Source organism: Flavobacterium undicola, from assembly GCF_009909155.2.
In the GTDB taxonomy this organism is placed as follows: domain Bacteria; phylum Bacteroidota; class Bacteroidia; order Flavobacteriales; family Flavobacteriaceae; genus Flavobacterium; species Flavobacterium undicola.
Map to the genome: position 1 here is coordinate 57672 of NZ_JAAAPM020000004.1, position 115343 is coordinate 173014.

Genomic DNA, 115343 nt, shown 5'->3' on the forward strand with positions numbered 1-115343 from the left:
TCTGGCTGGGAATTTCCAGCATGTGTAAGAGGTGTATCTCGAAATCGTTTTTCCGCGCTATTTGTGCTGCGGCTTTCAGGGCATTTTCAGCTTGTCTGGAGAAATCGGTAGGGACTAAAATACGTTTCATAGGTTTTGGTTTTTTTGGGTAAGGTTGGGATGTTTTTATTATTCAAATAAAGGTAAGGAATAATTTTACAGCAATCAATTATTTTTAGTTTATAAAAATAAACACTATATTTGTGCCGTTATTTATTAAAATCTAGATAATGAGGGGACTAAATGTCCCCTCTTTTTATAAAAAATATGACATTTAAAGAGAAAGTAAATACGTTATTGGTGGAGGCTCTTGAAGAAAAGCCTACGCTTTTTTTGATTGATTTGACTATTAATGATGCATTTAAAGTTATGGTAACTTTAGATGATGATAATGGTGTAATTTTGCAGGACTGTATTGATATTAGTCGGGCAATTGAGAATAATCTGGATAGAGAAGAGCAAGATTATTCTTTAGAAGTAGCTTCAGTAGGCGTAGGGTCGCCGTTAAAAATGGTTCGTCAGTATAAGAAAAATATTGGTAGAACCTTGATTGTGACTACAAATGCTGAAAAAATTGAAGCTGAATTAGTTGATGCTAATGAAGATTTTATAATTTTGTCTTGGGAAGCAAGAGAGCCTAAAAAAGTAGGAAAAGGAAAAGAAACAGTACAGAAAGAACAACAAATACCTTATACAGAAATCAAAGAGGCGGTTGTTACAGTAACATTTTAATTTAAAGAATTCGCATGGAAAATTTAGCATTAATCGATTCATTTTCAGAGTTTAAGGATGATAAACTTATTGATCGTGTAACGCTTATGGCAATTTTAGAAGATGTATTTAGAAATGCATTGAAGAAAAAATACGGTTCAGATGATAATTTCGATATCATTATCAATCCTGATAAGGGAGATATGGAAATTTGGAGAAGGAGAGTAATTGTTGCTGACGAAGATTTAGATTTCGAAAATGAAGAGATTACTTTGACCGAGGCTAGAAAAATCGAAGCAGATTTTGAAATTGGAGAAGAAGTTTCTGAAGAAGTAAAATTGATTGATTTAGGAAGAAGAGCTATTTTGGCATTGCGTCAAAATTTGATTTCTAAAATACATGAACACGATAATACAAATCTTTATAAGCAATTTAAAGATTTAATAGGCGACATTTACACCGCCGAAGTACACCACGTAAGACCAAGAGTTGTTATTTTAGTGGATGATGAAGGGAATGAAATTGTTTTGCCAAAAGAAAAACAAATCCCATCTGATTTCTTCCGTAAAGGGGATAATGTTCGTGGAATTATAGAAAGCGTTGAATTAAAAGGAAATAAACCTCAAATTATTATGTCTAGAACTTCTGAGAAGTTTTTAGAGAAATTATTTGAACAAGAAATTCCAGAGGTTTTTGACGGTTTGATAATGATTAAAAAAGTAGTGAGAATTCCGGGTGAAAAAGCAAAAGTAGCTGTGGATTCTTATGATGACAGAATTGATCCGGTAGGAGCTTGTGTGGGGATGAAAGGTTCTCGTATTCACGGAATTGTACGTGAGTTAGGTAATGAAAATATTGATGTTATTAATTATACTAATAATATTCAATTGTTTATTACAAGAGCATTGAGTCCGGCAAAGGTATCTTCGATTAAAATCAATGAAGAGACTAAAAGAGCTGAAGTGTTTTTGAAATTAGAAGAGGTTTCAAAAGCTATTGGTAGAGGAGGACACAACATTAAATTAGCTGGTTTGTTAACTGGTTATGAATTAGATGTTATTAGAGAAGGCGATGTTGCCGGAGCTACTGCAGATGAGGATGATGTTGAATTAACAGAGTTTTCAGATGAAATTGAAGAGTGGATCATAGAAGAATTTGCAAAAATTGGATTGGATACTGCAAAAAGTATTTTGAAACATGATGTAGAAGATTTAGTAAGAAGAACAGATTTAGAAGAGGAAACAATTCTGGATGTAATGAAAATATTGAAAGAAGAGTTCGATAGTTAGTTCTATACTTCTAATAACACAACGAAATAGGTAATAATAAAAAGGTTATATGTCTGAAGAGAGAGTAATAAGAATAAACAAAGTTTTAAGGGAATTGAATATTTCTTTGGAAAGAGCTGTGGATTATCTTAAAGATAAGGGGATTGCGATAGAGTCAAATCCAAACACAAAAATTTCTGATGATGTATACAATGTCTTGTGCGGTCAATTTGCGGGTGACAAAGGGAAAAAAGAGGCTTCAAAAGAAGTTGGCGAAGAGAAAAGAAAAGAGAAAGAAGCTTTACGTATAGAGCGTGATAGAGAGGCGGAAGATAAGCGTAAGCAAGACGAAGAATTACAAAGACAACAACAGGAAGTAATTAAGGCAAGAGCCGTAATTTCAGGACCTGTTCAAGTTGGTAAAATCGATTTAAATCCTGCAAAACCTGCTGCTCCTCCTGTAGTTGAAGTGAAAGTAGTTGCTCCTAAACCTGAAGTTGTTGAAGAGAAACCGGCTGCTAAAATTAGTACTCCAGAGAAAATCGAATCAGATAAAAAAGAAGACAAACCTATTGTTGCCGAAGTTAGCAAGCCTGTTGTTGAGAATATAGCGCCTAAAAAAGAAGTTAAAAAAGAACAAGAGCCAGTTGCTGCTGCTCCTTCTCCAGTTAAAAAAGAAGAAGTAAAAGAAGTAGCTAAGGCTGATAAAGAGGTTGCGAAAACTGAAGAAGCGCCAGCTGAAGAGGCTATTGCAACGCAGTATCAAAAACTTTCTGGAGCTAAATTAACTGGACAGACTATTGATTTATCACAATTCAATAAGCCTAAAAAGAAAAAAGAAGATCCTAAAATTACTCCTAATAAGCCAGGTGCACCTGGAGCTGCAGGAGCTAATGCAAATAAAAATAAGCGTAAGAGAATTGCTCCTAAACCAGGAACACCTAATACGCCAACTACACCTAGACCTCCGGGAACTCCAAATCCTAATAAGATAACACCTAATGCAGGTGGTGGTGGATTTAATGCCAATAGAGGTGCCAGACCTGGATTTGTAAAAGGAAATCGTCCTGCTATTGTTGCTAAAGTTGAGCCAACAGAAGAGGAAGTAAAAAATCAAATTAGAGAGACTTTAGAAAAACTTCAAGGTAAAAAAGGAGGAAAATCTAAGGCTGCTAAATATAGAAGAGATAAAAGAGATACCCACCGTCAAAAATCTGACGATGAGCAAAGAGCTTTAGACGAAGGAAGTAAAACTATTAAAGTTACTGAGTTTGTTACTGTAGGTGAAATTGCAATCATGATGGATGTGCAAATTAACAAGGTGATTGGAACTTGTATGTCACTTGGTATCATGGTTACTCAAAACCAACGTTTGGATGCGGAAACATTAACTATTGTTGCAGATGAATTTGGTTTTGATGTTGAGTTTATTACAGTAGATATCGAAGAAGCTATCGAGATAGTAGAAGACAAAGAAGAAGACTTAGTAAACAGAGCACCTATTGTTACAGTAATGGGTCACGTCGATCACGGTAAGACCTCTTTACTGGATTATATCCGTAAAGAAAATGTTATCGCTGGTGAGTCAGGAGGAATTACACAGCACATTGGTGCTTATGGAGTAACTCTGGACAATGGTCAAAAAATTGCTTTCTTAGATACACCAGGTCACGAGGCGTTTACCGCGATGCGTGCACGTGGAGCTCAAGTTACCGATATTGCAATTATTGTAATTGCTGCCGATGATGATATCATGCCACAAACTAAAGAGGCTATTTCTCATGCGCAAGCAGCTGGTGTGCCAATTATATTTGCCATCAATAAAGTAGATAAGCCAAATGCTAATCCTGAAAAAATTAAGGAGCGTTTAGCAGGTATGAATTTATTAGTAGAAGACTGGGGTGGAAAAATCCAATCTCATGATATCTCTGCTAAAAAAGGAACAGGTGTTAAAGAGCTTTTGGAAAAAGTTTTATTAGAAGCAGAAATTTTAGATTTGAAATCAAATCCAAATAAAGCAGCTCAAGGTACTGTTGTAGAAGCATTCTTAGATAAAGGAAAAGGATATGTTTCGACTATCTTAGTACAACACGGAACATTAAAAATTGGAGATTACTTATTAGCAGGTAAGCATCATGGTAAAATTAAAGCCATGCATGATGAACGTGGTAATGTTGTTACTGTTGCAGGTCCTTCAACGCCAGTATCTATTTTAGGTCTGGACGGTGCAGCTACTGCAGGGGATAAATTCAATGTGTTTGAAGACGAAAAAGAAGCAAAACAAATTGCTGCTAAACGTTCTCAATTAATGCGTGAACAATCTGTACGTACACAACGTCATATTACATTAGATGAAATTGGTCGTCGTATTGCATTAGGTCAGTTTAAAGAATTGAACGTAATCCTTAAAGGAGATGTGGATGGTTCTGTGGAAGCATTATCTGATTCGTTTTCTAAATTGTCTACTGAAGAAATTCAAATTAATATTATCCATAAAGGCGTTGGAGCGATTACTGAAACTGATGTTATGTTGGCTTCTGCTTCTGATGCGATTATTATCGGATTTAACGTTCGTCCTGCTGGAAATGCAAGACAACTTGCTGATAAAGAAGAAATCGATATCCGTTACTACTCAATTATCTATGCGGCAATTGACGACTTGAAAGATGCAATGGAAGGAATGCTTGCTCCAGAAATGAAAGAGGAAGTATTAGGAACTGCTGAAATTAGAGAGTTATTCAAAATTTCTAAAGTGGGTACTATTGCCGGATGTATGGTTATGGATGGTAAAATTACCAGAAATGGTAAAATCAGAATCATTAGAGATGGTGTAGTAATTCATGAAGGTGAGTTAATTGCATTGAAACGTTTCAAAGACGATGTAAGAGAAGTTGCTAAAGGTTACGATTGTGGTATCCAAGTAAAAGGATTTAATGACATTGAAGAAAGAGATGTTATTGAAGCTTACCATGAAGTAGCAATCAAGAAAAAATTGAAATAGTATTTCAACTATATTTTTATAAGAAAATCCCGAGCAATCGGGATTTTTTGTATTTTAGTTATATATAAATAATTTATGGAAAGAATTTTTGTTTATTTGAGCCTCTTTTTGGTTTTGATGTTAAATGCTCAAAATAAAAAGTTTCATTTTATAACCCTTAATAATGAAAATAATAAGGAAATTGAAACTGATTTCTATGTTGATAAAATTTATGATGCGAGACAGTTTAACCAAAATATCGGTTCTGCACAAAAATCTATTGCTAATTTAAACGTGCAAATAAATTTCGAAAATTCATTAGTAGATGAATTTGGTTCGTTTTTGTCAAAGGTTTATCCAAAGAAAGATAATAAGAGATCCATTTCAATTAGAATTAATGATGTTTATTTGATTGAGTCAACTTCATCAAATAAAGAAACGGGCTATGCAACAGTTGTTTTCGATGTAATTGAAAAAATTGAAAATAAAGATTTTATAGTTGGCTCCTATTCTTCAACTATTGAAAGTTCTGGTTATGATGTGACTTCTAAACATGCTGAAAGATTGATTTCGGCTATAAAAAAATGTTTTGATGATTACAGTTTGGCAAATAGTAAATTTAGTAGCCCTATTGAATTTAATCCTCTAGTTGTAATTGGGACTAAGAATGTTCAGGGGCCTATTAAGAAAGGTATTTATTTAAGTTATACAGATGTTCTTAATGGGAATTCGCTAAATGTTGATAATTATACAATTACTAAATATCAGGAGGGTAATTGCTTGTTGAATAATCATACAGGAAGGGTGGAAAATTGTTATTATGGCTTTAGTGATGGTAAGTCTTTTTATTTGAATGCTTCTAGGTACTCTACGGTGAAATACTATTTGAGAACAGAAATTTTAGGAGATAATTATTATATAGATGAAGTGAATTATCATTCAACTGATTTTTCTTTTCTGAAATCACAAGGTATTTCTGCTTTGGTGTTGTTTCCTGATTTGAATGCTAATACTGTTCCTTTAGTGATAAATAGGTTTAATGGAGCTCCTGTTCTTTTGACTAATAAATATATGGTTGATTTATTGACTTCGGATAAAGAGTTGTTGAAAGAGTATAAAAAGACCTCTAGAGGAGTTTTAGATAAAAAGAAGTTTTATAAGCAATATTATAAATATGATTAAAAGCTTTTATGTGTATTCTATGTTTATTGATGCTGGTATTTAGAATTAATTGAGTGTTTGTTAAAAGGAATATTTTTCAGAATGTTTTTTAATGTGGTTTTGTAAGTTTTTAAAATGGAGAAAAACCGATGAGTCAAAACAAGTTTAATTTGCGACTTTTTAGGCGATTTAGCCAATAAAAAAAGAGCCTAATAAAGGATAAAATCACTTTATTAGGCTCTTTTTTTTATAACAAATAGTGTTAAAATTTTATTTTTTAGGTTTTATTAAAAAAGCATTTTCATAGACTTTTTTAATTTCGACCAAATTTCTTTCGGCTTCAATTCGGCTTTTAAAATTTCCTATCCAAACTTTGTAATTCGGTGTATTGAATACGATGGTTTCGTCTAAATCGGCAAAATTTTGTTTGCAGTCGCTTAAGGTCTTTTTCGCTTTTTCGCTGACACCGCTGAAGACTTGGATTTTATATCGCTCATTTACAGCTATTGAGCTGTTAATCTTTCTTTTTTCGTTTAGTAGTTGTTCGAATTTAGGATTTTGCTGAATGTTAATTTTTGCTTCCTGAGCTGATAATTTTAGGCTTAAAATACTTAGATAGGCAATGTAAAAAATGCGGTTTTGAATAGTTAAAATTCTCATAACGTGAAGATTTTTAAGTAAAATTACTAATTATATACTTAATGTGAAATAAAAAACTTATTTAGAATAGATATAAATTGTTGATTGGGTTGTTTTAAGGTTTTGAGAATAGTTCTTAAGTCGTATTTTTGTGGCTGTTTAAAATAAAGGGACATTTTTTATATGAAATTGTTGTATAAAAAACTGTGCCAATTTTTAGTAGATAATCATTATACTTTATGAAAAAGGTGGGTAACCATAATTCGAACTCAAGGAAAGTGTTTTTATGTTTAGCAATGATGCTAAGTTTTTCCTTCTCTTCATTTGCGCAAGATGCTGCTCCTGCAGCTGCAACCGAGGCTGCTCCGGCAGCTGCTACAGCTGGTGGTGATCCAGTAAAAGGTAAGGCGCTTTTTAATTCTAATTGTGCTGCGTGTCATAAGCTTGATGCTAAGTCAACAGGTCCTGCACTTAGAGGAGTTGCTGAGAAGCATGACATGGCTTGGATCTATAAATGGGTTCATAATAGCTCTGAAGTGATTAAATCAGGAGATGCTGCTGCTGTTAAATTATTTGAAGAAAATAATAAATCAGTAATGACTGCTTTTCCTCAGTTAGCTGAGGCTGATATTGATAATATTATAGCTTATACTTCTGAAGTAAAAGCTGAACCAGCAGCTGCGGCTGGTGGTGCTGCTACTCCTCCTGGAACTAATGTTGAAGGTGGAAGTTCTAATAATGTAATTTTAGGAGTTCTTGCTTTAGTTTTAGTGGTTTTAGTAGTGATGTTGTTTATGGTAAACAATGTCTTGACGAAAGTTGCTAAAGCAAATGGTATTGAAGTTGCTCCTAAAGCTGCTCGTACTCCAATCTGGAAAGCTTTTGTTAAAAATCAATTTTTAGTATTGGTTTCTTCTATCTTCTTATTATTAGCTAGTGGGTATTTTGTTTACGGCTTTTTAATGCAAGTAGGTGTTGATCAAAATTACCAACCTATACAGCCTATTCACTATTCTCATAAAATTCACGCTGGTGATAATGAGATTAACTGTAAATACTGTCACTCTGCAGCCAGAGTAAGTAAAAATGCAGGTATTCCTTCTTTGAATGTTTGTATGAACTGTCATAAAAACATTTCTGAAGTTGCTGAGACTACAGCTACTCCTGAGTACAGCAAAGCATTTTATGATGCGCAAATCCAAAAATTATACGATGCCGTTGGTTGGGATAAAGCAACTCAATCTTATACAGGAAAACAACAACCTGTTAAATGGGTTCGCATCCACAATCTGCCTGATTTTGTTTATTTCAATCACTCTCAACACGTAACTGTTGCAGGTATTGAATGTCAAACATGTCACGGTCCTGTTGAAACTTATGAAATTCAAAAACAATTTGCTCCATTAACTATGGGTTGGTGTATTAACTGCCACAGAAAAACTGAAGTTAAAATGGAAGGAAATGGGTATTACACTAAAATACACGAAGAACTTTCTAAGAAATACGGTGTGGAGAAATTGACTGAAGCACAAATGGGAGGTTTAGAATGTGGAAAATGCCACTATTAATCAAATTATTAAGATTTTAATATATATATATACAATGTCATCAAACAAAAAATACTGGAAAAGTGTTGAGGAACTAGAAAATGGTTCTATTGTTGAGGCGCTTAGAAATAACGAGTTTGTTGAAGAGATTCCTACGGATGAATTTTTAGGGAATGCTGATGCGATGTCATCTTCTTCAACTTCAAGACGTGATTTTCTAAAGTACGTTGGGTTTAGTACTGCAGCAGCTACACTTGCAGCATGCGAAGGACCTGTGAACAAGTCGATTCCTTATGTATTACAACCAGAGCAAATCATTCCTGGAGTAGCAGATTATTATGCAACTTCTGTTTTTGATGGTTTTGATTTTGCAAATCTACTTGTTAAAACACGTGAAGGGCGTCCTATTAAAATAGATAATAATACTATTTCGGGAGCTAAATTTGCTGCAAATGCTAGAATTCATGCCTCTATATTGTCATTGTATGATAATATGCGTTTAAAAGCGCCTAAAGATGGTGGAAAAGATTCTAACTGGTCAGCTGTAAATTCGAAAATTAAATCAAGTATTGCTGAAGCGAAAGCTAAAGGTGGTCAAGTGGTTTTCTTAACGAATACATTAGCAAGTCCTTCAACAGAAAAATTAATTGCTGATTTTATTGGTGTAAATCCAAATGCAAAACATGTAATTTATGATGCTGTTTCTTCATCTGAAGCTTTAGATGCTTTTGAAGCTGTTTATGGCGAAAGAGCTTTAGTGGATTATGATTTTGCAAAAGCTTCACTTATTGTTTCTGTAGGAGCTGACTTCTTAGGAGACTGGCAAGGTGGAGGATATGATGCTGGATATGCACAAGGAAGAATTCCGAAAAACGGAAAAATGTCTCGTCATTTCCAATTAGAAGCTAACATGACTTTGTCTGGTGCTGCTGCTGATAAGCGTTTGCCGATGTCGGTTGCTAATCAAAAACAAGCATTAGTACATATATATAATGTAATTACAGGTTCAGCAGTTGCTGTAAATCTGGCACCTGAATTTAAAGCAGAAGTTACTAAAGCGGCTCAGCAATTAAAAGCTGCTGGTTCTAAAGGACTTTTGGTTTCAGGTATCCAAGATAAAAACGCACAATTATTAGTATTAGCAATTAACCAAGTTTTGGCTAGTGAAGCTTTTACTACTGTAGGTGTTAGAGAAATAAGAAAAGGTTCTGATGCAAAAGTAGCTCAGTTAATTAATGACATGAAAGCAGGTAGCGTTCATACTTTAATTATGAGTGGAGTGAATCCAGTTTATACTTTGGCCGATTCAGCTTCTTTTGTTGAAGGTCTTAAAAAAGTAAAAACTTCTGTTGCTTTATCTTTGAAAGAAGATGAAACTGCAGCTATCTCAACTATTGCTGCTCCAGTACCTCATTACTTAGAGGCTTGGGGAGATTTAGTTTTAACTAAAGGAACTTATAGTTTAACACAACCAACGATTCGTCCATTATTTGATACAAAACAATTTCAAGATGTTTTGATGTCTATCAATGGTCTTACTGGAACTTACTATGATTATTTAAAAGCATATTCTTCATCATTTATTGCAGGTTCTACTTGGAATAAAGTTTTACATGATGGAGTATTTGTTGGAGCTCCTGCTGCTTTATCTGGTGGTGCTGCTGATTATACTGCTGCTGCTTCTGCATTGGCTAAGTCAAAATCAGCTAGTGGATTAGAGTTAGTTTTGTATACTAAAACAGGTATGGGAGACGGGCAACAAGCAAACAACCCATGGTTGCAAGAGTTTCCAGATCCAATTACAAGAGTATCTTGGGATAACTATGTTACTGTTTCGGGAGCTGATGCCAAGAAATTGGAACTGTCAAATGAAATTGTTGCTAATGGTGGTTTAAATGGTAGCTATGTTACTATTACAACTGCTGATGGAGCTAAATTAGAAAACGTTCCGGTAATTGTTCAGCCAGGTCAGGCAGTTGGTACTGTTGGTTTAGCTTTAGGTTATGGTCGTAAAGCGGCTTTAAAAGAAGAAATGCAAGTAGGTTTAAACGCTTACACATTATATAAAGGTTTTAACGATGTTCAATCAGTAACATTAGTTAATGCTGGTGGAGAACATGAGTTTGCTTGTGTTCAAGGTCAGAAAACCTTAATGGGTAGAGGAGATATCATTAAAGAAACTTCTTTAGAAATCTTTAATACTAAGGATTCTGCAATTTGGAACGAAACTCCAAAAGTATCTTTGAATCATAAAGAAGTTGAAGCAACTACTGTTGATTTATGGGAATCTTTTGATCGTTCTGTAGGGCACCACTTTAACCTTTCTATCGATTTAAATGCTTGTACAGGTTGTGGAGCTTGTGTGATTGCTTGTCATGCAGAAAACAATGTACCGGTTGTTGGTAAGACTGAAGTTAGAAGAAGTCGTGATATGCACTGGTTGCGTATTGATAGATATTATTCTTCTGAAGAAACTTTTGCAGGAGATAATGAAAGAAAAGAAAATATTGCAGGTTTATCTAGCTCACTTTCTACATTCAATGAAATGGAGAAAGCATCAGATAACCCACAAGTTTCTTTCCAACCAGTAATGTGTCAACACTGTAATCACGCACCTTGTGAAACAGTTTGTCCAGTTGCTGCAACTTCTCACGGTCGTCAAGGTCAAAATCATATGGCTTATAACAGATGTGTTGGTACTCGTTACTGTGCTAATAACTGTCCTTATAAAGTACGTCGTTTCAACTGGTTCTTATACAATAAGAACAGTGAATTTGATTATCATATGAATGATGATTTAGGACGTATGGTATTGAATCCAGATGTTAACGTTCGTTCTCGTGGGGTAATGGAAAAATGTTCTATGTGTATCCAAATGACACAAGCAACAATTTTAAATGCTAAGAGAGAAGGAAGAGAAGTGGTTGACGGTGAGTTCCAAACAGCTTGTTCTGCAGCTTGTTCTAGTGGAGCAATGATTTTTGGTGATGTTAATGATAAAGCTAGTAAAGTAGCAAAATTAGCTTCAGACGAAAGATCTTATCACTTATTAGAGCATGTGGGAACAAAACCAAATGTGGTTTATCACGTAAAAGTTAGAAATACTTAGAAATAAATTTAAAATCAATATAAAGGAATATGTCTCATATATACGACTCTAGTATTAGAAAGCCTTTAGTTATAGGTGATAAAACTTATCATGATGTAACAGTAGATGTGGCAGCGCCTGTCGAAGGTTTGGCTAATAAACATTGGTGGATTGTTTTTACAATCGCCTTAACAGCCTTCCTTTGGGGGATAGGATGTATAGTTTATACAGTATCTACAGGTATTGGAACATGGGGATTAAATAAAACAGTTGGTTGGGCTTGGGATATCACAAACTTCGTTTGGTGGGTAGGTATTGGTCACGCTGGAACTTTGATTTCTGCGGTATTATTGTTATTCCGTCAAAGATGGAGAATGGCGATTAACCGTTCAGCAGAAGCAATGACAATTTTCTCAGTTATACAAGCAGGTTTGTTCCCAATTATTCACATGGGACGTCCATGGTTGGCTTACTGGGTATTACCTATACCAAACCAATTTGGATCTCTATGGGTTAACTTTAACTCGCCATTGCTTTGGGACGTATTTGCAATCTCTACTTATTTATCAGTATCGTTAGTTTTCTGGTGGACTGGTTTATTGCCTGACTTTGCAATGCTTAGAGATAGAGCGATTACTCCATTTAATAAAAGAGTATATTCTATCTTGAGTTTTGGATGGAGCGGTAGAGTAAAAGATTGGCAACGTTTTGAAGAAGTATCTTTGGTACTTGCTGGTTTAGCAACTCCTCTTGTACTTTCTGTACACACGATTGTATCTATGGACTTTGCTACTTCTGTAATTCCAGGATGGCATACTACAATTTTCCCTCCTTACTTCGTTGCTGGAGCGGTTTTCTCTGGATTTGCTATGGTGAACACCTTACTTATTATCATGAGAAAAGTATCTAATCTAGAAGCTTATATTACTTTACAACATATCGAGTTGATGAATCTTATCATTATGATTACAGGTTCTATCGTAGGTGTGGCTTATATTACTGAGTTGTTTATCGCTTGGTATTCAGGAGTAGAGTATGAGCAATATGCATTCTTGAACAGAGCTACTGGACCTTACTGGTGGGCATATTGGTCAATGATGACTTGTAACGTATTCTCTCCACAGTTTATGTGGTTTAAGAAATTAAGAACTAGTATCATGTTTTCTTTCATTATTTCTATTGTTGTAAACATAGGAATGTGGTTCGAGAGATTCGTAATTATTGTAACTTCTCTTCATAGAGATTACTTACCATCTTCTTGGACAATGTTCTCTCCAACATTTGTTGATATTGGAATTTTCATCGGAACAATAGGTTTCTTCTTTGTATTGTTTTTATTGTATTCAAGAACTTTCCCTGTAATTGCGCAGGCAGAGGTTAAAACAATTTTAAAAGCAACAGGAGATAATTACATAAGAGAAAGAGCAGCAAATAAAGATTCACACCATGAGTAGTAGTAAAGTAATATACGCCATTTATAATGACGATGATGTATTGATGAATGCGGTTAAGAAAACCAGAGCAGCTCATCATCATATTGAAGATGTTTTTACTCCATTCCCAGTACACGGTTTGGATAAAGCTATGGGAATAGCACCATCAAGATTAGCAATTTGTGCCTTTTTGTATGGATGTGTTGGTATCTCTTTTGCAACTTTCATGATGAGTTATATTATGATTCATGACTGGCCTCAAGATATTGGAGGAAAACCAAGTTTCAGTTATATCCAAAATATGCCGGCTTTTGTGCCTATTATGTTTGAGATGACTGTATTCTTTGCAGCCCACTTAATGGTTATTACTTTTTATATGAGAAGTAGATTATGGCCTTTTAAAGAAGCTGAGAATCCAGATGTTAGAACTACTGATGATCATTTCTTAATGGAAGTAGCTATCAACGATAATGAAGAAGAATTGGTTTCTTTTTTCAAAAATACAGGTGCTGTAGAAGTTAAAGTAATAGAAAAGAATTAATTTAGATATGAAAAGGGTATATAAAATAACACTATTGTTAGGCATAACTATTTTAGTAGCTTCATGTCATAATGATAAAGCGCCGAATTATCAGTATTTTCCAAATATGTATGAGTCAGTAGGCTATGAAACTTATTCAGAGTCTAAAGCTTTTGCTAACGGAAGAGAAGGTCAATTGCCTGCTCCAGGTAGTATTAACAGAGGTTTTGAACCTTATGAATATGAAAATTCTACTGCTGGATATGAATTGGCTAAAGCCAATTTAAAGTCACCACTTGATTCATTAGATAGAAATTCTGGTAAAGGAAAAGAACTTTTCGAAATCTATTGTATTAGTTGTCATGGTGCAGCTGGTAATGGTAAAGGAAAATTAGTTGAGAGAGAAAAATTTCTTGGAGTTCCTAGTTATGCGGATAGAGATATCACTGAAGGAAGTATTTTTCACGTTGAGACGTATGGTTTAAATGCAATGGGTTCTCATGCAAATCAATTAAGTAAACACGAGCGTTGGTTAATTGCTGACTATGTGCTTAAACTTAAAAGCCAATTATAATTGTTGAACAAACTGATCGTAATAGATATGTATACATTTTCAAGTAAATTAAAAACTTTTTCTATCATCTTAATGGCCGTTGGTATATTAGGAATAGGGTATGGTTTTTTAAACGCACCTAAAGATATTCATGAAGTTGAGAATATCCTTGCCGCAGAATCTCACGGTGGACATGGTGAAGCACATCATGAAGAAGCTAAAGCTGCTGAAGGAGCTCATGCTAAAGCGGAACATGCAACTGCAGAAGAAGTTAAAGAAGCTGCTGAGCATGAAGAGCATTTAACTCATGTTTTGCACCAATTACAAAATAAGCCATGGGCAGCTTTATATGTTGCTTGTATTTTCTTTATGCTTATTTCTATGGGAACTTTAGCTTTTTATGCTATTCAACAAGTTGCTGTAGCTGGATGGTCTCCAGTTTTATTTAGAGTTATGCAAGGTATAACAGCTTATTTGCCTGTTGGTTCTGCTATATTCTTTATAATATTAATTTTATGTGGTCTTCATTTTAATCATTTGTTTACTTGGTTGGTCGAAGGTGTAACTGACCCTACAAGCGCTAACTATGATAAAATGATTGCTGGTAAATCAGGTTATTTAAACTTCGGATTTTGGATTGTTAGAGCTGCTATTTTCTTGATTGGATGGAACTTATACCGTCATTATTCAAGAAAAAACTGTTTAGCTCAAGATGAATCTAATGATAATACATTCTATAAAAAGAACTTTAAATTATCAGCTGGTTTCTTAGTATTCTTCATCGTTTCTGAGTCTATTATGTCTTGGGACTGGATTATGTCAATCGATCCACACTGGTTCTCTACATTATTTGGATGGTATGTATTTGCAAGTTTCTTTGTAAGTGGTATTACTTTGATTGCTATGGTAACTGTTTATTTAAAATCAAGAGGTTACTTAGAGCATGTGAATACAAGTCATATCCATGATTTAGCTAAATTCATGTTTGGTATCAGTATCTTCTGGACTTACTTATGGTTTTCTCAATTTATGTTAATCTGGTATGCAGATATTCCTGAAGAGATTACTTATTTTATTACTAGAATTCAATTATACAACCTTCCTTTCTTTGGAGCTGTTGTTATGAACTTTGTATTTCCTTTATTGATTCTTGTCAATACTGATTTCAAAAGAATTACTTGGGTAATTGTTATGGCAGGTATCGTTATTTTAGCAGGTCATTATATTGATTTCTTTAATATGATTATGCCTGGTACAGTTGGCGATCAATGGTTTATTGGTGTTCCTGAAATCTCGTCCGTTCTTTTCTTCCTTGGGTTGTTTATTTTTACTGTATTTACAGCATTAACTAAAGTTCCTTTATTAGCAAAAAGAAATCCTTATATCGAAGAAAGTAAACATTTTCATTATTAATTTTTAAAGAGATAAACAGATGACAAGTTTGTTGGTAATTATAGTTTTAGTTTTATTAGCTGTTGCTTTATGGCAATTGACTAAAATATTCGACCTTACTCAAGTGGGTTCTTCTTCAGATAGTTCTCAAGTAGCTAATGATAAAGACAATAATATTCAAGGATATTTAATGTTTGGTTTTTTAGCATTCTTATATGTTTTTACTATATATGGTTTGCTTACTTGGGGAGATATGCCACTACATACTCCAGCTTCAGAACATGGAGTAGAAGTAGATAGATTGATGAATATTACTTGGATTTTAATTTTTGCTGTTCAGGCAATTACTCAACTTTTATTGCATTATTTTGCTTTTAAATACAAAGGTAAAAAAGATCAAAAAGCCTTGTATTTTGCTGATAACAATAAGTTAGAAGCTTTATGGAGTATTATTCCTGCGGTTACATTAGCTGGTTTAATTCTTTATGGATTATATGCTTGGACTAACATTATGTTTATTGATGAGGACGAGGATACTATTGTAATTGAGTTGTATGCTCAACAGTTTAAATGGACTGCTAGATTAGCTGGAGAAGATAATGTATTAGGTAAAGCTAATGTTCGTTATATTGAAGGTGTAAATACTTTAGGAGTTGATTTGTCAGATAAAAATGCACAAGATGATATTGTAGTTTCAGAATTACACATACCAAAAGGAAAAAAAGTACACTTTAAGTTGCGTTCTCAGGACGTTTTACACTCAGCATATATGCCTCATTTTAGAGCACAAATGAACTGTGTTCCAGGTATGGTTACTGAATTTGCTTTTGTTCCTACTTATACAACATCAGAGTATAGAGAATTACCATACATGATTGAAAAAGTAGCTCATATTAATGAGTTAAGAGCTAAGAAAAGTGTTGAGTTAGTTGCTAAAGGTCAACCTGGTTTAGATCCTTACACTTTTGATTATTTGTTGCTTTGTAATAAAATTTGTGGAGCTTCTCACTACAACATGCAAATGAAAATTGTTGTTGATACACCGGAAGATTACAAAAAATGGTTAGCAGATAAAACTACCTTAGTTAAAGAAGTGAAAGCTTCATTAGAAAAACCTGCTGATGACGTATCAGGAGAGGCTAAAGGGAATGATACAGTAGCGGCTACTAAAGAAGTTGCTATTAAATAATTATTAAGAAAATTTAAAGTATAATATATGTCAGCAGAAGGTCACGATCACGCTCACGATCACGAACACGAACACCACCATAAAGATACATTCGTTACTAAATACATTTTTAGTATTGATCATAAAATGATCGCTAAACAATACCTTATTACAGGTATTATTATGGGGGTTATTGGTATTAGTATGTCTTTGCTTTTTAGAATGCAATTAGCTTGGCCAGAAGAATCTTTTAAAATATTCAATATTTTATTAGGTGATAAATTTGCTCCTGATGGTGTGATGGCTAATGATGTTTATCTTGCCTTAGTTACAATACATGGTACCATCATGGTATTCTTTGTGTTGACAGCTGGTTTGAGTGGTACTTTTAGTAATCTACTTATTCCGCTTCAAATTGGTGCCCGAGATATGGCGTCTGGATTTATGAATATGATTTCTTACTGGTTGTTTTTCTTATCAGCCGTAATTATGTTAAGTTCATTATTTGTAGAAGCTGGTCCTGCATCAGCGGGTTGGACAATTTATCCACCTTTAAGTGCTTTACCTCAAGCAATTCCAGGTTCTGGTGCGGGTATGACACTTTGGTTAGTTTCAATGGCTATCTTTATTGCATCTTCTTTAATGGGATCTTTAAATTATATTGTTACTGTAATTAACTTGAGAACAAAAGGGATGTCTATGACCAGACTTCCTCTTACAATCTGGACATTTTTTGTTACTGCTGTTATTGGGGTAATTTCTTTCCCAGTATTGTTATCTGCAGCTTTGTTGTTAATTTTTGATAGAAGTTTTGGTACTTCATTCTTCTTGTCAGATATTTATATTGCTGGTGAAGTTTTACATTACCAAGGTGGATCTCCAGTTTTATTTGAACACTTATTTTGGTTCTTAGGACACCCTGAGGTTTATATTGTAATCTTACCTGCGATGGGTCTAGTATCTGAAATTTTGGCTACAAACTCTCGTAAACCAATCTTTGGTTACAGAGCGATGATTATGTCAGTTCTTGCAATTGCATTTTTATCTACAATTGTTTGGGGTCACCACATGTTTATTTCAGGTATGAATCCTTTCTTAGGATCGGTATTTACATTTACTACTCTATTGATTGCAATTCCATCTGCTGTAAAAGCGTTCAACTGGATTACAACTTTATGGAAAGGTAATTTGCAATTAAATCCTGCTATGTTGTTCTCTATCGGAATGGTTTCAACTTTCATCACTGGAGGTTTAACAGGAATCATTTTAGGAGATAGTACTTTAGATATTAACGTTCACGATACTTACTTTGTAATTGCTCACTTTCACTTAGTAATGGGTATCTCTGCACTTTACGGAATGTTTGCTGGTATTTACCACTGGTTCCCTAAAATGTACGGAAGAATGTTGAATAAAAACTTAGGTTATATTCACTTTTGGGTAACAGCGGTTTGTGCTTATGGAGTTTTCTTCCCAATGCACTTTATTGGATTAGCTGGTTTACCAAGACGTTATTATACAAATACAAACTTCCCATTATTTGACGATTTGCAAAATGTGAACGTATTGATTACAACATTTGCATTAGTTGGTGGAGCTTTCCAATTGGTTTTCTTGTACAACTTCTTTAGTAGTATTTTCTACGGTAAGAAAGCAGTACAAAACCCATGGAGATCTACTACATTAGAATGGACTACTCCTGTAGAGCATATGCACGGAAACTGGCCTGGTGAAATTCCTGAAGTACACCGTTGGGCTTACGATTACAGTAATCCAGAACACGAAGAGGATTTTGTTCCTCAAACGGTTCCAATGAAACCAGGTGAATCAGTTTTACACCACTAAAATATTTTATAAAGACTGTCTGAAAAGACAGTCTTTATTGTTTTATATAAAATTCCAAATTCCAAAAAGGTTCAGTCTTTTTGGAATTTGGAATTTTTTATTTGGGATTTAACTGTTTTACAAACTGATTACTTTGTCTATCTTTGTTACATGAATGAAAATTTAGACCCAACAAACAAAGGATACAATCCTGATGAACTTGATCTTGAAAAACGATTAAGACCTCTTTCTTTTGATGATTTTGCAGGACAAGATCAGGTTTTAGAAAATCTTAAAGTTTTTGTTGCTGCAGCTAATCAACGTAATGAAGCCTTAGATCATACTTTGTTTCATGGGCCTCCGGGACTTGGAAAAACAACATTGGCTAATATTTTGGCTAATGAGTTAGAAGTGGGTATCAAGATAACTTCTGGGCCAGTGCTTGATAAACCAGGAGATTTAGCTGGTTTGTTGACTAATCTTGAAGAAAGAGATGTTTTGTTCATTGACGAAATTCATCGTTTGAGTCCTATAGTTGAAGAATATTTGTATTCGGCTATGGAGGATTTTAAGATTGATATCATGATTGAATCAGGGCCAAACGCAAGAACGGTTCAGATTAATTTAAATCCGTTTACTTTAATTGGTGCTACAACCCGTTCAGGACTTTTAACAGCACCTATGCGTGCCCGTTTTGGAATTTCTTCTAGGTTGCAATATTATACTGTTGAATTGTTGACTACTATTGTACAACGAAGCGCTTCTATTTTAAAAATGCCAATTAGTATGGAAGCTGCTATAGAAATTGCTGGTAGAAGCAGAGGAACACCAAGGATTGCAAACGCTTTGTTGCGAAGAGTACGCGATTTTGCCCAAATAAAAGGCAATGGAACTATTGATATTGAAATTTCGAAATATGCCTTAAAAGCGCTTAATGTAGATGCTCATGGTTTGGACGAAATGGATAATAAAATTCTGATTACCATAATTGATAAATTCAAAGGGGGGCCTGTAGGATTGAGTACTTTGGCAACTGCTGTTTCCGAAAGTAGTGAAACCATAGAGGAAGTTTACGAACCTTTTTTAATTCAGGAAGGTTTTATTATGCGTACTCCACGAGGACGTGAAGTTACCGATAAAGCTTATAAGCATTTAGGTAAAATTAGAACGAATATTCAAGGAGGACTTTTTTAAAGAGAAGCTGGAAGTAGGAAGTTAGAAGTAGAGGGATGGAGACTGAAGTTTTTAAGAGATTTTCTTAATTGTATTTTACTTCCAACTTCCATCTCCTAGCTTCCCACTTCCCACAATAAATATAAACGTATGAGTTTTAAATTCGAAAAATTAATTATCTGGCAGAAATCTATGGATTTTGGAGAAGAGATTAATACAATTATTAAAGAATTTCCAAAGCATGAAATGTATAATCTTTCTTCTCAAATATTAAGAGCATCGGATTCTGTGGCTTTAAATATTTCTGAAGGGGCTATAGAACAGTCTAATGCTGAATTCAATAGGTTTTTAGGTTATTCTGTCCGATTGTTGGCTGAAGTTGTTACTTGTTTGTACAAGGCAAAAAGAAGAGGCTACATTAGTAACGAAGTTTTTGATAAATTATATAATGATTCGTTTGATTTGATGAACATGACTATTGCTTTTAAAGCTAAATTGAAATAATAATGGCTTCTTCTAACTTCCAACTTCAAGCTTCCCGCTATACCTCATTCATTAAATCCGAAGCCAAACGCCTCGGATTTTTATCTTGTGGTATATCTAAAGCTGGTTTTTTGGAAGAAGAAGCACCTCGGTTAGAAAATTGGTTGAATAAAAACCATAACGGTCAGATGGCCTATATGGAGAATAATTTTGACAAACGCCTTAACCCAACTCTACTCGTAGATGATGCTAAGAGTGTCGTGTCGCTTTTACTTAATTATTACCCCGAAAAAGAACAGATTGTAGACTCGTATAAGATTTCGAAATATGCCTATGGTAAAGATTATCATTTTGTCATTAAAGAAAAATTAAAAGAATTGCTTTTTTCGATTCAAGAAACTATTGGAGAGGTTTCGGGTCGTGTTTTTGTGGATTCTGCACCTGTTTTGGATAAAGCCTGGGCTGCCAAAGGCGGTTTAGGTTGGATAGGGAAAAACAGTAATCTATTGACTCAAAAAGTAGGTTCTTTTTATTTTATAGCTGAATTAATTATTGATTTGGACTTAGAATATGATAATGCTACGACTGATCATTGTGGAAGCTGCACGGCTTGTATCGATGCTTGCCCTACACAAGCTATTGTTGCTCCTTATGTTGTTGATGGAAGTAAATGTATTTCTTATTTTACCATTGAGCTGAAGGAAAATATTCCTATGGAAATGAAAGGACATTTTGATGATTGGGTATTTGGATGTGATACCTGTCAGGATGTTTGTCCTTGGAATAGATTTTCTAAAAGTCATAATGAACCATTGTTTAATCCTAATCCTGCTTTGCTTTCGATGACTAAAAAAGATTGGGAAGAAATGACAGAAGAAACGTTTAAAATAGTTTTTAAAGATTCGCCTGTTAAAAGAACTAAGTTTCAAGGATTAAACAGAAATGTTAATTTTTTGAAGGAATGATAAATTTATGGCCTAAATTTTAAATTGTTTAGTGGCTGTTTTTTGGTGATTTTTTTTTATATTTATAGTTCTTAAAAATTCTCAATATGACTGTAAATCAAATATTAAGCACGAAAGGGAATAATGTGTATTCAATTATTTCGACTATTAGCGTTTATGATGCTATTAAGGTAATGGGAGAAAAAAACGTTGGGGCAATCCTCATTATTGAAGATGACCAACTAAAAGGAATTCTGTCTGAGAGGGATTATGCTCGAAAAATTGTTCTTAAGAATAAATCTTCAAAGAGCACTTTAGTACACGAAATAATGGTAAGTAATGTAATTACTGTTACGCCAACAGATGATTTGGATAATTGTATGGAATTGATGATTTCAAAAAGGATTAGACATTTACCTGTTGTGGAAGACAATAAAGTCATTGGACTTATTTCTATTGGGGATGTTGTAAAATCAATTATTGAAAAACAAAAAGAAACAATTCAATTGCTGGATTCTTATATCAATGGGACTCAATCTTAGTTTTTGATTTTAAATATAAAAGATATCTTCTGGCCGCAATTTTTTGCGGCTTTTTTTATGAAATTAATTGTTGGATTTTTATAAAAGAATTATGAAAATGTTAACTTTTTAAGTTAAGACTTCTATCTTTGTATATAAGATAAAACTGCTATTACTGTTGTTGGTTTCCTGGAATAGGAGATTGGTAAAAGCAATTTTAAACAAAAAAACTTTTATAAAAAAATTAGATGATTGCACACTTACAAGGAAAGTTAGTTGAAAAATCGCCAACACAAATTGTTATTGATTGTGGTGGAGTGGGTTATGATGTTCATATTTCATTACACACTTATTCATTACTTCCTAATTCTGATTTTATAAAAGTATTTACCTATCTTCAAATAAAGGAAGATGCGCATACATTATTTGGTTTTATTGAGAAATCAGAAAGAGAAATTTTCAAATTACTGATTTCGGTTTCAGGTATTGGGGCAGGAATTGCAAGAACTATGTTGTCATCACTGGATCCTAAACAAATCACTAATGCTATTGCATCAGGAGATGTGGGAACCGTTCAGTCTATTAAAGGGATAGGGAGTAAAACGGCACAAAGAGTAATTTTGGATCTTAAAGATAAAGTATTAAAGTTGTACGATTTAGATGAAGTTTCTATGTCGCAAAGCAATACAAATAGAGATGAAGCGTTATCTGCTTTAGAAGTTTTAGGATTTGTTAGAAAAGCTTCAGAAAAGGTTATAGAGAAAATTATAAAAGAGGATCCAGATGCATCTGTAGAATCTATTATCAAACAAGCATTAAAAAGCTTATAAAGGCACAGTAAAAACCAATTGTATGCATAAAATCTGTATTTTTTTGGCGGTTTTATTATGTGGTTTTGTATCACTAGCTCAGGTAAATCAACCAGTTCAAGATACAACAAAAAGAGAGTATTCATTAGGGAAAGTCCAAATAAAAGACCCTAAGAGTATTCTTTCGGCATATACCTATGACCCAAAAACAGACAGATATATTTATACTAGTTCTGTTAATGGATTTTCAATTAAGTATCCTCTTATTTTGACTCCTAGAGAATATGAAAACTTAGTTTTGAAAGAATCGATGAAAGATTATTTCAAAAAGAAGTCAGATGCAATTGATGGAAAAAAAGAAGGAAGTGAAGCCAATAAAAAGGATTTGTTGCCTAGGTACTATGTGAAATCAGGTTTATTTGAATCTATTTTTGGAAGTAACACCATTGACGTAAAACCTACGGGTTCTGTTGAAATGGATATGGGAGTACGATATACAAAACAAGACAATCCTTCGTTTTCTCCAAGAAACAGATCAAATCTTTCTTTTGACTTTGACCAGCGAATTAGCATGAGCTTGATGGGGAAAGTAGGAACTAGATTGAATGTAAATGCTAATTATGATACACAATCTACTTTTGCTTTTCAGAATTTACTAAAGTTAGATTATACACCAACAGAAGACGATATTATCCAGAAAATTGAAGTTGGAAATGTGAGCATGCCTCTTAATAGTTCTTTAATTAGGGGAGCGCAGAGTTTGTTTGGGGTTAAGGCACAATTGCAATTTGGTAAAACGACAGTTACGGGTGTTTTTTCTGAACAAAAGTCGCAAACAAAAACAGTTGTTTCTCAAGGTGGTGGAACCATACAGAATTATGATATTTATGCATTAGATTACGATAATGATAGACATTTTTTTCTATCTCAGTATTTTAGAAATAGATATGATACAGCATTAAAAAACTATCCTTTTATAGATAGTAGGGTCCAAATAACCCGATTAGAAGTTTGGGTTACTAATAAACAAACCAGATTGAATACTACTTCTAATAATCTTAGAAACGTTATTGCTCTCCAGGATTTAGGAGAAGCGCAGTTGACAGGATTACCGGATAATGAAGTGGTAGTTTTAGATCCTTCCACAGGAATGTTTAATAATCCGGCAGATTCTCCAACCGATAATTCGAATAATAAATATAATCCTGCCCAAATTCAATCGGGTAATGGATTATTGAATTCAAATATTCGTGAAATTGCAACGGCAAATTCTGGTTTTAATAGTTCGGTGAGTGAAGGACAGGATTATTCGAAACTTGAGAATGCTCGAAAATTAACAACTAATGAGTATACTTACCATCCGCAATTAGGGTATATCTCTTTACAACAAAGATTGTCAAATGATGAGATTTTGGCGGTAGCTTATGAATATACAATTGGAGACCAGGTGTATCAAGTAGGGGAATTTGGGAATGATGGTGTCGATGCAACTCTTGTTACAGGTACACCACAATCAACTCAGGCAGTTGTTACACAGAGTTTGATTTTGAAAATGCTGAAAAGTAATTTAACCAATGTCAAAAATCCAGTTTGGAACTTGATGATGAAAAATATTTATCAAATTCCAGGTGCTTATCAAGTAAAACAGGAAGATTTTAGATTTAATATTCTTTATACTGATCCGTCACCTTTAAATTATATTTCTCCGGTAACAGGAAGTACATTTCCGCCAAGTCCATCACCAGAAAATAAAGTTGCAGAAACACCATTGTTGAATGTTTTTAACTTAGATAAATTAAATTATAATAATGATCGTCAAACAGGTGGGGATGGATTTTTTGATTTCGTTCCCGGTTTAACGGTAGATTCTCAAAATGGGCGTATCATTTTTACCACAAAAGAACCTTTTGGGGAATTACTTTTTAATAAGTTAAATGATCCTAATAATTCTAAAGATTATGACGATCCGGCAAATTATAATGATAATCAAAGGAAATATGTTTTTAGGAGTATGTATCGCAATACTCAGTCGGGAGCATTGCAAGACAGTGATAAGAATAAGTTTTTACTAAGAGGAAAATACAAATCGTCTGCTGGTGATGGAATCCCAATTGGGGCTTACAATGTGCCTCAAGGTTCGGTTGTGGTTACTGCTGGAGGTAGAGTTCTAGTTGAGGGAGTAGATTATAGTGTGAATTATCAATTAGGACGTGTTCAAATTTTAGACCCTTCATTGCAGGCTTCTAATACTCCGATTAATGTTTCTCTCGAAAATAATTCCATTTTTGGTCAACAAACCAGAAGATTTATGGGGGTAAATGTTGAGCATAAATTTTCGGATAATTTTACTTTAGGAGGTACCTTTTTAAAAATGACTGAAAAGCCATTTACTCAAAAATCCAGTTATGGACAAGAATCGGTAAATAATACTATTTTTGGATTCAATACCAATTTCTCTACTGAGGTTCCGTTTTTTACAAGATTGGTAAATATGCTTCCTAATATTGATACCGATGTTCCGTCGAATTTATCGGTAAGAGGGGAAATTGCATTTTTAAAACCGGATACTCCTAAAGCAGATCAATTTGAAGGAGAATCAACACTTTATGTTGATGATTTTGAAGGTTCGCAATCTACTATCGATATGCGTTCGGCCTATGCTTGGAGTTTGGCATCAACGCCTGAAGAGAATACTCGCAGTACTTATAATTTTAATGCGAAAGCCAATGATTTGACTTATGGTCATAAAAGAGCAAAATTAGCATGGTACACTATTGATCCTATCTTTTATGTTCAAAAACCATCTGGGATATCTAATGATGATATTTCGTTAAACTCAACCAGAAGAATTTATAGTGAAGAGTTGTATCCGTTAACCGATATAGCGCAAGGACAAACACAAGTAATCAATACTTTGGATTTGACTTATTTGCCGTCAGAAAGAGGGCCGTATAATAATAATTCTAATTTTGGTTTAACTCCAAAAGATAATTTTGGGGGTATTATGCGTTCGCTGAGCTCAACTAATTTCGAACAAGGAAATGTGGAGTACATTCAGTTTTGGGTTTTAGATCCTTATGTGGGTAATGGAAAATCACAAGCTACTAATACGGGTAAAGTTTATTTTAACTTAGGAGAAATCTCCGAAGACATATTGAAGGATGGTAGAAAGCAATATGAGAATGGACTAGGGCCAGATCAAGTAAAGGTAAATCCACAACCAATTTGGGGAGATGTTCCTGCTTCGCAATCCTTAATATATGCTTTTGATGCAGACGCAAACAATAGAAAGAATCAAGATGTTGGATTGGATGGTTTGACAAATAATGCTGAAGCTACTATTTATAATAATTTTGCTTCTGAACCGGATCCAGCTGCCGATGATTATACTTACTATCTTAATACTTCGGGAGGAGTAAAAGAGCGTTACAAAAATTATAATGGCGTAGATGGTAACTCGGCTGTTGATATAAATGATCCTAATCGAGGCGCTTCGACTGTTCCAGATGTGGAAGACATAAATAGAGATAATACGATGAATACAATCAATGCTTATTATGAATATAGCATTGACATGAAGCCTGGTATGCTAGTGGGGCAAAATTACGTAACCGATGTCAGAGAAACTCAAGCGACTTTGCCAAATGGGGAAGTGACTAGTGCAAGATGGATTCAGTTTAAAATTCCGGTTTCGTCACCTGAAAACACGATTGGTAATATTTCTGACTTTAGATCTATTCGTTTTATGCGAATGTTTATGACAGGTTTTGATGATGAAGTAACATTGCGTTTTGGAGCTTTAGATTTGGTACGAGGCGAATGGAGAAGATATACGAGTACCTTAGATCCTAATGATACTAACGTTGCCGATGATAATACAGAATTGGATGTTACAGCGGTTAACGTTCAAGAAAACAACACAAAATGTCCAGTGAATTATGTTACTCCTCCAGGGGTGCAAAGAGAACAGTTGTATAATAATAATACTTTGATTAATCAAAATGAGCAATCCTTGTCATTAAGAGTAGCGGGTGATGGTTTAGAGATTGATGATGCTAGAGCGGTTTTTAAAAATGTAAGTGTAGACATGCGTCAGTTTAAAAAACTGAAAATGTTTTTACACGCCGAATCTTTGAAAGGGCAAATTCCATTGGAAGACAATCAGATGGTTGGGTTTATACGTTTTGGTAATGATTTTACTCAAAATTTCTATCAAATTGAGATTCCTCTAAAGGTAACAAAAACTACAGATGGTAATTGTAAATATACTCCCGAAGAAGTTTGGCCTGAAGCCAATGAAATAGATTTAGCATTGTCTTTGTTAACCAAGTTAAAAATTAAAGCTATGGCAATAGATGCCAGTACGCTGCCATTGGATGGAGTTTATTATTTAGATGATGATACAACTATTCCGGGAGATCCAGATGGACGTGATGGCGATAGTAAATTAAGATTGGGTATTAAAGGAAATCCTAATTTCGGGATGGTGCGTACTTTGATGGTCGGAATTAAGAGTAATGAACCACATCAAGACCTGAAAGGAGAGGTTTGGTTCAATGAGCTTCGTTTAGCTGATATGGATAATCATGGTGGTATGGCTGCGGTGTTAAATGTAGATGCTAATTTTGCTGATTTTGCAACAGTTTCTGCAACTGGAAAAATGAGTACAGTAGGATTTGGTACTATTGAACAAGGTCCAAATGAAAGAAGCAGAGAAGATATTCAACAATATAATATTGTGACCAATTTGAATTTAGGGAAATTGTTGCCTAATAAATGGGGGATTAATTTACCTTTTAACTACAGCGTAGGCGAAGAAACTATTAAGCCGGAATACGATCCATTTAATCAGGATATTAAATTAAAGCAGCTTTTAAGTGAAACGGATGATGCTGATGTAAGAGCTAATTTGAAAAACAGAGCAATAGACTATACTAAGCGTACTAGTGTTAATTTTATTGGAGTAAGAAAGCAAAGAGGAGCTGAGCAAAAACCACATATTTATGATCCTGAGAATTTTACTTTTTCACAATCGTTTAATAAAGTAGAGCGCCATGATTATGAAATTGAAGACTATCTTGATCAGCAAGCCAGTACTTCGGTTGATTATGCTTATACTTTTGATTCTAAAGCAGTAGAGCCTTTCAATAAAACGAAATTCATGAAGAAAAGTACTTATTGGAAGTTATTGAGCGATTTTAATTTTAATTATTTACCTTCTAATGTTACTTTTAATACTAATATTAATAGACAATACAATCGTCAACAGTATAGACAGGTAGATAATGTTCCTGGACTTGAATTGAATCCATTGTACCGAAGAAATTTTGGTTTTAATTACAACTATGGTTTTAATTATAATTTGACTAAATCGTTGAAATTTAGTTATGCTGCTTCAACGAGCAACATTGTTAAGAATTATTTGGATCAAGATGACCAGCCTATAGCTGATTTCTCCATTTGGGATAGCTATTGGGATATTGGTGATCCAAATCGACATACACAGCAAATTATTTTAAATTACGATATTCCTATTAATAAGATTCCGCTGTTTAGTTTTGTAAAAGCGAATTATTCTTATACAGGTGATTATAGTTGGCAGAAATCAGCAAATGCTTTGTCTGAAATAGAAGTAGGTGGCTCGGCTTACAATTTAGGAAATACGGTTCAAAATGCTCGTACCAATACTTTGAACACTACTTTTAATATGGACATGTTGTATAAGTATTTAGGTTTGTCCAAAAAACCAAAAGTAGCAGCCAGAACTCCAGCTGTTGCCCCAAAACCAGGACAAAAAATTACTAATGTTGCTCCAAAACCGCAAGCACAAGGCAATGAATTTGTAGATGGATTGATGGGAGTTTTGACTAGTGTTAAGAATATTCAAATTAATTATTCGGAAAATAGTGGTACATTATTACCGGGATATACGCCGAGTATTGGATTCTTAGGTTCGTCCAGACCTTCATTAGGATTTATCTTTGGAAGTCAGGATGATGTAAGATATGAAGCTGCTAAAAATGGTTGGTTGACCAACTATCAGGAGTTTAATCAAAACTATACACAGGTGAGTAATAAAGTATTAAGAGCTACTGCTAATGTCGATTTGTTTCCTGATTTGAAAATCGATTTGACAATGGACAGATCACTTTCTTCAAATTATTCTGAGCAATTCGATGTGTCTGCTGATGGGACTTATAATTCGCGTTCTCCTTATAATTATGGAATGTTTTCTATTTCTACGGTGTTAATCAAGACTGCTTTCTCTCAAAGTGATGAGAATGCTTCGGCTGCATTTGATGATTTTAGAACAAATAGACTTTTGGTAGCAAACCGATTGGCAACAGATCATTATGGAGCTGTAGTACCACGTTATGATGCTTCAACTCTTCCAGCGGAAAATCCGAGTCTCCCGGAAACAGATTTAGCAAATCCTAATAACCCGGAGCGAAAAAGAATTATTTCGAATAATGGATATCCGATTGGATTTGGAAAAAACAATCAATCTGTTTTATTACCGGCATTTGTAGCGGCTTATACAGGAGTCGATGCTTCGGGTGTTTCTACCGGGATTTTTAGAAGTTTTCCAATTCCTAACTGGACAGTAAAATACAATGGTTTGATGCGTTACGGTTTGTTTAAAAAGAATTTCAAGCGGTTTTCTTTGCAACATAGCTATAGAGCGTCTTATACTATTAATCAATACCGATCTAATTTTGATTATGATAAAGACCCATCAGGAAAGGATGATAGTGGCAATTTTTACAATAAAACAATTATGTCTAATGTGAATTTAGTGGAGCAATTTAGTCCTCTTGTTCGAATGGATTTTGAATTGAAAAACTCACTAAAAGTGCTTACTGAAATTAAAAAAGACCGCGCTTTGTCGATGAGTTTTGATAATAATTTATTAACCGAAGTAAAAGGAATTGAATACATAGTAGGTTTAGGATATCGTTTTAAGAATGTTGTTTTTTCTTCAAGACTGGCTGATAATCCTACTGGAGTTATTAAAGGAGATATCAATGTGAAAGCCGATTTGTCGTATAGAAACAATCAAACCATAGTGCGTTATTTAGATTATGATAACAACCAATTAGCAGGGGGGCAAAATTTATGGTCTTTGAAATTAACGGCTGATTATTCATTTAGTAAAAACCTAACGGCTATTTTCTATTACGATCATTCATTCTCTAAAGCAGTGATATCGACTTCGTTTCCTATAACTAATATTCGATCCGGATTTACACTTCGATACAATTTTGGGAATTAATTTCTTGAATCTCGATAAGATTTAATTCGAAGATTGTTACATTTGCCAAAAAAAACAATTATCATATATCAATTACTATTATTATGAGTATACCAGCAAGTTTAAAGTACACTAAAGATCATGAATGGGTAAGTTTAGAAGGAGATATTGCAACAGTAGGAATTACACATTTTGCTCAAAAAGAGTTGGGTGATATTGTCTATGTTGAAGTGGAAACTTTAGATCAAACACTTGAAAAAGATGAAGTTTTTGGTACTGTTGAAGCAGTAAAAACAGTATCTGATTTGTTTCTTCCTTTGTCAGGAGAAATTGTTGAATTCAATACTGGATTAGAAGATGCTCCAGAATTAGTAAATTCAGATCCTTATGGTGCTGGATGGATGATAAAAATTAAAGTTTCAGATTTAGCTGAATTCGATACTTTATTAACTGCTGAAGGCTATAAAGAACTTATAGGTGCTTAAGAAAATTTGTTTAGGTGCTGCTTTGTCTTGGACAGGAATTATTTTGTATTTGTGTTTAATTAAGGCAAGTAATCTTCCCAGTGTCGATATTATCTACCTTGATAAATTCGTTCACGCTTTTTTTCATTTTGTTTTTAGTCTATTGTGGTTTTTAGTACTTCGATTTTATTATAAAAATCAAAGTAGTACGAGGCTTTTGGGGATTGTTTTTTTTATCTCTCTCTCTTTTGGGATTACAATAGAACTATTTCAGACATTTTTTACTATTTCAAGAAATGGAGATGTAATAGATGTTTTATCTAATACAACGGGTGCTTTGTTAGCAATTTTAATTCTTACACTTTTAGATAAGAAAAGGCTTTTTGTATAAAAACTAAATAAAGAATCCTGCTAAGGCGGGATTTTTTTATTGTTTATTTTAAACATATGTATCCCAGAATTTTTTAGCCCTGATGGAAGCGGCATACTTTAATACCAGGGTTTGGTATTAAAGATATAGCGGACAGCAGGAATAGCTACTGATAATAATTAACAATACATTAATAGCCAAAACTAATTTTGGAATGGTGTTTTGTTAGTTTTTAATTTCTAAATTTGCATAGTGTTTAAGGAATTAAAGACTTTATATTTATAAATTTTAAATAAAAAAAATATGGCATTAGCAATAACAGACGCTACTTTTGAAGAAGTAGTTTTGAAATCAGATAAACCAGTTATGGTAGATTTTTGGGCAGCATGGTGTGGACCTTGTAGAATGGTTGGGCCAATCATTGACGAATTGAGTACTGAATACGACGGAAAAGTGGTAGTTGGGAAAGTTGATGTTGATGCAAACCAAGAATTTGCTGCAAAATACGGAGTGAGAAACATACCTACAGTATTGGTTTTTCATAACGGAGAAGTCGTAGGAAAACAAGTAGGAGTTGCTCCGAAACAAACTTACGCAGATAGTTTAGACGCTTTGTTGTAATCGTAAGATTATGATTTATATGAGAAAAAGGTTTGGCGAAAGTCAAGCCTTTTTTTCTATAATTAATTCAAACCCGACAGTTTTTTAAAAGCGGTCGGGTTTTTCTTTTTTGTTATCTTTGAGAGATGAAGATTGAATCGCAAATAGGGAAAATTTCCAGTTTTCAGCATCTGGAGTTGTTAGCAAACCAAGTGGTGGAAGGTTTTATTTCGGGCATGCATAAAAGTCCGTTTCATGGTTTTTCGGCAGAGTTTGCTGAACATAAGGTGTATAATGCAGGTGAAAGCACCAAACATATCGATTGGAAACTGTTTGCCAAAACAGATCGATTGTACACCAAGCAATTTGAAGAAGAAACCAACTTGCGTTGTCATATTATTATCGATAATTCTTCGTCGATGCATTATCCGAAATTAAATGGGAATCAGGATTTTTATGAAAACAAAATAGGATTTTCTGTTTTGGCTTCAGCCGTTTTGATGAATCTTTTAAAGAAACAACGTGATGCAGTAGGGCTAAGTGTGTTTTCGGATACTTATGAATACTACGCGCCCGAAAAAGGCAGTGATCGTCATCATAGAATGGTATTAAACGCTCTGGAGAATTTATTAAAAGAACCAGTTGTTAGTAAAACTACCGATACGATTACTTTTTTACATCAGATAGCCGAGAAGATTCACCGTCGTTCGATGATTATTTTGTTTACTGATATGTTTCAAACTGGAGAAGAGGAGCGTTTGTTGAATGCTTTGCAACATTTAAAATACAATAAACATAAAGTGGTTTTGTTTCATGTAGTAGATGGAAAAACGGAACTTAATTTTGACTTTGATAATGCCCCACGGAAATTTATTGATGTAGAAACTAAGGAAGAAATAGTTGTTTTTGCTGATAATGTCAAGGAAGAATATGAAAAACAGGCTTCTTTATACTTTAAAAAGTTAGCTTTAAGTTGTGCTCAAAACAAAATCAAGTACGTTCCGGTAAGTGTTAGGGAAAATTTCGAAAAAATAGTGTTGACTTATTTGGTTGAAAAACAAAACTTTGGCTAGATAGTAGAAAAATATATTATTATTTTTAATAAAAACACTTGTGTAAACAGAAATCTATTGTATCTTTGCCACCGCAATAAAGCAGAGGTTTGGTAGTTCAGTTGGTTAGAATACATGCCTGTCACGCATGGGGTCGCGGGTTCGAGTCCCGTCCAGACCGCTAATATTGGGAAAGCCTTTCGTAACTGAAAGGCTTTTTTTTCCACTATACGGTATATAAAGCTAGTTGTGTTGTTTGGTTAGCATTTGTAACGCTAACCGCGGTTTAGTAGTTAGACCAATGAAAAGCTTTTCACTTAAATGTGAATGGCTTTTTTGATTTAAGAGCTATTTTAAATAAGATTTATTTTTTTGTTTTAAGGCTTGTTTTTAAAGAAAATTATATTGTATATTTGCACTCGCAATAAAGCAGAGGTTTGGTAGTTCAGTTGGTTAGAATACATGCCTGTCACGCATGGGGTCGCGGGTTCGAGTCCCGTCCAGACCGCAAATTTGCAAGAAGCCTTTCTTAACGGAAAGGCTTTTTTTATTCTATAATACCTGTTATCTCGTTTCAAGAACGGATAGATTTTGCAGAAAGCCTTTTTTTATTGCATAAATTTTGTTTTAGCTAAAGAGAAGCTCTTTATACTCCCAAACAATAGAAATAAATATGCCTAAGTAAATTACACAAAGCATAAATTGAATAAAACTGGAGGCTAAAATACCTAAAACTGATCCAGTTGCAGCTTTTAATGCTTGCTCTACATTTTTAGTATCAAAAAATAATTCACCAACTAATGCCCCTACAAACGGACCAATTATAAAACCGAATGGAATTGGAGCCAACAAACCAATAATAAGCCCAATATTTGTTCCCCAAATTCCAGCTTTACTGCCCCCAAATCGCTGAGTTCCTTTTGCTGGTAAAATATAATTGGCAATAGAAAAAACAATAACCACTAACAATATCATTCCTAAAACCCAATAATTAACTGGAATTACACTTGTAATATAAAGCATAACTATTCCTAACCAGCACAAACTAATACCAGGCAACACAGGCAGAAAACTACCTAGAATCCCAATAAACATACACACTAACCCAAGTATCAGAAGTAAAATATCCATAAATTAATTTTGAAAAAATAATTTACAGAAAGTTAGGAAGATTATTTATTTTCCAAAGCATCTCAAAAAAATAATTGTATTTTTATAAAATATTAGTCTAATTCAAAAACAAAGCCTTGAAGTACTATTACTTTTTTTTAGTTTTCACCTTATTTAATTCCTGTCAATACTTCGAAAAGCAAGTGCCGTCAGAAAAAGAATTATTGCAAAAGGAATTGAAAGCGATTAACTGGAAAGAGGTTGACGAATATCCTTCGTTCGTAGATTGTGATAAATTAGAAGAGAAAACACAGCGTCAACAATGCTTTTTTGATTATTTAACCCAGCTCATACAGGAAAAATTACGTGTAGATACGCTTTCGGCTTTGTATCCTGAACTCGATACAATTGAAGTCAAAGTGACTGTTTTTCCTAACTCTAAAATGCAATTCGAACCGCAATTCCCTAAAGATTCGGTTGCTTATGACACCATTAAAATCGACAGTATACTTCACGCCCGATTGGTAAATTTTCCAAAAGTAAATCCAGCTATCAAACAAGGAATTCCTGTAAAAACCCAATTTATTCTTCCTGTAATTATTAAAGTGGAGTAAAATGCCTTTTACATTCTCACATCCAGCTATTATTCTTCCTTTTTTAAAAAACAAGAGTGTATCGTCAACTGCTTTGATAGTAGGGTCTATGTCGCCTGATTTAGAATATTTTTTTCGAATGAAAATTCAAAGTGAAATCGGTCATACTTTTTTAGGAATATTTTTGATTGATTTCCCTTTAGGGTTTATTATCATGATATTGTTTCATGAAATTATAAAAAAACCTTTAATAGAAAATACTCCTGAATTTTTTCAAAAAAGGTTGAGTGGGTTAAAAGAGTTAAATTGGATTGAACACTTAAAGAATAATTTTATTACGGTATTAATTTCATTCTTTTTAGGTGCTGTCTCTCATGTTTTTTGGGATTCTATGACGCATTGGAATGGGTATTTAGTAAATCATTTTCCTTTTTTTAATATAGAAATATACAGTATTCCATTATATAAAATAATTCAACATTTAAGTTCTATAATTGGGATTGGGGTGATTTCTATTTATTTTATTAAAATGCCTATTGAGAAGACGAACATAAAGAAAATCGATTTCAATTATTGGTGTTTAATTCTGTTGTTTTCAATAGTGTTTGTTGTAGTTCGTTTCTATTTTGGAACCGAATTCAATAAGATAGGTAATGCAATTGTAAGTGTTATTTCGTCAACAATTATAGCTGCCTCATTAGTTGGAGCTCTTTTTAGAAATCGAAAAGTAGTTTAAAACCTCCTTCCTTTCCATTCGTATTTCCCAAACGCAGCATACAAAGCCACACTTACACTGAAAAAAGGATAAAACAAACTGCTTAATATCAAATAGCGTATTTTGTTTTTTGTTAAAAATCGATTCGTTCTATAAATCAAAATGCTATCAATAATAAATTTTGAAAGGAATAACAAAAAGATATGTAGAAAAAGAATAAAACCCATAACCCATAACCCATAACTCAAAACAGAAACCAAATTCCCTGTAAAAACAATTAATCCTAATGCTTTCCCAAAACTACTTTGGTACGAAGTGGTCTTCGAAGCCCAGCGAACTCTTTGATAAAACAGAGCTTTCCAGTTGTCAACTGGTTTTGTGGAGACAATAGTATTTTCTGATTTTAAATAATGTACTTTTTTGGGAAATCTTGCGATGGCTTTTTGTAACAGAAAAACATCATCGCCACTGGCAATAGTATTGTTTCCTTCAAAACCATTGAGTTCTTTAAATAGTGATTTGGTATAAGCCAAATTCGCGCCATTACACATAAAAGCTTTTCCTATTCCAAAACTGCCAATGGTGGCTCCTTGTAAGCTAGCCAAATCCAGTTGCTGAAAATGGTATAAAAACGAATTGTTACATTCGTAAGTAACCGCCCCAGCAATCATAGAAACTTCATGCGTTTGAATGTAATTGTCTAAGGTTAAAAGCCAGTTTTCAGGAACTAAGCAATCGGCATCGGTAGTAATAATCCATGCGGTTTTCACTAAAGGAATAGCGGTTGTAATGGCATCTTTTTTGGGAGAATTCGAAACTCTAATATTGTCGATTATTGATATTTGGAATTTGGAATTTCTGTTTTGGAATTTCTCATCAGAATCATCATCAACCAAAATCACTTCAAATAAATCCGTTGGATAATTCATTTTCGAAATGCTTTCTAAAAGTAAGGGCAAATTTTCGGCTTCATTTCGAAAAGGAATTACAATTGTAAAGGTAGTTTTTGGCTTTAGGCCAATAGCATCGTAGTTTTTTACTTTTGTAAAACCATAAATTAAAAGCAAAATAGTTGCAAAATAAATGGATAATATGAAGAGTAGAAAAAGCATTATGCGATTCCTTTGGATTTGAAATTCAATACATAATAACTGCCAATTACCACCGGAAGCACCACATTAAGAAACCACATCAAAGTAGAAATAAAAATCACAATCCATTCGTTTATACCTAAAATTCCAAAGAAATAAACCGCAACACTCCCTTTGACAGCGAAGTCTAAAAGCTGAAAACTAGGCAAAGCAGAAGCTAAAAAATAGACACTTGAAATTGCTGCAATGAGGGTTAGGTAAGGTAAATCAACATTAAAGGCGAGAAACAAGAAATAGTATTGATGTGAGAAAACAATATAGCGACAAATCCCAAGGAAAATATTGCGTTGGTGAATGCTTTTTGGAATTTCATTAATCTTATGGATTAATTTTTCTATCGAATACCCTTTAATCGTTAGTTTTTTTATCGAAAAAAGCAAAGCCAAACCACTAATTAAAATCCCAAAAAGAATCAAAACGGCGTTTGATGTAATAATATTAAACTCCGCATTGAAATACAACAAACCAAAAAAACCAAAAATAATAGTCAAAATCATTTGGATTCCGTTGCAAATTAAGTTTAGTAAAATTACCTTTTTTGTGTCTGATTTATTGAAAAACAGGGCTTTTCCAGCATATTCGCCTACACCGTTTGGAGTAAATATTCCAGCGGTTAAAGCGGCAAGTACTTGTTGGGTTGCTTGGGCTACTGTGATTTTATGAATGTATTGCGCCAGATTTTGCCATTTTAAGATTTCGAAATAACGGTTTAAAACACTCAAAAACAAAATAAAACTGATTCCTGAAACCGACTGATTTTTTTGGAACAAAACAATAAATTTTTGCCAATCCAGTTTATCGTTATTCGCCAGCTGATCGTAAATAAAATAAAAGGCACCAGCTACAATCAAAATTTTGATTAGAAGTATGAGGAATTGTTTAGTTTTGTGAGGAATTGAAATCATGCTGCAAAGTAAAGGAAACTATTGCGAAAAAGCTATTTCACAAAGATTCACAAAGGAAGCATAAAGACACGCAGAGAAATTAAAAAACTTTGCGAATCTCTGTGGTAACTTGGCGGTACTTTGTGTAACCCAAACAAAAAATCACTTGACAAAAGAACGCATCATATTAGGGATTGACCCGGGAACAACCATAATGGGTTTTGGTTTGATACGTGTTATCAATAAAAAAATGGAGTTCGTTCAGCTTAACGAATTGCAATTGTCTAAATACGATAATCATTACCAAAAACTGAAAATCATTTTTGAACGTACTATTGAACTAATCGAGACCCATCACCCTGACGAAATTGCCATTGAAGCACCTTTTTTTGGTAAAAATGTTCAGTCGATGTTAAAGTTAGGTCGCGCACAAGGTGTGGCTATGGCGGCAGGACTTTCAAGAGATATTCCTATTACCGAATACGAACCCAAAAAAATAAAAATGGCAATTACCGGAAACGGAAATGCCAGTAAAGAACAAGTTGCTAAAATGCTGCAACAGCTTTTAGGTTTGAAGGAACTACCTAAAAACCTCGATTCCACAGATGGTTTGGCGGCTGCAGTTTGTCATTTTTTTAATTCTGGAAAAGTGGTGGCAGGGAAAGGTTATTCGGGTTGGGATGCTTTTGTGAAACAGAATGAAGAAAGAGTCAAGAAATAGTGGTCAGTGGTCAGGTTTTTAGTGATCAGTTGTGTTGGTGTTGAAAGTAATCAGATTTTTAGTGATCAGTTTATCTGCTGAATACTAAAAACCTGAACACTGAATACTAATTAGAGGAATATAGAGTTCAATTTTAAAAAGTATATATGAGATTTCAAGATTTGTTAGCTTATAAAAAAATCATTTGCTTTGGCAATGAAGATTTTTGAAATAACACAGAAATTCCCAAAGGAAGAAACCTATTCATTAACAGATCAAATTAGACGTTCTTCAAGAAGCGTTCCTGTTACTATTGCAGAAGCGTATAGAAAGAGAATTTATCCTAGACATTTTCACAGTAAATTGACCGATTCTGACAGCGAAAATTCAGAAACACAAGTTTGGTTAGAGTTTGCATTTGCTTGTAAATATATATCCGAGACAATTTATCAAGAGCTTACTTCGGAAAGCTTAGAAATTGGAAAACTAATTAATTATATGATATTAAATCCAGAGAAATTTGGAGTAAAAAAAGAGTAAAAATGTAGTGGTCATTCATCAGATTTTTAGTGGTCAGTTATCCTGAATACTAAAAAACTGAAAACTGAATACTTTTCAAGACTGATTACTAAAAAACTGAACACTGAATACTAATCTATGAGCGGCATATATATTCATATCCCTTTTTGCAAGCAAGCTTGCCATTATTGCGATTTTCATTTTTCGACTTCAATGAAGAAGAAAGATGAGATGGTTTTGGCTTTGGCAAAAGAAATTCAGTTGCGCAAAAATGAGTTTGAGAATGAAGTTATCGAAACCATTTATTTTGGAGGAGGAACACCCTCGGTATTGCAGATTGCAGATTTAAGATTTCTGATTGAAACAGTTTATGCAAATTATAAAGTTGTCGAAAACCCAGAAATTACGCTTGAAGCTAATCCAGATGATTTATCTAAAGAACGAATTATTGAATTATCGAAAACTCCAATAAACCGTCTGTCCATCGGAATTCAATCTTTCTTTGAAGATGATTTGAAAATGATGAATCGCGCACACAATTCGGCGGAAGCCAAAAAATGTCTGGAAGTAGCGACAAAATATTTTGATAATATTTCGCTGGATTTGATTTATGGTGTTCCTGGAATGAGCAACGAAAAATGGAAACAAAATATAGAAACCGCTTTGAGTTTTGGGATTCCGCATATTTCGAGTTATGCCTTGACGGTAGAACCTAAAACAGCCTTGAATAAATTGATTCAAACGGGGAAAATTGCAGAACCAAAAGATGAGGTGGCTTCAGCACATTTTATGATTTTGGTCGAGACACTCGAATCCAACGGATTTGTTCATTATGAGTTGTCGAATTTTGGCAAACCAGATTACTTTTCTAAAAACAATTCGGCTTATTGGTTGGGTAAAAAATACATCGGAATTGGGCCTTCGGCACACAGTTATGATGGGATTTCCAGAAGTTGGAATGTGGCTAACAATGCACTTTATTTGAAATCCATTCAGGAAAACAAACTTCCGAATGAAACTGAAATTCTTTCCATTGCTGATCGCTACAATGAATATATTATGACGGGTTTGCGAACTATTTGGGGCGTTTCGTTGGATAGAATTCAAGCTGAATTTGGACAAGATTATTTGGATTATTTATTAAAACAAGCAGATAAATTCTTAAACGATGATTTGCTTTTTGTTGAAAATAATATCCTAAAACCAACTAAAAAAGGAAAGTTTTTGACGGATGGAATTGCGAGTGATTTGTTTTATTTAAATTTGGAATAATTTAACCACTAAGAACACAAAGAAGGCATAATGGCCACAAAGCTTTGTGTACTTAGCGTTAAGCTTAGTGCTCTTTGTGTTTAAAAACTATGAAAGCAAAAATCAACAACTTTTTTATATAAAATATGATTATCGTTTCTACAGATAAAACCAAATTTGACATTCCTTTTATCCATAATTTTCTAAAGGATATCTATTGGTCAGCACCCAGAACTATTGAAGAAGTACAAATTTGTATTGCAAATTCCTTTTGTTTTGGAATCTATCTTGATGACAAGCAAATTGGTTTTGCACGTGTTATTACAGATTATGTGGTTTTTGCGTATTTGATGGATGTTTTTATTGACGAAAAGTATAGAGGAAATGGTTATTCGTCTATTCTGATTGACGCCATGATGAACGAGCCAGAATTAAAAGAGATTAAAATTTGGAGATTAGCCACGACAGATGCTCATTTTTTATATCAAAAATTTGGATTCAATTCGTTGGCACACCCAGAGAAATTAATGGAAAAAATAGTGATATGAACTTAGAAACTTTTTATGAATATTGCCTTTCTAAAAAAGGAGTGACAGAACATTTTCCTTTTGATGAGGATACTTTGGTTTTTAAAGTAGGAGGTAAAATCTTTGCTTTATCGTCATTAAAACAATGGGAATTAGGAACTCCATCTGTTAATTTAAAGTGCAATCCTGATTTAGCAAAAGAATGGAGAGCACAATTTGAAGCTGTTCAACCTGGTTTTCACATGAATAAAAACCATTGGAATACGGTTGCTATCAATTCAGAAGTTTCTGATTCGTTTTTGAAAGAGATGATGGATCATTCTTATGGTTTGGTTTTTAGTAGTTTAACTAAGGTAAATCAAAAAAGTATATTAGATTTAGATTAGCTTTTTTGTAGATTTTAAAACCCAGTTATTCCTTTTATAGTAATTTACTTGGTGTTTTATTAGAGTAAGAAACAAAAGTGTACAAAATTTGTTTTTTAAAATTTAATTCCTCACATTTGTAATGTAAACGTTTACATTTATCAAATTGTCAAATTTAAAGTCAGTAGCAGAACATTCTAAGGTTTCCATAGCCACAGTATCTAGGGTAATTAATAATGACCCAAAGGTAAGTAAAGAAACTATGCTCAAAGTTCAAGCGTCCATAGCAGCTTTAGAATACAAGCCAAATCGTGTAGCGCAAAGATTAAGAAGTACCAGCAAAAAAACAAAATTATTAGGTTTGATTATTCCAGATATTCAAAATCCTTTTTTTGTTGATGTAGTTAGAGGTGTTGAGGATTATGCTTATCAGCATAATTTTGCGGTTATGATTGGTAATTTTGGTCAGGACGAGAAAAAAGAAAAACTATACTTAGACATTCTTCAGTCTGAAAATATTGATGGTTTGATAGTTGCTCCTATTCATGGAAAAGATAAGGGAATTGAAAATTTAGTTAAAAAGAATATTCCTGTTGTTTGTATTGATAGAGGATTGACAGAGATTGATGTTGATGTTGTGAAAGTGGATAATGAGCAAGGAGCTTTTAATGCGATTGATCATTTGTTAAGTATAGGTCATAGAAAAATTGCATTTATTTCAGGTAATTTTAAAATTCCAACATATATAGAGCGTTTAGCGGGTTACAAAAGAGCCTTAAGTGACTACGGAGTTGCTTATAATGCCCATTTAGTTTTTGCAAAAGACACCGATTATAAGAGTGGATTTGAAATTGCAAATAAAATTTTAGATTTAAAGGAGAGGCCAACAGCCATTTTCTCAGGAAATAATCTATTAACATTAGGAGCTCTTGAAGCGATACATTCAAGAAATATTAAGATTCCAGAAGAGATTTCGATTATTGGTTTCGATGATATGCCATGGTCTATTTCGTTAAATCCGCCATTGAGTGCTGTTCGTCAACCGGGTTTTGATATGGGTAGAAAAGCAGCAGAGATGTTGTATGAAAGGATTCAAAATCCAAATAGTAAAAAAGAAAAAGTTATTTTAAAAACAGAATTAATATTGAGGAAATCAACTGCTCGAATAGAATAGTTTTTTTTATTTCAAAAAATGTAAACGTTTACATTTTTTGAAATAAAAGATGTTGAAGGTTATTTTGCTGTATTATAGTGTTTTATGTTAAAAGGAAAAGAATGAAAGAAATTGTAATTTTAAATCCAAATCGTGTTGTTTTCGGGGAGGGAAGCATGCAGCGGTTTGTTAGTGATTTTATAGAAAAAGGATTTAAGCGAATGTTTTTGGTAACAATTGCAGAGCTTAGAAGTACTTTGACTCCTTTTTTAGAAGAATTGAAATCACAAGGAATTGCAATTGTTACTGATGAATCTATAGTGAGTGAACCTACATTTGATGATTTCAATACCATTTTGGGAAAAGCAATTGCTTTTAATGCGGATAGTGTTGTAGGTATTGGAGGAGGAAGCGTGTTAGATGTAGCTAAGTTAGTTGCAGCTCAGCTAAAAAATTCACAGACCTTAGATGAAATAAAAGGAATTGGGAATCTTAAAGAGCGAAAAACCTATGTAGCTTGTATACCAACAACTTCCGGAACAGGAAGTGAGGTTTCTCCAAATGCTATTTTTGTAAATAATCAAGGAGAAAAAGTAGGGATTATAAGTCCGTTTTTAGTTCCTGATGCTGCTTATATTGATCCCGTTTTGACAGTATCTTTGCCTAGAAATATTACAGCTGCAACAGGAATTGATGCTTTGACACATTGTTTAGAAGCATATACCAATAAATTTGCGCATCCTTTTGTGGATTTGTATGCTTTAGAAGGGGTTCGCATTATTGCAAAATACTTAAAAAGAGCTTGCGATGATGGAACTGATTTAGAAGCCAGAAGTCAAGTGGCTTTAGGAAGTATGTATGGAGGTATGTGTCTTGGTCCGGTTAATACGGCCGCAGTTCATGCTTTATCTTATCCTTTAGGTGTAGAATATCATATCCCGCACGGATTGTCAAATGCGTTGTTGTTGCCTTCTGTAATGGAGTACAATATCGAAGCTAATGCCAGTAAATATGAACGAATAGCGGAAGTTTTAGGGGCAGAGAAGAAAAACAGCTCTAGAGAAACAGCCTTAGAAGGAGTGAAAATCATGAAACAATTGATTGACGATTGTGGTTTGCCAACTGGCTTAGGTCAGGCAGGTGTGAAAGAGGAATCTATCGCTAAATTAGCAGAAGAAGCTATTAAAGTACAACGATTATTGAAAAATAATATTAGAGAAATTGCTGTTAGTGATGCAGTTGCTATTTATAAATCAGCTTTTTAGTAAAATAAAATGAAGAATATAAAAAAATATAGTGGAGTTGTAGTGCCAATGGTAACGCCTTTGCGCGCTGATTTGAGTATTGATTTAGATGCTGTAACCGTCTTGGTTAATCATTTAATTGAGGGTGGTTGTCATCCTTTTGTACTAGGAACTACTGGAGAATCAAGCTCTATTTCTTTCGAAAGTAAATTAGCCTTGGTTAAAAAAACAGTAGAAGTAGCTAAAGGAAAAGCCACGATTTATGCTGGGATTTCCGGGAATTGTTTCCAAGAATCTTTAGATCAAACTAAAGTTTACACTGATTTAGGAGTTGATGTTCTTGTTGCTCACGTTCCTTATTATTATCCGTTAAGCCAAAATCATATTTTAAATTATTTTAACCAATTAGCATCGGCAGTTTCGTTGCCATTGATTGTTTATAATATGCCAATGACAACCAATATGTCTATTGATTTAGAAATAGTTGATGCTTTGAGTAAGCACCCAAATATCGTTGGTTATAAAGAATCTGAAAGAGGCGAAGAACGCATGGCAAAAGCAATCGGACTTTGGAAAAACCGTGAAGATTTCTCTTATTTATTAGGTTGGGCAGTTAAATCCTATGAAGGAATGTTGCTGGGAGCTGATGGATTAGTGCCAAGTACTGGAAACTTAACACCGCAATTGTATAGCACGATTTACGAAAGTGTTTTGGCAGGAAATAATGAAGCTGCGCAAAAAGCACAGGAAAAAAGTGATGCCATTTCTAAGGTGTATCAGGAAAATCAAATAGTGACTAATGCCATACCAATACTCAAAACGATGTTAGCACATTACAATCTTTGTAAGAATGAAGTATTGTTGCCAATGTTAAAAGTCAATACGATCAATGAGCAAGAAATTCAAGCAAAAATAACTGAATTTGGAAACGATTTAAAAAGCTTAAACACAATTTAATAATGGGGAATAGAAAGCCAATATTAGGGATAACGATGGGAGATCCCGCAAGTATAGGACCCGAAGTTGCCGTAAAAGCTTTATTAGATTCTACTATTTATGAAGTGTGCCAACCTGTTTTAGTAGGTGAAGCCGATGTTTTTGAACAGGCAATTCAGTTTTGCGGATTGGATTTAAAAATAAATAGAATCTCAAAAATTGCTGATGCCAAATTTGAAAAAGGCACAGCAGATGTTTTTGATTTGAATTACATGAATATCGCCGATTTAAAGATGGGCGAAATCACAGCCGAAGCAGGCGATGTGGCTTTTAGAACCGTTGTTAAAAATATCGAATTGGCTTTAGCCGGAGAAATTGACGGAACGGTTACAGGTCCCATAAACAAAGAATCGATTCAAAAAGCAGCTCATGTTTTTGCAGGCCATACTGAAATATACGCCCATTATACCGATACTAAAAAATACGGAATGTTATTGGTGGAAGAAAATCTAAGAGTCATCCACGTTTCAACCCATGTTTCTTTGAGACAAGCTTGTGACTTGGTTAAAAAAGATAGAATTTTGGAATGTATTTTCCTTATTGATGATGCCTGTAAAAAGTTAGGAATTGCAAATCCTAAAATTGGCGTTGCAGGATTGAATCCGCATGCGAGTGATGGAGGACTTTTTGGTTATGAAGAGGAGCAAGAAATACTTCCGGCAGTTCAAGAAGCTTTAAAAAGAGGATTCAATGTAGAAGGGCCAATTCCTGCCGATACGTTGTTCCCTAAAGCAATTGGAGGTGTTTATGATGGTTGTGTGGCGATGTATCACGACCAGGGACACATTCCTTTTAAAACAATAGGATTCAATTGGGATCAAGCCAAAGGACAAATGAAAAGTGTAAGAGGAGTAAACATTACGTTAGGGCTTCCTATAATTAGAACTTCAGTTGATCACGGGACTGCGATGGAAATTGCAGGAAAAGGAATAGCAAGTCCGGACGCTATGGTTCTTGCCATAGAATATGCGGCAAGATTACATAGAAATAAACAAGATAATCTATAGAAAATGATAGCAGTTATATCAGATGATTTTACAGGTGCTGCCGAAATAGGCGGAATAGCTCTTCGCAACGGATTTAGCGTTACGATAGATACTAGTGTAAATTCAAATTATGACTGTGATGTTTTAGTAATAGCAACAAATACACGCTCTTTGTGTAAAGCTGATGCTCAAAAACAGATTAAAAAAGTTACTCAAGAGCTACTTAAATTAAATCCCGATTTTATTTATAAAAAAACCGATTCATTACTTCGTGGAAAAGTAGGGGATGAACTCATAGCTCAACTGGAAGTTTCCGGAAAGAAAAAAGTATTACTAGTTCCTGCAAATCCTTTATTGCATCGAACTATTGTGGATGGTGTTTATTATATAAATAAAATTCCGCTGATGGAATCTAATTTTTTTGGTGACGATTTTGCTAAAGGCGCAACATCAAATGTTTTAGATATGATTGGTAATGATTATAAAGACCAATCTTTTTCAATTTCTCTAGGGCAGGAAATGCCTCACGAAGGATTTATCATTGGGAATACTTTGACCAATGAGGATTTGATGGCTTGGGCTAATTTGATTGATGAAACCATGTTACCAGCAGGTGGAGCCAGTTTTTTTAATGCAATTTTAAGAAAAATTAAATCAGAAAGAAAAAAAACAGTATCTTCCCTCACGTTTGGCAAAAAAGCCTTGTATTTATGCGGTAGTAATTATCAGCCTAGTAGAGAGGTGGTTAGGAAGGCGAAAGAAAATGGCGCTTGTGTTTCTTATATGCCGAGTACTATTTTTTGTGCTAATAATTACGAGGAAATTATACAAAAATGGTCAAATGAAATTATTAAAATTATTCAGAAGAAAGATAAGGTTGTTATAGCTATAGATGAGTTAGAATGTGAAGGTGTAGAGGATGTCTCTAATAAAATTAATGATATATTTGGAGTGTTAATAAAAAAAGTGCTTGAAAAAGTAAGTTTGGAAGAATTATTGATAGAAGGAGGTGCTACAGCCTATTCGATAATTGAACATTTAGGATATAAAAAATTTTACCCGGAGCAAGAACTATCTCAAGGTGTAATAAGGATGGAGATTGAGCAAACAAATAAAATGCATTTAACCCTAAAACCCGGAAGTTATCAATGGACTAAGTCTATTTGGAAATTTTAAAATTATAAAGCATGAATGAATCTTCGTTACACCTTATTGACTACTTAATAATAATTTTATCTTTATTAGTTACCCTGGGAGTTGGAGTAAAGTATTCAGGAAAAAACACTAATACACAACAATATTTTGCAGCAGGGGGGAATATTCCGGCTTGGGCTATTGGAATGTCAATTTTTGCAACTTTAATCAGTAGTGTAACATTTTTAGCATACCCAGGCGAAGGTTATAAATCCAATTGGATATTACTCATCCAAGGTTTTATGGTGCCGGTAGTTCTTCTTTTTTCAATACGATTTATTGTGCCTTTATACCGTAACGTGATTGGATTGAGTGCCTATGAATATTTCGAAAAAAGATTCGGTTATTTGGCAAGAGTTTATGGTTCTTTAGGATTCATTTTTGCCCATTTTTCAAAAATGGGATCTGTATTATATCTATTATCATTAGCGTTGACTTCAATGACGGGTATAGATCCATTAATCATACTTTGGGTCATAGGAATTGCAATTATATTGATTACCCTTTTAGGAGGAATGGAAGCCGTAATTTGGTTAGATGTTATCCAGGGATTTTTACTTATTTTAGGAGGATTAGTAGCCATCGGAGTCATTATTTTCAAGACTGATGGTGGGCTTAGTGCCATTGTAAATTATGCCGTTGATCATGATAAAATTGGATTCGGTCCTTTTAATTGGGATTTTGTGAATCTTACTTTTTGGGTTATGTCTATTAATGGTTTATTTTATGCCATACAAAAATACGGAGCCGATCAGACTATTGTACAAAGGTATCTTACAGCAAAATCAGATAAAGAAGCCATAAGAGGTTCAATCATTGGAATAGCAATTACGGTGCCTATATGGACTCTTTTTATGTTTATTGGAACGGCATTGTTCTCTTTTTATGCCATAAATAATTTAGAGTTACCCGTAGGAATAAAACCAGATGCTGTTTTTCCGTTTTTTATAACAACTCAACTACCTCCGGGACTAATCGGATTAATATTATCCGCACTTATTGCAGCGGCTATTTCCAGTTTAGATGCCGATTTGAATTCTTTGGCAGCAGTAGGAGTAGATGATTATTATAAGCGATTAATGCCTAATAGTTCGGGAAAACAACAGCTTAGTTTTGGGAAATTATTAGTTGTTATTGCTGGTATTGGAGCGATTTCAGTGGCTACTATTTATATAAAATTAGGAAGTGGAGTTGGAATATTATCCACCGTTTTTATGTTGTATGCTATCTTTTCGGGTGGAATTGCAGGAATGTTGCTGTTAGGACTTTTTGTAAATAGAGCTAATCGACAAGGTTTGAATGTGGGAATTGTAGCTTGTATGCTCTTCACCAGTTATGCTTTGTTAACATCAACTTCTACAGGAAGCGGAGCCAGTAGCCATCTTGTTTTAGATTTAGGTTCATTCAATTTTACACAACACAAATACATGTTAGGCGTTTATAGCCATTTTGTATTGTTTTTTGTAGGTTGGATTGCCAGCTATTTCTTTCCAAAGGTTGAGGTGCCTAATCATCTTACCTATTATGGTTATTTAGAGAAAAAGAGAAAAGGAATTATTTAAAAAAATAGAGTGTTAATTAAAAGCCTTAGTTGTTTAACAGAAAATAACTAAGGCTTTTTTGTGTATTTTTATACCAAATACAAACTATAATTTAGTTCAATCGTTACGGTATTATCAAAAATAATAACAAAGTAAAGCTTGAATAATTAACTTCTATTTATGAAATTAGGTATTACTTTTGTAAAGTAAAAAAGGACTATTCAACCAATATAAAATTAAGCTAAATAATGAAAGAGCAAATAAAGAAGTTTTTAAACGAAGAGCAAGATCCTAAGGCTATTGAGAAAATCACCTCAAAGTTGTATGATTTATTGATGAAGAATGAAGAAATTGGGTATATCGCAGTTCAAAAAAAACCGGCTATTACTGTTTTTCCCGATAGTATTGTTTTGACTAATAAGCGAATTATTATCTGTCAGCCTAAAAACTTAGGGCTTTCGATGGATTTTGTTGATTATACCTGGGATCAAATCGAAGGAACTTTTGTGAAAGAAAACATTCTGGGTTCAGAGTTTTCTTTTTCTACTAAAACCGATATGACAGTATCTATTGATTACATCCCGAAAATTCAAGCCCGAAAGATCTTTACTTATGCTAAGGAACAATTGGATATTCTAAAAACCGGATCAGCTCAAAACACCGTAGCTATTCCCGAAGAGTCTGTAGAGGAAATCGAAGAAATGGAAACCGAAGAGGTAACTAATTATGCTGAGATTATGCCAGCTATTCCTAATTATGCGGAGCCTATTCAAGAAAATACCACTCAATCTATTGAAAAACCAACAAGCGAATTGACACAAGACGAACTTTTTGCGAAGCTACAGAATTATAAAAAATTACTTGACAACGGATTGATTTTACAAGGAGAATATGATGCCTTCAAAAAAGAGATTTTAAGTTTGATGTAGTTATTGTAAATCATATAAAAATCAATAGAAACGGGCTTTAGCCCGTTTCAAAATTAAAATTTCTAAAAGGCTTTAGCCGAAATCTAAATACGGATTGGGCTAAAGCCTTTTTTTATACATAATCCAATCATCTGGCTAAAGCCAGACGCAATTGATAAAAATGCACAAATCTAGAAATTAGGAATCCAGTTTGAAACCTTAAGAGACATAATACGGAAATAATAATACCTCTTGAAGTTTTGTAAGATTTATTTATATATTAGCAAAAAATAGAATCTGGAGTTTGTCAGACGAATCCACCCAATTTAAGGTAGATAAGTCTGGTTTCGTCAGACCTATTATAAGTTAGGTAAGGCTGCGTACGACCCGTAAATAGAACGTTATTATGATAGACATGAATATTGATTTTTTCAAGAAACTGTATCAAAATGATATAATTTACCATTATACAAAAGCATCAACTGCAATAGACTATATTTTCTACACGAATCAATTAAGGTTTAGTAAAGTTCGAAAATCAATCGACCCTATTGAAAGTAAGAAAGCTCGTCGAGGTACTATATATTTCGAAGATACTGAATCACTTTTAAATGATCATTATACTGATGCAGATGAATTGCACAATTTTGTTAATGATTTAGAGGAAAAATTCAATTTGATCTGTTTTTGTCAGAACAATATGGGCGAAGATTTTGCAAGCAAAAATTATATTTCTAGCTTCGAAGGGCATCAAGAATTATTTGGATTTACAAAACTCCGAATGTGGGATCAATACGCCGATAATTTTGCTGGAGTTTGTATTGCATTTTCTAAACAGAAACTTCTATCACTAAATCAAACCAATCTTGAATTAGTTGAAGGTAATGTCAAATATTTGTCTTTTCAAGATTTATTGATTAAAAAACTCGGTGATATTCAAGGAGACCACTTACGAAACGTAGGTAAAGAAAAATATAAGGAGCAGTTAGAGTCGATTATAAAACAATCATTCTTTTTTAAACATATCGATTACTCTGGTGAAACCGAATACAGAATTGGAACTTTTTATGACGAATCAAAATGTGCTTTTGAAATTTTACAAGACGAATTGTTACGCGAAAATATGATGCTTAATATTTCTGGATGTGTCGAAGCAATCTTCGTTTCTAGTTACGCTAACAAAAAACAGAAAGACGAATTGCTTAGATATGCAGATAAATTGAAAGTCAAAATTATAGAGATGAAATGGGAACATAATTCATTTAAAGTATCTGACTATAGAGAATCTAATAAGTTTTTAGAAAGTCTCATTAAAAGAAAATAGTTAAATAAGCCCTAGAGAACCACTATGTTTTTTTTATTTGTATTGGAGTATGAATATTTTTGAGGAACCCTGTCAGAGTTTTAAACTCTGACAGGGTTTTAATACCAAAATAGATAGAAAAAAAGAGTATTTTATAAAGTTCTTTTTTGTTTCTCTAAAAAATTATTGGATTGCAGTTCCAGTAAATTAGTTGCATTTTTTCGTTGCAAATCATATAATTGCTTGTCTTCGGCAATATCCTGATATACTTTGTCGTGCATGGCAGCACTGGTTTTTACCAGCAAACTTCGTTGGTATTTGTCTTGTTCCAATGTGGTTTTTAAAGCAGTTTCCAAATCCTCTAACTTATAATCGTATTCACCTTTTGGAGATAATAGTTTGGCTATAATCGGGGAAGTTTCAATGGCAAGAAACAATAACATGATGAAATAGGAAGGCAGTGAGGGCAATTTACTCAGCGCATTAATTCGCGCCATCAGGCCATCAAAACCATCAATTATGGGTTGGGTTTCGGTTACTTTTTTGTCTAAATCCGCCTGAAGCGTTTTGTTCTGATTTTCTTTTTCGGCAATTTTTGCCAGATTGTTTTTTCTAATAGTGTCGAGTTCGGTTGAAGCCAAATTATGTTTGGCAATTTTTTCCTTAAAAACAGGGCCTTTTCCCAGTTTCATGGTGCCTTTGGTTCCTTCGGCTTCGGTAATATAGGTTTCGTATAAGGTGTTGACTTCTTTTTCTTTTTGGATAATTTCAGTCTTTAAAGTCGCAATTTCAGCCTTGTTTTTATCCAAATCCGATTTGAAATAATTAGCAACTTCTTTTTTATTATTCAAAGCCATGGCATTTTTTTCTTTCAATAAAACGGTGTTGATTTCCTTTTCGAAAATTTTAATTTCCAAAGGTTTCGAAATAACGATAGCGATGATGATTGCCAAAATAATTCGGGGTGTGGCTTGCAGAAATTCGCTTCCAAAACGCTCTCTTTTTCGAATAGTGGATACAATAAAACGATCCAGATTAAAAATGAGCAAACTCCAAATTACCCCAAAAGCAATTGCGGGATACACGCTGTCAAACACGGTGAAAAGTGCATAAGCACTGGCTATAAAAGCCATCACTGCGGTGAAGAAAACCGTCGCGCCAATACCTACATATTTCGTTTGTTCCCCTTCAGAGCAACCTTCCAAGAGGTTTTTGTCGGCTCCGGAACAGAGGATAAAAAATGATTTTAACATGATTGATTTTTTTAGCTTGTGTATAGATTACAAATTTAACGCCAAAAAATGAATCATAGTGTAAATAATTGATTATGTATTTATTTATGATTTTGTAAAATGAAAAAAGCTGTTCATTTTGAACAGCTTTAATCGTTTTGGGCGGGATTGTATAGAGAACAGAAAATTTACTTTTTTCTTTTTTGCTTGATCAAAAAAGAAACAAAAAAATCAAGTCTTACACTTCCTCGTCGGTCAAATTAGTTTTCGAATACTAAAAGAAAAGAAACTCGCTACGCTCAAACAGCTTTTCTTTTTGCGTATTCTTCAAACATTTGACACTCGACTGCGGAAGTTTAGGACAAGACAGGCATCGTAAAACAGTATTCCATCTAAGAACTATAAAACACAAAACCCGACATTGAATACTTGTCGGGTTTTGTGTTTCTGAAAAATATTGGATTTAAACTTCTGGAGCTCCAGCAAGGATTTCGTTATTAGCATAAGACTCAAATTTTACAAAATTTGCTTTGAATTTTTGAGCCAATTCGATTGCCTTATTATCATATAAGTTTTTGTCTTCCCAAGTGTTTCTAGGGTTTAAAATTTCGCTAGGAACTTCAGGACAGGATTCGGGAATAGCCATTTTAAAAACAGCATGATTGTGATAATTCACATTATCTAATTCACCGTTTAAAGCCGCTGTAATCATCGCACGGGTGTATTTTAATTTCATTCGGTTTCCGGTGCCGTAAGGGCCGCCAGTCCATCCTGTGTTGATTAACCAAACTTTTACATCGGCATCTTTCATTTTTTTGCTCAACATTTCGGCATATCTTGTGGGGTGCAACGGCATAAATGGCGCTCCAAAACAAGCCGAAAAATTAGGTTGAGGTTCGTTGATTCCTGCTTCGGTTCCTGCAATTTTTGCGGTATAACCCGAAATAAAATGATAAGCCGCCTGACCCGGAGTTAAGCGGGCAATAGGAGGCAGGATTCCAAATGAATCGGCAGTCAGGAAAAAGATATTTTTTGGATTTGTACCAATAGAACCCGCTTGGATATTATCGATGTGGTCAATTGGGTAGCTTACGCGAGTGTTTGGAGTGATGGAAATATCGGTGTAATCGACTTCGTTTGTTCCATTTGTGAAAACAATATTTTCTAATAATGCGCCTTTTTTAATGGCTCTAAAAATATCAGGTTCGTTTTCCAGGCTCAAGTTTACTACTTTGGCGTAGCATCCACCTTCAAAATTAAAAACAGTATTTTCGCTAGTCCAACCGTGTTCGTCGTCTCCAATTAATTTTCGGTTTGGGTCGGCAGAAAGGGTTGTTTTTCCGGTACCGGACAATCCAAAGAAAATAGCAGTTTCTCCATCTTCACCCACATTGGCACTACAATGCATAGACAACGCATTTTTGAAAACGGGAAGAATGAAGTTCAAAGCAGAGAAAATCCCTTTTTTCATTTCGCCCGTATAAGCTGTTCCACCTATGATGATGGTTTTTTGAGTAAAATTTAATATCGCAAAATTTTCATTACGCGTTCCATCTGTTGTAGGGTCGGCTAAGAAACTGGGTGCACAAATCAGTGTCCATTCAGCAATAAAATCAGCCAGTTCTTTTTCTTCCGGTCTGAGAAACATATTGTAGCAAAATAAGTTTTCCCAGGGTGTTTCAGTAATGACACGAACATTCAATCTGTAATTCGGGTCGGCACAAACATAAGCATCTCTAACAAAGATTTCTTTATTCGATAAATAGTTCGTTAGTTTAGTGTATAAAGCATCAAATTTTGCCGGTTCAAAAGGAATATTGACAGCTCCCCACCAAACTTCATTTTCAGTAATGCTGTCTTTTACAATAAAGCGATCCTGTGGCGAGCGACCTGAAAATTTCCCCGTATTGATGGCTAAGGCTCCAGTAGATGTTTCTGTACCCTCTCCACGATTCAAGGTCATTTGGTGCAATTGATCTGGCGTTAATTGATAGTGTATTTCCGCGTTTTTAATTCCGATATTTTCAAGCGAAAACAAATTTTTGACAATCATAAGGCAGCTTGTTTAGTAGTTCTTAGGTTTCTATATTAAAGATAAAACATATATTTTAGTTCCTCTTTTGAAACTCTAATTTTTATCGGACTTTTTTGTGATATTATAGAACAAAACCGCCCAGGCACTAATTAATAAAACCCCACCAATAGGCGTTACAAAACCAATTACTCTAAAGTCAATAGGAGTAAGGCCATTTGTGGCTAATAAATAGATGGAACCCGAGAATAACAGCACTCCCGAAAGCACTAGATTATAAATGATTTTTTTTGTTTTCGAATTTAAAACAGGCAGTAGCCCAATGAATAATAAAAATAAAGCGTGATACATTTGGTAGCGAACTCCCGTTTCAAAGGTGGCCAATTGTTCTATGCTGAGTACTTTTTTAAGTGCATGAGCGCCAAAAGCGCCTAAAATTATTGCAATCATTCCGAGTAAAGCCGCTGTTGAAATTGTTTTTTTATCCATTTTTGTTCTGTTTAGGTTCTACACAAAAGTATTCGAAATCAAAGGAATCCAAAAGTTTTTTGGAGGATAGTTTGCCGTTTATTATGCTAAAGTTTTGTGAATTTTTATTCGAAAAGTAGATTGATTTTTTTACCGCAAAGCAGGCAAAGTTTTTTCGCAAAGATTCGCAAAAGTTACACAGAGTTGCGCAAAGATTAAAATAATAATTTGCAACCCCGGGCGATAGCGAATAGACGAAGCAATTTGCGGTTATCTTTAACTTCTGTTATTTAAGGGCTACCATTTGTCTTAGCGCAAACATTTGCCTATTTTTGAGTTATATTTTCAAGCTATGAGAACCGTTTTAATTATTGGTGCAGGTCGATCCGCTTCATCGCTGATTCAGTATCTTTTGGAAAAATCCCAAGAAGAGCAATTGCATCTTGTAATTGCCGATTTGTCTTTGGAATTAGCTCAAAAGAAAACCAATAATCATCCTAATGCCACTCCAATTGCCTTAGATATCTTTAATGAAAAGGAGCGAAGAGCCACAATTGAAAAAGCGACTATCGTAATCTCGATGTTACCGGCACATTTACATATTGAAATTGCTAAAGATTGTCTGGTTTTTAAGAAAAATTTGGTTACCGCTTCCTATATCAGTGATGCGATGCAGGCACTGGATGCTGATGTAAAAAAGAACGGACTCATTTTTATGAACGAAATGGGCTTAGATCCCGGAATCGATCACATGAGTGCGATGAAAGTAATTGATGAAATCAGGGAAAAAGGCGGAAAAATGCTTTTGTTCGAATCTTTCTGTGGTGGACTAGTAGCTCCCGAATCGGACACCAATCTTTGGAATTACAAATTTACCTGGGCACCTCGTAATGTGGTTTTGGCAGGACAAGGAGGCGTGGCAAAGTTTATTCAGGAAGGAACGTATAAATACATTCCGTATGATTCTTTGTTCCGACGTACCGAATTTTTAGAAATAGAAGGTTACGGCCGATTTGAAGCTTATTCCAACAGGGATTCTTTAAAATACAGAAGCATTTATGGCTTAGATGCTATTCTCACTTTATTTCGCGGAACAATTCGTCGTGTTGGTTTTTCCAAAGCCTGGAATATGTTTGTGCAACTCGGCATGACCGATGATTCTTATGTCATGGAAGATTCCGAAAACATGAGTTATCGCCAATTTATCAATTCTTTTTTGCCGTATCACCCAACCGATTCGGTGGAGATAAAAACCCGTTTGATACTCAAAATCGATCAGGACGATATCATGTGGGACAAATTATTGGAGTTGGATTTATTCAACGACAAGAAAATAGTTGGACTTAAAAATGCCACTCCTGCCCAGATTTTAGAAAAAATCCTTAATGATAGTTGGAAACTTCAGCCCGATGACAAAGACATGATTGTGATGTATCACAAATTTGGTTACGAAATCGATGGCAAAAAAGTACAAATGGATTCCCAAATGGTTTGCATAGGACAAGACCAGACTTATACCGCGATGGCAAAAACCGTTGGGCTGCCTGTTGCCATGGCTACCTTATTAATCCTAAACGGAAAGATTACAACTCCCGGAGTACAACTCCCAATCCGTAAAGAAGTGTATTTACCAGTTTTGGAAGAATTGGAGCAATATGGAGTCATTTTTCATTCACAAATGCTGCCTTATTTGGGGTATAAGTATAGTTGATAATTTGGGCGTTCCCTCGTTGAAAAAATAATATTAAATTCCAGATTTTTCAACGAGGTCAGGCCGTACGCTATATCTTTTGCTTTTTTCGATATTTATCATAACCTATAAAAATAATTACAGCTATAATAAAATAAATAAAATAGGAGATTGGTTCTCCATTTCCTCCGACGGTCGTAAACATTCTGTTCCATCTAATTTTATGAATTCCTTTACCATCATTATTCCAACTTAACCAAATAAATATAGGCTTACCAACCACATGATCAAAAGGAACAAATCCCCAAAATCTTGCATCGATTGAATTGTCTCTATTGTCGCCCATCATCCAGTAATAATCTTGTTTAAAAGTATAAGTGGTGGTAAGATTACCGTCAATGAAAATTTGATTTCCTTTGATACGTAATTTATGACCTTCATATTCTGTAATTAATCGTTTATAAAGAGGTAGAATATCTACATTGATTGCAATTGTCTTTCCTTTTTCAGGAATATAAATAGGCCCGTAATAATCAGCATTCCAGTTGTAGTTGATATTGTGAGGGAATGTTTTTAAATTTCTGAATCCATTTTTGTCTTTTCTCAATTCTAGGTTTTCTATATAAGGATTGTTTTTTGCCTTACTGGCGGCTTCCTTTGTTGCTTGAACAAAATAATCTCCAGATTTAGGGTCATAAGCTATTCCGTCTGTTATGTCATATGATTTTAATAGATTGGAAACTTGTTCATAACTAGAAAATTGGGTTTTAAATTTAATAGTATAGGAGAATTGTAATTTTGCTCTATCAGGCATTTTTGATGGTTGTCCATTGATAAATACATAACCATTTTTGATTTCTAAAGTATCTCCTGAAATTCCAACACAGCGTTTTACTAAATTTGTTTTTTTGTCTATAGGTTTATAATAATTTCTATCAGGATTAAAATTATTCATATCCAAAAGAGTATCGGCCGGTTGATTAAAAACTACAATATCATTGCGTTCTATTTTTTGAATACCTGGTAATCGCATATAGGGCAATTGAAAAAGATTCTTTAATGAAGATTCTTTTTTTGAAATGTCATCATCAAATAAATACGATTTCTTTTTCAGTAAAGGAATTGTATCATGCACCATCGGTAACGCAACTGTAGTCATTGGAATTCGTGCTCCATAATGAAATTTACTTACAAATAAATAATCTCCAACCAATAATGACTTTTCTAATGATGAAGTTGGAATTGTGAAAGGCTGAATAAAATACGTATGAATAATAGTTGCAACAACAACGGCAAACAATAGCGAACTAACTGTTTCTTCTACTCCTGACTTTGGTTTTAAGTTTCGATTGGTGTTGTGTTCTAATTTATCAGAAGTATAGTTTAAATAAGCGATGTAAAATCCGAAAGTAAAGATTGCTAATAATGTGTGATATATACTGTTTTTGCCAAAACTTCGAATAGTTTCAACCCAAACTACGGCAAACATTATTAAATTTATAACAGGAATAAAAAATAAAAATACCCACCATTTAGGTCTATTAATGATTTGCATTAATATAACAGAATTATAAATTGGAATTAATGCTTCCCAAGATTTTCTGCCAGCTTTTACATATAATTTAAAAGTGCAAAAAAAATGAATAAGTTGGATAATGATGAATAATATTAAAAGCTTAGACATTTGAATAATTTAAAAGTTTTGGACAAAATTCGTTTAAATTATTGCTAATAATTACCAAATTCATGAATCTGGCAAACAAAATCATATATGATTTTTATTTTTTCATAAATAATTCTCGATAGTCAATTGCTGTAGTCTTTGTGATATTCTTGAAAGTTGTATTAAAAGAAGATATACTATTAAAACCACTTTCATAAGCAATAGCTGAAATTTTATAATTATTATAATCGGGGTTTTCTAAATATTTTTTCGCTTCTTCAACGCGATACCTTGCAATATATTGAGAGTAGTTTGTATGTTCAATTTGATTAATAATTTGAGATAGCTGCTTCGATGAAATATTCATTTTTTCTGCTAATTTCACTAAAGTTAATTCTGGGTCTAAATACAATTTATCTTTTTCCATAAATTGATTAAGTTGGTGTGAATATTCTCTTGCAATTTTTGTATTTAATGTTGAATTGGAATATTTTTCTTTTTGCATTTCAAACAGCCACAAATTTTTGTAACCTAAAACAGCCATGAAAATATTTATAAATGAAAATAAGAACGTACTACTTGGGTAAAAAGGCACTATATCAAAAAAGATGAGTATAGCATTAATAAATACTAAAATGGTTGATAGTATAAAAAAAAGCAACCACTTTTTAATTGTTTCTTGCCTTTCTAAAACAATCGTATCACTTTGGGTATTTATAAGCCAGTATAAACTATAAAAACAATAAATTAAACCATGTAAAAATAGACCCAAGTAAAAAATACTTGTGTAGGTAAAATTATTATTTGGGACAAATACACTATAAATAGTTATTAAACAAAAAGGAGTAAAATGCAAGTAATATTCTATTTTTTTTATGGAAGTATTATTATAATAGCGATGTTTAACATAAAACCAAGTATAAGGACCAATTAATAAAAACAAGCATAAAAAAAAGGCTAAAAAAGAATCAGTCATTTCATAATAATTATGAAATATTGCTTTTGTAGCACGAAGGCTTAATACTAAAAAATATAGAGATAAAAAAAGATTTGCTTTTAAACCTTTATCTTTTTTTACAAGTAGTAGTTGTATGCTAAATAAAAATCCTAAAATAACACCTATACTACTGATTAATAATTCAAAACGATTAAAAAATTCTGATTCAATATTCATGCTCGCAAATAAACTAAAATCTTAGGTATATTACAATTTATTTTTATTTATATAGAATGAAAATTATTGTTTGTGTTTTGAATATGTAATCTTCTTTCTTTTAAGCAAAAAAAATGCAATAAAAAATGCAATAAAAAATGCAATAAAAAATGCAATAAAAAATGCAATAAAAAATCCGTTCATTACTGAACAGATTTTAGATTTTACGTTTTAGATTTTATAGAAATAGGTAAGCTGTATAGTGTTCGAACAGCTTCTCCATTTATAGTTCCAGGATTCCATTTAGGAGATAATTTTAAAACCCGTACTGCTTCATCTCCTGCTCCATGACCAAAGTTGTCTCGAAGTATTTTATAATTAGATAAAGTCCCATCTGCCTCAATAATAAATGTTAAGTAAACTTTTCCTGTTAACTTTACCTCTTCAGGTGTTTTAGGTGTTATGAAATTTTCGCCTACAAATTTATAGAAAGCCTCCATGCCTCCCGGATATTCTGGATTTTCTGTTAATCCGGCTGTACTGTAGATTGCACTAGGATCTTGGTTTTTTGTTTTAACATTTTTTGGGTCAAATTCATCAATGATGAATGTTTTAGGTTCCTCTTTTTCTGTTTTTTCTATAATTTCTTTTTCAGATAAGGGTTTGTCATTGTTATTACGAATAACTAATGGTGGAGCAAGTTTTTTTTGTTTCGCGGTTAAATCGGAATATTTTTTCTTTGCAACTACTTTTCCTTTTTCATCTTTAATTTCGAAAGTAGTTTTCTTGTAATATGCTTCTCCATTCACGTAAATATTCTTTCCATCTTTTTGTGGGGTTTCTTGTGCTACTACTTTGGTACATACAGAAAGTACAAGTGTTGTCAATAATGGAATTAGAATTCCCTTTTTTAAGAATGCTCTTGATGCGGATGCGGTTTTTGTCATCATAATTAATCTTTTTTTGGTTACTGAATAATTTAAATTACTGGCCAGGTAATAGGTTGGGTTCGCGTTTGCTTTAGATAAAAGTAAATTTTGGTAAAACGGAACATTTTTATGCGATTTCACGACTTTCTCGTCAGCAAGGAATTCGTGGTTGAGTTGGATTGCTTTTTTATAGAAAATAAATAGGGGATTGAACCAAAAAATTACTTTTAATATTTCGATAAATAAAATATCTAAAGTATGTTTTTGATTTACATGAATTAACTCGTGGGTGTATAATTCGTCTTCAATTTTTCGATCATGATAATCCGATTCATTGATGAAAATATGATTTAAGAAGGTATAAGGAAGTGTTTTTTCTTTTACTAAAACCAGCTTTGCATTTTTGTAATTAATGGTTGGATTCGTTTTTGTTCTAGTGTTCAATTTCCAAATGTTTAAAACGAACCGAAGTAATAGTGCCAAAGTAATTACTCCATACAGACTCCAAGCGGCTATCAGCCAATAATTAGTAGGATCTTCAATGATAGGCATACTAGTTATTTTTTCCATTGGAATAACACTAGGAGTAGTTTCCTGATGGGGAATTTCCTGAATTATTTCGATAGTTATAAAAGGAATGGTGAATGAAAACAGCAAGCTAAACAATAAGTAAAACCTATTGAACTGATGCATTTTTTCTTTTTCCAAAAACAAAAAATAGGCGATCAAAAGAACACCTAAACTAAGACTGGATTTGATTAGAAAGTCGGTCATTTTTTCTTTTTTTGAAGTTCTACATCGATGATTTTTTTTAATTCTTCTAATTCCGTTTCGGACAAATTAGTTTCTTTGGTGAAAAATGATGCAAATTGCGAAGCCGAATTATTAAAAAAATTACTAATCAATCCGTTGACATGTTTCGAGAAATAATCTGATTTTTTGACCAATGGATAATATTCTCTTGAGTTACCATATTCAGTATAAGCGACGAATTTTTTATCAATCATGCGTTTTAATAAAGTGGCAACCGTAGTCGTTTTAGGTTTTGGTTCTGGAAAAGCTTCGAGCAAGTCTTTCATGAAGGCTTTCTCTAGTTTCCAAAGGTGTTCCATTAATTGTTCTTCTGAATTGGATAGTTGCATATTGATGTTTTATTAAAATTATTTTATTTCTTCTGAGACTACTTTTCCTTTGTTATAGTTACGAGTTATTGTTAGCTTACCTTTGAAGTCATAATATTTCCAGATTCCAGAATAGTACCAATGTAGTTTTTTCGTGTTTTGGTCAAGTTGTGTATTTCCTTTGGATTCTAGTTTTCTGTTTTCATGGAACAATTTAAGCTTACAAAAGTTTTTATGATAAAGCTCTTTTTTAATCAGTTTACCGTTTAGATAGTATTTCCATTTTTTTATTGGATCATCATTTTTATAGGTTCCAATGGATTTATAGTGCGCGCTATCTATTGAGTAATTTTCAATCCATAATCCTTGTCTTTTTTTATTTATAGTATGATTCGTTGTTTTTGTTTTACAAGAATTCAAGCTAATAATTGCAACTAAAAGGATAAAGATTTTCTTCATTTGCTCTACATAGTAAAAGTTTACTCTACAAATGTAGAGTAATAAATTGAATATCCAAATTTTTTACAAAAAAAATCCGTTCACTCAGTTTAGAATGAACGGATTAAAAATATTTTTTCTTTGTGACTTAGTGCCTTTGTGGCAAAATCTATTTTGAAAGCTCCACAAAATATTTATAAAACAACGGAATGGTTTCGATTCCTTTTAAATAATTGAAAATTCCAAAATGTTCGTTGGGAGAATGAATGGCGTCGCTGTCTAGTCCAAATCCCATCAGAATGGTTTTACTTTTTAGTTCTTTTTCGAATAAGGCTACAATGGGAATACTTCCGCCTGAACGCACCGGAATGGCAGGAATTCCAAAGGTTTCGGTGTAGGCCATATTAGCGGCTTTATAACCAATGCTGTCAATAGGGGTTACATATCCCTGACCGCCGTGATGCGGAGTTACTTTTACCGTAACCGCTTTGGGAGCAATAGCGATAAAATGTTTCGTGAATAATTCGGTGATTTCTTCCCAGTCTTGATTCGGAACCAGTCGCATCGAAATTTTGGCGAAAGCCTTAGACGGAATCACGGTTTTGGCACCTTGACCGGTGTAGCCGCCCCAAATTCCGTTGACATCCAGCGTAGGACGAATGGCGTTTCTTTCATTGGTAACATAGCCTTCTTCGCCATAGACATCCTTTAAATCGAGTGCTTTTTTGTACTCTTCGATATCGAAAGGCGCTTTTGCCATTTCGGCTCTTTCTTTCAGCGATAATTCTTCGACCTTATCATAAAATCCCGGGATAGTAATGCGATTGTTTTCGTCGTGAAGTGAAGCAATCATTTTGCTTAGAATATTAATGGGATTGGCTACAGCTCCACCGTACAATCCCGAATGTAAATCCCTGTTAGGTCCTGTGATTTCGACTTCAACATAACTCAAACCGCGTAATCCTGTGGTTATAGAGGGCTGTTGATTTGAAATCATTCCGGTGTCTGAAATTAAAATGACATCGTTTTTTAGTTTTTCTTTATTGTTTTCGACAAAGCTTTTTAAGTTAACGCTGCCTACTTCTTCTTCGCCTTCAATCATGAATTTTACGTTGCAAGGCAGGGTTTTGCTCTGGATCATGTATTCGAATGCTTTGACGTGCATGTACATTTGGCCTTTGTCATCACAAGCCCCACGGGCAAAAATAGCGCCTTCAGGATGAATGTCGGTTTTTTTGATTACGGGTTCAAATGGAGGAGAGGTCCAAAGTTCCATAGGGTCGGGCGGTTGTACGTCGTAATGACCATAAACTAAAACCGTTGGTAAATTAGGATCGATTATTTTTTCGGCATAAACAATAGGGTAGCCGTCGGTTTCACATATTTCGACATTATCACAGCCGGCTTTCTCCAGACTTCGTTTTACGGCTTCGGAGGTGTCAATTACATCTTGGGAATAAGCAGAGTCAGCACTTACAGATGGAATTTTTAATAGTTCAATTAATTCGTTGATAAAACGCTCTTTGTTTTGTTGGATGTAATTTGTAATGTTTTCCATTGATTGTGCTGGGTTTTGATACTTTCAAAAATACAAAAAACAGAATTATAATTTTTTTTAATTTTTTACTTTGAATATTGGAACTTATCATTATATTTGCACCCACAATTGAGCGGATATGGTGAAATTGGTAGACATGCCAGACTTAGGATCTGGTGCCGCAAGGCGTGTAGGTTCGAGTCCTATTATCCGCACTTTAAAACCCAAAATACTAATTTTTAGTATTTTGGGTTTTTTGTTTTTCGGGATTTATTTTTTAAATAAGCCATTTTATAAATGTGTTTTTTGCAAAATATAAGAACCCTGAAATTTCTTGATGATAATGATGTAGTAAGTTTGGCTCCAATTGTTGAGCCAAATGATATAGATACAAAATCACTTTGATGATTTTTGCTGTTTCTTGATCTTTTTTAAAACGTTTGTTTTTTCTTTTTAGTCTTTTTTTTACCGATGTGGTAATTTTGTTTTGTAGCTGTTCGGACGTGTCCTGGATAAATCGAACTGTTGCAATCATAATAATTAATAATTGATTAGAGTGCAAAGCTTTTAATACTCTTGTTTCGTTTGAAGTACGAAATTGTACTGTTTACGGTACGCTATTTATTTTGTAGTTTAAACCATTCTAAAGCAGTTGAATAGTCTTTTTTTCTTTGTGAGTTTGTGGTTTGTGTTTTGGTTTTTATTTTAGAAAAATCCTCCTCGTATTCCTTAATGAACCAAAGCCTAAATGGTGCGGGTTTTTGGTGTATGAATTTGTCTTCAAATAAACATCTGTAATAATAACTTAAATCTTCATAACGTCCTGTTGTGTTTTTTTGCTTTACGAATTCATTTAAGATATGTTCAAACAAATCAAAACCATTATTCGAAAACATTTCGCCGTATTTTTCTTTTATGATTATTGTGTTTTTTTTAACTGTTGAGGTGTCGAGCAAATCGAACGGTTCGGGCTCTTTTTCTTCAGAAATTAAATTCAAAAATATTTTATGAAATATCTCATGAATGTTATTTGTTTTAAAAAGCACATATTCGTAATCTTTTTGTTCAAGAGTGCGAATAGTGACTGAATACTCGAATTTAGTTAACTTATTGCTTTGTAGATGAAAATCAAATAGTAGTAAACTGTGGGCTTTATATTCATCAGGAATTCTATCAAATGTAGTCTCAATATCATTCAGTATATCTATTTTAACTTTTGATTGTTTGATAAGTATATCTTGACAATAATCGTTATGTTTTCTATTAAGCTCCACTAATAAATTTAAATCTGAATTTTTGCTTAATTCATAAATTGTATGTCTTATCTCAAAATCACTTAATTTCTCACCACTTTCGAAAAAAGTCAATAGGTTACTTTTCTTAATCTTGGTCTTTTTTGGTTCAAGTTTTTGGAGTTGGTCAATATCAATATCTATGCTTTTAATTATTTCTTCAAGAAATTCAATTTCGTAATAACATAGTTTCCCTTTGATAATACTATATAACCCCGATAAATCAACTAAAAAGTTGTTTTGTCAAAATCATCAATCATATTTTGAGCTATTAACATACTGTCTTCTACAACCGATTTAGGAATATCTCGAATAATGCCATTTTCATCAAACCAAAACTTTCTTATTGATTCTCTTTCTGTATGTAATCGAGTTATTTCAGAATATATTTGCGTATTCACATATTCTTTTATGTGGTCTAATGCTAATTCACATTGTAAAAAAAATTCGTCTTTTGTGATAAAATCTTCTCGTTCTGCTACTTTTTGTTTTCGAATTAGTATTTTTCGAAATAATTCCATTTGCAAATCAAACATAGGTTCTGCGGGTTCGCTAGCAACTGGATTTTTTGTTTCGAAATATGTATCTGTGATTAAGTATAAATACTGTTGTCTGTCCATTATTCTGTTCTGTATTAAATATAGATTTCATTATGCAATTTGGATGGATAATCCTAATGCATTGATTATTTGGACAAAATTTGAAATTTGTAAATCAGTTTTACCTTGTTCTATTTTAGCAATATAGGCGCGTTCTTTGCCTATTTGGTCGGCTAATTGTTGTTGTGTTAAATTTTTTTCTTTGCGTTTCTCTTTTATCAATTCGCCATAATAAAAAGACAATGTTTTTTTTGTAAACTCCTCTCTTTCGGCTGTGCCTTGCTTGCCATATTTTTCGTCTAAATAGTCATTGGCTGTAGGCAACTCTCTTTTTATTCTTTCTAAATCAAGTTTTGGTCTTGCCATTTTTCTAAAATTTTGATTGCTGATTTTATTTGTTTGTGATAATCTTTTGTAGATTTTTTTATAAATCCATTTAATAACAAAATATTTCTACTTTGGGTTATGTTGTCGTGGTCTATTGTAAAAACAATAATTCGATATTCGTTATTGACCTGTACTCGCATTTCATAGAAATCGGTGTTGATTAATTTTTTTGCTATTTTGGTATTAATTACGGCTTGTGTTGTTATTATTTCTACTAGGTAATCTATTTTATCCGTTACATTGGTTTCTGAATTGTTTAAAAAATCTATAAATTCCGGTGTTTTGAATATTGTCCTCATTGTTATGAGTCTTCTACAAATGTAACGAATTAGTTACTGTTTTTTTTATTTTGTTTCTTTTTTTAATATTTCTGTTTATGGGTTTGGTCTTTGCTTAGTTATTATAAAGCTACATAAATAAATTGACGTTTGAGTCTTTGTCCAGTCCTGAAAAAGGGATACGGTATTAATAAAAAATTAAATGTATTTTTGTCTTTCAACTACAAATGCTGAAAGCAATACATGGATATTAGACCCTTTATAGATTCAACTTATTTAAAAACGGCTTCGCAGGCGGTACTAGACGAAAACCAAAATCAGCTTGTCGTAGAGACTTTTATCAGAGAAGCTATTGAAGAGCGTTTTAAACTCATCATGATTCGCCCTGAAATGGTTGCTATAGCCAAGAAAATGATTACAGAATCGGAATCCAATCTCCAAATAGGAACTGTAATCGATTTTCCCCAAGGGCAATCCAGTATTGAAGAAAAGTTACGCGAAGCCATTCAGGCGATTGCTGATGGTGCTGACGAATTGGATTTTGTATGCAATTATGAAGCTTTTAAAAATGGTAATGTAGATTTGGTAAAAGAAGAAATTCTAAGAGGAACTCAATTAGCATTGGATAACAATAAAATAATTAAATGGATTATTGAAGTTGCCGCTTTGGGTGATAAACAAATAATTCAGTTGTCGGCTTTGATAAAAAATGTTGTCATGGCTAATTTTAAAGAATCGGATTATGCTGCTGTTTTTGTAAAGTCTTCCACGGGTTTTTATCAAACCAGCAATAATGAGCCTAACGGAGCCACCATTCCTTCGGTAATTATGATGATCGAAAACGCATCGCCACTTTCAGTAAAAGCAGCTGGTGGAGTACGAACGTATGAAGATGCAGTGGAGATGATTAAATTAGGTGTTAAACGCATTGGGACATCGGCAGCAAAAGCAATTGTAAATGGAGAAAACAATAAAAATGAGTATTAAAAGAAGGGTTATAAACGATATGAAAAAAATAGTGCCAATTTTATTTTTGTTCTTTTTTATGACGTTGGGTTATTCTCAAACTCAGGATTTGAATTCTGATGTAGTGCTGAATTCGCAACGATTTCCTGTTTTTTCAGCTTGTAAAAATTTAGAAGCAGCAGCATTAGAAAGTTGTTTTTATAATGAAGTGCAGGAGTTTGTTTTTCAAAATTTTGTGGTTCCGGAAAATTTGGTACAGAATAATTTCAACGGAAATGTCAAAGTGCTTTTTGAAGTTGATGCGAATGGCGTTTTTAAAGTGATTTATGTGAATGCGGTTGATGAAAAATTAATTCAGGAAACCAAGCGTGTTTTTACAAAATTTCCAAAAATCATTCCTTCCACTTATAATGGAAAAGCGGAATATTCGAGATATAATATTACGATAGCTATTCCGTTAAAAAGCCCGGCTACATTAGCAGCAGAGAATTTGGCAAAAGCCGATATTCTTAGAAATACTACCCAGCAATTGACTGAATTAGATAATATAGTATATAAAAAATACAATAATCCGGAGTTTGAAAGTCATTTGAATATTCCTTTTTCGCATAGTTATTATGCGCAATTTGATGCTTCTTTAAATCAGGTAGGAAGTAATAATCATACAGCTTCAAAACCCTATTCTTATGCTGAGGTTGGTAAATATTACAACTTTAAACAAGAAAATGAGAAGTTAAAAAAGAAAACTTCCGGCTGGTGGACGAGAAAATTATGGAATGAAAATACGGTAGAAATACGAGGGGAAGATTATTGGTTTACTTTAAATCCTGTTTTGGATTTGCAAGTGGGTAAGGCTTCTCGTACTGCTGCGTCTTATACTTATGTCAATACTCGTGCGATTAATTTTAGAGGTGGTTTAGGAAAACAATTGAATTTTACGACCACGATTTTTGAAAGTCAAGGACGTTTTGCGGATTATTACAATCGTTATGCCGAGTCGTTAAAACCTTCCGGAGGGAATCCGGCGATTATTCCGGGAATAGGTATTTCTAAAGACTTTAAAACCGATGGCTATGATTTTCCTTTGGCGGAAGCCAATTTGACTTTTACTCCAAGTAAATTTTTGGATTTACAATTGGGTTATGGAAGAAACTTTATAGGTGATGGTTATCGCTCTTTGTTAGAAAGTGATGGCGCTAGTCCGTATCCTTATTTTAAGCTGAATACCAAGTTTTGGAAAATAAAATATACCAATACTTATATGTGGTTAAAGGATGTGCGTACTGATGTTACTGTAGATAAAACCTATGCAACTAAGTTCATGGCAAATCATTACCTGAGTTGGAATGTTTCTAATCGATTGAATTTAGGTTTCTTCGAATCGGTAGTGTGGACGAATAAGAATGACAGAGGTTTTGATGCGAGTTTTGTAAATCCAATTATTTTTTATCGTTCGGTAGAGTTTGGCTCTTCTTCGAGATCAGGAAATGCGCTTTTGGGATTGACTTTTAAATACAAATGGGATAGCCAAATTAACTTTTACGGGCAGTTTCTGTTAGATGAATTTTCATTGGGAGATATTAAAGAAGGAGATAATAGTTGGAGAAATAAATACGGATACCAATTAGGTGCGAAATATTACAATGCTTTTAATGTGTCCAATTTATTATTGCAACTGGAATACAACCGAGTACGACCTTATGTGTATTCGCATTCTGAGCCAATTACTAATTATGGACATAATAATCAAGGTATTGGTCATCAGTGGGGTAGTAATTTTGGTGAGTTTGTTGCTATTGCCCGCTATCACAAAGATCGGTTTTTTGCCGATGTGAAATTAACAACTGCTACAAGAGGTTTTGATTTTGATACAACTGCCAATGATTTGAATTATGGTAGTAATATTTATAAGGATTATGATTTAAAGAGAGCTTCGAATAGCGGTGTGAAAGTAGGACAGGGAAATAAGACCAGTTTTTTCATGGCTGATATTCAAGGAGGTTATTTGATAAATCCATCAACTAATTTAAAACTTTTTGCCAGTTATATTTATAGAGATTTTAATCCAATGCAAAATACATCCACAGTATTTAAAGAAAGTGCCAATTGGTTTTCTATAGGTGTACGATCGGATGTTTTTAATTGGTATTTTGATTATTGATAAATAAGGTATAATGGATTAACTAAATAAATTTTCAAGAAGTTGCTCTAATTAGTTTTGATGCAAAAATTGTATCTTTGAAGTAATAAAAGACAGATTGTTATGAATTTACAGTTGACAAAAATGGAGCTGATAGAAATGCTTTTAAGTACTAAAAAAGCGACTGTGTTAAAGAAAGTAAAAGCTATTTTAGAAGAAGATCAAGCTCGATTAACAGAAGAGGATTATAAAATTATAGATTCGAGAAGAGAAGCCCATTTAAGAGGTGAAAGTAAATCTTTTTCATGGGAAGAAGCGAAACAGCAGATTCTTAAATCATAGTTTTGTGAAATATACGCTAGAAATTAAAGAAGAAGCAGTTCTTGATATTAAAGAAGCCTATCTTTATTATGAAGAGCGGAAAATAGGTTTAGGGGATCGTTTTTTAGATACTTTGGAAATCTATTTAGAAAGAGTACAGCAGTATCCTGAACATTATCAAATCAGGCGAAAACCTTATAGAGAAGCTTTTATTAAAGATTTTCCGTATTTAATTATCTACGAAATAGAAGGGGCTAAAGTAATTGTTTATGCTGTTTTTAATACTTGGAAAAATCCAAATAAAAAACCGCTAAAGAAATAATATAACATCTTCATTTGTTATTTTTACTAGTGGCTCGTTAGAAGATAAAACGTGGTTTTTACAGCATATTTAGATAAATAAATTTTCAAGATCTTACTCTGAAAAAGCTTAAATTTTTCTTCAACAATATTTTATGATTTGTTTTTTGCCAAATCCCTTTCGATGAGTTACTTTTGCAGCAGTTTTACAAAAACCTAATGAAAACGGCATTGAGCACAACTACAAATACATTTTCCCTTAAAGCGATTTTTACCGATTTTAAAGAAATCACCAAAGCTGGATTGGCTATTAGTGTGTTGTTTTCGTCTATTGCGGGATATCTTTTAGGTTTTAATGATGGGCAGCCTTTTCAATGGTCGGTTTTATTGATGCTTTGTGTAGGTGGTTATTGCATGGTAGGAGCTTCAAATGCCTATAATCAGGTAATTGAGAAGGATTTAGATGCTTTGATGGATCGAACTAAAAATCGCCCGGTTCCTTCAGGAAGAATGTCTTCAAATATGGCGTTGGTAGTGGCTAGTTTACTTACCTTAATTGGTCTTTCATTATTGTATATGATTAATCCTAAAACAGCGATGTTTGGGGCAATTTCAATATTTTTATACACCAGTGTGTATACACCGCTTAAAACACTTACCTCTTTGTCTGTTTTTGTGGGGGCTTTTCCAGGTGCTATTCCTTTTATGTTGGGCTGGGTTGCTGCTACTGGCGATTTTGGAATAGAGGCAGGAACTTTGTTTTTAATTCAGTTTTTCTGGCAGTTTCCTCATTTTTGGGCTATTGGTTGGTTTTTGTATGAAGATTATGAAAAGGCAGGTTTTTTCATGTTACCTACCGGTAAGAAAGATAAAGGGACAGCATTGCAGATTATTTTATATACTGTTTGGTTGATTGTTGCTTCGCTGTTGCCATCAATTGGATACACAGGTAAGTTATTTATTTCTCCAATAGCAGCAGGTGTTGTTTTTTTATTGGGGCTTTGGATGCTTTATTATGCGGTTCAGCTGTATAAGATTAAAACGGCAAAAGCGGCCAGAACTTTAATGTTAGTAAGTGTTTCTTATATTTCATTGTTACAATTGGTTTATATAATTGATAAATTTTTAAGATAGTTATGGGAGTTACAATGACAGTAGATGAACATAAAGCAAGAACGGCAAGATCATACAAGTTGATATTGTTGTTTGCTATGGTTAGTATGACTATGATGTTTGCAGGGTTAACAAGTGCTTTTGTGGTAAGTAAGTCAAGAGTGGATTGGTTGAAAGATTTTCAATTGCCAACGGCTTTTTATATTAGTACAATTGTGATAATTGGATGCAGTGTGACTTTTCACCTGGCAAAAAAAGCAATTCAAAAAGACAATAAAAGCCTGACAACTAGCTTGCTTTTGACAACCTTGGCTTTGGGTGTTTTGTTTGTGATTTTACAGTTTGTAGGTTTTGGTCAAATTGTAGAAAGTGGTTATTATTTTACAGGTGCAGAGAGTTCAATTACAACAACTTTCTTGTATATTGTTACTTTAATGCACTTATTGCACTTGGCCGGAGGCTTAATTTCACTTTTAATTATAATTTATAATCATTTTAAACAAAAGTACAATTCGAGTCAAACTCTTGGAATAGAACTAGGTGCAATGTATTGGCACTTTCTAGATTTTCTATGGGTTTATTTATTTGTATTTTTATATTTCTTTAAATAAGAAAAAAACGTAAATTTGGGAACTTTTTAACGAATAACTTTTATGGAAGCGACAGTTACTACTGCAAATAGTGAAGAAAAAACTTGGGGAGGCGGCAATGAGCCAATGGGAGCAAGTTATGGTAAAATGATGATGTGGTTTTTTATCGTATCTGATGCCTTAACGTTCTCTGGATTTTTAGCAGCTTACGGTTTTTCTAGATTTAAATTTATTGAAACATGGCCTTTGCCTGATGAAGTGTTTACTCACTTCCCTTTTATGCATGGGGTTGCGGCACCTATGTACTATGTAGCATTTATGACTTTTATTTTGATTTTTTCATCTGTAACAATGGTTTTGGCTGTTGATGCGGGTCATCAATTGAAAAAGAACAAAGTTGTTGTTTACATGTTTTTAACTATTATTGGAGGTTTAATTTTCGTTGGCTCTCAAGCTTGGGAGTGGAAAAACTTTATCAATGGTGAGTATGGAGCTATCGAAACAAAAGGAGGAAGTATTCTTCAGTTTGTTGGTAAAGATGGAAAACAAGTAGCGCTTGCTGATTTTGCAGCAACTTTACATGAAGAAAGAACTCAGTTGTCCAGGAGTCATGGATCTTGGTTTATGGAAGAGTCTACTCAGCCAACTTATTCAGTAGCTGAAGTACAAGCTGGTTTCAAAGCACATCCTGATTTGTTGATTAGAACTGAAGTTATAAAAGATAAAAAGAAAACAATTCTTTCCAGAGCTGAATCTGAACTAAGATTAGGTCAAGCTGCTTTAGTAGTTGAAGGAGCAAACTTAGAGAGAAATGAGTATGGAAGTAAATTATTTGCTGATTTCTTCTTCTTTATTACTGGTTTCCACGGATTCCACGTTTTCTCTGGAGTAATTATCAATATCATTATATTCTTTAATGTATTGCTTGGAACTTATGAGAAAAGAAAAAGTTATGAAATGGTGGAGAAAGTTGGACTATACTGGCACTTTGTCGATTTAGTATGGGTATTTGTATTCACAGTTTTCTATCTAGTTTAATTTTTAAAGTTTATTTATTATGTCACACGAATATGTATCAAACACAGCTAGAATCTGGAAAGTATTTGGGATTTTATCAGTAGTTACAATTATAGAGGTTTTTTTAGGTATTTATAAGCCTGATGCTTTACATCTTAGTTATTTTCTTGGCTTAAGTTTGTTAAACTGGATTTTTTATGCACTTACTATTTTTAAGGCATATTTCATTGTATGGGCTTTTATGCACATGGAAGGGGAGGAATCAAGCCTTAGATGGGCTGTAGTTTTACCAGTTATTTTTCTTGTCTTATACTTACTTTTCATTCTGTTGACTGAAGGGCATTATATTTATGGGGTTTTTAAAGATTCAACCATTAAATGGAATTTTTAACACTATATTAATTCAAAAAAAGGGCACGCATTGCGTGCCTTTTTTTATTTTTGCATTTTAAAATTAATTTTCGATAATGAAAAAAAATATAGTTCTTTTTATACTCTTCGTTTTGCCTATTGTAGCTTATCTTTTCTTTGCTTCAGGTGTTAATAGTTTTACTAAACTTCCCGTTATTACTCCTAAAGTTGCTGATTTAGGAAAATGGGAATCTTTAAAGGGAGAAAAGGTTAGTTTAGATAATAAAATTACTATCCTTGGTTTTTCAGGAACTGAGATTTTAAAGAACAGAGGGAATCTTTTTAATTTAAATGAAAAGATCTATAAGCGATACCATACCTTTAATGATTTGCAGTTTGTGATGATTTGTCCATTAGGAACTGAAAAGGATATAAAAAATATTATGGATGCTTTTGATGACTTTACAGATGTTTCTCAATGGCATTTTGTTTTCACAACTCCTGAAGAAATTCAATCTTATTATAAACAATTGAAATTAGTCAAGCCATTAGATGCTAATGCCGGAACTTCTAATGTTTTTATAGTAGACAAGGAAAGAAATTTGAGAGGAAGAAAAGATCAAAAAGAATATAAAGAAGGCTATGATAGTTTTCACCTTTCTGAGTTGAGTAATGAGATGTTAGATGATTTTAAGGTTATTCTTTATGAGTACCGCGCTGCTCTTAAAAAGAATCACAATGCTACCAAACAATTATAAACACACCATTTTATGTTGAAAAATAAATCATATATCGGGATTTCGTTTATTGTTTTAATTTTCGGAATTTATGCAGTTCCAAAGATTATTTCACGTATTCAAAATGGAGATGTTGTTAAGGCCGATCGTTTAGATAAAGTGTCGTCTGGCAGTAATTCAGAAGAAAATTTGATAAAAATTGGTCCAGCGCCAAAATTCGAATTAACAAATCAAGACAATCAAAAGATAAGTAATGCAAGTTATAAAGGGAAAGTTTATGTTCTGGAATTTTTCTTTACTACCTGTCCTTCTATTTGTCCAAAAATGAATCAAAGTATGTTGGTTCTCGAAAAAAAATTCTTTGGGAATCCTAATTTCGGAATTGTTTCTATTACAATTGATCCTAAACATGATACTCCTGAGGTTTTGAAATCTCATGCTAAGCTGATAGGTGTTAAGTCTTCTAATTGGAATTTTTTAACCGGCGACAGGCAAACAATATTTGATTTGGCTAACAAAGGGTTTAATCTTTATGCAGGAGAAAACAGCAAGGTAAATGGCGGATTTGAACATTCAGGGATGTTTGCTTTGATCGATAAAAATGGTAATATCCGTTGTAGAAAAGATGATTTTGGAAATCCAATTTTGTATTATGATGGATTAGAAAAATCAGGAGTTAGAGATATTCAACAAGATATCAGTATTTTATTAGCAGAATAAGTTATGAAAGAGCAAAGTTTAGAAACAAAATATAATAAGTGGATTGTGCTGTTGTCAGTTGCAATTCCGTTAGTGGTTGCAATCCTTTTTGGAGTTAATTTGAGAAAATTGGGTTATGATGTACAACCACTTTCATTTTTACCTCCTATTTATGCTACTATAAATGGAATTACTGCAATTGTGTTGGTTTTGGCTGTATTGGCTATAAAAAAAGGAAATAGACAATTACATGAAAACTTAATGAAAACGGCTATAGCTTGCTCTGTTGCCTTTTTAGCGATGTATGTAGCCTATCACATGACTTCCGATTCTACAAAATTTGGTGGAGAAGGAATTATAAAATATGTGTATTACTTTATATTGATAACTCATATTATTCTTTCGGTTGTTATTATTCCGCTAGTTTTAATCACTTATGTTCGTGCATTGGCACAAGTATTTGATAAGCATAAAAAGATTGCCAAAATTACTTTTCCTATTTGGCTGTACGTTGCAGTTACAGGTGTTATTGTGTATTTAATGATTTCTCCTTATTATGTTTACTAAAGTCAGAAGTCATAAGTTAGAAGTTAGAAGTGAAAATGGTAAAGTGAAAATTCTATTTTCTATTTTCTGTTTTCTATTTTCTATGTTTTTTTCTCTTACGACTAACGCTCAATGCGCTATGTGCAGAGCTGCCTTAGGTGGCGATGCTAACATAGAGAAAGCAAAGGCAGTCAATGATGGAATTGTTTATTTGATGGTTATTCCTTATTTATTAGTAGCTGTAATTGGTTATTTTGTTTATCGAATGAGGAAAAATAAAACGAAGTAGTTTTATTTGAAACCGTCAACGGTAATGTTGATTTCTCCATTTACTTTTACAAAAGCAATAATGGCATTTTGGCTCAGTTCTATTTTTTGAAATTGAATGTCGTCTATTTTTCCGTTTACAAATACACCCGTCATTGGCGAGTAATTGTTCAGGTAGTTTAGCATTGTTTTCTTTCCTTCTTCAAGATTGGGTTTAATCGAATAGCGGCAGTTTTCCTGAATTTTTCTTAAAATGATGCCTTGAGCAAGCCAGTTTGCGGTACGCATTAATTTGCTTTTGGTGTCTAAAGCATAATTCAATTCATCAAAATAAATTTCTTTTTTCTCGGGATTGTATTTTGGAAATCCTGCTAAATATATCGTTCCATTTAGTGAACCGGTTAAATCTAAGGCAATGACCATTTTTCCGCTTTTGTGCCAGATGTTAACGTCTTCTACTTTTACCTTTCTTGAGCCAGAGGCAAATTCTTCTCCGGTAAAATTTTTCTTCATTATTCTGGAAGCGTCTGCATAACTGGAAACAGCAGTAATATTTGCTGTAATTTGATTCGGAATTTTACTGACTGCTTTCAATGTGATTTGATTGGCATTGAATTTAGTTTCCGGAACCTGACCTATGATGGTTTCCATATTGCATTTCATGCCCATTTGCAATACAAACGATTCGTTTTTTAAATGAGCTGCTGTTGAATAAATTTCGACAGGAACAATTCTAAGCCAACTTTCGTAAGCTTCATTCATTTGAAAAGGAGTGCAGATTTTTTGTAGAGCCGCCATGACATTGGGTTTAAAATCCGTTGATTTTTCGATAGCGTCATCAATCTTTTTTTCTATTTTGGATTTGAATAATTTTATAGAAGGATTGATTAAGTAAGTTACAGGCATGTTTTTACCAAAAACGCTCATAGTTGGACTTTCGTTCCAGTCTAAAGAACTCAATTCGGTTTGGGTTTTGAGTTTCCAGTTGTTTAAACTTACTGAGCTGTTGAGAGTGACAACTCCGTTTAAATTAAATTCTTTGGTGTTGTAAAGTGAAACTCCCATTGTTTTTGTTCCAATTCGGTATTTTATGATGGCTTTTAACGGTAATATGGTGGTGATTTTTTCAGAACTGTCAATGCTACTATTTTTGATAGTAATAGGAGCGAGTTTCCAAATTTTCATTTCAATATCGTCGTCTTCTATGTTGCTATCGTCATAGATTAATCCGTTTAATGCAGTGTTGGTTTGGTTTTCAATGTCTTTTAGTTTGATGCTAATAGGTAAATTGATAAACGAAGGAACATTATTGTAAACAATCGGACTGGCATCATCTGGCTCAGGTTTTAATGTGGCAATTCTTTGAGAAGTAGAACAACCTATAACAGCCAGCAGGCTAGTGAAAACAGTTAGAAAGATAATTTTTTTCATTGGATTGATTTGAAGCTGTAAATTTAGAAAAAGCTTTTAATTCCTGTTAAAAAAAGAGAAAAGTAAATGATAAGGCTTTTATTTGTTTGATTTTTAAATGTTTTTGAAGGATGTGATTATTCTTAGCTAGAAAAACTTATTTTTGTGTAGTAACTTTACTTCATTTTAGTTCGAATAAATATGAATCCAAAAAAATATTTTAGTTTACTACTCTTTGTAATAATTAGTTTTTATTCGAATGCACAATCTCGTCAATGGTCTTTAGAAGATTGTGTAAAATATGCTTTAGATCATAATATTTCTATTAGACAATCAGAGTTAGATACTCAATCGGCAGGGATAGATAAGAATGATGCTTTTGGACGTTTTTTACCTACGGTATCGGCTAATGCTTCTCATTCCTGGAATATTGGTTTGAATCAGGACATTACTACCGGACTTTTAAAAAATCAAACTACTCAGTTTACTTCGGCAGGAGCTAGTGTAGGGATTGATATATACAAAGGATTGCAAAATTTAAATACGCTGAGAAAAGCGAATCTTTCTATAGTGGCTGCAAAATACCAATTGCAAAAAATGAAAGAAGATATTGCTCTTAATGTTGCCAATGCTTATTTGCAGGTACTTTTTAATAAAGAAAACTTAAAGGTGCAAAACAATCAATTGACTATCGATACCAAACAATTGAATAGAACTCAGGAATTAGTCAATGCAGGGACTTTGCCTAAAGGCGATTTATTAGATGTTAAAGCTACTATTGCTGCCGATAATCAAAAAGTAATTAATGCTGAAAATGCTTTGCTGATTGCTAAGTTAAGTTTGACTCAGTTGTTGCAACTGGATAGTTTTGAAAATTTTGATGTTACTGAATCTAATGAATTTGAAATGAATCAAGCTATTTTATCCCAAACACCAACAGCAATTTATGACAAAGCAAAGCAAGAGCGCGTGGAGTTGAAAATTGCTCAGACCAATCTGGAAATTGCCCAGAAAAATGTAATCATTGCTAAAGGTGCTTACCAACCTACATTGAGAGGTTTTTATAATTTTAATAGCCGTGTTTCTTATGCCGATATTGCTTTAAGAGACAGTAATACAGGAGCTATTATTGGTACTCAATCAGCACCAAAATTTATGGATCAGTTTAGTGATAATAAAGGACAATCGTTCGGAGCTCAGTTGAGTATTCCTATTTTTAATGGTTTTTCTGTTCGTAATAATGTCGAGCGAAACAAGGTGAGTTTCGAAAAGTCTAAAATAGCTTTAGAAAAACAGGAATTAGATTTGCAACGCAATGTGTACACTGCTTTTACCGATGCAAAAGGAGCTTTGAAAGCTTATGAATCGGCAGTTCAAGCCTTAGATGCGAGGTCAGAATCCTATAATTATTCGAAAGAAAAATTTGAAGTTGGTTTGATGAATTCATTCGATTTAAGTCAGTCTCAAACCTTGTTATCTGCGGCACAATCAGAAGTGTTGAGAACTAAATACGATTATATTTTTAAAACTAAAATATTGGAATTGTATTTTGGAATTCCAATCATAAAAAATTAGATAAGTTATGTCAAAAAGAAATATTTATATCCTTGTTGCTGTTTTTATAGTAGTAATAACTTCTTTGATAATATTAGGAAAAAAAGGAGTTTTTGGAAATAAAGCCGATGTTAAAGAGATAGAAATTGCTAAGATTGTTCCTATGACCATTGTTGAAACAGTTTCGGCAACGGGAAAAATCCAACCAGAAATTGAAGTTAAAATAGCTTCGATGGTTTCGGGCGAAATTATTGATTTGCCTGTAAAAGAAGGGCAAGTAGTTAAAAAAGGAGATTTGTTAGTAAAGATAAACCCTGATTTGTATTTGTCCAGTTTGAATAGAACTGTTGCGGGTTTGTCTGGTTCTAAAGCGGGACTGACACAAAGTGAAGCACAATTTAAAGAAGCTAAAGCCAGTTATGATCGAAATAAAGTTTTATTTGAAAAAGGTATTATTTCTAAATCAGATTGGGATAAATCAGTTGCTTCGTTTGATGTTGCTAAAGCGGCAAAACAATCGGCTTATTTCAGTGTTCAAAGTGCTTCGGCATCGGTTAATGAGGCTAAAGATAATTTAGGGCGAACAATTATTTACGCTCCAGCTGATGGAACTATTTCGATGCTAAATGTTGAATTAGGAGAAAGAGTATTGGGAACACAGCAAATGACCGGAACGGAAATTTTGAGAGTGGCCAATTTGAATAATATGGAAGTGGAAGTGGATGTCAATGAAAATGATATTGTAAAAATTAAAGTAGGCGACTTGGCTAATGTTGAAGTAGATGCCTATTTGAAAAAACAATTCAAAGGAATTGTGACCAGTATTTCTAATTCGGCCAGTTCGACTTTGACAGCCGATCAGGTAACGAATTTCAAAGTTAAGGTTCGAATTTTAAAAGAATCTTATGAAGATTTATTAGTTGGAAAACCGGTGACTTATTCGCCATTCAGACCGGGAATGACTGCCACGGTAGATATTATTACTAAAACGAAGAGAAATGTTTTGGCTGTGCCAATTAGTGCCGTTGTGGTAAAATCGGATACGACTGCTGTAGCTATTTCAGATAAGGAAATACCGGATCCTAAAGAAGATAAAAAGGAAGCGCCTAAAAGTGATAAAAAATTAGAGTGTTTGTTTTTAAAAGTTGGCGAAAAAGCTAAAATTAAGATTGTGAAAACAGGAATTCAGGACGATACTAATATTGAGATTTTAAGCGGAGTTAAAAAAGGCGATGAAGTAATAACCGGACCTTATACCATAGTGAGTAAAGAATTGAATTCGGGAGATAAAGTCAGTATTAAATCGGAAAACAAAAAGAAATAAGCCGTTTTCTTTTGGCTGTTGATTTAAATTTTTTTAGACCTTTGCAAAAAGAAAAAAGACATTGAATTATATACTTAACATAGAAACCGCAACAAAAAATTGTTCCGTTTCCATTGCCAAAGATGGCAAAACTCTGGTTTGTAACGAAATTGCCGAAGAAGGCTATTCGCATGCCGAACGTTTGCATGTGTTTATAGAGGAAAGTATAAAAGAAGTGGGTATCACTTATAAGGATTTAGTTGCTATTGCAGTGAGTCAGGGGCCAGGTTCTTATACTGGACTTAGAATAGGTGTTTCGGCGGCAAAAGGATTGTGTTTTGCTTTAGGAATTCCATTAATTGCTGTAGATACGCTACAATCATTAGCGGCTCAGGCCAAGATTGAATCTGGTTTTGTAGTACCAATGTTAGATGCGAGAAGAATGGAGGTTTACAGCGCTGTTTTTTCGGCTAAATTAGAGTTAAAAAGAGCAATTCTTGCCGAGGTTATCACCGAAGATTCTTTTCAGGAATTTGAAGAAACATTGTATTTTGTTGGCGATTGTGCCGAGAAATGTCAGACTGTTTTAAGCAAATCTAATTTTGTCTTTTTAGAAACTATAAAATACCCTTCGGCTAACGAAATGAGTGCTTTGAGTTATGCCAAATTTTTAAAAAACGATACAGTAGACGTTGCTTATTTTGAGCCTTATTATTTGAAGGATTTCATGATAACGACTTCAAAAAAGTAGTAAGTTTTTAGAATTTTATATATAAGCCTCTAGAGGTTTTTATTAAGTACATTTATTAAAAAGGAAATTCTATGGAAAGTTTAATAGGTATAACAGGTTTGTTTATAGCATGGTTAACATATCATAAAACGTTTAATGGTAAACCTACTGAGGAAAGAAATAATTTATTAGGTGTTTTTATAGCTACGCAAAAGCTTCACTTAGAAGTTCAATCAATAATTCAAAAATATATTGATGAAAATGATGGGGCAAGCCACTTATTATATCCCGATATTACTTTTCAACAATATCTCGATTTAGCTAAACAAGAATTTGAAAAAGGACTCTCTGATAAGGTTTATGATGATTTAAAAAATAATAAGGATTACACTAAAAGTAATATTGCAACTTTTCAAAATATGATTGATATACAACATAATGCCTTAATGCAGTTTAGAACTCAATTATTTTTTTTGAGTAAAACTTAATGTGAACTAGGTATGCATAAAAATAAAAAAAGAAAGCGTTTCAATTGAAACGCTTTCTTTTTTATAAGTGAGTTTGTATTAAGCATTAATCGCTTCCACTTGAATTTTTTCATCATTTAACATGCTTTTCAACATGTTTTCGATTCCTGATTTTAAAGTAAAAGTAGAAGATGGACAACCGCTGCAAGCTCCTTGAAGAATTACTTTTACAATTTTGCTTTCTTCATCATAAGATTCAAAAGCAATGTTTCCACCATCGGCTGCTACTGCAGGTTTTACATATTCTTCCAGGATGTTGATGATTTGTTGCGAAGTAACATCCAGTTTGTCGAACTCTTCGGTTTTGATTTGCTCTTGTTTTTCGGCATTGATTACTACGCTGTCGTCAAGAACAATTCCGCCATTCTCGATGTATTCTTTGATGAATGTTCTTAACTCTAAGGTAATTTCATCCCAGCTGTTCAATTCGTATTTTGTTACCGAAATATAGTTTTCGTCAATAAAAATTTCTTTTACATAAGGAAATTTAAATAATTCTTTTGCTAAAGGCGAAGAAGCAGTTTGATCGATGTTTTTGTATTCAACTGCATTTTTTGTCAGCATTCTGCTCACCACAAATTTCAAGGCCGAAGGATTAGGAGTCGTTTCTCCATAAACCGTAATAGGCTGTTTTTTTGGTTTGTTTTCATCAATATTTATGATGATTCCACCATTGTTTACAAAGCTTTCAATTTGTTCAGCAACAGCGTCTTTAACATCGTCCCATTCAACAATACTAAATCTTTCAACTGCAATGAAATTACCTGAGATATAAACGGTTTTTACAAATGGTAAATAAAACAATTGTTGTGCAAGAGGAGAGGATTTAGCCTCGTCTATATTTTTGAATTCAAAACTTTCGTTTTTAGTGATAAAATCTTCAAATTCAAACTTTAATATAGTAGGGTTTTGTGTTTCTTTAATGGATACTTTTGTCATAATTTTTGTAAATTTTTACAAATTTAGTAAAGTTATTTTCTATGAATAACTATATTTGAATTATTAACGAATAAATTAACTTAACTTTAGTTTTTGGGTTAAGTTTTTTTTGCTTTTTCACTTATCCTGATTAATATTTTTTAAATGTATACCAAAATTAAATATTTTATAATCTGCTTTTTTATCGGCTTGTACTCTTATTCTCAAGAAGGAATTCCTGTTTATTCAGATTACCTTTCTGATAATTATTATCTGTTACATCCGTCGATGGCCGGTGCTTCTAATTGTGCCAAATTACGTGTTACTTCCCGTAAACAATGGTTTGGTCAGGAGGATGCTCCATCACTTCAAACAGCGAGTTTTCATGGTAGAATAGGAGAGAAAGCGGGAGCTGGAATTATTCTTTTTAATGACAAAAATGGCTATCATTCTCAAAAAGGAGTGAAGTTAACTTATGCCTATCATTTGATGTTTTCAAGAGATGAAATCGATTTGAATCAGTTGTCTTTTGGTATTAGTGGAGGTTTAATTCAAAGTCAGTTAGACGAAACATCTTTTATGCAATCTGGAGATTATGATCCCATAATTGATGGTACGATAGTTCAAAAAGATTCTTATTTTAATGTCGATTTAGGAATGTCTTACAACTTTCTGGATTTTTATGTACACGGAACTGTTAAAAATGCAATTGAAACCAGACGTGAAATTTATTCAGGATACGAAAGTGATAATCTGAGAAAACTTATTTTAAGCACAGGTTATGTATTTGGGGATAAAGATAGAATTTTATGGGAACCTTCAATACTATTTCAATACACTGAGTTAACTACAGAAAAGACTATTGATTTTAATTTGAAGGCTTATAAAACTATGGATTTTGGTACCTTGTGGGGTGGTTTGTCTTATAGAAGCAGTTTTGATGGAGCAGAATTTAATAATGGAAATGGAATTTCAAGACAAAGATACCAAGCCATTACGCCAATAGTTGGAGTCAATTTTAATAATTTTATGTTTGCCTATACTTATTCTCATTTAGGAGGAGAAGTTAAGTATACAACAGGAGGTTTTCACCAAATTACTTTAGGACTTAATTTGTTCTGTAAACGTGAGAAGTACGAGTGTAACTGTCCTGCAATCAACTAAATTAATTTACATTTAGAAATGGTAATAAAAACTGTTAATGGGATATCGCCTAATATTCCAGAAGATTGTTATGTAGCCGAAAATGCTACTATTGTTGGCGATGTTAGTTTTGGCGCTTCTTGTAGTGTTTGGTTTAACGCGGTTCTTAGAGGCGATGTCAATTATATAAAAATTGGCAACAAAGTCAATATCCAAGATGGAGCTGTTGTTCATTGTACTTATAAAAAATATCCAACGATTATAGGGAATAATGTTTCTATTGGGCACAATGCTATTGTACACGGTTGTGTGATTCACGACAATGTTTTGATAGGAATGGGAGCTATAGTGATGGATAATTGTACTGTTGAAAGCAATTCTATTATTGCAGCAGGTGCAGTGATTACTCAAAACACTGTAGTTACTTCAGGTTCTATATGGGCTGGAGTTCCTGCTAAGAAAGTAAAAGATTTAGATCAATCCAGTTTTGCCGGAGAAATTGAACGTATTGCCGAAAATTATTTATTGTATTCCAGCTGGTATAAAGAAGAGGAATAGAGTTTATAAATTAATTTTTTCGAAGAAAGAAGTCTTATAGCTTTCGCTGATAGGAATGCGTTTGTCTGCAATTAATACCTTATTTTTTTGGATGGATTTCACGTATTTGATATTGATAATATACGAACGGTGAATTCGGGCAAAACCTTTAGATGAAAGTAAATTTTCGAGTTTAATCAAACTGATTAAGGTTAGCGTAAATTTATTGTCGGTAGTGTATATTTTGACATAATCTTTCAAACCTTCGATAAATAAAATATCCGAAAAATTGATTTTTACATTTTCATATTCTGAACGAACAAACATAAAATCGGGTTCGATTTCCGGGGCAACTACTTTTGGAGCAGCAGCAGCTGGAGCAAGATTTTGGGAATTAAATGTTTGTTGGGCACGCATCACCGATTTCAGGAAACGATGAAAAGGAATTGGTTTTACTAAATAATCGACCGCTCCAAGATTAAATCCTTCTACGGCATAATCCGAATAAGCTGTGGTGAAAATGACTAATGGTTTTTTGTCAATCGCATTTAGAAAATCAATACCTGAAAAATGAGGCATTTCGATATCTAAAAATATCAAATCAACACTAGACGTATTGATCATTGCAATGGCGTCAATAGCATTGTTGAAGGTGCTAATGAGTTCAAGACTTTCTATTTTGCTAACAAATTCTTTGATTAAATCAACCGCTAAAGGTTCGTCATCTATAATTACACACTTCATTTTGTTTCGTTTTCCAATGGTTCTAGTTTCAAATTCAAATGAACGCAGTATTTGTTATCCGTTTGATTAATGGTTAATTGGTGTGCATTTGGATACAGAATATTCAATCTGTTTTTAATGTTTGTTAGTCCAATTCCAGAGTTGTTAGGGTCTTTTATTTGGTTTTCAATTCTATTTTCAATCCAAAAATCTAAGTTGTTATCTTCTATGCTAATTTTAATTTTTACATAGGTAGTTCCTTTATAATCGGTTCCGTATTTAAAAGCATTTTCGATAAACGAAATCAGCAACATGGGTTCAATAGACTTGTTTCTGGTGTCGCCATGAATATTGATAAAAATATTTTCAATATTGTTTAATCGCAACTTTTGTAAATCAATATAGTTTTTGATATAGTTGATTTCCTTTTCTAAAGATACCGCTTTATTGTCAGTTTCATAAAGCATGTAGCGCATCATTTCTGATAAGGTAACAATAGCATCTGGTACAAGGTCCGATTTTTTATAGGCCAAAGAATAAATGCTATTTAAAGCATTGAATAAAAAATGCGGATTAGTTTGTTTTCTTAAATAGTTTAATTCGGTTGCTGTTTTGCGCGTTTCAGAAATTAATTTGTTTTGTTGATTGGTGTAAAATTCTGAAAGTGTTTTAATTATTGTACTTATCGTAACGATAAATAAATAAAAAAGGGATGGGAAAAACTTGAAAAAAAAGGGTGGTTTTTTTAGAAATTTTTTCTCGGGGATGAATTCTTTTCCTGTTGCATCAAATAGTTTTTGATGTGGGAAATTGTGAAATTCAGGAGTAAAATAAAAATTTTTAAGGCAGGTAAAAAAGGCAACTATAGAAAATATAATTCCCAGATAAGCGGCATATTTTTTTTGCAAAAGCAAATTGGGTACAAAATAAAAATAATTAGCATAAAATAATAAGATGCCGCCTGACCATTGTACGTAAAATTCGGCATCTATACTGGTGAAATTTTGGTAAAATGGCAATAAGGAGGCAATTATTAAAAAGCACCAAATGATACTGTGTATCAGTATTTTGTTTGTATTGTTGTTTGTAATTCCCTCTAAGTTCATCTAGATTTTAATTGACAATAAAATTAAATCTTTTTTTGTAATAGTAGGCGATGTTTTGTGTTTCAATTTGTCTAAAACTAATTTGCCTACTTTTAGTGCTTCCTCTTCGCTTTCAAATGATTTTTGATTCGGAATTACCGGTATTATAGATTGTTTTATAATGATTTTGTCATCGTTTTTAATCGTATATCCCCAGCCAGTTGGTGTTTTTATAGATTCTAAATTGAAGTCCTGCTTCTTGTTGCAAGAAAAAATAAGCCATAGAAAACTGAGTAATAACAGTTTTTTTGTAGTGCTTAATAAAAAATTCTTCTGGATGTTAGTCCAGAAGAATAAATTAGGTTTTGTATTAATTGTCATCGTCATTTTGTTCTTCTAATGGTTTAAATTCCCAAGCATCATCATAATAGGAAGAGCCTGATCTGCCGAGTAATACAAATCCTCTTTGGTTGATTGAAAAACCTATAGCATCTGTTCTTCCTGAACCTTCCAGAGCTGTTTTTTCTTTCCAAACATCGGTAGTAGGATTGTATTCCCAAATGGTTTTAGAGCTTTCTCCACAAGCAACATATCCTAATCCATTTATTGAAAATGCTGATGCATTAGAACGAGTAATTGCATAATCGTCATTGTAAGTGTCATCGTCATCATCGTCTTGATCAATATCACGTTTTTTGATCCAGGTATCAGTACTTGGGTCAAACATCCAAAAATCAACCTGATAAGCTCCATTATTGACACCTGTTCCTAAGTAGGCTTTGTCATCAATAATAAAAACGGTAGCGTTGCGTCTTTTGTTTCCGCTAAAACCATTTACTTGTGACCAGGAATTTGAGTTAGCATTATATTGGTAAAAATCCTTTAGATAATTCCCATCGTATCCTGTACCAAAATAAGCTTTTCCACCCACTTGAAATCCAACAGCCGAATAGCGTGCAGTACCGGTAAAATCAGCTTTTTGAGACCAGCTGTTTGTGTTTGGATTGTATTGGTAAAAATCCTTTAGTTTATTGGTTCCATCATATCCTAAACCGATGTATCCTTTTCCGTCTAATTCAAATCCGGATGCCGAACTTCTGGCAACACCTGTAAAATCAGCTTTTTGTTCCCAATAATCGCCATCTGAATTGTAAGCCCAAAGGTCTTTTAGATATTCGTCTCCTGTATATCCTGTAGCAACATAAGCGTACGAACCAATCACGAAACTTGTTGCGCTTGATCTTGCAGGGCCGTCAAATGAAGATTTTTTAATCCAGTTACCTAACAACTCCTCATCGTCGTCATTGCTGCACCCCACAAATACTAATCCCATTAATAGCATGGTAATTATCGTTCTTCCTTTTAAAATAGTCATAATTTATTTTATTTGTTACTGTTTGTATTTTATGCCAATGTTAAAGAGGTAACCATCATTAGCGTTGAAATTAAATTTTGTTGTTCCTCTATCGTTTGTTAATGTGTATTTTTTGTTAAAATCATATCCTCCCTGAAAACTCATGAACCAGTTGCGATCAATATTTCTTTCATATTCTAATGCGGTTGTCATTTGAGAAAAACTCATTTTGGAAGCACTTAGATTCGTATTGATTGCCTTTGCCTGATCGAGATTGTAATATTCTCCACTGAAAGTATTTGTCAATCGGAAAGCGTTTCGTTCGTTATTTGAATAGCTAATGCTCGAATTTGGGAATCCTATTTCAATTGCGGTACTAGTGTTTAGTTTACTATAAAAGGCAACTGTAGGAAGTACTTCTGCTTTCCCGAAAACGGTCATCCTTTTTACTCCCAGACGAATAGTGTTGTTCTCGTTAAAGGCATATTTAATTCCGGTTCCACCAAGGATTGTAACGTCAGAAAATCCCAAACTCTTTTCAAAAGTAGCTACTGTTTTAAATTCGAAATCCAAATCCATTTTGTTATTGATTTGATGTACGAGTCCGAAGTTGTTTTCTATTCGATTGTATTTATTGTTGTTGTTCTCGGAATAATAATTTTTCAGGTTATAATTTAAACTTGTGTTTTTATAGCTAAGGCTATTGGTGATTTTGTTTTTCGAATCTAAATTTTCATCAAAAGAAAAGCCTATTCCGGTTTCGTTTTTGGTTATTTCTTTTGTCGGAATCGTTTTTAGATTCAATTCTAACGAATAGCTACTTTGAGCAGATATTTTAAGAATTGAAATCATGAAAATTAGAGTTGTAAAATATTTTAACTTCATTTATTTTTTTATTGCTTCAAAAGTAGACTCAATATCTATTTTAAAAAAAGAAGATATATAGATGGCTGTTTTTAATAGACAAATCGGGATTTTCTTGGGTCGAATCAATTATAACAACACGGATTGATTCTGTAGCTTAAAAATGGTCTTTTATAGATGTAAAATCCTTGGTTGTATATGTTGTTAGGCTTTGTGGATAGTGCTCTGCTATATTTGTTCAAAAATTTTTATGTATAGATTATTTATAGTATTGTTTTTTGGAGTTATGCTTACTTCGTGTAACTCTGATGTAGATGCAGGAGAATTTGTAGTAGGTTCTGATAATTTATCGGTGACTAATAAAGTAATACTAATCGATACTGCCACTGTTGAAGTTTCAACTATAAACTTTGATTCATTGGTTACTTCCGGGCAAAGTCGAATTCTTTTAGGGAATTATGAGGATCCTATTTTTGGGAAGGTAAATTCAGATAGTTATTTTCAGCTTTCGTCTTCTGGTTATAATTTGCAAACAACGAGTTCAGATACTGAGGGAGCTAATTATGTTTTTGACTCTATTCGAATGGTTTTGGTACCGGATAGATATTATTATGGTGATACTACAAAAGTGCAATCGATAAGTATTCATCGTCTGTTGCAAAAGGTAAAATCAGATTCTGAAGATGATACTAATTTTTATAACAATTCGAAATTTACCTATGATCCAGCAGCTTTAGGGACAGCTTCATTTGCACCTAAACCATTTACTCAGGATACTGTTTTTGTAGCAATAGATAATACGTTTGGAGAAGCCCTTTTTCAGAAATTAAAAAAGAGAGAAATAACTACTGAGGATGAATTTATAGAATATTTTAAAGGTTTGGTTATTCGATCTACTTCGGCAAATTCATCATGTGTTATGGGTTTTAATACAGCAGCAACATTGCAATTGTATTATTCGAAAAAAGTAACCGATTCTAAAACATCAATTTTAAAAGAGTTTACAATTACTGATGCCAGCAAGCAATTTAATAGAATTTCTTTAGATCGAACGGGAACAATACTGAAGGATTTACCTGGAACAACCGAACGCTTATCGAGCAATTTAACCGAGAACAAATCTTTTATTCAATCCGGAACGGGATTAGCCTGTAGGATTGATTTTCCTAATATCAAACAATTGAAATACATTACTGAAAAAGGAGCTATTGTGGATGCTCAGTTAATTATTAGGCCTGTAAATAATAGCTATTCTAAAAGCTATCCTTTAGCCGATTCCTTGAGTGTGTATGTTGCTGATAAGTTAAACAGGTTGAGTGGTACGCTCAATTCGGCTTCGGGATCTCCTATTTATGCGGTGCTGAATAAGGATAATGACGAGTTTGATGAAAACATTGGTTACAGCATTCCATTAGGAACTTTTATACAAAAAGAAATGGTTAAAACCTCAGATTCTAAATCGGCGTTGATTTTAACGATTCCGAATATTTCTAAAGCAGTTGATCGTTTGGTTTTGGGTAACCAGAAAAATGTGGGAAATAAAATTCAATTGAAAATTTACTATATCTCTTATTAGATGAAAAATACAATCGCATTACTATTCTTTTTGATTTTAGTTTCTTTTAGCTCTTTTTCACAAAGTTTGTCCAGTTCTCCTTATTCTATATATGGTTTAGGAAGTTTATATGATTCTGATTTTGGATCCCTTTCGGCTATTGGTTCTTCGGGAGTTGCCTTGCCGTCTAACCGATTTATAAATAATTTGAATCCTGCTTCTTTAGGATTCATGTATCAAAATCACTTTTTGTTTGATGTAGGAGGAAAGGCTATTCAAACCTCATATCAGGATGTGTCGAAGAAAGAAAGTCGGAATAACGTACAGTTTTCGCATATAGCATTTGCTTTTCCATTAAGTACTAAATCGGCAGTTAGTGTTGCATTAAAGCCTTATTCAAGTGCCGGATTTAAAATATCAGATTACAAATTACCTATTCAGGATAGTAATGAAGAGTATACTTTAAGTGCTACAGGCACTGGAGGTTTAAATAATTTTGATATTTCTTATGGTTATCGAATTGGAAAAAAAGTAGCATTAGGATTGACATCTTCGATTCTTTTTGGAAGTACGACTGACAATAGAGAATATGTTATTGCAAATTCAGTCACTACTATTGATAAAGAATCAAATTACAATGGAGTCCGACTTAATTTAGGTGGTCAATTTAAAGTAGATTCTACTTTTACTATTGGTGCCAATTTTAAATCGCCATCCAAAGTCAATGCTGCTAAAGTGCAATCGGTGATTACTTATAATGCCAATTTAGATGCTTCTAATACTATAGAGTCTCAAGCGAGTTCGGATGTTGATGATTATTTTTTACCATTTGAATTTGCTGTTGGTATTAATAAGCAGTTTAAGAATAATTTGAGTGTGAGTATGGACTATGAAAAAGCTTTTTGGAAAAACACTGATCAGGCTGATATGTATGGGAATTATTTGAATCAGGATAAATTTAAATTAGGTTTTTCGTATCGAAAGGAGAAAGATTTAAGAAGTTATTTTGATCGCATTCAGTTCTCCACGGGAATTAATTATGATACTGGTTTTCTTGAAATAGACAACAAAAGAATTGCAAATAAGGCGGTTTCTTTTGGGATTTCTTTGCCTATTGAAAATACTTTTTCAGCACTTAATATTTCCTATTCTTATGGACAAAAAGGGAGAATAAGTAATGGTTTGATAAAGGAAAATTATCACAAGATCTCTGTTAATTTGTCTTTAGACGGGATTTGGTTTGTCAAAAGAAAATTCGAGTAATTAAAAATCTTTTTCTTGTACAACATAATCATTCCCTATAATGTTTTGTAAAACACCAGGGTTTGTATTTGTGTAAAAAATGGGCTTGTTGTTATTATCTTGATTAAAGCCGATTTCATGTAATATGTTTTGCGTTTGTCTTGCCACGGCCAAACCAGAATCGATTATCTGAATATGATCGGGGATGATTTTTCTTATTTGAGGGATAAGATACGGATAATGACTGCAGCCCAGTACAAGAAAATCAATGTTGGCTTCAATCATAGGCTTCAAATAGGAGTGAAGCAATTGCGTCATTTCCGCTGATTCGATTTGACCATTTTCAATTAATTCAACTAATCCGTAGCCTATTTGTTCTATGATTTTAGTGTGATAGAACATTTCGGTAGTTTTGTTAAACAGCTCGCTATTCAAGGTTCCTTTAGTAGCCAGAATGCCTATAACTTGTGTTTTTGAGTGTATTGCGGCGGGTTTTATGGCTGGTTCAATTCCTATGAAGGGAACGTCATATTTCGCCCTCAATTCTCTTATGGCATTGGTAGTTGCCGTGTTGCATGCCACGACAATGAGTTTGCAATTCATGTTAAGTAGAAAATCAGTGTTTTTCATACTTAATCGAATGATCTCTTCTTTGGATTTTTCACCATAGGGAGCATTTTTACTATCAGCTAAATAAATGGTTTTTTCGTTGGGTAAGAGATTGTGAATCTCTTTCCAAATTGAAGTTCCTCCTATACCAGAGTCAAAAACACCTATGGGTTGCTTGTTATCCATTGAAACAAATTTAAGGGGTATGGATTAATTTTCCTAAAAATAAGATATAAAAAAACCGCTCGATTCTGTGTAGAAAAAAGAGCGGTTTTTTTGGTTTTATGAGTTTAGAATTAGAATCCTAAGTCTTTTTTAACGTCAGCAGTTATGTTTGGACCATCAGCTAATAAAAGAGAAGAACCATCTAATACGTATTGGAAACCTTTAGCTTTACCTACTTTTTGAATAGAAGCTCTTACTTTTTCCATTAATGGTTTTACGATATCAGATTCTTTTTGTTGTAATTCTTTTTGAGCGTTATCTCTAAAGTCAACAATTCTTTTTTGCATGTCTTGAACTTCTTTACCGCGTTCTCCATTTACAGCATCAGTTACTGTAGCTGATTCTCCTTCGTATTTTTTCAATTTAGCTTGGTATTCTTCTACCATTTTTTTGTAATCTGCATCGTATGTTCCGCTTAATTTTTCTAATTGACTTTGAGCTTCTAGCATAGCAGGCATTTTTGCCATTATTTCACTTACATCTACATGGGCTGTCTTTGCTTGTGCATTGATAGTTTGATTTGCTCCTATAACGAATAGAGCGGCAATTAATAAAGTTTTAATTTGTTTCATTGGTTTTAAAATATTAAGTAATTAATTTATTGTTTAAGTTTTTCTTCTTTAGCTCTTTTGATAGAGTCTCTTTGTTGAATAATTTTTAATCTTCTTTGTTCTAATTCTTTTTTACGATCTTCAATAACCTTTTTTCTGTCTTCCAGCGTTTTTGCTTTTGCATCGGCTGCTTTTTGTTTGGCTAATTCCACTTCGGCTTGAGTGTCTGGAGTTGCCGCTTTTTGAACTTCTGTTTTAGCGGTATTTATACTCTCTGTTTTCTTAGCTGTTTCAGGAACAGTCTCATTTTTTTTAGCGGCTCTGTCATTAAGAATTTGTTGTCTTCTTTCTTCTAATGCTTTTTTACGATCTTCAATAATTTTGTTCCTGTCTTCAAGAGCTTTTGCTTTTGCATCGACTGCTTTTTGTCTTGCTAATTCTGCTTCTGTTTGAGTGTCTGGTGTTGCAACTTTTTGAACCTCTGTTTTAGTTGTTCCAGAAACCGTGCCATTTTTTTTAGCAGCTCTATCGTCTAGAATTTTTTGTCTTCTTTCTTCGTATTCTTTTTTCTTTTGCTCTTGAGCCAGTTTTCGGTCTTCTATTATTTTGTCTCTAGCCGCTTTTCTTTCGTCTAATGCTTTTTGCCTTTGTGCAAGCTCCGGATTGCTATCTATTGCATCTTCTTTGCTTTCTTTTTGCTGTTCCGCTGCCAATTCTTTTTTGCTCAGCTGTTCTCTTTTTTCTGTGCGATTAATTACTCTTAAAACCTGATCGCTAATATCAAATCGTTTATCAGCAAACAGCAAGGTTAAATCAGAGGATTTGTCAAAAATAAAATCGTATTTTTTTGCTTCGGCTATATCTTGAACTGCTGTGAATACTTGATCTTGTATTGGTTTTACTAATAATGCTTTTTGACTCATTAGTAAACCATTTGGGCCAAATCTCTTTTGTTGTAAATCTAATAATTCGTTTTCAAGAAAGGTAATTTCGCTTTCTCGTTCTTCAATTAACGATTTTGTTAACAATGGTTTTTCGGCAGTAAGAGCCTCCTTAACTTTATTAATCTCTAATTTTTTTGTTTCTATTTCCTGTTTCCAGTTTTCTGCTTTCTGTTCTAGCAGAGTATTAGATTCGTTATAACTGGTTACATTTTGTAAAATGTACTCCATGTCAATATAACCTACTCTGTTTCCTCGAGCTTGCGAATGAAGGCTATTTACAGCTATCGTGGCTAAAAATAGAAATAAAAAATGTTTTCTCATAACTTATAGTATTAGAAAATCAGAGACCAATTTTTTTAGAATTGTTGTCCAATAATGAAATGAGTTTCCCATCCATTTGGTTTTGATGTTCCTGGCAAGGCGTCAAACCCATGAGCAAAATCAATTCCTAACAATCCAAATGCTGGCATAAATACTCTTAAACCAACTCCCGCCGAACGTTTAATGTCAAACGGATTGTAGCTTTTGAAATCTTTAAAAGAATTACCTGCTTCTAAAAAGGCTAATGCATAAATTGATGCTGCTGCTTTTAATGTTATAGGATAACGCAATTCCATAGAGAATTTATTGTACACTGTAGCTCCAATTTGTTGACCTGCTGCATTTATAGGTGTCAAAGAATTGTTTGGATAACCTCTCAACTGTACGGTTTCTCTACCGTCCATAGAGTAGTTTGCCATTCCGTCTCCACCTACATAAAATCTTTCAAATGGTACTAAACCTCTGTCCTGGTTGTATGCGCCAAGGAATCCAAATTCAGTTAATGTTCTTAAAACAAATTTACCATAAACTTTGGTATACCAATCGGCTTTGAATTTAATTTTATAATATTCTAACCAATTGTATTTCTTTTGATCCACTTTAGAAACATCTTCTGTCGCATCTGCTGCTGAGTTTGCTCTTATATAAGTTCCAGTACTGGTCTTTTTTAAATAATCACTTGTAGTAGGGATCCCGTTACTGTTATCAATAGTTAATCCATCAGCTGGATCATATTTTAATTTGTATGCCTCTTGATTTTTTAAATTGGCATAGTCTGTACCATTGAATAAAGAATATGGTGGAGTAACTTTTGCAGAAATACTAAATTCAGAACCATAAGTTGGGAAAATTGGATTCACCCCTTTATTACTTCTTGAAAGTCCTACGGTATAAGCAAAGTTTCTTGAAGCTCCGTCTCCAAAAGTAAATAAGCCCGTGTTATAGTTATTCAAATCATAATGTTGGTAACTGATAGATTGCGATAATACAAAGAAATCATCAGGAACAGTCAATCGTTTTGCAAGACCTACAGATAAAGTCAAGATGTTAAAGCTTTTAGTTTTATCTACTTTATAAGTTACGTAATTGTTTAAGAATTGTTTACTATACGAAATAGAAGAGCTAAATTGAACTGGTTTCTTTTGTCCAAACCAAGGCTCAGAAAACGATACACTATAAGTTTGGAAATAAGTACTTCCTTGTAAACGTAAAGATACTTTTTGACCGTCTCCCATCGGCAATGGTTTGTAAGCCGATTTGTTCATAATGTTTCTTGCCGAGAAGTTATTGAACGAAAGCCCTAATGTTCCAATGAAACCACCTCCGCCGTAACCACCTTGAAGTTCAATTTGGCTAGAACCTTTCTCTACAAGGTTGTATTCAATATCTACTGTACCGGCTGCGCCATCTACATTTTTAAATTTTGGATCAATAGCTTCCGGGTCAAAATAACCTAATTGTCCAATTTCACGAACGGTTCTTACCAATTCTGCTTTGCTGTATTTTTCGCCCGGTTTTGTTCTTAATTCTCTGTAGATTACACGGTCATTTGTTTTGTCGTTTCCTACTACAGTAATATGATTAAAATAGGCCAAAGGTCCTTCGGTTACTCTAATTTCGAAATCAATAGTGTCATTGGCTGTTTTTACTTCAACCGCATTGATATTAGAGAATAAATATCCATTGTCTTGGTATAAATTCGTAATGTCTTCACTGTCAGGTTTTGATTTGTCAGCGATTCTTTTTTCAAGTAAAACACCATTGTAAGTTTCTCCTTTTTTAATACCTATCATTCTATTCAAGAATTGATCAGGATAAACAGAATTACCTAAGAATTTGATGTTTCCAAAATAGTATTTGTTTCCTTCTTCAACATTAACCTTAATAGCTAAAGTGTTTTTGTCTTCATTATAGGCTACCGTGTCCGAAACAATTCGGGCATCTCTGTATCCTTTTTCTTTGTAAGATTCAATTACTTTTTCTAAATCGGCTTTGTATTTGTCTTTAACAAATTTAGATGCTTTTAATACGCGAATAGGATTTTTTTGTTTCGTATCCTTCATCGCTTTTCGCAAAGTTTTGTCTGAAAGTTTAGTATTGCCTACAAAATCGATGCTGCTAATTTTTATTTTATCTCCTTTGTCTACGCTTACTACCATGTTTACTTGGTTGATAGCGGCAGTATCTTTTACGGTATTAATGTTTACTTTGGTATTAAAGTAACCATCTTTTTTGTATTTGTTTTCGATGTAGTTTTTAGTCGTAGTTATTAAGTTTTCGTTTACTACTTTACCTTTAGTTAGACTATTATCTTTTATTAAAGCTTCGGTTTTACTTTTCTTAACTCCAACAAATTTAACGTCGTTTAGTTTAGGAAGTTCTTTGATATCTAAATCAAGATAAATACTATCGTTTTGGATATGATTGATATAAAAAGCAATCTCATCAAAAAGGCCTAGTTTTCCTAGCTTTTTGATGGCAGAACTAATTTCTTCACCGGGTACTGTGATTTCTTGACCTTTTTGTAGTCCGGCAAAGGTTACTACAGTTTGGTCGTTAAAACTGATTTTGTTGGTTAATTCAACCTTGGCTAATATGTATTTTTTACCTTGATCGAATGGTACTCTGTCTTGTGCCTTAATTTGTGAAAAACTTCCCAAAAATACTAGGGTAAGTAATGCTTTTATACTTTTATTCAACACTAAAAAATTATTTAATTTGTTCACTTGTTTTTCCAAATCTACGTTCTCTTTTTTGATAACTCATGAGTGCCTCATAGAGGTGCTCTTCTCTGAAGTCAGGCCACATAACTTCAGAAAAAAATAATTCAGCATAAGCAATCTGCCATAGTAAGAAATTGCTTATCCTGTGTTCTCCACTTGTTCTGATTAATAAATCTACATCGGGAAGATTTTGCGTGTAAAGATGCTCATTTATAATTGAATCGTCAATAGAGTCTATTGAAATTATATTATTTTTAACTTTATCAGAAATCTTCTTTACCGCATTTACTATTTCTTCTCTTGAACCATAACTGAGGGCTAGTGTTAAGGTCATTCGAGTGTTGTTTTTTGTTACCTCTATTACCTCAAGGAGCTTTTTTCGAGCCGATTTTGGCATCATGTCTAAGTTTCCTATGGCATTGAGTTTGATGTTGTTTTCTTGAAAAGTAGGTAATTCTTTTTGCAGTGACTTTGTTAATATTTTCATTAAGGTGTCTACTTCCAGTTTTGGTCTATTCCAGTTTTCGGTCGAAAAAGCATATAATGTTAGGTTTTCGATTCCTAATTTAACACAGTTTTCGATTGTAATTTTTACTGATTTTGTACCGTTTTCATGACCTATTGTTCTTAAAAAGCCTTGTTGTTTTGCCCAACGACCATTGCCGTCCATGATGATGGCTAGGTGTTTTGGCAGATTGTTTTTATTTAAAGTATCTAGTACGCTCATTTTTTATTGTGGACAGTAACAGGGCTTTTCTCCAAAGGTATACGTTAATGTAAACCCTGAAAAAACATACCAATCATTATTATTTAAATTTCCAAACCGTAATGCACTTAAACTTTCCTCTTTAGGGTTACTACCGTCAAGATTGTCAGTAAATGTATAGCGGGCTCCAACTTCAGCTCCTAAGATAAGACTCCTTGAGATTTTTGATTTTATTCCTATAATTATAGGAATCGCAATCGAGTTCTGTCTCTTATTTGTCTTCGTTTCTCCTGATTGAATATACAAATTATCATACCTAAAAAGATTAATTCCAGAGGCCACATAGGGCGTAGTTTTGTTATCTAAAGTATGAAGATCGAAATCAAAAAAGTTGAATTCAAGGCCTAAAGATAGTTCTTTTATGCTATTTTCAAAATGATAGCCTCTCAGACTTCTACTTGCTTCTTTAGAATCGAGGTCATCGGCACTAATAGTAGACTGAGAATAGGAAACTCTCCAGGAATGTCTGGGGCTTTTGTTCCATTTGTATAAAATACCAAAAGCAGGCTCATTTGGAGCAATATAGGTCGTTGAACCTACATCGCCAATATAGTTACTTCCTCCAAGAAAAATACCTATTTCGTGTATTTGTGCCTGTAAGCTTACGCCAAGAAATAAACCGACTATTGTGCTTAAAATTTTTTTCATTTTCATAGAAAATCGCTTGCAAATATAATAATTATCAATACGAATCAATGCCCATTAAAATAAATGTACTTTTTTTTGAAAAAAATAATTTATTCTAATAGGAATTCGTTTTTGTTATACTAAAACGATAATTTTTGACTGTATTGTATAAATTAGGAGATAAAAGATTAATTTCTTTTGTCTTCTCCCCAAAGCAATTTGCTTCTTAATGTTTTTAAGAAGGTTTCGTTAGGTATTTCGACCATATTAATTTGAAAAGGAGTTTTCTTGATGGTCAATATCGATTCGTTTCCAACGGAAGTAATTCTTGAATCTAATGAAACTAAGTAATTTTCTTCTCTTCCGGAAACTTTTAGCATAATCTCTGTTTCGTCAGGGATTACCAGTGGTCTTGCGTTAAGATTGTGTGGGGCAATAGGTGTTATTACTAAACTTTTTACATCAGGCGTTAAAATTGGGCCACCACAGCTTAAGGAATATCCTGTAGAACCGGTAGGTGTCGAAATGATAAGTCCGTCAGCCCAATAAGAATTTAGGATTTCTCCGTTCAGATAGGTTTCTATGGTTATCATCGAAGTGGTATCTTTTCGACTAACAGAAACTTCGTTCATGGCAAAATTGATGTCATTTAAAGCTTCGTTTTCTGGGGTAGAAGTTAGACTTAACAGCGTTCTTTTAGAAAGAGTGTATTTTTTGTCAATGACAATTTGTAAAAACTTATCAATGTTTTCTTTTTGAACTGTAGCAAGAAAGCCTAGTCTTCCGGCATTGATTCCTAAAATAGGAATACCCGAATCGCGAACTAGGGTTGCAGCTCTTAATATAGTTCCGTCTCCTCCAATGCTTAAAAGCATATCAAAGCTGGAGTTTAATTCGGTGTGGGAACAAAAGGTTTTGTATTCCTTTTCGATTATTTTTTTTTCTTGAATTAAAGCTAAGAATTTGGATTCGATAACTATTTCTATATTATTTCTATTAAAAAACGTAAAAATGTCTTTTATGATTGGTTCTGTGCTATTTTGATAATATTGACCGTAAATGGCTATTTTCATTGGTATTACATGTTAAGATATTTGTCTAAATAGTCTGAACGTTCTTTTAAGTTAGTGATATAAGAGTCTTCGTGATGTTCTGAAATAATTTCGTAATTGTATCTTCTGAAAGTTTGGATAATTTCATTGATGGCTCCAGAGCTAATTTTTATGGTAACTTCAACGCTATCAATATCAGCTTCCGAAATAAATAATCCTAAGAGTTTACCGTTGTTGCTCTCCACAATCTGGGTAATTTGACTCATCGAATAATCTAAAATGCCTTTTCTTATTTTTACGATGGCTCCCTGCTCTTTTATGAAAGGAGTTTGATGGAAAAAATTGATGATGTCTTCCATTTCATAATAGCCAACATATTTATTGTTTTCGTCTAAAACAGGAATCAAATTAGAATGGTTTTTAGCAAAAACTTCTAAAACTTCTAACCAAATAGCATTGGTTCTGATAAAAAAAGTTTCCAGACTGTATTTGTAATCCGATATTTTTTTTTGTTCTTCAAAAGTTTCAAGATCTTCAGCCGAAATACTTCCTATATAGATGCCTTCTTCAACAATAGGAAAATGAGAAAAATTGAAATCGACCAAAAAATCCCTAACAGTTCCAATAGTTTCTTGGCTGTCAATAGGTTTGAAATCAGTAGTGATGTAGTTTGTAATTTCCATTTTGTGTGAGTCCTCAATTTTTATGCAAAATAATCAAAAAAAGGCAAAATCGCCTAGCTTTTACTTTGTATTTTTGTAACCAAATTATAGTTTTTCGTAATCAAAAAGTGTTCCAATGACAAAATTAAGTGTAAACATCAATAAAATAGCTACTTTACGTAATGCCCGTGGAGGGAATGTTCCTGATTTATTAAAAGTAGCCACCGATATTCAAAAATTTGGAGGACAAGGAATCACCATTCATCCGCGTCCTGATGAGCGTCACATTCGTTATCAGGATGCCCGCGATTTGAAATCAATTGTTTACACCGAATTCAATATCGAAGGCAATCCGCAACATAATTTTATCGATTTAGTTCTCGAATGCAAACCGGAGCAAGTTACTTTAGTTCCTGACGCTATTGGAGCTATAACTTCTTCTGCAGGTTGGGATACAATAAAAAACCAAGCCTATTTAACGGAGATGATTCAGGAATTTCAACGCAACGGAATTAGAACTTCTATTTTCGTAGATCCTGCATTAGAAATGATTGAAGGTGCTAAGAAAACAGGAACGGACAGGATCGAATTGTACACCGAAGCTTTTGCACATCAATACAGCCTGGGAAATGAAAAAGGAATTACTCCTTATGTGGCATCCGCGGTTTTGGCTAACGAATTGGGTTTAGGAATCAACGCAGGACACGATTTGAGTTTAGATAATATTCAGTTTTTCAAACAAAATATCCCAGGATTATTAGAGGTTTCTATCGGTCACGCTTTAATTGCCGAAGCTTTGTACCTTGGGTTAGAAAACGTAGTGAATATGTATCTGCTAAAATTAAAATAATCGAGAAGTACTTTTAACTAATAACGTATAACCAATAACTTTTATGTTGTATTCAAAAATAGAAGGAGAAGGAAAACCTTTTTTAATCATACACGGATTTCTTGGAATGTCAGACAATTGGAAAACCTTAGGGCAACAATTTGCTGGCGAAGGTTTTCAGGTTCACATGATTGATATGCGCAATCACGGAAGAAGTTTTCAATCCTCAGCATTTAGTTATGAATTAATGGTTCAGGATGTTTTTGACTATTGTCAGGCTCATGCTTTGCAAGCCATCAACATTCTTGGACATTCGATGGGAGGAAAAATAGCGATGCTTTTTGCAACCCGATATCCAGAATTGGTTGAAAAATTAATTGTTGCCGATATTGGTCCTAAGTTCTATGCTCCACATCATCAAACCATTTTGGCAGGATTAAATGCTGTAGATTTTTCGGTTAAACCAAGTCGCGCTGATGTTGAAGCAACTTTAGGTGAATACATCACCGATTTTGGAACCAAGCAATTTTTATTGAAAAATTTGTATTGGCTAGAGCCAGGACAATTGGCTTTCAGATTTAATTTGGCTGTTTTGACTAAAGAAGTTGGAGAAATAGGAGTGCCTTTGCCATCCGAATTGGTTTTTGAAAAATCAACACTTTTTATCCGTGGCGGTAATTCTAATTATATTTTAGACTCAGATGTTGAAAATATAGCGGTTCATTTTCCATTAATGAAACTGGAAACGATTCCAAATACAGGACATTGGCTTCATGCCGAAAATCCAGCTTTGTTTTATCAAATGGCCATTTCATTTTTAAATTAGTTATAAAATATCATATTTTGAAATAGTACAGAACAGCAACTTTCGAGTTGCTGTTTTTTTTTATGAAAAAAATTAAAAATTATAATTTTGATAAATGTGATAAAAACACTTATTTTGCTTTGCTTATAAAATCAACTATTTTTATAAATGGTTAAACTATGATAAAAATGAAAACAGCTATTCGCTTTTTAGCAAAAAATAGTAATGTAAAAAGGTTTGCATTATTTTTTATGGTCATTGCACTTGTATCTGCTTGTAATTCCTTGAAGAATAAGGATTCAAAAGAGAAAATGAATGCTTATTTAATGACTTATTTCAAAGATGATACTCACGGATTGTATTTTGCATTAAGTAATGATGGTTATACTTTTACTGATGTTAACGCTGGAAAACCAGTTATAGCTGGTGATACTATTGCTGAGCAAAAAGGAATTCGCGATCCATATATTATGCGTGGTAACGATGGTTATTTTTATTTAGCAATGACCGACTTACATATTTATGGTAAACAAAAAGGCTACCGAGATACAGAATGGGAACGTCCGCAAGAATTATACGATTGGGGAAACAACAGAGATTTAGTCTTGATGAAATCAAAAGATTTGATTCATTGGTCACATTCTATTTTGGATATCAGTAAGGCATATCCTGAACTGAATGCGGGTTGTGTTTGGGCACCCGAATTGATTTATGATGAGGTAAAAGGTAAAATCATGATTTATTTCACGATGCGTCAGGGTAAAGGACGTACTAAATTGTATTATGGGTATATGAATGATGCATTTACGGCTCTTGAAACTGTTCCGGAAATTCTTTTTGAATATCCGGATAGTACAAAACAGATTTTAGATGCTGATATTACAAAACTGCCAGATGGAAGATTCTGTATGATGTATGTAGCACAGGAAAATCCGGGAGGTATTAAAATGGCATTTTCGGATAAAGTAAATAGTGGTTATGTTTATCAGCCAGACCAAATTGATTTCGAAAAAAAATCATGTGAAGCTCCAAATGTATTTAAACGTATAGGTGAAGATAAATGGGTGTTGATGTACGATATTTTTAGTGTAACCCCACACAATTTTGGATTTGCAGAAACCACCGATTTTAAAACATTTACTAATCTTGGTCATTTTGATCAAGGAGTGATGAAACGAACTAATTTTTCGGTTCAGAAACACGGTTCAGTAATCCATTTGACTAAAAAAGAAGCGCTCAGTTTAGCGAAACATTGGAATACGAATTTCTCATTTGATACTAAAAAATAAATATGAAGTCAATATTTAAAATAGCATTATACAGCATTTTGTGTGTATACAATTTAAGTGCTCAAAAGAAAGATTTAAAAGGTTATCTTTTTGCCTATTTTGAAGGCAAAGGTCCTGCCGAAAAGCAAGAACAATTGCGTTTTGCAGTAAGCGATGATGCAGTGAATTGGAAAGCGCTAAACAATAATGAACCAGTAGTACCATCTAAAGAGATTTCTAATACTGGTGGTATTCGAGATCCGCATATTCTGAGAGGTGCAGATGGAAACAGTTTTTATATTGTTGCTACCGATATGAATACTAAGAAAAATGGATGGGATTACAATCCGGGAATTGTTTTGATGCATTCCAATACTCTTTTGGATTGGAAATCATCGGTAATTGATTTAGAAAAATTATACCCTAAGAAATTTAAAAACATAAAATGGGTTTGGGCTCCACAGACTTTTTATGATGCCAAAGTAAAAAAGTATTTGGTTTATTTTACAGTTCGTTACAAGGATAATTTAAAATTAGATTTTTATTCGGCTTATGCTAATAAAGATTTTACTGGTTTCGAACAAGAGCCAAAACTAATGTTTAGTCCAAAAGATGGTGCTATTGATGGCGATATTATTTATAAAGATGGTATTTATCATTTCTTCTACAAAGGAAATACAAAAGACGAAAACGGAAAGGAAATCAAAAACGGTATCAAACAGGCTACAAGTAAAAAGCTGCAAGGACCTTGGGAAGAAAGTTTCGAATATTTAGACTCTTATGCTAATACAAACACAAATGTAGAAGGTTCTTCAGTTTTTAAATTGAATAACAGCGACGAATATATCTTAATGTATGATTTGTATTCCAGCGGAAGATATGAATTTCAACGTTCTAAAGATTTATATCATTTTACAGAAAAAACCGAATCGTTTACTAAAGATTTCTTTCCAAGACACGGAAGCGTTTTAGGAATTACAGCAGAAGAAGCAATAAGATTACAGGAAAAATGGGGTGGCGTTCCTCAAAGTTTATTGACTGCTAAAGATGGAACTATAAAACGAGTAATAATGACTACCGAAGGAGTTGCAAAATAAGTTTCGAATATTGGTTTTTTTAGGACTTGAAATAATTTCTTTCTTTAAACTAATGGCTATAAATTAAAATAATAGTATTTTTGAAACAACAAATACAAAGCAAATGAAATTAATTATTAGAGTTTTAGTCACTGCTATTTTAGTCCTACTGATTTCACATTTTATGACAGGTGTGCATGTGGCCAGTTTTACTACATCGCTTTTTGTTGCTATTGTTTTAGGATTGCTTAATATTTTTATTAAACCAATTTTGGTTTTGTTCACTTTGCCTATTACTTTTTTTACGCTGGGATTATTTTTATTAGTCATCAATGCTTTGATTATTATACTATGCGATAATATTGTGGGTGGTTTTGATGTGGATACTTTTTTCACGGCTTTGATATTTAGTATTATACTGTCGGTATCACAATCTATTGTGAATCTGTTTTTGGGAGACAAATAGTTGCAGGAATCTATAAAAAAATCATAAATACAAATTGATTTCTCTTTTGACGGAGTAAAATCATTAATTTTGTATTCAATAAGGATTTAAAAATGAATAAAATCTACATCATAGTATTTTTGTTACTGGGCTTCTTCTTGATGCCGGGTGCAACTTATGCATGTGGGTCTGGTTCAGGCAATCATTCCTGTAAAATGGAAATGTCTTCCAAAACAAAGATGAAAGATTGCTGTAGTAAAAAATCAAATTCTAAAGATTCAAAAGACAAAGGTTGTTCCGGGAAATGCGGACAATCTATGTGTAGTGTTTCTTCGGTAAATATTGGAATCACTTCTTCGATTCAATACGAAATTCTGAATACAGCTTTTAGCTTTTCAGAAAAAAAACAAAATTTCTCTCATGCTATATCCTTCCCTTCTGATGGATATGTCAGCCTTTGGCTTATTCCTAAAATAGGCTAATATCTTCTCTTGATAGCCATTGGTGTATCAAATTCAAAGCAAATTTGCTTTACAATCATCTTAACTAATTATAATTAAATTATAGCAACTTGTTGTTATTCGGTTATGTTTTAGTTATTCAATCAAAGATTATTCAATTAAAAATCAAACAGTAAATTTACTTAATCGATAATTTCGATTAATTATGTTTCTGTTACATAAAATGAAATCAAAATGAAAAATATAGTTATCGTATTAAGCATATTCTTTGCAATGTCTAATACAGTTGTAGCACAAAAAGCTACAACAAAGGAAGAATCTAAAGTAATTTATGTTTGTCCTACGCATGCTGATATGCAGAATTCAAAATCTGGAAAATGTCCGAAATGTGGAATGGAGTTGACAAAAATCACTGAAAAAGTTGATCTTCATCCTTTAAAAGGAAGCCAGCCTACAAGTAAAGTTGTAGTAAAATATGTTTGTCCAATGGACGGATCTACTTCTGATACCGAAGGGAAATGTTCTAAATGTGGAATGGAATTGAAAAAAGTCACTGAAAAAATTGATCTCCATCCTTTAAAAGGAAGCCAACCAAAAAGTAAAGTTGTAACAGGATATGTTTGCCCAATGGATGGTTCTACTTCTGCAATTGGTGGAAAATGTTCTAAATGTGGAACGGGAATGGTGAAAATTACTGAAAAAATTGATCTCCATCCTTTAAAAGGAAGTCAGCCAAAAAGTAAAGTCGTAACAAAATATGTTTGTCCAATGGATGGATCTGTTTCTGATATCAAAGGTCAATGTCCTAAGTGTGGAATGGAAATGACTGAAAAAAAGTAAAAATCTAACCGCGAATTTTATGAGTTATTATGAACTAATGAAATTCCATAATTTAAAATAAAAAAAATGAAACTACTTATAAATTCTGTGATGACAATTGCCTTATTGTTTTCAATAACTTTTGCTAGTGCGCAAATTAAAAACAAAAAAACAGAGACTGTAAAAATTTCAGGTAACTGTGAGATGTGTAAAAAGAACATTGAAAAAGCAGGAAATCTTAAAAAAGTAGCTTTAGTAGAATGGGATGTCGATTCTAAAATGGCAAAAATAACTTATGATTCAGCTAAAACAAATCCGGATGAAATTTTGAGCAGAATTGCCCAAGCTGGTTATGATAGTGAGAAGTTCTCAGCTACCGAAGAGCAATACAAAAAACTCCATACTTGTTGTCAATATGATAGAGATAGTGCTGGGACTATTGAAAAGGAAGATAAAAAGCATCACTAATTAGTCAATTAATTTGCTACAGTCTTTAGGTCATTTTTTATATTCCAAAAAGACTGTAGCAAATAAATGAATATCAAAATTCAAAAGAGATGAAAACAGATATAATAAAAAAACGATTGATTGTCTTAGTAATGTTACTGGGCATGATAAATTCGTATGCCCAAATTTCAAAAGCCGAAATCATAGCTACAGGTTTAACCTGTTCGATGTGTTCCAATGCCATTAACAAACAACTTAAGGCAATGCCAGAGGTTGAAAAAGTAATGATTGATTTGAATAACAATACTTTTGTGGTTAACATTAAGAAAAACAGTGTGATAACTCCGCAACAATTAAAAGCCAATATTGAAAAAACAGGTTTCTTTGTGGGTTCCATGATTTTGACAATAGATGTAGATAATTTACAACTAAAGGACAATACTAGCTTTAAAAATGAAAGCGGTACTTATGTTTTTGTAGATGCCAAAGAAAAAATAGCTAATGGAACACTTAGACTGAAAGTATTGAATAGCGGTTTTGTAACTAAAAAAGAGTACAAACAATCGGCTAAGATGTTGTCGAAATATTTAGCCTTAGATGCTCAGGAAGGAACTTATTTTGTAAAAACAATATAGTGATGCGATATTTAATAATCTTGATGCTGAGTTTATTGTCATTGCAAATTAATGCCCAAGAGTTGTTTGTAATGACCGAACCGGCCAGTAATATGCCTACAGGCTCAATAGGAGTAAGGGATATGAGTCACTTTGCGTTTAAAAAGACTGCGGATTACAATTACCACAATATGCCAGAGTTGATGTGGGGTGTTAACAAAGATTGGATGCTTCATGCTTCGGCTTTTTTTAGTAATAAACAGGGTAATTTGGTCTTAGAAGGTGGAAGTCTATATGCTAAGTACCGTTTTTTTTCTAGTGATGATCTTCATAGTCATTTTAGACTGGCGGCTTATGGAAGAATAAGCACTAATAATGCTTCGATTAATCAGGAAGACATAGAAACGATGGGAATGAATTCAGGTTATGAAATAGGAACTGTTGCTACCAAATTGATTAATAAAACAGCTTTGAGTGCTAGTGTTAGTTACGAAAGGGCGTTGAATAATCAGGATTATGCTTTTCCAGATGCATTTAGTAATAGCGCGATGAATTATACTTTTTCGATAGGGCAATTGATGTATCCTAAAAAGTACACTAATTTTAAACAAACAAACATCAATGGAATGTTAGAGTTTTTAGGGCAACGATTGAACCAAAATGGGAAATCTTATCTAGATGTTGTACCTTCGATTCAGTTTATTTTAAACAGTCAGGCTCGAATAGATTTAGCTTATCGACGCCAGATATATAGCAATATGGAACGCACAAGTACCAGTGGTATTTTGCTGAAATTTGAGTATACTTTTTTTAATGTAACCAATTAGTTTTAATTCTTTTAAATTTAAAAATGAAAAAAATAATTCTTTCTTCTGTCTTATTAGCACTTGTGGTGCTAAGTTGTAACCAAAAAAATAAAGAAACAGGAAGCGAAAATGAGCAAACGATAGCGCAAAGCGACGAAAAATACAGCTGTCCTATGCATCCTGAAGAAACAGGAAAAAAAGGAGATAGCTGCAAAAAATGCGGAATGGATTTAGAGCCGGTAAAAGAAGCTCAAGAAGCTCCTGAAGAAAAGATAGAAGAAATTGTCCCGGTAAGCGATGCCGTTAAAGCATCCGTTTCAACCGAAGCGATTATCAATGCCTATTTGAAAATTAAAAATGCTTTGGCAAAAGATAATGGTAAAGATGCAGCCGCAGCTTCAACGGATTTTATTAAGGCAGTTTCGGCTACTAATGCTGATAAAATTGATAAAAAATTAGCGGAAAAGTATTTAAATGTTACTGAAGACGCTAAAAAACAAGCTGGATTGATTGTTTCTAATTCAGGAAAAATTGACCAGCAAAGAATTTATTTTGCGGTTTTAAGTAAGGATATAACCAGCTTGATTGCCACTTTTGGAAGTAAACAAAAATTGTATCAGGACTATTGCCCAATGTATAATGAAGGCAAAAATGGCTACTGGATAAGTGAATTTAAAGTAATCAAGAATCCGTATTATGGTTCAGAAATGCTGGAATGTGGAGGAATGATAAAAGAAATTAAATAGTTTTTTTAAGTATAATATTTTAAAATTTAACCATTAAGGTAGTTAAGAAATTAAGCAAAAAACTTAATGACTCTTAGCTGTCTTAATGGTTTTAAAAGATTTAGATGTTTATAGTTTTTTATTATTTTTGAAAAAGATTTAGATGTTGCAACTTTCAGAAATTTGGATTTATCCTGTAAAATCACTGGCAGGTATTCGTTTAGAGGAATCCCGGGTAACCCAAAGAGGATTGGAATACGACAGACGCTGGATGTTAGTGGATGAGGAAGGTGTTTTTATCAGTCAAAGAACACATCCCAAATTAGCTTTATTTCAGCCAAAAATAGAGAAGGATATTTTTCATATTTCGCATGCTGATTTGTCCAAAGGCAGTGTGTCTTTTTCTCTTTCTCAGCAAAATAACAATGCACTGTCAGATGTTATGGTTTGGGAAGATTGTGTAGCAGCCGTTGAAGTGGATGCCGAAATTTCGGCTTGGTTTTCGGAAATTCTGGGCTTTAGCGTTCGATTGGTCTATATGCCTGATGAAAGTCAGCGAAAAGTAGATCCTGATTTTGCCATTTCTCCAACTGATATTACGTCGTTTTCGGATGGATTCCCTTTCTTAATTATTGGTCAGTCGTCGTTGGATGATTTGAATTCGCGATTGGCAGAAAATTTGAGTATTCGTCGTTTCCGACCTAATTTTGTTTTTAGCGGAGGACAAGCCTACGAAGAAGAAAGCTGGAAGGAATTTACTATTGGTACATTGCTATTTTATGGAGTGAAACCCTGTGGGCGCTGTATTATGACAACCGTTAATCCCGAAAAAGGAGTTTTCTCGGGTAAGGATCCTTTGTTTACCTTGTCAAAATACAAGAAAGTAGGTGAGAAAGTGATTTTTGGGCAGAATGCAATTGCAAAACAGGACGGAAATTTAAAAGTTAGTGATGTTGTTACAGTTGTGAAACACAGTGACTCAAAATAGTTTTGTTTCTTGAGAAAGGCCAGTTATTTCCAATGAGGATGTTTAAAAAGAAAAAGTAGTATTGTTTTTAATAACGGATGTAATATCAATTTTCTTCATATTCTAAATATATTTTAAAAGTAGAGCCAATATTTATTTCGCTGTTGACTTCAATTTTACCATTCATGGATTCAATTTGGTTTTTGGTAATAAATAACCCAATCCCCCTGGAATCAGCATGATTATGAAACGTTTTATACATTCCAAAAAGCTTCTTTTCGTGTTTTTTTAAATCGATTCCTAAGCCGTTGTCAATAAATTTTAAAATAATGTATTTATCGGTTTTTTTCGCTTGTATTTTTAAGTAACTATTTCTTTCTTCAGAGCTGTATTTAATAGCATTCGAAATTAGATTCATAATGATGCTATCTAAGTAAGCTGGAAGTGCTTTGACAGTAGTGTCTTGATTGACTTCGTTTGTAATAGTTATGTTTTGTTTATGAGCCTGAATCATTAGACTGCTAATATTATTTTCAATAACAGGCTTTAACAAAATGGTTTCCAGTTTTGCTTTAGCAGATAAATTAATTTGAACTACATCGGTTAGATGTTTTATCGTTTCAGAAAGGTTGATAGAGGATTTTTTTAAATAATCAAAATAGTCAGTTTGGCTAAAATCCGGAAATTCTGATGCAATCAATTCAATTAGAGAGCTGATACCTCCGGAATGTGAGCGTAAATTATGCGAAACGATATATGCAAAGTTTTTTAGTCTTTTATTTTGAGATTCGGCAATTTCAAGTAGTGTTAGGATTTCTCGTTCTACTTGTTTCATTTGGGTAATATCAGTGGCTATTCCAAGAAATCCGGTAATTTCACCTTTTTGCTTAATGGCTGACATAGAAAGTAAAACAGGAAAAGTACTGCCGTCTTTTCGCTTATAAGTCCATTCTTTGGTTTCTGATTTTCCTTTTCGTACGTTATTTACAAAGATGTTAAGCCCTTCTATTTGTTCGCCTGTTTCCTCAAAATGTTTTTGACCGGCCTTTATCATTTCCTCGGGAAGGTGAATGAATTGAGGTGTTTCTTTATCAATAAGGTCGTTAGCATTATATCCTAGCAATAGTTCGGCACCTTCATTAAAAGTTTTAATGATTCCTCTGGTATCCGTCCCAATAATGGCCACTTGCGTGCTGGCATTCATTATGGCTTCATTATAAGCAATCGTATTTTCTAATTGGATTTCGGTGTTCTTCAGGGATGTAATATCTACAAATTGGGAGATAAAATAGAGGATTTCTCCCTTATTATTTTTAACAATGGAAACCGCAAGAATGATATAAACTAATTGTCCGTTTTTATGAAAATATCGTTTTTCGGTAGTATAACTATCTTGTTTACCTTGAATTAGTCTTTTTAGTAAATATAAATCAGTTGTTACATCCTTAGGATGGGTTATTTTTTTAAAGGTAAGATTCAAAAAATCTTTTTCTTCATATCCTAAAATGGAACAAAGTTTTTTGTTTACTTTAAGCCATTCTCCTTTATGGTTCAATAACGCCATACCGACAGCTGCATTTTCAAAATTTCCTCTGAAAGCTTCTTCATTTATGCGAAGTTGTTCTTCGATTTTTTTCTTTTCTGTAATATCTTGGAAAGTTCCTATGAGTTTGATGATTTTATCATTTTCTACCCATGCTTTTCCAGAAGAACGCACCCATTTGAAGTTATTTTTTGCGGTAATAAAACGACATTCGACATCAAAATCTTCTCCTGTTGCTATGGTGTTTTCAATGGCATTTGTAATGATATGTCTATCATCAGGATGGTAAAATTCAATTGCTTTTGATTTGTCGTAAATTAAATTATTAGGTACTTCATGAATGTAGTACACTTGGTCTGTCCAAAAGGTGTTACCCGTTATTAAGTCTAATTCCCAGGCGCCAATATTATTTATTTTTTGACTTTCATTGAATAATGCTGAAATTTTCTTCAAGCTGTTATTTTGTTCTTTTAGCTCAAATGTTTTTTTACGAAGTTCCAAAAGGTTGATCACTTGACTGGCTAGCATCTTTAAAGACGTAATTTGTTTTTTAGTTAGTGTTTTTGGGGAATCATCTATTACACAAATTGTCCCTAGCGGAAAACCATTTTCTGTTACCAAAGGCATTCCTGCATAAAAGCTTACTTTTGGATGTCCTGTTACTAAAGGATTGTCATGAAAACGTTCGTCTATAGTCGCGTCTTCAATAATGAAAATGTCTTTTGGGTGATTGATAGTGTGTGCACAAAAAGCTATTTCTTTGGGAGTTTCACGTTCTTCTAAGCCATGATGTGATAAAAACCATTGTTTATCATTCGTAACTAAGCTGATTAAAGAGATTTTGGTATCGCAAATTTGTGCCGCCATTTGAGTCAAAAAATCATAATCTTCCCTTTCTAGCTCTCCTATTATTTTATAAGAATCCAGTTCTGCAAGTCTTTCTTTTTCATTTTCGGGTATGATTGGCGTTTTCATTTTTGTAAATCGGTTAGAATGTGGTTTGGTTGTGTAAAAGCGAAGACTACATGTCAAGTAGGTTTTTATTTATAAATATATAATTTAATAATAAGAAAGTAAAATTTATTTTGATGATACAGATGAAATAAATGTAATACAGAATTGATATGATTGGTAGATTTTTAAAAATAAATCAGCTCGCATACAGAAGTTAAACGAGCCGATTGTAATTTTAGTATTGTTTTGAATAAGAAAACGTTAGTTTGTAAGTTGATTCTTTTTTCAGGTTTCAATAGGATACTTGGGGCAATTCTATTCTAAACATTAATGGCTATGGTTGTCATAATGATTTGAGTAATTTGGTTTTTGTAAAAAAAGAGAATTGTTGTTTATGTGTTTATTCATACGAATTAGGGTCGTGAATTTAAAGTAACTTCTTGTTATCGATAGTATTACTTTTTTAATTCGATATTTTCATAAAAGGCCTGTTCCAATTGATGCTAAATAAAGGTTTTAAAAAGCATTTAATTCGTTTTCACTGAACGAGATTAAGCTTCTGCTTTTTATAATGTTTGCCCAAAGGTCAGCAAGTTATTATCAGGGTCAAGCAATGAGAATTCTTTTTGTCCCCATGGTTTTAATGCTAAATGTCCGTTTGGATGGATGGGTACTTTGTTGTCTAATAAGGATTGGTACAATTGTTCAATAGCATCCGTTCGGATGTAAACTTGTCCGTAGTTTTCTTTTGGGTCAAGTTCTTTAAACTCAAAAAAATGAATTTGAATACGGTCTTTTTGAACCATAAGGTAACCGTCAAAATCAGCGCTGCCAAATTCCTGAAAGCCTAGTTTATTGATGTAATAATCCCGGGTTACAACTTTATCCCGCATCGGCAACTTTGGATGAATGGCTGTGAGCATGTTTTTAAATTTTATTTTAATACTATTCTCGTTTTTAAGGAATACTTAGGACAGTTGGTTTTTAATTAGTCTGAGTTTTTATCCACTTTAGAATTTCTGTTAAAGCAGTAGGAGAAAAAGTTTGTTCTATTGTTGCGTATTCTTGCGGTGAACCCGTTTTGCATTCTTGAAATAGATGATTTAAGTTGGGTAGTTCTTTTGCAGTTACTTTTTTATTTCCAGCTTTTGATAATGCTTCTTTTATTGCGCCTAAATTTTCTTTTGGAGGTACTTGCAAATCTTTTTCACCATTAAGAGCTAATACGGCGCATTTGACTTTTTCTAATGTAGGTGCAGGATTGTACTTGATGAAATAGTGCATCCAAGGAGTTGCGATTTGTTGAACCTGTAGTTTTACAAAATCATCATCACTCATTCCTGCTGGTTTTTCATTGTTAGGATTGTCTTTTAACGTTTGTTTGATGTAGTTTGTTAAATTGATATGCAATTGCTCCGTGTTTGTAGATTTGTTTACAATATCAAATATTTTTCTATTGGCCAATTTGTTTTTTTGTAAATTCTCATCACTAACTCCTGATGCTTTTCCTATTAATTGTTGTTGCAATAAAAGCAATTGGTCACCTTGGATTCCTGTTCCCGCCAATAAAACAATAAAAGCAACATCTTTTGATTTACTGGCAACCATTGGTGCAATTATTCCACCTTCACTGTGACCGATTAAACCAATTTTACTTTTATTAATTTCCTTTCTAGTTTTTAAATATTCAATTCCAGCTTCAACGTCTGTGGAGAAATCCAGACTTGTAGCGGTTTTGAAATTGCCTTTGGATGCTGCTACTCCTCTGTCGTCATAGCGCAAAACGGCAATTCCATTTTTTGTTAAATAGTCTGACAAAACAAGGAATGGTTTATGGCCTAATAGTTCCTCATTTCTGTTTTGAGGTCCGCTACCACTAATTAAAATTACTGCTGGGAAAACGCCGTCTTTTTTAGGTAATGTTAGCGTACCAGCTAAAGTAATTCCTGCTTTTTTATTCTCGAAAATAATGTCTTCTGAATAATAGGAATACGGTTTTGTAGGTTCTTGTGGTCGAATAAGTATTTCTTTTTCCACTTTTTCTTTTGATAAGTTCATTGGAAAACTTTGCCCGGCTTGTTTAAAATCACCAACAATTATGTTGTCTTTTCCTAATGTTCCTTCGTATTCAATTTTTAAGTTTGCTACGGTGATTTTTAAAGCCGAATTTTCAAAACTGCTTGTGCTTACCGGAATTCCTTTAGCTCCTTGATCAGGACTGTCCATTGTAGCACTGATACCATTTGCTGTTTTTTGGATATCAAATACAAGTCTTAATTGTGCTCCCGGAACCTTTAAAATTCCATTCCATTGTCCTACAATTTCTTGTCCAAAAAATGTTAGAGAAATTAAACTGGTTAATATTGTGAAGATTATTTTTTTCATTGGTTGTTTATGTTAAATTTAATTCCATCAATTTTGATCATATTGTTTTCTTGATAAATTAATACTGTTTCTTTTTTTAAGAAATCACTATGTGTCCCTAACCATTTAATAACTTTTTCTGCACCTTCTTTAATATTGGGGTGTCCATCTGTTTTTTTACTAGTGAAATATTGTTCTACTGAACCTGCTACTAAATCAGTAATACTTAATAAATCCATTGTATAAACATCTTCAGTTTTAAAGGGAATTGCTCCGTATATTAAATCATATTTATTGTCAGTGTAAATTTTTAAAACATTTTGTAATAATTTGTATGTGTTCTTAAACATTTCTTTATTTGCAACAATAGAGTCTTCGTCAGTCATCCAAAATATTTTTTGATCTGAATCAGAAATTAGTGGTAAGATATATGATATTATATGTAAAATTCTCATGAGTTTTTCGGCATTTTTAATTTTCCAATGTCCCAATCCTGCATCTTCAATTTCTTTTAATAAATGTTTATTAGTATTTCCAAGAAATAATGGATTTATTTCTTTTTCAACAAGAACTGTTAATAGAAATCCAAAAACATTTTTATTTATTGCCATTAGATAATCTTCTAGAGCTCTATTTATCGGTCCGTAATTTAAATCTTTAAAAGATATTTCTTTTTTGTTCAAACTGTGTTTAATTCTAATTTTTTCAAATTCTTCTCTTGCATACCAACTATGATCCCATCCACAAAACAAAAAAGAATATGAGTAGTATTTGCTTGTTGTATGTTCTCCTCCATAATCTGAGAAGATTGAAATTGATTGGTTTCCTAGAGTCTTTAATTCAGGAAGGATAAAGTCTTTGCTTTTATATAATTCTTGAAAGTGAGAATCAATTAATTTAATCAAAATGGAGTTTTTGTTAAATTCATCTCTTTTAATTGATTTAAAATCAATGTTTTTCATAGTCATGGAATTGATGAATTCTTCCCAAGTGTTTGGTATTTGGAATTTTTGTCCGTTATGTTCTATGGATTTCGACATGTTTTTTATGAATATATTTTAAGGCTAGTTTAATAAAAATAGGGCTTTTTGACTTCTGGTGTTATCCAAAAGTAATAAATAAAATATTACAAAAATAATTTGAGGGTACTTGATGTATTCTCTTTTACTAGATTTCTGCGTGAAGGATGGCAGTGGAAATCCTTTTATGGAGCGCAGCGAAATAAAAGATTGTAACGAACAGCCTGACCCGTAGTTGCGAGGAGGAACGACGAAGCAATCTCGGAGGGACACGCCCAAATAAATAGTTGGAAATAAGTTGGACTTTAGGATCTTGAACTCCTTGAAATTCAATAAATAAAAAAGCTTGGTTGGCTTGTGAAAATTTTATAATTTTGCCAGCCAATTTTATTATGTAAATTAAAGAAGAAGATGGATATTAAAAGAGTAGCAATTGATGCTGTAACTGAAACCATTGTAATGACTGTGGTACACATGGATTACAAAGGACAAGTAGCCAAAAGAATCAACGAAAAAATGCCTTTAGCGCAAGTAAAAGGATTTAGAAAAGGGGCTGTGCCTAAAGATTTAGTTGAAAAACAATACGGAAGAGAAATTAAGCAAGAAGAGATTAAGAAAGTAGTTGACTTGGCTTTAGAGCGTTATATTCAAACTGAAAGATTAAATCTTCTTGGAACTCCACTTCCTAAAGTGAGTGAAAACTTGGATTGGTCTGCTGAAGAATTGACTTTTGAATTCGAAATTGGTTTAGTGCCAAACTTCGAATTAGACTTAGATGCTAAAAACGATATCGTAAAATATGTAGTTACTGCTGATGATAAATTAATCGACGGTCAAGTAGCTCGTATCCAAAAACAATTTGGTACTGCAATTCCTCAGGAAGCTGTTGAAGCTACTTCTGACATCAAAGGAATCTTTACTAACGAAGCGGAAGGAATTGGTAACACAACTACTATCACTTTAGATATTTTCAAAGACAAAGCTACTGCTGATAAATTCATCGGTAAAAAAGTTGGGGATGTAGTTACTGTAAACACTAGCGGTTTATTTGAAGACGATCACCAATTGATGGATTACTTAAAAGTAGGTCATGATAACGTTCACGGTTTAGCTGTTGATGTAGATTTCACTATCGAAGCAATTACTGTTTCTGAGCCAGCGGAATTGAACCAGGAATTGTTCGACAAATTGTTCGGAGAAGGAAAAGTAGCTTCATTGGAAGATTTGAAAGGAAAAATCAAAGAAGATGCTGAAACTCAATTTGCTCAACAAGCAGACCAAAAATTATTAGGTGACGTTACTGAGTTTTTAATCGAAAACACAAAATTCGACTTGCCTTCTGAATTTCTTAAAAAATGGTTGCAAACTGTAGGAGAGAAAAAATTAACTCCAGAAGAAGCTGAAGTAGAATATGCACGTTCTGAAAAAGGATTGCGTTTCCAATTAATCGAAGGAAAAGCATTGGCTCAAAATGATATCAAAATCACTTTTGAAGACTTAAAAACTTTTACAGCTAAAAATATCCGTCAGCAAATGGCACAATTCGGTCAAACAAATCCTTCGGACGAAGAAGTTCAAGGAATTGTAGCTAGAGTTTTGTCTAACCAAGACGAAGTAAAAAGACTTTCTGATCAGGTAGTTGCTGAAAAATTATTGGAATTGTTCAAAGAAAAAGCAAATCCAACAACTAAAGAAGTGACTTACGAAGAATTTATTGCTGCTTCTTACGGAGAATAAATAATTTCGGGAATAGCTGTAGGCATTAGCCAAAAGTTAAAAAAATAGTTATATTTGAGCGTCAGAAGTTTTTTTTGACGCTCTTTTGTTTTTAATTGTTTCAGGAGCAAAATCCAGCTATACGCTACAAGTTTTTTTATCCGTTTCAGTTTTTTAAAATTCTTGAAAAAGCTTCCTTCGGTCGCTTTGCAAGAATAAAAAAACTAAAAAACGGATTTCAAAAAGCTTTTCGCTGCTATCTGGGCTAAAAAACAAGACATAATGGCACTATTTGTAAAGAGGTATAACCTTTGTACAAGTAGAACAGAACGAGATATAACGTAAAACTTAGAACAAATAAATATGAACTACGGTAAAGAATTTAAAAAGTTTGCTACAAAGCACCAAGGAGTAAACGCCATGTATTACGATAAAATCGTTGCGGCAATGAATCCTACTAATATGACTCCATATATTATTGAAGAACGTCAGTTGAATATTTCACAATTAGACGTTTTCTCAAGGTTGATGATGGATAGAATCATTTTCTTAGGTACAGGAATTGATGATCAAATTGCAAACATCGTTCAAGCGCAATTGCTTTTCTTAGAAAGTGCTGATGCTTCTAAGGATATTCAAATTTATTTGAACTCTCCAGGAGGAAGTGTTTACGCAGGATTAGGAATTTATGACACCATGCAATACATCAAACCTGATGTAGCAACAATTTGTACAGGAATGGCAGCTTCTATGGGAGCAGTATTGTTGTGTGCAGGTGCAGCAGGAAAACGTTCGGCTTTACCACATTCAAGAGTAATGATTCACCAGCCATCAGGAGGAGCACAAGGAGTTGCAACTGATATGGAAATCAACTTACGCGAAATGTTGAAACTGAAAGATGAGTTATATAAAATTATCTCTCACCATTCAGGACAAACTTTTGAGAAAGTACACAATGATAGTGAGCGTGACTACTGGATGATTGCCGAAGAAGCAAAAGAATACGGAATGATTGATGAGGTTTTAAAGAGATAATTTAGATGGAAGTCAGAAGCTGGAAGCTGGGAAAAACTCCTAACTTCCAACTTCCAACCTCCATCTTCGAACTATAAAAGATGGCAAAAGAAGTATTAGAATGTTCGTTTTGTGGAAGGAAAAAGCCAGAAACCAATTTATTGATTGCTGGAATAAATGCGCACATTTGCGATAAGTGTATCGAACAAGCTCACGGAATTGTTCTTGAAGAATTGAAATCAAGCGGAAGTTCAAAATTAGTTGGTGATTTGATTTTGCAAAAACCAAAAGAAATTAGAGCTTTCCTGGATCAATATGTAATTGGACAAGACCAAACTAAAAAAGTAATGTCGGTGGCGGTGTACAATCACTACAAGCGTTTGATGCAACAGCAACTGGACGATGAGGTAGAGATTGAAAAAAGTAACATCATCATGGTGGGACAAACAGGAACTGGAAAAACATTAGTAGCAAAAACTATTGCTAAAATGTTAGATGTTCCTTTGGCTATCGTAGATGCTACGGTACTTACTGAAGCGGGTTATGTAGGAGAAGATGTTGAAACTATTTTAACACGTCTTTTACAGGCTGCTGATTATGATGTGGCTAAAGCTGAACGCGGAATTGTATTTATTGACGAGATAGATAAAATTGCCCGTAAAAGCGATAATCCATCAATCACTCGTGATGTTTCAGGAGAAGGTGTGCAACAAGCCTTATTGAAATTATTAGAAGGAACGGTTGTAAACGTACCACCAAAAGGAGGACGTAAGCATCCAGACCAAAAATTTGTGGAAGTAAACACCCAAAACATTTTGTTTATTGCTGGTGGTGCTTTTGATGGAGTAGAAAGAATTATTTCTAAGCGTTTGAATCGTCAAGCGGTTGGGTATTCTACTTCAAAAAATGTGGATAATATTGACAAGGAAAACTTATTGCAATACATTATCCCAAAAGATATCAAGGATTTTGGATTGATTCCGGAAATCATTGGTCGTTTACCAGTGTTGACTCACATGGATCCTTTAGATAGAGAAACATTAAGAGCT

109 protein-coding genes, 3 tRNA genes and 1 pseudogene (2 of these 113 cut by a window edge) are annotated in these 115343 nt (G+C 33.3%); 76 read left to right on the forward strand and 37 right to left on the reverse strand.

Features of this window, described 5'->3' with window-relative positions; genetic code table 11:
- On the reverse strand, nucleotides 1-130 hold the start of the coding sequence (locus GTZ96_RS03570; protein ID WP_161641222.1) for a universal stress protein. 695 nt of this gene lie to the left of the window's left edge; 130 of the gene's 825 nt are visible here — the first part of the coding sequence; it begins with the start codon at nucleotides 128-130; the stop codon falls past the left edge of the window.
- A gap of 176 nt (nucleotides 131-306) precedes the next feature.
- On the opposite strand from GTZ96_RS03570, the gene rimP reads away from it, so the two are divergent.
- From rimP to GTZ96_RS03590, 4 genes are all read left to right on the forward strand, one after another.
- Complete coding sequence (gene rimP, locus GTZ96_RS03575; RefSeq protein ID WP_161641223.1) at nucleotides 307-771, forward strand: ribosome assembly cofactor RimP; 465 nt, start codon at nucleotides 307-309, stop codon at nucleotides 769-771.
- 14 nt (nucleotides 772-785) lie between these two features.
- Entirely contained in the window at nucleotides 786-2039 is a 1254-nt protein-coding gene (gene nusA / locus GTZ96_RS03580; RefSeq protein ID WP_161641224.1) for a transcription termination factor NusA, read from the forward strand.
- 49 nt (nucleotides 2040-2088) lie between these two features.
- Nucleotides 2089-5019 (forward strand): translation initiation factor IF-2, encoded by a 2931-nt coding sequence (gene infB, locus GTZ96_RS03585; protein WP_161641225.1) that lies wholly within the window; start codon nucleotides 2089-2091, stop codon nucleotides 5017-5019.
- 75 nt (nucleotides 5020-5094) lie between these two features.
- On the forward strand, nucleotides 5095-6180 hold the full coding sequence (locus tag GTZ96_RS03590) for a hypothetical protein (protein ID WP_161641226.1): 1086 nt from the start codon (nucleotides 5095-5097) through the stop codon (nucleotides 6178-6180).
- A gap of 249 nt (nucleotides 6181-6429) precedes the next feature.
- On the opposite strand, the gene GTZ96_RS03595 is transcribed toward GTZ96_RS03590, so the two are convergent.
- Nucleotides 6430-6819: an SPOR domain-containing protein gene (locus tag GTZ96_RS03595; RefSeq protein WP_161641227.1), complete on the reverse strand. Its 390-nt coding sequence runs from the start codon at nucleotides 6817-6819 to the stop codon at nucleotides 6430-6432.
- Nucleotides 6820-7037: 218 nt separating this feature from the next.
- Between GTZ96_RS03595 and GTZ96_RS03600 the strand changes: the two genes are divergently transcribed.
- From GTZ96_RS03600 to GTZ96_RS03695, 20 genes are all read left to right on the forward strand, one after another.
- Entirely contained in the window at nucleotides 7038-8366 is a 1329-nt protein-coding gene (locus tag GTZ96_RS03600) for a c-type cytochrome (RefSeq protein WP_161641228.1), read from the forward strand.
- A 34-nt stretch (nucleotides 8367-8400) separates the two neighbouring features.
- Entirely contained in the window at nucleotides 8401-11454 is a 3054-nt protein-coding gene (locus GTZ96_RS03605) for a TAT-variant-translocated molybdopterin oxidoreductase (RefSeq protein ID WP_161641367.1), read from the forward strand.
- A 29-nt stretch (nucleotides 11455-11483) separates the two neighbouring features.
- Nucleotides 11484-12887, forward strand: coding sequence for an NrfD/PsrC family molybdoenzyme membrane anchor subunit (gene nrfD / locus GTZ96_RS03610; protein WP_161641229.1), 1404 nt, complete (start codon nucleotides 11484-11486; stop codon nucleotides 12885-12887).
- A complete protein-coding gene (locus GTZ96_RS03615; protein ID WP_161641230.1) occupies nucleotides 12880-13407 on the forward strand; it encodes a DUF3341 domain-containing protein in 528 nt (175 codons plus the stop codon). Before nrfD ends, GTZ96_RS03615 begins: the two co-directional genes overlap by 8 nt.
- Nucleotides 13408-13414: 7 nt before the next feature.
- Complete coding sequence (locus GTZ96_RS03620) at nucleotides 13415-13960, forward strand: c-type cytochrome (RefSeq protein ID WP_161641231.1); 546 nt, start codon at nucleotides 13415-13417, stop codon at nucleotides 13958-13960.
- Between the two features lie 27 nt (nucleotides 13961-13987).
- Nucleotides 13988-15352, forward strand: a complete 1365-nt coding sequence (locus GTZ96_RS03625; protein WP_161641368.1) for a cation-translocating P-type ATPase — start codon at nucleotides 13988-13990, stop codon at nucleotides 15350-15352.
- Nucleotides 15353-15371: 19 nt separating this feature from the next.
- Nucleotides 15372-16520 carry a cytochrome c oxidase subunit II gene (locus GTZ96_RS03630; RefSeq protein ID WP_161641232.1) on the forward strand — a complete coding sequence of 383 codons (1149 nt, stop codon included), beginning with the start codon at nucleotides 15372-15374 and terminating at the stop codon, nucleotides 16518-16520.
- 27 nt (nucleotides 16521-16547) lie between these two features.
- Nucleotides 16548-18344, forward strand: coding sequence for a cytochrome c oxidase subunit I (locus GTZ96_RS03635; protein WP_161641233.1), 1797 nt, complete (start codon nucleotides 16548-16550; stop codon nucleotides 18342-18344).
- A gap of 150 nt (nucleotides 18345-18494) precedes the next feature.
- Nucleotides 18495-19517, forward strand: a complete 1023-nt coding sequence (gene ruvB, locus GTZ96_RS03640; protein ID WP_161641369.1) for a Holliday junction branch migration DNA helicase RuvB — start codon at nucleotides 18495-18497, stop codon at nucleotides 19515-19517.
- Nucleotides 19518-19646: 129 nt separating this feature from the next.
- A complete protein-coding gene (locus GTZ96_RS03645) occupies nucleotides 19647-20000 on the forward strand; it encodes a four helix bundle protein (protein ID WP_161641234.1) in 354 nt (117 codons plus the stop codon).
- Between the two features lie 2 nt (nucleotides 20001-20002).
- Nucleotides 20003-20944 (forward strand): tRNA epoxyqueuosine(34) reductase QueG, encoded by a 942-nt coding sequence (gene queG / locus GTZ96_RS03650; RefSeq protein WP_161641235.1) that lies wholly within the window; start codon nucleotides 20003-20005, stop codon nucleotides 20942-20944.
- Nucleotides 20945-21030: 86 nt separating this feature from the next.
- Nucleotides 21031-21465, forward strand: a complete 435-nt coding sequence (locus GTZ96_RS03655) for a CBS domain-containing protein (protein WP_161641236.1) — start codon at nucleotides 21031-21033, stop codon at nucleotides 21463-21465.
- A gap of 227 nt (nucleotides 21466-21692) precedes the next feature.
- Nucleotides 21693-22274: a Holliday junction branch migration protein RuvA gene (gene ruvA, locus GTZ96_RS03660; RefSeq protein ID WP_161641237.1), complete on the forward strand. Its 582-nt coding sequence runs from the start codon at nucleotides 21693-21695 to the stop codon at nucleotides 22272-22274.
- A gap of 22 nt (nucleotides 22275-22296) precedes the next feature.
- A complete protein-coding gene (sov, locus tag GTZ96_RS03665; RefSeq protein WP_161641238.1) occupies nucleotides 22297-29526 on the forward strand; it encodes a T9SS outer membrane translocon Sov/SprA in 7230 nt (2409 codons plus the stop codon).
- Nucleotides 29527-29609: 83 nt separating this feature from the next.
- Complete coding sequence (gene gcvH, locus GTZ96_RS03670; protein WP_161641239.1) at nucleotides 29610-29990, forward strand: glycine cleavage system protein GcvH; 381 nt, start codon at nucleotides 29610-29612, stop codon at nucleotides 29988-29990.
- On the forward strand, nucleotides 29983-30360 hold the full coding sequence (locus GTZ96_RS18270; protein ID WP_161641240.1) for a VanZ family protein: 378 nt from the start codon (nucleotides 29983-29985) through the stop codon (nucleotides 30358-30360). Before gcvH ends, GTZ96_RS18270 begins: the two co-directional genes overlap by 8 nt.
- A 282-nt stretch (nucleotides 30361-30642) precedes the next feature.
- Nucleotides 30643-30960, forward strand: coding sequence for a thioredoxin (gene trxA / locus GTZ96_RS03680; protein ID WP_026708908.1), 318 nt, complete (start codon nucleotides 30643-30645; stop codon nucleotides 30958-30960).
- Between the two features lie 125 nt (nucleotides 30961-31085).
- Nucleotides 31086-32012, forward strand: coding sequence for a DUF58 domain-containing protein (locus GTZ96_RS03685; RefSeq protein WP_161641241.1), 927 nt, complete (start codon nucleotides 31086-31088; stop codon nucleotides 32010-32012).
- An 86-nt stretch (nucleotides 32013-32098) separates the two neighbouring features.
- A tRNA-Asp gene (locus GTZ96_RS03690) sits at nucleotides 32099-32172 on the forward strand.
- A gap of 253 nt (nucleotides 32173-32425) precedes the next feature.
- Nucleotides 32426-32499 (forward strand) — tRNA-Asp (locus GTZ96_RS03695).
- A 119-nt stretch (nucleotides 32500-32618) separates the two neighbouring features.
- On the opposite strand, the gene GTZ96_RS03700 is transcribed toward GTZ96_RS03695, so the two are convergent.
- A complete protein-coding gene (locus tag GTZ96_RS03700) occupies nucleotides 32619-33122 on the reverse strand; it encodes a DUF456 domain-containing protein (protein WP_161641242.1) in 504 nt (167 codons plus the stop codon).
- A gap of 116 nt (nucleotides 33123-33238) precedes the next feature.
- On the opposite strand from GTZ96_RS03700, the gene GTZ96_RS03705 reads away from it, so the two are divergent.
- Together GTZ96_RS03705 and GTZ96_RS03710 are read left to right on the forward strand one after the other, a co-directional pair.
- A complete protein-coding gene (locus tag GTZ96_RS03705; protein WP_161641243.1) occupies nucleotides 33239-33715 on the forward strand; it encodes a hypothetical protein in 477 nt (158 codons plus the stop codon).
- Nucleotide 33716: 1 nt separating this feature from the next.
- Nucleotides 33717-34430, forward strand: a complete 714-nt coding sequence (locus GTZ96_RS03710; RefSeq protein ID WP_161641244.1) for a DUF4184 family protein — start codon at nucleotides 33717-33719, stop codon at nucleotides 34428-34430.
- Here the strand turns inward: GTZ96_RS03710 and GTZ96_RS03715 are convergent.
- Together GTZ96_RS03715 and GTZ96_RS03720 are read right to left on the reverse strand one after the other, a co-directional pair.
- Complete coding sequence (locus tag GTZ96_RS03715) at nucleotides 34427-35521, reverse strand: glycosyltransferase family 2 protein (RefSeq protein ID WP_161641245.1); 1095 nt, start codon at nucleotides 35519-35521, stop codon at nucleotides 34427-34429. The two genes, GTZ96_RS03710 and GTZ96_RS03715, sit on opposite strands and share 4 nt — an antisense overlap.
- On the reverse strand, nucleotides 35521-36465 hold the full coding sequence (locus tag GTZ96_RS03720) for a lysylphosphatidylglycerol synthase domain-containing protein (RefSeq protein ID WP_161641246.1): 945 nt from the start codon (nucleotides 36463-36465) through the stop codon (nucleotides 35521-35523). The genes GTZ96_RS03715 and GTZ96_RS03720 overlap by 1 nt, the downstream gene beginning before the upstream one ends.
- 145 nt (nucleotides 36466-36610) lie before the next feature.
- On the opposite strand from GTZ96_RS03720, the gene ruvC reads away from it, so the two are divergent.
- From ruvC to GTZ96_RS03785, 13 genes and pseudogenes are all read left to right on the forward strand, one after another.
- Nucleotides 36611-37165 (forward strand): crossover junction endodeoxyribonuclease RuvC, encoded by a 555-nt coding sequence (ruvC, locus tag GTZ96_RS03725; protein WP_161641247.1) that lies wholly within the window; start codon nucleotides 36611-36613, stop codon nucleotides 37163-37165.
- A 146-nt stretch (nucleotides 37166-37311) separates the two neighbouring features.
- A pseudogene (locus tag GTZ96_RS03730) lies at nucleotides 37312-37684 on the forward strand (four helix bundle protein).
- A 117-nt stretch (nucleotides 37685-37801) separates the two neighbouring features.
- Nucleotides 37802-38935, forward strand: a complete 1134-nt coding sequence (gene hemW, locus GTZ96_RS03735) for a radical SAM family heme chaperone HemW (protein WP_161641248.1) — start codon at nucleotides 37802-37804, stop codon at nucleotides 38933-38935.
- Nucleotides 38936-39060: 125 nt separating this feature from the next.
- Nucleotides 39061-39462, forward strand: a complete 402-nt coding sequence (locus tag GTZ96_RS03740; RefSeq protein WP_161641249.1) for a GNAT family N-acetyltransferase — start codon at nucleotides 39061-39063, stop codon at nucleotides 39460-39462.
- A complete protein-coding gene (locus tag GTZ96_RS03745) occupies nucleotides 39459-39827 on the forward strand; it encodes an MmcQ/YjbR family DNA-binding protein (protein ID WP_161641250.1) in 369 nt (122 codons plus the stop codon). The genes GTZ96_RS03740 and GTZ96_RS03745 overlap by 4 nt, the downstream gene beginning before the upstream one ends.
- Nucleotides 39828-39972: 145 nt before the next feature.
- Nucleotides 39973-40980 carry a LacI family DNA-binding transcriptional regulator gene (locus tag GTZ96_RS03750; protein ID WP_161641251.1) on the forward strand — a complete coding sequence of 336 codons (1008 nt, stop codon included), beginning with the start codon at nucleotides 39973-39975 and terminating at the stop codon, nucleotides 40978-40980.
- Nucleotides 40981-41081: 101 nt separating this feature from the next.
- Nucleotides 41082-42224, forward strand: a complete 1143-nt coding sequence (locus tag GTZ96_RS03755) for an iron-containing alcohol dehydrogenase (protein ID WP_161641252.1) — start codon at nucleotides 41082-41084, stop codon at nucleotides 42222-42224.
- Nucleotides 42225-42233: 9 nt separating this feature from the next.
- Nucleotides 42234-43160, forward strand: coding sequence for a dihydrodipicolinate synthase family protein (locus GTZ96_RS03760; RefSeq protein ID WP_161641253.1), 927 nt, complete (start codon nucleotides 42234-42236; stop codon nucleotides 43158-43160).
- Between the two features lie 2 nt (nucleotides 43161-43162).
- Nucleotides 43163-44206 carry a 4-hydroxythreonine-4-phosphate dehydrogenase PdxA gene (pdxA, locus tag GTZ96_RS03765; protein ID WP_207720137.1) on the forward strand — a complete coding sequence of 348 codons (1044 nt, stop codon included), beginning with the start codon at nucleotides 43163-43165 and terminating at the stop codon, nucleotides 44204-44206.
- Nucleotides 44207-44209: 3 nt separating this feature from the next.
- Entirely contained in the window at nucleotides 44210-45361 is a 1152-nt protein-coding gene (locus GTZ96_RS03770; RefSeq protein ID WP_161641255.1) for a four-carbon acid sugar kinase family protein, read from the forward strand.
- Between the two features lie 11 nt (nucleotides 45362-45372).
- Entirely contained in the window at nucleotides 45373-46941 is a 1569-nt protein-coding gene (locus tag GTZ96_RS03775; protein WP_161641256.1) for a sodium:solute symporter, read from the forward strand.
- Between the two features lie 227 nt (nucleotides 46942-47168).
- Complete coding sequence (locus tag GTZ96_RS03780) at nucleotides 47169-47849, forward strand: PH domain-containing protein (protein ID WP_161641257.1); 681 nt, start codon at nucleotides 47169-47171, stop codon at nucleotides 47847-47849.
- A 385-nt stretch (nucleotides 47850-48234) separates the two neighbouring features.
- On the forward strand, nucleotides 48235-49152 hold the full coding sequence (locus GTZ96_RS03785; RefSeq protein WP_161641258.1) for a DUF2971 domain-containing protein: 918 nt from the start codon (nucleotides 48235-48237) through the stop codon (nucleotides 49150-49152).
- Between the two features lie 131 nt (nucleotides 49153-49283).
- On the opposite strand, the gene GTZ96_RS03790 is transcribed toward GTZ96_RS03785, so the two are convergent.
- The 3 genes from GTZ96_RS03790 to GTZ96_RS03800 all read right to left on the reverse strand — a co-directional run bounded on the left by GTZ96_RS03790 (nucleotide 49284) and on the right by GTZ96_RS03800 (nucleotide 52884).
- Complete coding sequence (locus tag GTZ96_RS03790) at nucleotides 49284-50384, reverse strand: DUF4407 domain-containing protein (protein WP_161641259.1); 1101 nt, start codon at nucleotides 50382-50384, stop codon at nucleotides 49284-49286.
- A 442-nt stretch (nucleotides 50385-50826) separates the two neighbouring features.
- Nucleotides 50827-52416, reverse strand: coding sequence for a phosphoenolpyruvate carboxykinase (ATP) (gene pckA / locus GTZ96_RS03795; protein ID WP_161641260.1), 1590 nt, complete (start codon nucleotides 52414-52416; stop codon nucleotides 50827-50829).
- A 75-nt stretch (nucleotides 52417-52491) separates the two neighbouring features.
- Nucleotides 52492-52884 carry a DUF423 domain-containing protein gene (locus tag GTZ96_RS03800; protein WP_161641261.1) on the reverse strand — a complete coding sequence of 131 codons (393 nt, stop codon included), beginning with the start codon at nucleotides 52882-52884 and terminating at the stop codon, nucleotides 52492-52494.
- Nucleotides 52885-53215: 331 nt separating this feature from the next.
- Here GTZ96_RS03800 and GTZ96_RS03805 point away from each other — a divergent pair, with 331 nt between their 5' ends.
- Nucleotides 53216-54574, forward strand: coding sequence for a saccharopine dehydrogenase family protein (locus tag GTZ96_RS03805; RefSeq protein WP_161641262.1), 1359 nt, complete (start codon nucleotides 53216-53218; stop codon nucleotides 54572-54574).
- Nucleotides 54575-54644: 70 nt separating this feature from the next.
- On the opposite strand, the gene lepB is transcribed toward GTZ96_RS03805, so the two are convergent.
- The 6 genes from lepB to GTZ96_RS03835 all read right to left on the reverse strand — a co-directional run bounded on the left by lepB (nucleotide 54645) and on the right by GTZ96_RS03835 (nucleotide 61415).
- A complete protein-coding gene (lepB, locus tag GTZ96_RS03810) occupies nucleotides 54645-56237 on the reverse strand; it encodes a signal peptidase I (RefSeq protein ID WP_161641263.1) in 1593 nt (530 codons plus the stop codon).
- Nucleotides 56238-56331: 94 nt separating this feature from the next.
- Nucleotides 56332-57390, reverse strand: a complete 1059-nt coding sequence (locus GTZ96_RS03815) for a helix-turn-helix domain-containing protein (RefSeq protein WP_161641264.1) — start codon at nucleotides 57388-57390, stop codon at nucleotides 56332-56334.
- A gap of 203 nt (nucleotides 57391-57593) precedes the next feature.
- Nucleotides 57594-59072, reverse strand: a complete 1479-nt coding sequence (locus GTZ96_RS03820; RefSeq protein WP_161641265.1) for a M56 family metallopeptidase — start codon at nucleotides 59070-59072, stop codon at nucleotides 57594-57596.
- Nucleotides 59069-59440 (reverse strand): BlaI/MecI/CopY family transcriptional regulator, encoded by a 372-nt coding sequence (locus GTZ96_RS03825; protein ID WP_161641266.1) that lies wholly within the window; start codon nucleotides 59438-59440, stop codon nucleotides 59069-59071. Before GTZ96_RS03825 ends, GTZ96_RS03820 begins: the two co-directional genes overlap by 4 nt.
- A gap of 18 nt (nucleotides 59441-59458) precedes the next feature.
- Nucleotides 59459-59878 carry a toxin-antitoxin system YwqK family antitoxin gene (locus GTZ96_RS03830; protein ID WP_161641267.1) on the reverse strand — a complete coding sequence of 140 codons (420 nt, stop codon included), beginning with the start codon at nucleotides 59876-59878 and terminating at the stop codon, nucleotides 59459-59461.
- Nucleotides 59879-60026: 148 nt separating this feature from the next.
- The gene (locus GTZ96_RS03835) at nucleotides 60027-61415 is read right to left on the reverse strand and encodes a dipeptidase (protein ID WP_161641268.1); all 1389 of its coding nucleotides are present in this window, start codon (nucleotides 61413-61415) and stop codon (nucleotides 60027-60029) included.
- A 112-nt stretch (nucleotides 61416-61527) separates the two neighbouring features.
- Between GTZ96_RS03835 and GTZ96_RS03840 the strand changes: the two genes are divergently transcribed.
- Nucleotides 61528-61609, forward strand: a tRNA-Leu gene (locus GTZ96_RS03840).
- A gap of 402 nt (nucleotides 61610-62011) precedes the next feature.
- Here GTZ96_RS03840 and GTZ96_RS03845 read toward each other — a convergent pair.
- From GTZ96_RS03845 to GTZ96_RS03860, 4 genes are all read right to left on the reverse strand, one after another.
- Entirely contained in the window at nucleotides 62012-62761 is a 750-nt protein-coding gene (locus tag GTZ96_RS03845) for a hypothetical protein (RefSeq protein WP_161641269.1), read from the reverse strand.
- Between the two features lie 152 nt (nucleotides 62762-62913).
- The gene (locus tag GTZ96_RS03850) at nucleotides 62914-63306 is read right to left on the reverse strand and encodes a hypothetical protein (protein ID WP_161641270.1); all 393 of its coding nucleotides are present in this window, start codon (nucleotides 63304-63306) and stop codon (nucleotides 62914-62916) included.
- Nucleotides 63307-63336: 30 nt separating this feature from the next.
- On the reverse strand, nucleotides 63337-63651 hold the full coding sequence (locus tag GTZ96_RS03855) for a helix-turn-helix domain-containing protein (RefSeq protein ID WP_161641271.1): 315 nt from the start codon (nucleotides 63649-63651) through the stop codon (nucleotides 63337-63339).
- Nucleotides 63627-63971, reverse strand: a complete 345-nt coding sequence (locus tag GTZ96_RS03860; RefSeq protein WP_161641272.1) for a type II toxin-antitoxin system RelE/ParE family toxin — start codon at nucleotides 63969-63971, stop codon at nucleotides 63627-63629. The genes GTZ96_RS03855 and GTZ96_RS03860 overlap by 25 nt, the downstream gene beginning before the upstream one ends.
- Nucleotides 63972-64193: 222 nt before the next feature.
- Between GTZ96_RS03860 and deoC the strand changes: the two genes are divergently transcribed.
- The 12 genes from deoC (at nucleotide 64194) to GTZ96_RS18460 (ending at nucleotide 73019) form a co-directional block, all read left to right on the forward strand.
- Complete coding sequence (deoC, locus tag GTZ96_RS03865) at nucleotides 64194-64937, forward strand: deoxyribose-phosphate aldolase (protein ID WP_161641273.1); 744 nt, start codon at nucleotides 64194-64196, stop codon at nucleotides 64935-64937.
- On the forward strand, nucleotides 64927-67077 hold the full coding sequence (locus tag GTZ96_RS03870) for a capsule assembly Wzi family protein (protein ID WP_235972840.1): 2151 nt from the start codon (nucleotides 64927-64929) through the stop codon (nucleotides 67075-67077). The genes deoC and GTZ96_RS03870 overlap by 11 nt, the downstream gene beginning before the upstream one ends.
- Nucleotides 67078-67179: 102 nt before the next feature.
- Complete coding sequence (locus GTZ96_RS03875) at nucleotides 67180-67398, forward strand: hypothetical protein (protein WP_161641274.1); 219 nt, start codon at nucleotides 67180-67182, stop codon at nucleotides 67396-67398.
- Nucleotides 67399-67402: 4 nt separating this feature from the next.
- The gene (locus GTZ96_RS03880; RefSeq protein ID WP_161641275.1) at nucleotides 67403-67699 is read left to right on the forward strand and encodes a type II toxin-antitoxin system RelE/ParE family toxin; all 297 of its coding nucleotides are present in this window, start codon (nucleotides 67403-67405) and stop codon (nucleotides 67697-67699) included.
- A gap of 197 nt (nucleotides 67700-67896) precedes the next feature.
- A complete protein-coding gene (gene cyoE / locus GTZ96_RS03885) occupies nucleotides 67897-68811 on the forward strand; it encodes a heme o synthase (protein WP_161641276.1) in 915 nt (304 codons plus the stop codon).
- Nucleotides 68812-68813: 2 nt separating this feature from the next.
- The gene (locus tag GTZ96_RS03890; RefSeq protein WP_161641277.1) at nucleotides 68814-69401 is read left to right on the forward strand and encodes a cytochrome c oxidase subunit 3; all 588 of its coding nucleotides are present in this window, start codon (nucleotides 68814-68816) and stop codon (nucleotides 69399-69401) included.
- A 42-nt stretch (nucleotides 69402-69443) separates the two neighbouring features.
- Entirely contained in the window at nucleotides 69444-70418 is a 975-nt protein-coding gene (locus GTZ96_RS03895) for a cytochrome c oxidase subunit 3 (RefSeq protein ID WP_161641278.1), read from the forward strand.
- Between the two features lie 19 nt (nucleotides 70419-70437).
- The gene (locus GTZ96_RS03900) at nucleotides 70438-70788 is read left to right on the forward strand and encodes a cytochrome C oxidase subunit IV family protein (protein ID WP_161641279.1); all 351 of its coding nucleotides are present in this window, start codon (nucleotides 70438-70440) and stop codon (nucleotides 70786-70788) included.
- Between the two features lie 76 nt (nucleotides 70789-70864).
- Nucleotides 70865-71506 (forward strand): hypothetical protein, encoded by a 642-nt coding sequence (locus GTZ96_RS03905; RefSeq protein ID WP_161641280.1) that lies wholly within the window; start codon nucleotides 70865-70867, stop codon nucleotides 71504-71506.
- A 12-nt stretch (nucleotides 71507-71518) separates the two neighbouring features.
- Nucleotides 71519-72205, forward strand: a complete 687-nt coding sequence (locus GTZ96_RS03910; RefSeq protein ID WP_161641281.1) for an SCO family protein — start codon at nucleotides 71519-71521, stop codon at nucleotides 72203-72205.
- A gap of 3 nt (nucleotides 72206-72208) precedes the next feature.
- Nucleotides 72209-72751: a DUF420 domain-containing protein gene (locus tag GTZ96_RS03915; protein WP_161641282.1), complete on the forward strand. Its 543-nt coding sequence runs from the start codon at nucleotides 72209-72211 to the stop codon at nucleotides 72749-72751.
- Between the two features lie 118 nt (nucleotides 72752-72869).
- The gene (locus GTZ96_RS18460) at nucleotides 72870-73019 is read left to right on the forward strand and encodes a hypothetical protein (RefSeq protein WP_394368010.1); all 150 of its coding nucleotides are present in this window, start codon (nucleotides 72870-72872) and stop codon (nucleotides 73017-73019) included.
- 2 nt (nucleotides 73020-73021) lie between these two features.
- On the opposite strand, the gene GTZ96_RS03925 is transcribed toward GTZ96_RS18460, so the two are convergent.
- Nucleotides 73022-74428 (reverse strand): DUF4403 family protein, encoded by a 1407-nt coding sequence (locus GTZ96_RS03925; RefSeq protein ID WP_161641284.1) that lies wholly within the window; start codon nucleotides 74426-74428, stop codon nucleotides 73022-73024.
- Nucleotides 74429-74608: 180 nt separating this feature from the next.
- Here GTZ96_RS03925 and GTZ96_RS03930 point away from each other — a divergent pair, with 180 nt between their 5' ends.
- The 4 genes from GTZ96_RS03930 (at nucleotide 74609) to GTZ96_RS03945 (ending at nucleotide 78482) form a co-directional block, all read left to right on the forward strand.
- Entirely contained in the window at nucleotides 74609-75982 is a 1374-nt protein-coding gene (locus tag GTZ96_RS03930; RefSeq protein ID WP_161641285.1) for a TolC family protein, read from the forward strand.
- Nucleotides 75983-75989: 7 nt separating this feature from the next.
- On the forward strand, nucleotides 75990-77285 hold the full coding sequence (locus GTZ96_RS03935) for an efflux RND transporter periplasmic adaptor subunit (protein WP_161641286.1): 1296 nt from the start codon (nucleotides 75990-75992) through the stop codon (nucleotides 77283-77285).
- A 61-nt stretch (nucleotides 77286-77346) separates the two neighbouring features.
- Nucleotides 77347-78015, forward strand: coding sequence for a tRNA (adenosine(37)-N6)-threonylcarbamoyltransferase complex dimerization subunit type 1 TsaB (tsaB, locus tag GTZ96_RS03940; protein WP_161641287.1), 669 nt, complete (start codon nucleotides 77347-77349; stop codon nucleotides 78013-78015).
- A gap of 71 nt (nucleotides 78016-78086) precedes the next feature.
- Nucleotides 78087-78482 (forward strand): hypothetical protein, encoded by a 396-nt coding sequence (locus GTZ96_RS03945; protein ID WP_161641288.1) that lies wholly within the window; start codon nucleotides 78087-78089, stop codon nucleotides 78480-78482.
- Nucleotides 78483-78560: 78 nt separating this feature from the next.
- Here the strand turns inward: GTZ96_RS03945 and GTZ96_RS03950 are convergent, their stop codons facing one another.
- Nucleotides 78561-79460: a NifU family protein gene (locus GTZ96_RS03950; RefSeq protein WP_161641289.1), complete on the reverse strand. Its 900-nt coding sequence runs from the start codon at nucleotides 79458-79460 to the stop codon at nucleotides 78561-78563.
- Between the two features lie 144 nt (nucleotides 79461-79604).
- On the opposite strand from GTZ96_RS03950, the gene GTZ96_RS03955 reads away from it, so the two are divergent.
- A complete protein-coding gene (locus tag GTZ96_RS03955; RefSeq protein ID WP_161641290.1) occupies nucleotides 79605-80603 on the forward strand; it encodes a PorP/SprF family type IX secretion system membrane protein in 999 nt (332 codons plus the stop codon).
- A gap of 18 nt (nucleotides 80604-80621) precedes the next feature.
- On the forward strand, nucleotides 80622-81140 hold the full coding sequence (locus tag GTZ96_RS03960; protein ID WP_161641291.1) for a gamma carbonic anhydrase family protein: 519 nt from the start codon (nucleotides 80622-80624) through the stop codon (nucleotides 81138-81140).
- A gap of 3 nt (nucleotides 81141-81143) precedes the next feature.
- On the opposite strand, the gene GTZ96_RS03965 is transcribed toward GTZ96_RS03960, so the two are convergent.
- Genes GTZ96_RS03965 through GTZ96_RS03985 form a run of 5 tightly spaced genes read right to left on the reverse strand, consistent with a single transcriptional unit; the run spans nucleotide 81144 to nucleotide 85133 of the window.
- Nucleotides 81144-81863 (reverse strand): LytR/AlgR family response regulator transcription factor, encoded by a 720-nt coding sequence (locus GTZ96_RS03965; protein WP_161641292.1) that lies wholly within the window; start codon nucleotides 81861-81863, stop codon nucleotides 81144-81146.
- Nucleotides 81860-82948, reverse strand: coding sequence for a sensor histidine kinase (locus tag GTZ96_RS03970; RefSeq protein ID WP_161641293.1), 1089 nt, complete (start codon nucleotides 82946-82948; stop codon nucleotides 81860-81862). Before GTZ96_RS03970 ends, GTZ96_RS03965 begins: the two co-directional genes overlap by 4 nt.
- Nucleotides 82949-83308, reverse strand: coding sequence for a DUF4907 domain-containing protein (locus GTZ96_RS03975; RefSeq protein WP_161641371.1), 360 nt, complete (start codon nucleotides 83306-83308; stop codon nucleotides 82949-82951).
- The gene (locus tag GTZ96_RS03980) at nucleotides 83298-84302 is read right to left on the reverse strand and encodes a Kelch repeat-containing protein (RefSeq protein WP_161641294.1); all 1005 of its coding nucleotides are present in this window, start codon (nucleotides 84300-84302) and stop codon (nucleotides 83298-83300) included. Before GTZ96_RS03980 ends, GTZ96_RS03975 begins: the two co-directional genes overlap by 11 nt.
- Before the next feature lie 15 nt (nucleotides 84303-84317).
- Complete coding sequence (locus GTZ96_RS03985) at nucleotides 84318-85133, reverse strand: DUF6268 family outer membrane beta-barrel protein (protein WP_181033134.1); 816 nt, start codon at nucleotides 85131-85133, stop codon at nucleotides 84318-84320.
- Nucleotides 85134-85395: 262 nt separating this feature from the next.
- Between GTZ96_RS03985 and GTZ96_RS03990 the strand changes: the two genes are divergently transcribed.
- Both GTZ96_RS03990 and GTZ96_RS03995 read left to right on the forward strand, forming a co-directional pair.
- Nucleotides 85396-86721, forward strand: coding sequence for a DUF4270 family protein (locus tag GTZ96_RS03990; protein ID WP_161641296.1), 1326 nt, complete (start codon nucleotides 85396-85398; stop codon nucleotides 86719-86721).
- On the forward strand, nucleotides 86722-87963 hold the full coding sequence (locus GTZ96_RS03995) for an OmpP1/FadL family transporter (protein ID WP_161641297.1): 1242 nt from the start codon (nucleotides 86722-86724) through the stop codon (nucleotides 87961-87963).
- Here the strand turns inward: GTZ96_RS03995 and murI are convergent, their stop codons facing one another.
- The 8 genes from murI to GTZ96_RS04035 all read right to left on the reverse strand — a co-directional run bounded on the left by murI (nucleotide 87964) and on the right by GTZ96_RS04035 (nucleotide 96443).
- Nucleotides 87964-88737, reverse strand: coding sequence for a glutamate racemase (gene murI, locus GTZ96_RS04000; RefSeq protein WP_161641298.1), 774 nt, complete (start codon nucleotides 88735-88737; stop codon nucleotides 87964-87966). It lies immediately after the preceding gene.
- A gap of 110 nt (nucleotides 88738-88847) precedes the next feature.
- Entirely contained in the window at nucleotides 88848-89348 is a 501-nt protein-coding gene (locus GTZ96_RS04005) for an OmpH family outer membrane protein (RefSeq protein ID WP_161641299.1), read from the reverse strand.
- Nucleotides 89349-89374: 26 nt separating this feature from the next.
- The gene (locus tag GTZ96_RS04010; RefSeq protein ID WP_161641300.1) at nucleotides 89375-90592 is read right to left on the reverse strand and encodes an OmpH family outer membrane protein; all 1218 of its coding nucleotides are present in this window, start codon (nucleotides 90590-90592) and stop codon (nucleotides 89375-89377) included.
- A 35-nt stretch (nucleotides 90593-90627) separates the two neighbouring features.
- On the reverse strand, nucleotides 90628-93318 hold the full coding sequence (locus GTZ96_RS04015) for a BamA/OMP85 family outer membrane protein (RefSeq protein WP_317168874.1): 2691 nt from the start codon (nucleotides 93316-93318) through the stop codon (nucleotides 90628-90630).
- Complete coding sequence (locus GTZ96_RS04020) at nucleotides 93302-94042, reverse strand: isoprenyl transferase (RefSeq protein WP_161641301.1); 741 nt, start codon at nucleotides 94040-94042, stop codon at nucleotides 93302-93304. Before GTZ96_RS04020 ends, GTZ96_RS04015 begins: the two co-directional genes overlap by 17 nt.
- 3 nt (nucleotides 94043-94045) lie before the next feature.
- The gene (gene porG / locus GTZ96_RS04025) at nucleotides 94046-94729 is read right to left on the reverse strand and encodes a type IX secretion system protein PorG (protein ID WP_161641302.1); all 684 of its coding nucleotides are present in this window, start codon (nucleotides 94727-94729) and stop codon (nucleotides 94046-94048) included.
- 167 nt (nucleotides 94730-94896) lie between these two features.
- On the reverse strand, nucleotides 94897-95781 hold the full coding sequence (locus GTZ96_RS04030) for an NAD kinase (RefSeq protein ID WP_161641303.1): 885 nt from the start codon (nucleotides 95779-95781) through the stop codon (nucleotides 94897-94899).
- 5 nt (nucleotides 95782-95786) lie between these two features.
- Complete coding sequence (locus GTZ96_RS04035) at nucleotides 95787-96443, reverse strand: CBS domain-containing protein (RefSeq protein WP_161641304.1); 657 nt, start codon at nucleotides 96441-96443, stop codon at nucleotides 95787-95789.
- Between the two features lie 115 nt (nucleotides 96444-96558).
- On the opposite strand from GTZ96_RS04035, the gene GTZ96_RS04040 reads away from it, so the two are divergent.
- From GTZ96_RS04040 to GTZ96_RS04095, 12 genes are all read left to right on the forward strand, one after another.
- The gene (locus tag GTZ96_RS04040) at nucleotides 96559-97272 is read left to right on the forward strand and encodes a pyridoxine 5'-phosphate synthase (protein WP_161641305.1); all 714 of its coding nucleotides are present in this window, start codon (nucleotides 96559-96561) and stop codon (nucleotides 97270-97272) included.
- A gap of 43 nt (nucleotides 97273-97315) precedes the next feature.
- Nucleotides 97316-98077: an alpha/beta fold hydrolase gene (locus GTZ96_RS04045; RefSeq protein ID WP_161641306.1), complete on the forward strand. Its 762-nt coding sequence runs from the start codon at nucleotides 97316-97318 to the stop codon at nucleotides 98075-98077.
- Between the two features lie 167 nt (nucleotides 98078-98244).
- On the forward strand, nucleotides 98245-99345 hold the full coding sequence (locus GTZ96_RS04050) for a glycoside hydrolase family 43 protein (RefSeq protein WP_235972842.1): 1101 nt from the start codon (nucleotides 98245-98247) through the stop codon (nucleotides 99343-99345).
- Between the two features lie 2 nt (nucleotides 99346-99347).
- Nucleotides 99348-100421 (forward strand): glycoside hydrolase family 43 protein, encoded by a 1074-nt coding sequence (locus GTZ96_RS04055; protein WP_161641308.1) that lies wholly within the window; start codon nucleotides 99348-99350, stop codon nucleotides 100419-100421.
- A gap of 103 nt (nucleotides 100422-100524) precedes the next feature.
- On the forward strand, nucleotides 100525-100866 hold the full coding sequence (locus GTZ96_RS04060; RefSeq protein ID WP_161641309.1) for a phage holin family protein: 342 nt from the start codon (nucleotides 100525-100527) through the stop codon (nucleotides 100864-100866).
- A 92-nt stretch (nucleotides 100867-100958) separates the two neighbouring features.
- On the forward strand, nucleotides 100959-101327 hold the full coding sequence (locus GTZ96_RS04065; protein ID WP_161641310.1) for a hypothetical protein: 369 nt from the start codon (nucleotides 100959-100961) through the stop codon (nucleotides 101325-101327).
- 213 nt (nucleotides 101328-101540) lie between these two features.
- Nucleotides 101541-102146: a heavy metal-binding domain-containing protein gene (locus tag GTZ96_RS04070; RefSeq protein WP_161641311.1), complete on the forward strand. Its 606-nt coding sequence runs from the start codon at nucleotides 101541-101543 to the stop codon at nucleotides 102144-102146.
- A 66-nt stretch (nucleotides 102147-102212) separates the two neighbouring features.
- The gene (locus GTZ96_RS04075) at nucleotides 102213-102593 is read left to right on the forward strand and encodes a heavy-metal-associated domain-containing protein (RefSeq protein ID WP_161641312.1); all 381 of its coding nucleotides are present in this window, start codon (nucleotides 102213-102215) and stop codon (nucleotides 102591-102593) included.
- 89 nt (nucleotides 102594-102682) lie between these two features.
- Entirely contained in the window at nucleotides 102683-103207 is a 525-nt protein-coding gene (locus GTZ96_RS04080; protein WP_161641313.1) for a heavy-metal-associated domain-containing protein, read from the forward strand.
- Nucleotides 103208-103209: 2 nt separating this feature from the next.
- Nucleotides 103210-104013 carry a hypothetical protein gene (locus GTZ96_RS04085; protein WP_161641314.1) on the forward strand — a complete coding sequence of 268 codons (804 nt, stop codon included), beginning with the start codon at nucleotides 103210-103212 and terminating at the stop codon, nucleotides 104011-104013.
- Nucleotides 104014-104036: 23 nt separating this feature from the next.
- A complete protein-coding gene (locus GTZ96_RS04090) occupies nucleotides 104037-104738 on the forward strand; it encodes a DUF3347 domain-containing protein (protein WP_161641315.1) in 702 nt (233 codons plus the stop codon).
- A 142-nt stretch (nucleotides 104739-104880) separates the two neighbouring features.
- A complete protein-coding gene (locus tag GTZ96_RS04095; RefSeq protein WP_161641316.1) occupies nucleotides 104881-105705 on the forward strand; it encodes an MOSC domain-containing protein in 825 nt (274 codons plus the stop codon).
- Nucleotides 105706-105790: 85 nt separating this feature from the next.
- Here GTZ96_RS04095 and GTZ96_RS04100 read toward each other — a convergent pair whose 3' ends face one another.
- The 4 genes from GTZ96_RS04100 to GTZ96_RS04115 form a co-directional block, all read right to left on the reverse strand.
- Nucleotides 105791-108202 carry a PAS domain S-box protein gene (locus tag GTZ96_RS04100; RefSeq protein ID WP_161641317.1) on the reverse strand — a complete coding sequence of 804 codons (2412 nt, stop codon included), beginning with the start codon at nucleotides 108200-108202 and terminating at the stop codon, nucleotides 105791-105793.
- Nucleotides 108203-108747: 545 nt separating this feature from the next.
- A complete protein-coding gene (locus GTZ96_RS04105) occupies nucleotides 108748-109104 on the reverse strand; it encodes a bleomycin resistance protein (protein ID WP_161641318.1) in 357 nt (118 codons plus the stop codon).
- Between the two features lie 61 nt (nucleotides 109105-109165).
- Nucleotides 109166-110566, reverse strand: coding sequence for an alpha/beta hydrolase family protein (locus GTZ96_RS04110; RefSeq protein ID WP_161641319.1), 1401 nt, complete (start codon nucleotides 110564-110566; stop codon nucleotides 109166-109168).
- Nucleotides 110563-111585, reverse strand: coding sequence for a hypothetical protein (locus GTZ96_RS04115; protein WP_161641320.1), 1023 nt, complete (start codon nucleotides 111583-111585; stop codon nucleotides 110563-110565). The genes GTZ96_RS04110 and GTZ96_RS04115 overlap by 4 nt, the downstream gene beginning before the upstream one ends.
- Nucleotides 111586-111975: 390 nt before the next feature.
- Between GTZ96_RS04115 and GTZ96_RS04120 the strand changes: the two genes are divergently transcribed.
- The 3 genes from GTZ96_RS04120 to clpX all read left to right on the forward strand — a co-directional run.
- The gene (locus GTZ96_RS04120; protein ID WP_161641321.1) at nucleotides 111976-113301 is read left to right on the forward strand and encodes a trigger factor; all 1326 of its coding nucleotides are present in this window, start codon (nucleotides 111976-111978) and stop codon (nucleotides 113299-113301) included.
- Between the two features lie 342 nt (nucleotides 113302-113643).
- A complete protein-coding gene (gene clpP / locus GTZ96_RS04125; RefSeq protein WP_161641322.1) occupies nucleotides 113644-114315 on the forward strand; it encodes an ATP-dependent Clp endopeptidase proteolytic subunit ClpP in 672 nt (223 codons plus the stop codon).
- 80 nt (nucleotides 114316-114395) lie between these two features.
- Nucleotides 114396-115343, forward strand: the 5' portion of a protein-coding gene (gene clpX / locus GTZ96_RS04130) for an ATP-dependent Clp protease ATP-binding subunit ClpX (protein ID WP_161641323.1). It continues 285 nt past the right edge of the window; only the first 948 of its 1233 coding nucleotides appear in the window; the start codon lies at nucleotides 114396-114398; its stop codon lies off the right edge, out of view.

What these genes read in the sequence shown, in the direction of transcription:
- queG (WP_161641235.1), top strand. Translation starts at nt 20,003, where the DNA reads ATGGCTTCTTCTAACTTCCAACTTCAAGCTTCCCGCTATACCTCATTC.
- GTZ96_RS03590 (WP_161641226.1), top strand. Translation starts at nt 5,095, where the DNA reads ATGGAAAGAATTTTTGTTTATTTGAGCCTCTTTTTGGTTTTGATGTTA.
- GTZ96_RS03835 (WP_161641268.1), bottom strand. Translation starts at nt 61,415, where the DNA reads ATGGAAAACATTACAAATTACATCCAACAAAACAAAGAGCGTTTTATC.
- GTZ96_RS03720 (WP_161641246.1), bottom strand. Translation starts at nt 36,465, where the DNA reads ATGATTTCAATTCCTCACAAAACTAAACAATTCCTCATACTTCTAATC.
- GTZ96_RS04120 (WP_161641321.1), top strand. Translation starts at nt 111,976, where the DNA reads ATGGATATTAAAAGAGTAGCAATTGATGCTGTAACTGAAACCATTGTA.
- trxA (WP_026708908.1), top strand. Translation starts at nt 30,643, where the DNA reads ATGGCATTAGCAATAACAGACGCTACTTTTGAAGAAGTAGTTTTGAAA.
- deoC (WP_161641273.1), top strand. Translation starts at nt 64,194, where the DNA reads ATGGATATTAGACCCTTTATAGATTCAACTTATTTAAAAACGGCTTCG.
- GTZ96_RS03970 (WP_161641293.1), bottom strand. Translation starts at nt 82,948, where the DNA reads ATGAACTTAGAGGGAATTACAAACAACAATACAAACAAAATACTGATA.
- GTZ96_RS03860 (WP_161641272.1), bottom strand. Translation starts at nt 63,971, where the DNA reads ATGAGGACAATATTCAAAACACCGGAATTTATAGATTTTTTAAACAAT.
- GTZ96_RS03955 (WP_161641290.1), top strand. Translation starts at nt 79,605, where the DNA reads ATGTATACCAAAATTAAATATTTTATAATCTGCTTTTTTATCGGCTTG.
- GTZ96_RS03870 (WP_235972840.1), top strand. Translation starts at nt 64,927, where the DNA reads ATGAGTATTAAAAGAAGGGTTATAAACGATATGAAAAAAATAGTGCCA.
- GTZ96_RS03985 (WP_181033134.1), bottom strand. Translation starts at nt 85,133, where the DNA reads ATGATTTCAATTCTTAAAATATCTGCTCAAAGTAGCTATTCGTTAGAA.
- nusA (WP_161641224.1), top strand. Translation starts at nt 786, where the DNA reads ATGGAAAATTTAGCATTAATCGATTCATTTTCAGAGTTTAAGGATGAT.
- GTZ96_RS03960 (WP_161641291.1), top strand. Translation starts at nt 80,622, where the DNA reads ATGGTAATAAAAACTGTTAATGGGATATCGCCTAATATTCCAGAAGAT.
- GTZ96_RS03775 (WP_161641256.1), top strand. Translation starts at nt 45,373, where the DNA reads ATGAATGAATCTTCGTTACACCTTATTGACTACTTAATAATAATTTTA.
- GTZ96_RS03965 (WP_161641292.1), bottom strand. Translation starts at nt 81,863, where the DNA reads ATGAAGTGTGTAATTATAGATGACGAACCTTTAGCGGTTGATTTAATC.
- GTZ96_RS04055 (WP_161641308.1), top strand. Translation starts at nt 99,348, where the DNA reads ATGAAGTCAATATTTAAAATAGCATTATACAGCATTTTGTGTGTATAC.
- GTZ96_RS03990 (WP_161641296.1), top strand. Translation starts at nt 85,396, where the DNA reads ATGTATAGATTATTTATAGTATTGTTTTTTGGAGTTATGCTTACTTCG.
- GTZ96_RS04075 (WP_161641312.1), top strand. Translation starts at nt 102,213, where the DNA reads ATGAAACTACTTATAAATTCTGTGATGACAATTGCCTTATTGTTTTCA.
- GTZ96_RS03630 (WP_161641232.1), top strand. Translation starts at nt 15,372, where the DNA reads ATGACAAGTTTGTTGGTAATTATAGTTTTAGTTTTATTAGCTGTTGCT.
- GTZ96_RS03710 (WP_161641244.1), top strand. Translation starts at nt 33,717, where the DNA reads ATGCCTTTTACATTCTCACATCCAGCTATTATTCTTCCTTTTTTAAAA.
- hemW (WP_161641248.1), top strand. Translation starts at nt 37,802, where the DNA reads ATGAGCGGCATATATATTCATATCCCTTTTTGCAAGCAAGCTTGCCAT.
- GTZ96_RS04095 (WP_161641316.1), top strand. Translation starts at nt 104,881, where the DNA reads ATGTTGCAACTTTCAGAAATTTGGATTTATCCTGTAAAATCACTGGCA.
- GTZ96_RS04010 (WP_161641300.1), bottom strand. Translation starts at nt 90,592, where the DNA reads ATGAGAAAACATTTTTTATTTCTATTTTTAGCCACGATAGCTGTAAAT.
- GTZ96_RS03760 (WP_161641253.1), top strand. Translation starts at nt 42,234, where the DNA reads ATGAAGAATATAAAAAAATATAGTGGAGTTGTAGTGCCAATGGTAACG.
- GTZ96_RS03645 (WP_161641234.1), top strand. Translation starts at nt 19,647, where the DNA reads ATGAGTTTTAAATTCGAAAAATTAATTATCTGGCAGAAATCTATGGAT.
- GTZ96_RS03900 (WP_161641279.1), top strand. Translation starts at nt 70,438, where the DNA reads ATGTCACACGAATATGTATCAAACACAGCTAGAATCTGGAAAGTATTT.
- GTZ96_RS04035 (WP_161641304.1), bottom strand. Translation starts at nt 96,443, where the DNA reads ATGGAAATTACAAACTACATCACTACTGATTTCAAACCTATTGACAGC.
- GTZ96_RS03935 (WP_161641286.1), top strand. Translation starts at nt 75,990, where the DNA reads ATGTCAAAAAGAAATATTTATATCCTTGTTGCTGTTTTTATAGTAGTA.
- GTZ96_RS03950 (WP_161641289.1), bottom strand. Translation starts at nt 79,460, where the DNA reads ATGACAAAAGTATCCATTAAAGAAACACAAAACCCTACTATATTAAAG.
- gcvH (WP_161641239.1), top strand. Translation starts at nt 29,610, where the DNA reads ATGAGTATACCAGCAAGTTTAAAGTACACTAAAGATCATGAATGGGTA.
- GTZ96_RS03890 (WP_161641277.1), top strand. Translation starts at nt 68,814, where the DNA reads ATGGGAGTTACAATGACAGTAGATGAACATAAAGCAAGAACGGCAAGA.
- GTZ96_RS03700 (WP_161641242.1), bottom strand. Translation starts at nt 33,122, where the DNA reads ATGGATATTTTACTTCTGATACTTGGGTTAGTGTGTATGTTTATTGGG.
- GTZ96_RS04050 (WP_235972842.1), top strand. Translation starts at nt 98,245, where the DNA reads ATGAAAACAGCTATTCGCTTTTTAGCAAAAAATAGTAATGTAAAAAGG.
- GTZ96_RS03910 (WP_161641281.1), top strand. Translation starts at nt 71,519, where the DNA reads ATGTTGAAAAATAAATCATATATCGGGATTTCGTTTATTGTTTTAATT.
- GTZ96_RS04115 (WP_161641320.1), bottom strand. Translation starts at nt 111,585, where the DNA reads ATGTCGAAATCCATAGAACATAACGGACAAAAATTCCAAATACCAAAC.
- GTZ96_RS03930 (WP_161641285.1), top strand. Translation starts at nt 74,609, where the DNA reads ATGAATCCAAAAAAATATTTTAGTTTACTACTCTTTGTAATAATTAGT.
- GTZ96_RS03715 (WP_161641245.1), bottom strand. Translation starts at nt 35,521, where the DNA reads ATGCTTTTTCTACTCTTCATATTATCCATTTATTTTGCAACTATTTTG.
- GTZ96_RS03905 (WP_161641280.1), top strand. Translation starts at nt 70,865, where the DNA reads ATGAAAAAAAATATAGTTCTTTTTATACTCTTCGTTTTGCCTATTGTA.
- GTZ96_RS03635 (WP_161641233.1), top strand. Translation starts at nt 16,548, where the DNA reads ATGTCAGCAGAAGGTCACGATCACGCTCACGATCACGAACACGAACAC.
- GTZ96_RS18460 (WP_394368010.1), top strand. Translation starts at nt 72,870, where the DNA reads ATGTGCAGAGCTGCCTTAGGTGGCGATGCTAACATAGAGAAAGCAAAG.
- infB (WP_161641225.1), top strand. Translation starts at nt 2,089, where the DNA reads ATGTCTGAAGAGAGAGTAATAAGAATAAACAAAGTTTTAAGGGAATTG.
- GTZ96_RS04090 (WP_161641315.1), top strand. Translation starts at nt 104,037, where the DNA reads ATGAAAAAAATAATTCTTTCTTCTGTCTTATTAGCACTTGTGGTGCTA.
- pdxA (WP_207720137.1), top strand. Translation starts at nt 43,163, where the DNA reads ATGGGGAATAGAAAGCCAATATTAGGGATAACGATGGGAGATCCCGCA.
- murI (WP_161641298.1), bottom strand. Translation starts at nt 88,737, where the DNA reads ATGGATAACAAGCAACCCATAGGTGTTTTTGACTCTGGTATAGGAGGA.
- GTZ96_RS03820 (WP_161641265.1), bottom strand. Translation starts at nt 59,072, where the DNA reads ATGACCGACTTTCTAATCAAATCCAGTCTTAGTTTAGGTGTTCTTTTG.
- GTZ96_RS03600 (WP_161641228.1), top strand. Translation starts at nt 7,038, where the DNA reads ATGAAAAAGGTGGGTAACCATAATTCGAACTCAAGGAAAGTGTTTTTA.
- GTZ96_RS04105 (WP_161641318.1), bottom strand. Translation starts at nt 109,104, where the DNA reads ATGCTCACAGCCATTCATCCAAAGTTGCCGATGCGGGATAAAGTTGTA.
- GTZ96_RS03995 (WP_161641297.1), top strand. Translation starts at nt 86,722, where the DNA reads ATGAAAAATACAATCGCATTACTATTCTTTTTGATTTTAGTTTCTTTT.
- GTZ96_RS03605 (WP_161641367.1), top strand. Translation starts at nt 8,401, where the DNA reads ATGTCATCAAACAAAAAATACTGGAAAAGTGTTGAGGAACTAGAAAAT.
- cyoE (WP_161641276.1), top strand. Translation starts at nt 67,897, where the DNA reads ATGAAAACGGCATTGAGCACAACTACAAATACATTTTCCCTTAAAGCG.
- GTZ96_RS04080 (WP_161641313.1), top strand. Translation starts at nt 102,683, where the DNA reads ATGAAAACAGATATAATAAAAAAACGATTGATTGTCTTAGTAATGTTA.
- clpP (WP_161641322.1), top strand. Translation starts at nt 113,644, where the DNA reads ATGAACTACGGTAAAGAATTTAAAAAGTTTGCTACAAAGCACCAAGGA.
- GTZ96_RS04060 (WP_161641309.1), top strand. Translation starts at nt 100,525, where the DNA reads ATGAAATTAATTATTAGAGTTTTAGTCACTGCTATTTTAGTCCTACTG.
- GTZ96_RS04100 (WP_161641317.1), bottom strand. Translation starts at nt 108,202, where the DNA reads ATGAAAACGCCAATCATACCCGAAAATGAAAAAGAAAGACTTGCAGAA.
- GTZ96_RS03825 (WP_161641266.1), bottom strand. Translation starts at nt 59,440, where the DNA reads ATGCAACTATCCAATTCAGAAGAACAATTAATGGAACACCTTTGGAAA.
- GTZ96_RS03850 (WP_161641270.1), bottom strand. Translation starts at nt 63,306, where the DNA reads ATGGACAGACAACAGTATTTATACTTAATCACAGATACATATTTCGAA.
- GTZ96_RS03925 (WP_161641284.1), bottom strand. Translation starts at nt 74,428, where the DNA reads ATGAAAAAAATTATCTTTCTAACTGTTTTCACTAGCCTGCTGGCTGTT.
- GTZ96_RS03655 (WP_161641236.1), top strand. Translation starts at nt 21,031, where the DNA reads ATGACTGTAAATCAAATATTAAGCACGAAAGGGAATAATGTGTATTCA.
- GTZ96_RS03815 (WP_161641264.1), bottom strand. Translation starts at nt 57,390, where the DNA reads ATGAATATTGAATCAGAATTTTTTAATCGTTTTGAATTATTAATCAGT.
- GTZ96_RS04005 (WP_161641299.1), bottom strand. Translation starts at nt 89,348, where the DNA reads ATGAAACAAATTAAAACTTTATTAATTGCCGCTCTATTCGTTATAGGA.
- GTZ96_RS03685 (WP_161641241.1), top strand. Translation starts at nt 31,086, where the DNA reads ATGAAGATTGAATCGCAAATAGGGAAAATTTCCAGTTTTCAGCATCTG.
- GTZ96_RS04040 (WP_161641305.1), top strand. Translation starts at nt 96,559, where the DNA reads ATGACAAAATTAAGTGTAAACATCAATAAAATAGCTACTTTACGTAAT.
- GTZ96_RS03770 (WP_161641255.1), top strand. Translation starts at nt 44,210, where the DNA reads ATGATAGCAGTTATATCAGATGATTTTACAGGTGCTGCCGAAATAGGC.
- GTZ96_RS03975 (WP_161641371.1), bottom strand. Translation starts at nt 83,308, where the DNA reads ATGACAATTAATACAAAACCTAATTTATTCTTCTGGACTAACATCCAG.
- GTZ96_RS04020 (WP_161641301.1), bottom strand. Translation starts at nt 94,042, where the DNA reads ATGAGCGTACTAGATACTTTAAATAAAAACAATCTGCCAAAACACCTA.
- ruvA (WP_161641237.1), top strand. Translation starts at nt 21,693, where the DNA reads ATGATTGCACACTTACAAGGAAAGTTAGTTGAAAAATCGCCAACACAA.
- GTZ96_RS03620 (WP_161641231.1), top strand. Translation starts at nt 13,415, where the DNA reads ATGAAAAGGGTATATAAAATAACACTATTGTTAGGCATAACTATTTTA.
- GTZ96_RS03915 (WP_161641282.1), top strand. Translation starts at nt 72,209, where the DNA reads ATGAAAGAGCAAAGTTTAGAAACAAAATATAATAAGTGGATTGTGCTG.
- GTZ96_RS03895 (WP_161641278.1), top strand. Translation starts at nt 69,444, where the DNA reads ATGGAAGCGACAGTTACTACTGCAAATAGTGAAGAAAAAACTTGGGGA.
- GTZ96_RS03745 (WP_161641250.1), top strand. Translation starts at nt 39,459, where the DNA reads ATGAACTTAGAAACTTTTTATGAATATTGCCTTTCTAAAAAAGGAGTG.
- GTZ96_RS03595 (WP_161641227.1), bottom strand. Translation starts at nt 6,819, where the DNA reads ATGAGAATTTTAACTATTCAAAACCGCATTTTTTACATTGCCTATCTA.
- GTZ96_RS03980 (WP_161641294.1), bottom strand. Translation starts at nt 84,302, where the DNA reads ATGACTATTTTAAAAGGAAGAACGATAATTACCATGCTATTAATGGGA.
- GTZ96_RS03780 (WP_161641257.1), top strand. Translation starts at nt 47,169, where the DNA reads ATGAAAGAGCAAATAAAGAAGTTTTTAAACGAAGAGCAAGATCCTAAG.
- GTZ96_RS03615 (WP_161641230.1), top strand. Translation starts at nt 12,880, where the DNA reads ATGAGTAGTAGTAAAGTAATATACGCCATTTATAATGACGATGATGTA.
- porG (WP_161641302.1), bottom strand. Translation starts at nt 94,729, where the DNA reads ATGAAAAAAATTTTAAGCACAATAGTCGGTTTATTTCTTGGCGTAAGC.
- GTZ96_RS03790 (WP_161641259.1), bottom strand. Translation starts at nt 50,384, where the DNA reads ATGTTAAAATCATTTTTTATCCTCTGTTCCGGAGCCGACAAAAACCTC.
- GTZ96_RS03875 (WP_161641274.1), top strand. Translation starts at nt 67,180, where the DNA reads ATGAATTTACAGTTGACAAAAATGGAGCTGATAGAAATGCTTTTAAGT.
- sov (WP_161641238.1), top strand. Translation starts at nt 22,297, where the DNA reads ATGCATAAAATCTGTATTTTTTTGGCGGTTTTATTATGTGGTTTTGTA.
- GTZ96_RS03740 (WP_161641249.1), top strand. Translation starts at nt 39,061, where the DNA reads ATGATTATCGTTTCTACAGATAAAACCAAATTTGACATTCCTTTTATC.
- GTZ96_RS04085 (WP_161641314.1), top strand. Translation starts at nt 103,210, where the DNA reads ATGCGATATTTAATAATCTTGATGCTGAGTTTATTGTCATTGCAAATT.
- GTZ96_RS04070 (WP_161641311.1), top strand. Translation starts at nt 101,541, where the DNA reads ATGAAAAATATAGTTATCGTATTAAGCATATTCTTTGCAATGTCTAAT.
- GTZ96_RS04045 (WP_161641306.1), top strand. Translation starts at nt 97,316, where the DNA reads ATGTTGTATTCAAAAATAGAAGGAGAAGGAAAACCTTTTTTAATCATA.
- GTZ96_RS03945 (WP_161641288.1), top strand. Translation starts at nt 78,087, where the DNA reads ATGGAAAGTTTAATAGGTATAACAGGTTTGTTTATAGCATGGTTAACA.
- GTZ96_RS03800 (WP_161641261.1), bottom strand. Translation starts at nt 52,884, where the DNA reads ATGGATAAAAAAACAATTTCAACAGCGGCTTTACTCGGAATGATTGCA.
- ruvB (WP_161641369.1), top strand. Translation starts at nt 18,495, where the DNA reads ATGAATGAAAATTTAGACCCAACAAACAAAGGATACAATCCTGATGAA.
- GTZ96_RS04065 (WP_161641310.1), top strand. Translation starts at nt 100,959, where the DNA reads ATGAATAAAATCTACATCATAGTATTTTTGTTACTGGGCTTCTTCTTG.
- lepB (WP_161641263.1), bottom strand. Translation starts at nt 56,237, where the DNA reads ATGTCTAAGCTTTTAATATTATTCATCATTATCCAACTTATTCATTTT.
- GTZ96_RS03855 (WP_161641271.1), bottom strand. Translation starts at nt 63,651, where the DNA reads ATGGCAAGACCAAAACTTGATTTAGAAAGAATAAAAAGAGAGTTGCCT.
- GTZ96_RS03755 (WP_161641252.1), top strand. Translation starts at nt 41,082, where the DNA reads ATGAAAGAAATTGTAATTTTAAATCCAAATCGTGTTGTTTTCGGGGAG.
- GTZ96_RS03805 (WP_161641262.1), top strand. Translation starts at nt 53,216, where the DNA reads ATGAGAACCGTTTTAATTATTGGTGCAGGTCGATCCGCTTCATCGCTG.
- pckA (WP_161641260.1), bottom strand. Translation starts at nt 52,416, where the DNA reads ATGATTGTCAAAAATTTGTTTTCGCTTGAAAATATCGGAATTAAAAAC.
- rimP (WP_161641223.1), top strand. Translation starts at nt 307, where the DNA reads ATGACATTTAAAGAGAAAGTAAATACGTTATTGGTGGAGGCTCTTGAA.
- GTZ96_RS03830 (WP_161641267.1), bottom strand. Translation starts at nt 59,878, where the DNA reads ATGAAGAAAATCTTTATCCTTTTAGTTGCAATTATTAGCTTGAATTCT.
- GTZ96_RS04030 (WP_161641303.1), bottom strand. Translation starts at nt 95,781, where the DNA reads ATGAAAATAGCCATTTACGGTCAATATTATCAAAATAGCACAGAACCA.
- GTZ96_RS04110 (WP_161641319.1), bottom strand. Translation starts at nt 110,566, where the DNA reads ATGAAAAAAATAATCTTCACAATATTAACCAGTTTAATTTCTCTAACA.
- GTZ96_RS03625 (WP_161641368.1), top strand. Translation starts at nt 13,988, where the DNA reads ATGTATACATTTTCAAGTAAATTAAAAACTTTTTCTATCATCTTAATG.
- nrfD (WP_161641229.1), top strand. Translation starts at nt 11,484, where the DNA reads ATGTCTCATATATACGACTCTAGTATTAGAAAGCCTTTAGTTATAGGT.
- GTZ96_RS03785 (WP_161641258.1), top strand. Translation starts at nt 48,235, where the DNA reads ATGATAGACATGAATATTGATTTTTTCAAGAAACTGTATCAAAATGAT.